Origin of the sequence: Pedobacter cryoconitis (genome assembly GCF_003259615.1) — a bacterium.
Lineage (GTDB): Bacteria > Bacteroidota > Bacteroidia > Sphingobacteriales > Sphingobacteriaceae > Pedobacter > Pedobacter cryoconitis.
On the sequence record NZ_QLLR01000018.1, the window covers coordinates 1 to 115,343 of the forward strand.

96 protein-coding genes and 2 tRNA genes (1 of these 98 running past the window's edge) are annotated in these 115,343 nt (G+C 38.1%); 47 read left to right on the forward strand and 51 right to left on the reverse strand.

Annotated features, from left to right (window positions below; genetic code table 11):
- A partial coding sequence (locus LY11_RS16360) for an IS3 family transposase (protein WP_170132707.1) occupies positions 1-317 on the forward strand: 317 nt, incomplete at its 5' end.
- Between the two features lie 111 nt (positions 318-428).
- Here the strand turns inward: LY11_RS16360 and LY11_RS26740 are convergent.
- The gene (locus tag LY11_RS26740) at positions 429-596 is read right to left on the reverse strand and encodes a hypothetical protein (RefSeq protein WP_170132708.1); all 168 of its coding nucleotides are present in this window, start codon (positions 594-596) and stop codon (positions 429-431) included.
- A gap of 184 nt (positions 597-780) precedes the next feature.
- Here LY11_RS26740 and LY11_RS16365 point away from each other — a divergent pair, with 184 nt between their 5' ends.
- The 4 genes from LY11_RS16365 (at position 781) to LY11_RS16380 (ending at position 6,200) form a co-directional block, all read left to right on the forward strand.
- Positions 781-1,668, forward strand: a complete 888-nt coding sequence (locus LY11_RS16365; RefSeq protein WP_170132709.1) for a helix-turn-helix domain-containing protein — start codon at positions 781-783, stop codon at positions 1,666-1,668.
- A gap of 152 nt (positions 1,669-1,820) precedes the next feature.
- The gene (locus tag LY11_RS16370; RefSeq protein WP_146610860.1) at positions 1,821-2,291 is read left to right on the forward strand and encodes a hypothetical protein; all 471 of its coding nucleotides are present in this window, start codon (positions 1,821-1,823) and stop codon (positions 2,289-2,291) included.
- Positions 2,292-2,466: 175 nt separating this feature from the next.
- Positions 2,467-4,842, forward strand: coding sequence for an ABC transporter permease (locus tag LY11_RS16375; RefSeq protein WP_111634728.1), 2,376 nt, complete (start codon positions 2,467-2,469; stop codon positions 4,840-4,842).
- A 5-nt stretch (positions 4,843-4,847) separates the two neighbouring features.
- Complete coding sequence (locus tag LY11_RS16380) at positions 4,848-6,200, forward strand: S41 family peptidase (RefSeq protein WP_111634729.1); 1,353 nt, start codon at positions 4,848-4,850, stop codon at positions 6,198-6,200.
- A 27-nt stretch (positions 6,201-6,227) separates the two neighbouring features.
- Here the strand turns inward: LY11_RS16380 and LY11_RS16385 are convergent, their stop codons facing one another.
- The 5 genes from LY11_RS16385 to LY11_RS16405 all read right to left on the reverse strand — a co-directional run bounded on the left by LY11_RS16385 (position 6,228) and on the right by LY11_RS16405 (position 15,922).
- Complete coding sequence (locus tag LY11_RS16385) at positions 6,228-7,682, reverse strand: RagB/SusD family nutrient uptake outer membrane protein (RefSeq protein WP_111634730.1); 1,455 nt, start codon at positions 7,680-7,682, stop codon at positions 6,228-6,230.
- A 19-nt stretch (positions 7,683-7,701) separates the two neighbouring features.
- Complete coding sequence (locus tag LY11_RS16390; protein ID WP_111634731.1) at positions 7,702-10,896, reverse strand: SusC/RagA family TonB-linked outer membrane protein; 3,195 nt, start codon at positions 10,894-10,896, stop codon at positions 7,702-7,704.
- A gap of 402 nt (positions 10,897-11,298) precedes the next feature.
- Positions 11,299-13,686: a TonB-dependent receptor gene (locus LY11_RS16395; RefSeq protein ID WP_111634732.1), complete on the reverse strand. Its 2,388-nt coding sequence runs from the start codon at positions 13,684-13,686 to the stop codon at positions 11,299-11,301.
- Between the two features lie 167 nt (positions 13,687-13,853).
- Positions 13,854-14,435 (reverse strand): YdeI/OmpD-associated family protein, encoded by a 582-nt coding sequence (locus tag LY11_RS16400; RefSeq protein WP_111634733.1) that lies wholly within the window; start codon positions 14,433-14,435, stop codon positions 13,854-13,856.
- A gap of 140 nt (positions 14,436-14,575) precedes the next feature.
- Positions 14,576-15,922 carry an NAD(P)-binding domain-containing protein gene (locus LY11_RS16405; protein WP_211321581.1) on the reverse strand — a complete coding sequence of 449 codons (1,347 nt, stop codon included), beginning with the start codon at positions 15,920-15,922 and terminating at the stop codon, positions 14,576-14,578.
- 377 nt (positions 15,923-16,299) lie between these two features.
- Here LY11_RS16405 and LY11_RS16410 point away from each other — a divergent pair, with 377 nt between their 5' ends.
- The 3 genes from LY11_RS16410 (at position 16,300) to LY11_RS16420 (ending at position 18,850) form a co-directional block, all read left to right on the forward strand.
- Positions 16,300-16,890, forward strand: a complete 591-nt coding sequence (locus LY11_RS16410) for a TetR/AcrR family transcriptional regulator (protein WP_111634735.1) — start codon at positions 16,300-16,302, stop codon at positions 16,888-16,890.
- 43 nt (positions 16,891-16,933) lie between these two features.
- Positions 16,934-17,329, forward strand: coding sequence for a VOC family protein (locus LY11_RS16415; protein ID WP_111634736.1), 396 nt, complete (start codon positions 16,934-16,936; stop codon positions 17,327-17,329).
- A gap of 162 nt (positions 17,330-17,491) precedes the next feature.
- Entirely contained in the window at positions 17,492-18,850 is a 1,359-nt protein-coding gene (locus LY11_RS16420) for an OmpA family protein (RefSeq protein ID WP_111634737.1), read from the forward strand.
- A 63-nt stretch (positions 18,851-18,913) separates the two neighbouring features.
- On the opposite strand, the gene LY11_RS16425 is transcribed toward LY11_RS16420, so the two are convergent.
- The 6 genes from LY11_RS16425 to LY11_RS16450 all read right to left on the reverse strand — a co-directional run bounded on the left by LY11_RS16425 (position 18,914) and on the right by LY11_RS16450 (position 27,414).
- Entirely contained in the window at positions 18,914-19,942 is a 1,029-nt protein-coding gene (locus LY11_RS16425; protein WP_111634738.1) for a S66 peptidase family protein, read from the reverse strand.
- A gap of 7 nt (positions 19,943-19,949) precedes the next feature.
- On the reverse strand, positions 19,950-20,690 hold the full coding sequence (locus LY11_RS16430) for a Dph6-related ATP pyrophosphatase (RefSeq protein ID WP_111634739.1): 741 nt from the start codon (positions 20,688-20,690) through the stop codon (positions 19,950-19,952).
- Between the two features lie 7 nt (positions 20,691-20,697).
- The gene (locus LY11_RS16435) at positions 20,698-21,306 is read right to left on the reverse strand and encodes a hypothetical protein (RefSeq protein WP_111634740.1); all 609 of its coding nucleotides are present in this window, start codon (positions 21,304-21,306) and stop codon (positions 20,698-20,700) included.
- Positions 21,307-21,391: 85 nt separating this feature from the next.
- On the reverse strand, positions 21,392-22,540 hold the full coding sequence (locus LY11_RS16440) for an efflux RND transporter periplasmic adaptor subunit (protein ID WP_111634741.1): 1,149 nt from the start codon (positions 22,538-22,540) through the stop codon (positions 21,392-21,394).
- A gap of 22 nt (positions 22,541-22,562) precedes the next feature.
- Positions 22,563-26,924 carry a CusA/CzcA family heavy metal efflux RND transporter gene (locus tag LY11_RS16445; protein WP_111634742.1) on the reverse strand — a complete coding sequence of 1,454 codons (4,362 nt, stop codon included), beginning with the start codon at positions 26,922-26,924 and terminating at the stop codon, positions 22,563-22,565.
- 115 nt (positions 26,925-27,039) lie between these two features.
- Complete coding sequence (locus tag LY11_RS16450; RefSeq protein ID WP_111634743.1) at positions 27,040-27,414, reverse strand: hypothetical protein; 375 nt, start codon at positions 27,412-27,414, stop codon at positions 27,040-27,042.
- A gap of 126 nt (positions 27,415-27,540) precedes the next feature.
- Between LY11_RS16450 and LY11_RS16455 the strand changes: the two genes are divergently transcribed.
- From LY11_RS16455 to LY11_RS16485, 7 genes are all read left to right on the forward strand, one after another.
- Positions 27,541-28,803, forward strand: coding sequence for an aminotransferase class I/II-fold pyridoxal phosphate-dependent enzyme (locus LY11_RS16455; protein ID WP_245952806.1), 1,263 nt, complete (start codon positions 27,541-27,543; stop codon positions 28,801-28,803).
- A 1-nt stretch (position 28,804) separates the two neighbouring features.
- Entirely contained in the window at positions 28,805-29,446 is a 642-nt protein-coding gene (locus LY11_RS16460; protein ID WP_111634745.1) for a TetR/AcrR family transcriptional regulator, read from the forward strand.
- Positions 29,447-29,799: 353 nt separating this feature from the next.
- The gene (locus tag LY11_RS16465; protein ID WP_111634746.1) at positions 29,800-30,423 is read left to right on the forward strand and encodes a Fe(II)-2OG oxygenase family protein; all 624 of its coding nucleotides are present in this window, start codon (positions 29,800-29,802) and stop codon (positions 30,421-30,423) included.
- Between the two features lie 75 nt (positions 30,424-30,498).
- Positions 30,499-30,738, forward strand: coding sequence for a UBP-type zinc finger domain-containing protein (locus LY11_RS16470; protein ID WP_111634747.1), 240 nt, complete (start codon positions 30,499-30,501; stop codon positions 30,736-30,738).
- A 297-nt stretch (positions 30,739-31,035) separates the two neighbouring features.
- Entirely contained in the window at positions 31,036-34,086 is a 3,051-nt protein-coding gene (locus LY11_RS16475) for a SusC/RagA family TonB-linked outer membrane protein (protein WP_111634748.1), read from the forward strand.
- 11 nt (positions 34,087-34,097) lie between these two features.
- On the forward strand, positions 34,098-35,678 hold the full coding sequence (locus LY11_RS16480; protein ID WP_111634749.1) for a SusD/RagB family nutrient-binding outer membrane lipoprotein: 1,581 nt from the start codon (positions 34,098-34,100) through the stop codon (positions 35,676-35,678).
- Positions 35,679-35,898: 220 nt separating this feature from the next.
- Entirely contained in the window at positions 35,899-36,363 is a 465-nt protein-coding gene (locus LY11_RS16485) for an Lrp/AsnC family transcriptional regulator (RefSeq protein ID WP_111634750.1), read from the forward strand.
- Positions 36,364-36,389: 26 nt separating this feature from the next.
- Here the strand turns inward: LY11_RS16485 and LY11_RS16490 are convergent, their stop codons facing one another.
- Positions 36,390-38,849 (reverse strand): outer membrane beta-barrel protein, encoded by a 2,460-nt coding sequence (locus LY11_RS16490; protein ID WP_111634751.1) that lies wholly within the window; start codon positions 38,847-38,849, stop codon positions 36,390-36,392.
- Between the two features lie 139 nt (positions 38,850-38,988).
- Positions 38,989-39,117 (reverse strand): hypothetical protein, encoded by a 129-nt coding sequence (locus LY11_RS27190; protein ID WP_262510932.1) that lies wholly within the window; start codon positions 39,115-39,117, stop codon positions 38,989-38,991.
- Positions 39,118-39,399: 282 nt separating this feature from the next.
- Here LY11_RS27190 and LY11_RS16495 point away from each other — a divergent pair, with 282 nt between their 5' ends.
- Positions 39,400-40,425, forward strand: a complete 1,026-nt coding sequence (locus LY11_RS16495; RefSeq protein WP_111634752.1) for a GntR family transcriptional regulator — start codon at positions 39,400-39,402, stop codon at positions 40,423-40,425.
- 179 nt (positions 40,426-40,604) lie between these two features.
- Positions 40,605-40,678, forward strand: a tRNA-Pro gene (locus LY11_RS16500).
- Positions 40,679-40,802: 124 nt separating this feature from the next.
- Here LY11_RS16500 and LY11_RS16505 read toward each other — a convergent pair.
- Positions 40,803-40,964, reverse strand: a complete 162-nt coding sequence (locus LY11_RS16505; protein WP_111634753.1) for a transposase — start codon at positions 40,962-40,964, stop codon at positions 40,803-40,805.
- Between the two features lie 307 nt (positions 40,965-41,271).
- On the opposite strand from LY11_RS16505, the gene LY11_RS26520 reads away from it, so the two are divergent.
- Together LY11_RS26520 and LY11_RS16510 are read left to right on the forward strand one after the other, a co-directional pair.
- A complete protein-coding gene (locus LY11_RS26520) occupies positions 41,272-41,469 on the forward strand; it encodes a hypothetical protein (protein ID WP_146610861.1) in 198 nt (65 codons plus the stop codon).
- Positions 41,470-41,710: 241 nt separating this feature from the next.
- Positions 41,711-42,583 carry a WG repeat-containing protein gene (locus LY11_RS16510; RefSeq protein WP_111634754.1) on the forward strand — a complete coding sequence of 291 codons (873 nt, stop codon included), beginning with the start codon at positions 41,711-41,713 and terminating at the stop codon, positions 42,581-42,583.
- Positions 42,584-42,828: 245 nt separating this feature from the next.
- Here LY11_RS16510 and LY11_RS16515 read toward each other — a convergent pair whose 3' ends face one another.
- The 7 genes from LY11_RS16515 to LY11_RS16545 all read right to left on the reverse strand — a co-directional run bounded on the left by LY11_RS16515 (position 42,829) and on the right by LY11_RS16545 (position 52,219).
- Complete coding sequence (locus LY11_RS16515; RefSeq protein ID WP_111634755.1) at positions 42,829-44,076, reverse strand: IS256 family transposase; 1,248 nt, start codon at positions 44,074-44,076, stop codon at positions 42,829-42,831.
- 109 nt (positions 44,077-44,185) lie between these two features.
- Positions 44,186-45,322: a hypothetical protein gene (locus LY11_RS16520; RefSeq protein WP_111634756.1), complete on the reverse strand. Its 1,137-nt coding sequence runs from the start codon at positions 45,320-45,322 to the stop codon at positions 44,186-44,188.
- Between the two features lie 203 nt (positions 45,323-45,525).
- Positions 45,526-46,665: an alpha/beta hydrolase gene (locus LY11_RS16525; protein WP_211321582.1), complete on the reverse strand. Its 1,140-nt coding sequence runs from the start codon at positions 46,663-46,665 to the stop codon at positions 45,526-45,528.
- A 55-nt stretch (positions 46,666-46,720) separates the two neighbouring features.
- Positions 46,721-47,287 carry a TetR/AcrR family transcriptional regulator gene (locus LY11_RS16530; RefSeq protein WP_111634758.1) on the reverse strand — a complete coding sequence of 189 codons (567 nt, stop codon included), beginning with the start codon at positions 47,285-47,287 and terminating at the stop codon, positions 46,721-46,723.
- A gap of 353 nt (positions 47,288-47,640) precedes the next feature.
- Entirely contained in the window at positions 47,641-49,794 is a 2,154-nt protein-coding gene (locus tag LY11_RS16535; RefSeq protein ID WP_111634759.1) for a hypothetical protein, read from the reverse strand.
- A 100-nt stretch (positions 49,795-49,894) separates the two neighbouring features.
- On the reverse strand, positions 49,895-51,007 hold the full coding sequence (locus LY11_RS16540; RefSeq protein ID WP_111634760.1) for an acyltransferase family protein: 1,113 nt from the start codon (positions 51,005-51,007) through the stop codon (positions 49,895-49,897).
- 48 nt (positions 51,008-51,055) lie between these two features.
- Positions 51,056-52,219 carry a DUF6138 family protein gene (locus LY11_RS16545; protein ID WP_111634761.1) on the reverse strand — a complete coding sequence of 388 codons (1,164 nt, stop codon included), beginning with the start codon at positions 52,217-52,219 and terminating at the stop codon, positions 51,056-51,058.
- A gap of 253 nt (positions 52,220-52,472) precedes the next feature.
- Here LY11_RS16545 and LY11_RS16550 point away from each other — a divergent pair, with 253 nt between their 5' ends.
- Positions 52,473-53,321, forward strand: a complete 849-nt coding sequence (locus LY11_RS16550; protein WP_111634762.1) for an NAD(P)-dependent oxidoreductase — start codon at positions 52,473-52,475, stop codon at positions 53,319-53,321.
- Positions 53,322-53,334: 13 nt separating this feature from the next.
- Here the strand turns inward: LY11_RS16550 and LY11_RS16555 are convergent, their stop codons facing one another.
- The 3 genes from LY11_RS16555 to LY11_RS16565 are packed head-to-tail and all read right to left on the reverse strand — an operon-like array spanning position 53,335 to position 56,855.
- Positions 53,335-55,002, reverse strand: coding sequence for a M1 family metallopeptidase (locus tag LY11_RS16555; protein WP_111634763.1), 1,668 nt, complete (start codon positions 55,000-55,002; stop codon positions 53,335-53,337).
- Complete coding sequence (locus LY11_RS16560; protein ID WP_111634764.1) at positions 54,992-56,368, reverse strand: M20/M25/M40 family metallo-hydrolase; 1,377 nt, start codon at positions 56,366-56,368, stop codon at positions 54,992-54,994. The genes LY11_RS16555 and LY11_RS16560 overlap by 11 nt, the downstream gene beginning before the upstream one ends.
- Positions 56,369-56,375: 7 nt before the next feature.
- A complete protein-coding gene (locus LY11_RS16565) occupies positions 56,376-56,855 on the reverse strand; it encodes an OsmC family protein (protein ID WP_111634765.1) in 480 nt (159 codons plus the stop codon).
- Between the two features lie 127 nt (positions 56,856-56,982).
- On the opposite strand from LY11_RS16565, the gene LY11_RS16570 reads away from it, so the two are divergent.
- The 4 genes from LY11_RS16570 (at position 56,983) to LY11_RS16585 (ending at position 62,857) form a co-directional block, all read left to right on the forward strand.
- Positions 56,983-58,887: a DUF4153 domain-containing protein gene (locus LY11_RS16570; protein WP_111634766.1), complete on the forward strand. Its 1,905-nt coding sequence runs from the start codon at positions 56,983-56,985 to the stop codon at positions 58,885-58,887.
- A 262-nt stretch (positions 58,888-59,149) separates the two neighbouring features.
- Positions 59,150-61,162: an XAC2610-related protein gene (locus LY11_RS16575; protein ID WP_111634767.1), complete on the forward strand. Its 2,013-nt coding sequence runs from the start codon at positions 59,150-59,152 to the stop codon at positions 61,160-61,162.
- A gap of 78 nt (positions 61,163-61,240) precedes the next feature.
- Complete coding sequence (locus LY11_RS16580) at positions 61,241-62,314, forward strand: hypothetical protein (RefSeq protein ID WP_111634768.1); 1,074 nt, start codon at positions 61,241-61,243, stop codon at positions 62,312-62,314.
- 150 nt (positions 62,315-62,464) lie between these two features.
- Positions 62,465-62,857 (forward strand): hypothetical protein, encoded by a 393-nt coding sequence (locus LY11_RS16585; RefSeq protein WP_111634769.1) that lies wholly within the window; start codon positions 62,465-62,467, stop codon positions 62,855-62,857.
- Positions 62,858-63,056: 199 nt separating this feature from the next.
- Here the strand turns inward: LY11_RS16585 and LY11_RS16590 are convergent, their stop codons facing one another.
- Positions 63,057-63,671: an RNA polymerase sigma factor gene (locus LY11_RS16590; RefSeq protein ID WP_111634770.1), complete on the reverse strand. Its 615-nt coding sequence runs from the start codon at positions 63,669-63,671 to the stop codon at positions 63,057-63,059.
- Positions 63,672-64,091: 420 nt separating this feature from the next.
- On the opposite strand from LY11_RS16590, the gene LY11_RS16595 reads away from it, so the two are divergent.
- The 7 genes from LY11_RS16595 (at position 64,092) to LY11_RS16625 (ending at position 74,489) form a co-directional block, all read left to right on the forward strand.
- Positions 64,092-66,899 (forward strand): TonB-dependent receptor, encoded by a 2,808-nt coding sequence (locus LY11_RS16595; RefSeq protein ID WP_111634771.1) that lies wholly within the window; start codon positions 64,092-64,094, stop codon positions 66,897-66,899.
- Entirely contained in the window at positions 66,900-67,679 is a 780-nt protein-coding gene (locus tag LY11_RS16600; protein WP_111634772.1) for a GLPGLI family protein, read from the forward strand.
- Between the two features lie 72 nt (positions 67,680-67,751).
- The gene (locus tag LY11_RS16605) at positions 67,752-68,930 is read left to right on the forward strand and encodes an acetyl-CoA C-acyltransferase (protein WP_111634773.1); all 1,179 of its coding nucleotides are present in this window, start codon (positions 67,752-67,754) and stop codon (positions 68,928-68,930) included.
- Complete coding sequence (locus LY11_RS16610; RefSeq protein ID WP_111634774.1) at positions 68,930-69,841, forward strand: hypothetical protein; 912 nt, start codon at positions 68,930-68,932, stop codon at positions 69,839-69,841. The genes LY11_RS16605 and LY11_RS16610 overlap by 1 nt, the downstream gene beginning before the upstream one ends.
- Positions 69,842-69,951: 110 nt before the next feature.
- Positions 69,952-71,613, forward strand: coding sequence for a peptide MFS transporter (locus LY11_RS16615; RefSeq protein ID WP_111634775.1), 1,662 nt, complete (start codon positions 69,952-69,954; stop codon positions 71,611-71,613).
- Between the two features lie 72 nt (positions 71,614-71,685).
- Entirely contained in the window at positions 71,686-73,602 is a 1,917-nt protein-coding gene (locus tag LY11_RS16620) for a peptide MFS transporter (RefSeq protein WP_211321583.1), read from the forward strand.
- 161 nt (positions 73,603-73,763) lie between these two features.
- Positions 73,764-74,489 carry a polyprenol monophosphomannose synthase gene (locus LY11_RS16625; protein WP_111634776.1) on the forward strand — a complete coding sequence of 242 codons (726 nt, stop codon included), beginning with the start codon at positions 73,764-73,766 and terminating at the stop codon, positions 74,487-74,489.
- Positions 74,490-74,548: 59 nt separating this feature from the next.
- Here LY11_RS16625 and LY11_RS16630 read toward each other — a convergent pair whose 3' ends face one another.
- The 4 genes from LY11_RS16630 to proS all read right to left on the reverse strand — a co-directional run bounded on the left by LY11_RS16630 (position 74,549) and on the right by proS (position 78,599).
- Positions 74,549-75,058 carry a DUF1905 domain-containing protein gene (locus LY11_RS16630; RefSeq protein WP_111634777.1) on the reverse strand — a complete coding sequence of 170 codons (510 nt, stop codon included), beginning with the start codon at positions 75,056-75,058 and terminating at the stop codon, positions 74,549-74,551.
- A 23-nt stretch (positions 75,059-75,081) separates the two neighbouring features.
- Positions 75,082-75,861, reverse strand: coding sequence for a TIGR02757 family protein (locus tag LY11_RS16635; RefSeq protein ID WP_111634778.1), 780 nt, complete (start codon positions 75,859-75,861; stop codon positions 75,082-75,084).
- 92 nt (positions 75,862-75,953) lie between these two features.
- Positions 75,954-77,093 carry a cystathionine gamma-synthase gene (locus tag LY11_RS16640; RefSeq protein WP_111634779.1) on the reverse strand — a complete coding sequence of 380 codons (1,140 nt, stop codon included), beginning with the start codon at positions 77,091-77,093 and terminating at the stop codon, positions 75,954-75,956.
- A gap of 33 nt (positions 77,094-77,126) precedes the next feature.
- A complete protein-coding gene (proS, locus tag LY11_RS16645) occupies positions 77,127-78,599 on the reverse strand; it encodes a proline--tRNA ligase (protein WP_111634780.1) in 1,473 nt (490 codons plus the stop codon).
- Positions 78,600-78,706: 107 nt separating this feature from the next.
- On the opposite strand from proS, the gene LY11_RS16650 reads away from it, so the two are divergent.
- A complete protein-coding gene (locus LY11_RS16650) occupies positions 78,707-79,654 on the forward strand; it encodes a hypothetical protein (protein WP_111634781.1) in 948 nt (315 codons plus the stop codon).
- Between the two features lie 23 nt (positions 79,655-79,677).
- The gene (locus LY11_RS16655; protein WP_111634782.1) at positions 79,678-81,210 is read left to right on the forward strand and encodes an OmpP1/FadL family transporter; all 1,533 of its coding nucleotides are present in this window, start codon (positions 79,678-79,680) and stop codon (positions 81,208-81,210) included.
- A 62-nt stretch (positions 81,211-81,272) separates the two neighbouring features.
- Here LY11_RS16655 and LY11_RS16660 read toward each other — a convergent pair whose 3' ends face one another.
- Entirely contained in the window at positions 81,273-83,081 is a 1,809-nt protein-coding gene (locus LY11_RS16660) for a UbiD family decarboxylase (protein WP_111634816.1), read from the reverse strand.
- A gap of 103 nt (positions 83,082-83,184) precedes the next feature.
- The gene (locus LY11_RS16665; protein WP_111634783.1) at positions 83,185-83,664 is read right to left on the reverse strand and encodes a Dps family protein; all 480 of its coding nucleotides are present in this window, start codon (positions 83,662-83,664) and stop codon (positions 83,185-83,187) included.
- Positions 83,665-83,848: 184 nt separating this feature from the next.
- Between LY11_RS16665 and LY11_RS16670 the strand changes: the two genes are divergently transcribed.
- On the forward strand, positions 83,849-85,129 hold the full coding sequence (locus LY11_RS16670) for a DPBB and LysM peptidoglycan-binding domain-containing protein (RefSeq protein WP_111634784.1): 1,281 nt from the start codon (positions 83,849-83,851) through the stop codon (positions 85,127-85,129).
- A complete protein-coding gene (locus LY11_RS16675; RefSeq protein ID WP_111634785.1) occupies positions 85,119-85,772 on the forward strand; it encodes a uridine kinase family protein in 654 nt (217 codons plus the stop codon). The genes LY11_RS16670 and LY11_RS16675 overlap by 11 nt, the downstream gene beginning before the upstream one ends.
- On the opposite strand, the gene LY11_RS16680 is transcribed toward LY11_RS16675, so the two are convergent.
- The 5 genes from LY11_RS16680 to LY11_RS16700 form a co-directional block, all read right to left on the reverse strand.
- On the reverse strand, positions 85,764-86,423 hold the full coding sequence (locus LY11_RS16680; RefSeq protein WP_111634786.1) for a CoA transferase subunit B: 660 nt from the start codon (positions 86,421-86,423) through the stop codon (positions 85,764-85,766). The two genes, LY11_RS16675 and LY11_RS16680, sit on opposite strands and share 9 nt — an antisense overlap.
- 14 nt (positions 86,424-86,437) lie before the next feature.
- Entirely contained in the window at positions 86,438-87,139 is a 702-nt protein-coding gene (locus tag LY11_RS16685) for a CoA transferase subunit A (RefSeq protein ID WP_111634787.1), read from the reverse strand.
- Positions 87,140-87,278: 139 nt separating this feature from the next.
- Entirely contained in the window at positions 87,279-88,376 is a 1,098-nt protein-coding gene (locus LY11_RS16690) for a PQQ-dependent sugar dehydrogenase (protein WP_111634788.1), read from the reverse strand.
- A 46-nt stretch (positions 88,377-88,422) separates the two neighbouring features.
- Positions 88,423-90,795 (reverse strand): endonuclease MutS2, encoded by a 2,373-nt coding sequence (locus tag LY11_RS16695; RefSeq protein WP_111634789.1) that lies wholly within the window; start codon positions 90,793-90,795, stop codon positions 88,423-88,425.
- Positions 90,796-90,797: 2 nt separating this feature from the next.
- Positions 90,798-91,436, reverse strand: coding sequence for a DUF4296 domain-containing protein (locus tag LY11_RS16700; RefSeq protein ID WP_111634790.1), 639 nt, complete (start codon positions 91,434-91,436; stop codon positions 90,798-90,800).
- Between the two features lie 71 nt (positions 91,437-91,507).
- Between LY11_RS16700 and LY11_RS16705 the strand changes: the two genes are divergently transcribed.
- From LY11_RS16705 to LY11_RS16720, 4 genes are read left to right on the forward strand one after another with little or no spacing between them, the layout of a single operon-like run.
- Entirely contained in the window at positions 91,508-92,194 is a 687-nt protein-coding gene (locus tag LY11_RS16705) for a YggS family pyridoxal phosphate-dependent enzyme (RefSeq protein WP_111634791.1), read from the forward strand.
- A 4-nt stretch (positions 92,195-92,198) separates the two neighbouring features.
- Complete coding sequence (locus LY11_RS16710) at positions 92,199-92,657, forward strand: GNAT family N-acetyltransferase (protein ID WP_111634792.1); 459 nt, start codon at positions 92,199-92,201, stop codon at positions 92,655-92,657.
- Between the two features lie 19 nt (positions 92,658-92,676).
- The gene (locus LY11_RS16715) at positions 92,677-93,951 is read left to right on the forward strand and encodes an aspartate kinase (protein WP_111634793.1); all 1,275 of its coding nucleotides are present in this window, start codon (positions 92,677-92,679) and stop codon (positions 93,949-93,951) included.
- The gene (locus LY11_RS16720; protein ID WP_111634794.1) at positions 93,944-95,125 is read left to right on the forward strand and encodes a class I SAM-dependent methyltransferase; all 1,182 of its coding nucleotides are present in this window, start codon (positions 93,944-93,946) and stop codon (positions 95,123-95,125) included. The genes LY11_RS16715 and LY11_RS16720 overlap by 8 nt, the downstream gene beginning before the upstream one ends.
- Positions 95,126-95,226: 101 nt before the next feature.
- Here the strand turns inward: LY11_RS16720 and LY11_RS16725 are convergent, their stop codons facing one another.
- The 5 genes from LY11_RS16725 to LY11_RS16745 all read right to left on the reverse strand — a co-directional run bounded on the left by LY11_RS16725 (position 95,227) and on the right by LY11_RS16745 (position 98,899).
- Positions 95,227-95,424 carry a cold-shock protein gene (locus LY11_RS16725; RefSeq protein ID WP_068395614.1) on the reverse strand — a complete coding sequence of 66 codons (198 nt, stop codon included), beginning with the start codon at positions 95,422-95,424 and terminating at the stop codon, positions 95,227-95,229.
- A 79-nt stretch (positions 95,425-95,503) separates the two neighbouring features.
- On the reverse strand, positions 95,504-96,139 hold the full coding sequence (locus LY11_RS16730) for a peroxiredoxin (RefSeq protein ID WP_111634795.1): 636 nt from the start codon (positions 96,137-96,139) through the stop codon (positions 95,504-95,506).
- A gap of 106 nt (positions 96,140-96,245) precedes the next feature.
- Positions 96,246-97,160: a DUF72 domain-containing protein gene (locus LY11_RS16735; protein ID WP_111634796.1), complete on the reverse strand. Its 915-nt coding sequence runs from the start codon at positions 97,158-97,160 to the stop codon at positions 96,246-96,248.
- A gap of 70 nt (positions 97,161-97,230) precedes the next feature.
- A complete protein-coding gene (locus tag LY11_RS16740) occupies positions 97,231-98,325 on the reverse strand; it encodes a S1C family serine protease (protein WP_111634797.1) in 1,095 nt (364 codons plus the stop codon).
- A 7-nt stretch (positions 98,326-98,332) separates the two neighbouring features.
- Positions 98,333-98,899 carry an RNA polymerase sigma factor gene (locus LY11_RS16745; RefSeq protein ID WP_068395606.1) on the reverse strand — a complete coding sequence of 189 codons (567 nt, stop codon included), beginning with the start codon at positions 98,897-98,899 and terminating at the stop codon, positions 98,333-98,335.
- A gap of 141 nt (positions 98,900-99,040) precedes the next feature.
- On the opposite strand from LY11_RS16745, the gene LY11_RS16750 reads away from it, so the two are divergent.
- The 3 genes from LY11_RS16750 to LY11_RS16760 all read left to right on the forward strand — a co-directional run bounded on the left by LY11_RS16750 (position 99,041) and on the right by LY11_RS16760 (position 101,380).
- A complete protein-coding gene (locus LY11_RS16750) occupies positions 99,041-99,262 on the forward strand; it encodes a hypothetical protein (RefSeq protein WP_111634798.1) in 222 nt (73 codons plus the stop codon).
- Between the two features lie 105 nt (positions 99,263-99,367).
- Complete coding sequence (purB, locus tag LY11_RS16755; RefSeq protein ID WP_111634799.1) at positions 99,368-100,714, forward strand: adenylosuccinate lyase; 1,347 nt, start codon at positions 99,368-99,370, stop codon at positions 100,712-100,714.
- 114 nt (positions 100,715-100,828) lie between these two features.
- Positions 100,829-101,380, forward strand: a complete 552-nt coding sequence (locus LY11_RS16760; protein WP_111634800.1) for a NifU family protein — start codon at positions 100,829-100,831, stop codon at positions 101,378-101,380.
- Positions 101,381-101,444: 64 nt separating this feature from the next.
- On the opposite strand, the gene LY11_RS16765 is transcribed toward LY11_RS16760, so the two are convergent.
- From LY11_RS16765 to LY11_RS16780, 4 genes are all read right to left on the reverse strand, one after another.
- Positions 101,445-102,239, reverse strand: coding sequence for an inositol monophosphatase family protein (locus LY11_RS16765; protein ID WP_111634801.1), 795 nt, complete (start codon positions 102,237-102,239; stop codon positions 101,445-101,447).
- A 10-nt stretch (positions 102,240-102,249) separates the two neighbouring features.
- Positions 102,250-103,401 carry a prolipoprotein diacylglyceryl transferase gene (locus LY11_RS16770; RefSeq protein ID WP_111634802.1) on the reverse strand — a complete coding sequence of 384 codons (1,152 nt, stop codon included), beginning with the start codon at positions 103,399-103,401 and terminating at the stop codon, positions 102,250-102,252.
- Positions 103,402-103,431: 30 nt separating this feature from the next.
- Positions 103,432-104,751 (reverse strand): tRNA (N(6)-L-threonylcarbamoyladenosine(37)-C(2))-methylthiotransferase MtaB, encoded by a 1,320-nt coding sequence (gene mtaB, locus LY11_RS16775; protein WP_111634803.1) that lies wholly within the window; start codon positions 104,749-104,751, stop codon positions 103,432-103,434.
- Positions 104,752-104,911: 160 nt separating this feature from the next.
- Positions 104,912-105,487, reverse strand: coding sequence for a UbiX family flavin prenyltransferase (locus LY11_RS16780; protein ID WP_111634804.1), 576 nt, complete (start codon positions 105,485-105,487; stop codon positions 104,912-104,914).
- Between the two features lie 459 nt (positions 105,488-105,946).
- Between LY11_RS16780 and LY11_RS16785 the strand changes: the two genes are divergently transcribed.
- Both LY11_RS16785 and rnhA read left to right on the forward strand, forming a co-directional pair.
- Positions 105,947-106,022: transfer RNA gene (locus LY11_RS16785), tRNA-His, on the forward strand.
- Between the two features lie 254 nt (positions 106,023-106,276).
- Positions 106,277-106,750, forward strand: coding sequence for a ribonuclease HI (rnhA, locus tag LY11_RS16790; RefSeq protein WP_111634805.1), 474 nt, complete (start codon positions 106,277-106,279; stop codon positions 106,748-106,750).
- Between the two features lie 52 nt (positions 106,751-106,802).
- On the opposite strand, the gene fbp is transcribed toward rnhA, so the two are convergent.
- The 4 genes from fbp to gloA2 are packed head-to-tail and all read right to left on the reverse strand — an operon-like array spanning position 106,803 to position 109,470.
- Positions 106,803-107,834 (reverse strand): class 1 fructose-bisphosphatase, encoded by a 1,032-nt coding sequence (fbp, locus tag LY11_RS16795; protein ID WP_111634806.1) that lies wholly within the window; start codon positions 107,832-107,834, stop codon positions 106,803-106,805.
- A gap of 23 nt (positions 107,835-107,857) precedes the next feature.
- Positions 107,858-108,349, reverse strand: coding sequence for a metallophosphoesterase family protein (locus LY11_RS16800; RefSeq protein WP_111634807.1), 492 nt, complete (start codon positions 108,347-108,349; stop codon positions 107,858-107,860).
- A 32-nt stretch (positions 108,350-108,381) separates the two neighbouring features.
- Positions 108,382-109,086: a tRNA1(Val) (adenine(37)-N6)-methyltransferase gene (locus LY11_RS16805; protein ID WP_111634808.1), complete on the reverse strand. Its 705-nt coding sequence runs from the start codon at positions 109,084-109,086 to the stop codon at positions 108,382-108,384.
- On the reverse strand, positions 109,087-109,470 hold the full coding sequence (gloA2, locus tag LY11_RS16810; RefSeq protein ID WP_111634809.1) for an SMU1112c/YaeR family gloxylase I-like metalloprotein: 384 nt from the start codon (positions 109,468-109,470) through the stop codon (positions 109,087-109,089).
- Between the two features lie 328 nt (positions 109,471-109,798).
- Here gloA2 and LY11_RS16815 point away from each other — a divergent pair, with 328 nt between their 5' ends.
- Entirely contained in the window at positions 109,799-111,982 is a 2,184-nt protein-coding gene (locus LY11_RS16815) for a glutamine synthetase III family protein (RefSeq protein WP_111634810.1), read from the forward strand.
- A 103-nt stretch (positions 111,983-112,085) separates the two neighbouring features.
- Complete coding sequence (locus LY11_RS16820) at positions 112,086-113,267, forward strand: AIR synthase related protein (RefSeq protein ID WP_111634811.1); 1,182 nt, start codon at positions 112,086-112,088, stop codon at positions 113,265-113,267.
- Between the two features lie 61 nt (positions 113,268-113,328).
- Here LY11_RS16820 and LY11_RS16825 read toward each other — a convergent pair whose 3' ends face one another.
- The gene (locus tag LY11_RS16825) at positions 113,329-114,051 is read right to left on the reverse strand and encodes a helix-turn-helix transcriptional regulator (RefSeq protein ID WP_111634812.1); all 723 of its coding nucleotides are present in this window, start codon (positions 114,049-114,051) and stop codon (positions 113,329-113,331) included.
- 167 nt (positions 114,052-114,218) lie between these two features.
- On the opposite strand from LY11_RS16825, the gene LY11_RS16830 reads away from it, so the two are divergent.
- Positions 114,219-115,343, forward strand: partial view of a PepSY-associated TM helix domain-containing protein gene (locus LY11_RS16830; RefSeq protein ID WP_111634813.1) — the 5' portion only. Its footprint extends 165 nt past the window's final position; only the first 1,125 of its 1,290 coding nucleotides appear in the window; it begins with the start codon at positions 114,219-114,221; the stop codon falls past the right edge of the window.

Sequence of the window (115,343 nt, forward strand, 5' to 3'; positions counted from 1 at the left end):
TGATTTTTCATTCTGACCGCGGAGTTCAGTACGCTTGCAACGAATTCAGATGCTTACTGGAAAAAAATCCTTTGATCATCAGAAGCATGAGCAGAAAAGGAAATTGCTGGGACAACGCAGTAGCGGAGAGCTTCTTCAAGACGCTCAAAGCTGAATGTGTGTATCAGCATAAGTTCACAGACAAAGAGCAGGCAGCACTCATCGTTTTTGAATATATAGAGACTTGGTATAACCGTAAAAGATTACATTCTACACTGGGGTACTTGTCCCCAGAAGAATTTGGTAGAAACTTAAATAAACAAAATATTGCCGCTTAACTAAATGTCAACTTTAATGTTGCAATTCCACTCCTTACCTCTATAGAATTAATTCTACTAGCGATTAGAAATAGTTCTACTACACTAGTGACACCTACACATTAGATTTGGTCAGAACATTATATCCTGATCAATAATCCTACCTATGGATGGCTCTTTAACTATTTTAATTTTCCTGGGAATTCTTTTTTCCCTCCCCATAATTCTCAGGCTTCTTTTTTGTAAAGAGTCTGAACATAAATTAGCTAATATTTTACTCGCTATTGCATTTCTTTCCATTGTAATTTATGCCTTAAATTATTTTCTTTTCTTAACAGGGGTTATCCTCGATATTCCTGTCTACTATAGAATTGCAAAACCATTCTATTATTTGATTCCTCCTTGTATATATTTATATGTTATACTGGTTAGTTCAGCTGATAAGCCTCGTTTTTTTTGGTGGCATTTCCTTCCTGCGGCACTAATGGTATTAGATACTATCCCCTGGCTTCTGATGGGCAGCAGTGAAAGATATGACATCGTTTATTCTATTTTAAAAGACCCTGCCAAAGTATATGAAACTGTATATAATATATTTCCAGTCTGGATTCATGCGGTTTTAAGGCCGGCCCAGGGAGTAATATATATCTGCTATTTAACTATTCATCTGCAAAAAATGAAAGATGATAAGAAGTATAAACTTGATACTGCTATCTATAAAAGTTATTATCAGTGGATATGGGTTTTAGTGTTTTCAAAAACAGCTATGTATTTTTCTTTAACCTGCTACACCCTGATTGCTTACCTGAATATAGAGCAGTACGGTATCACCAAGCAGGCGATATATCTTCCAGCAATGTCCATGTGCATTTCCTTTATTTTCTTATGCAGTTATGTATATACGCATCCATCGTTAACATGCGGATATACGCCGAAAGTAAAAGAGAAATCCACAAATTATTTTAATGCTGAGACTGCAAAAACCATCTACCCGGTTTTCACAGCTGAAGCCTTACTAGTTTATCAGAATTGTATTGAACTTCAATTGAAAGATAATTATCTATTTAAACAGAAAGGCTTAACGTTTCAACAGCTGGCCAAGTATTGCAGTGTTCCAAAACATGCTTTCTCTTTTTTGCTGTCAAACGTTTATGGCAAGCATTTCAATAATTATATTAATGAATACAGAGTCTGTTATATTATTGAAAGGCTGAATAGTAAGCAGTGGAAAGAATTAACTTTAGAGGGGCTGGCAAATGAAGCGGGTTTCTCTTCAAGAACAACTTTTTTTATTGCTTTTAAGAAAAAAACAGGAATGAGCCCGACATTGTATCTTCAGAAAATCAATACAGCGCAACTGTCCATTTCCTGAAAACGCTGATCTCAGGCCATTTTGTGTTCCGATTCTATCCTTTTTGTTCTGATAACGTACAAATTGCAATTGATATTATCAGAATACGAAACTTTTTCCCTTTGTTTGAATATAAGGTAACTTAACATCATCTAACTATAAAAACGAAGCACATGCACGATTACTCTCATCTACCTGAACTTAAACGCCAGCTATTGGTTAAATCCTGTATAGAAATTATCAAACCCTCAGATTGTAAAAACATCTCCCGGGAGATCTTCAAATGTCTGCATAGAAATATCAGCGCAACTACGCTCAAAAGGTTCTTCGGACTCGCTGCACAAAATCATAAATTCTCTCTTTTCACTGTCAATACGTTAACGGATTATGTAAATTCAAATGATTCTGGTAAGGGTATTCATTCAAATCTTCCGACGCAGGAAGATAATTTGCTCTTCATTAAAGGGTACATCATGTATGATAAAGAAAATTTAACTTCCAATTCAAAGACTCCTTTGAATTTCTACATCAGAAGAGCAGAGAAGATGAATATTTTAAATCACCTGAAAGATATTGATCAAAGAAGTCATAGTAAATTAGTCATTGTATTAGATGTGGTCAATAAACTTAAGACCACTAACTAACCTGATTTTATCTGGCTGCCTTCCTGTACAATTCCGTTCACCTAAGTCCGATAATGAACACCTTACTGTATCTTAGTTCTGAATTAATGGCTCTATAAGCGTTACGATCGACATGTTTACTTTGGCATGTTGATTGGCTTGTACTTGTAAAATGGTATCAGACTAAAATTATATTATGCTTAAAAACTATTTGAAGCTTGGCTTTCGTCACCTGATTAAACATAAGGCCTCTTCATTGATCAATATTTCAGGACTTGCATTAGCTGTAGGATGTTGTTTAATGGTTTTCGAGTATTCTTATTGGGCAACGCATCAGGATACGTTCAATACCAAAATAAACCACCTGTTTGTTATTGAAAGCGTAACTGACAAAAATGGAAATCAGCAGTATCATGGCGGCAGCCCTTCCCCTTTAGGCCCGGCGCTTAAAAATGACTTCCCGCAGGTTAAAAATATGGCCCGCCTGAATTATAGTAGTGTAGTTATCAAACAAAAGGAGAACCTCTTCAGGGACAAAGTCGCTTTTGTTGATGACGACTTTTATAAAATGTTCGACTATACTGTAAAATGGGGCGACAAGAAACATTTTACAGACAAAGACGGCATCGTACTTACTTCAGAATTATCGGAAAAGCTATTTGGTCATCGCAACGCTGTTGGAAAAGTGCTGTCGATCACTTTTAATGTAAATGGCCGGACTGTAGCAGAGAATTTTATCGTTAAGGGTGTTTTCAGTAAATATCCTTCTAATGCTTCCTTCAGTTTTTCTGCGCTTGTACCACATTCCAGAATGGTTTCTTTAGGGATAAACAAAATCGGTGATTGGAGTGAGTCCACTAATATCACCTTCATTGAAACAGCTGATCAAAAGACACTTTCTTCCATTAAATCTCAGGAAAAAAAATATATTGATTTATACAATGCGGTACACCCTGATCATCAGTTAACATCCTTCCATTATCAAGCGCTAAAAACTATGAATTTTCATTCCTACAAGGTAACCGGAAGTTCTTTTAGCACAATGGAACCTATAGGCTTGATTATGCTCGTGGTAATTGCCATTTCCATCTTATTGATGGTGTATTTCAATTATGTAAATATTACGGTAGCCTCTGCCTCCGGTCGCCTGAAAGAGGTCAGCGTCAGAAAGGTACTGGGCAGCAGCGGCAGACAGCTTATCTTTCAATTTATAGTTGAAAACGTTATAATTTGCACCATTGCAGTATTTATTGGATTGTTCCTGGCAGAGGTTTTCTTTTTCCCGTGGTTTAGCGCAGTAGCAGGATTTCAATTGGGTACAGGATTTTTCTTAAACTTCCGCACCTGGACAGTTGCACTGCTTCTTATCCTGGTTTCTGCTTTAAGCGGCGCGTTATATCCTGCATTTTATATCTCCCGTTTAGATACAGTAAGTATGATGAAGGGAAATGCTAAAATGGGCAGTAACAACCGTTTCAGAAAGGCTTTGCTGGGTATTCAATTCTTCCTCACCTTTATTTCTATCGCCACTGCTATTGCATTTATGCAGGAAACCAAACAGATCAAGAACAAATCCTGGGGTTATCAGCCGCAAAACAATGTAGTGGTCACGCTGGATAACAGCTCCACTTATAAAACTTTTAAAGAAGAATTAAAGCGCAGTAAAAGTATAGTCTCAGTTACTGGATCGGTTCAGCCTGTAGGGCAGTATACGAAAGAGATTTTGATTAAAAATGAGGGTAAAACTGAGCAGGTTAAAAGTATCAGTGTATTACCAGGATTTATAAGTCAGCTGGGCATAAAAGTTATGGAAGGCAGAGATTTCAGCGAAAACCAGTTAACAGACCAAAAAGATGCTGTCATTGTCAATCAGGCATTTTTAAAAATGATGAACTGGTCAACTGCTATTGGAAAACGTATTCAATACCATAACCATAATTATTTAGTGGTCGGACAGGTCAATGATTTTCATTATGAAAGTTTTGAGTATGGAGTGTCCCCTATGCTATTGACCAGCGCCACACCCGAAGAAGTGAAGTTTGTGTATATCAAAAGCTCATCCAATCTATTTTTAAGTGCGCGGGAAGAAATCAAAAGCATCTGGCAGAACATATACCCCAATCTTCCGTTTGATTTTTATATACAGGATGATGTATTTAGCGGATATTTCAAGGGTTTCTCCATAATTTCAGAAGTATTAGCGGTTACTTCTCTGCTGATGACCGTTATCTCCATTTCAGGTGTTTTCGGACTGGCCCTTATTATTTTAGGAAAAAGAATGAAAGAAATCAGCGTCCGCAAAGTCCTGGGTGCTGACCTGGTAAACATCATGTACTTGATATATAAAGAGTTTCTGTTCGCGCTTACAACGGCAATTATAGTGGGTATACCCCTTTCTTTTTTCCTGACGACCAAAATGTTCGGGCAGTTATCTTCTGATTCTAAATTCTCTTTATTACCTATTGGATTATCAATGATCATACTGATTTGCACCACTTTAGTAAGTGTATCATGGCATATATTCAAGGCTAATCAGGCCAATATGTCAAAATATTTAAAGCAAGAATCTTAAAAAATATGACTAATTTTTATTTCACATTTTTCTTATTGCTGATAGCCTTAAGTACCAACGCGCAGCAGCATCCTGTAAGACTGCTGAAAAACACTTCCTGGGTTCAACAGGGTTACGGAAGGTACTTAAAGATTGAAGATAGTACATATACTTACTATAATGCGAATAGCCTGAGCTGCAAGGCCCTGGCAGAGGGCAAGCTGGACGGAAGGTTCTCTGTCGTTTCCCTGGATAACAATAAAATGGTACTTAATCCGGGAGGAATTGTAGACTACATTTTTACGCGCGTTGATACGTTGCCTCCAAAATGTACACACATGGACACCACGGCAGCTTCATATGAGGAGAACTTTAAGGTTTTCTGGGAAACCTTTAATGATAATTACGCCTTTTTCAGGGAACGAAATGTAAATTGGAAACAGGTTTATCAGGAGTACCTGCCAAGGGCACAAAAGATAGATTCTCCAAAGGAGTTTAGTAATATGCTCCTGAAGATCGTCAAAAAAATAGGTGACGGTCACATCAGGCTGGAAATTCCGGATTCCCTGAAAGCAAAAGCAGTTGTGGCAGCTCCGGCAATCAAACGTAAAAAGGATGATATTATTAAGGCTATACAGGAGCGCTATTTAGTAAATACACATGCTTATAATAATGGGGTTATCAGCTGGGGGAAAGTGAAAGGAACACGAACTGGTTATATCCTGATCAAGGATATGAATGGCTTTGCGAAAAAACAGGATAAGGGCAAAGATTTCAGGTCGCCTTTGGTGGAGTTCGAGGAGGAGCTTAACGGCGTTGACCAGGTTATGGAAAAAATCCTGGCCGACATCGGGAAGTCAGATGCTATGGTTATTGACCTGCGTTTCAATGGCGGCGGATTGGAGACGGTAGCTTTAAGACTTTTGAGTTATTTTGTTAGCGGGCGTAAACATGTTCTTTCTGTAGCGGCTAAAACTCCCCAGGGTAATACAGCTAAACAAGCCTGCATTTTACAGCCGGCAAATAATGCTTATCAAGGTAAAGTGCAGTTGCTTTTGAGTGGTAATACAGCGAGTGCGGCAGAGATTTTCGCCTTGGCTGCACTTAGTTACCCGGAGATTAAAATAACAGGTTCCAGAACTGCTGGTATTTTCTCAGAGATACTCTGGAAGGAACTGCCTATTGGATGGGAGTTTAGTTTATCCAATGAGATTTATACTGACCCCGCCGGAAAAACTTATGAGGGAACAGGTATTCCAGTAAGTCAGGATATGAATTATTCAGGAAACCGACTGGATTTCTATAATAGTTTTTACAGTGGTGATCGTTTTACTGACGTGGCAATGGATCAGCTCCATCAAAAGAAAGCCTCCGAATAGTAATATTCAGAGGCTTTCAATCAGAGATTAGTTATCAGTCATTAATTTATTTAAAGAAAGTTCATCTGAAGAAATTGGCCAGATATACCCACTTTCAGCAGGACCTTTAGATGGTGCGCTTCCTTTAGCCGGAATAGCAAGCAATAGCCTTGTTAAGTCAGGGCCTCTTAAGCCTTCACCCAGGAATTCTATTCTCCGCTCCAATAACAGTGCGTCAGTAAATTCAGTAATCGATGCAGGGGCGATTATCGTAGTTGCATCTGAGCGCTGACGTACGGCATTGATCAACAAAAGAGCTTGTGGATCAATTGAATTAGAGCTGCGCACCCTTGCTTCAGCAAGATTTAACAATACTTCAGACCACCTGATTACTGGTGCCCAGTCTGTGTAAGGACTCGGAGCTGTAAATTTAGCGAGGTATTTCTTACCATCGGCTTTGTTAAAAATCAAGGCCCTTCTTTTATCGGCTGCTTTCCATTCGGTATTTGCCAGTACTCCTGTTGAATTCAAAGAGTATTCTGTTGTTCCGGGTACACTTGCTGTCATATAAAAATAAGAAGCCAGGGAGTTCTGAGTACCGGGATTATCAAGCGGAATTGCAGAAGAAGTCATTGGCAATGAAAATATAGATTCGGCAGTCGTGTAGGTTTTAAATACTGAGGCAAGATCGGCCTGCATTTCATTTGGAACACCACTTGTTGCTTTAAAAGGTGCAACAGCCGGAACTATTTTATTGGCTTCAGTGATGACCTCAGCGTATTTTCCCATGCTCAGATATACCCGGGTTTTTAAAGCGATTGCTGTATTGCGATGTGCTCTGGTTACATTAGATGTAGTATTTGTTAAAGCCAGATTGGTTTCTGCAAAATTCAGATCTGCTATAATCTGATCATATATCTGCGCTACGGTACTCCTGACCAGATCGGAAGATCCCGGAGCGGTAATCCCTGTTAACCTAAGCGGTAATCCAGGTTTATTACCATTTCCGTCTAAGTAAGGTCTTGCAAATACCTGTAGCAGGCTATAGTAGGATAAGGCCCTGATTAACCTGGCCTCAGCAATATATTTAGCGGTTGCAGGAGCGCCTACTACTGCTGTCCCTTTTGCAGTCATGCCGTCAATAAAGACGTTACATCTGTTTATAGTAAGGTATCCTTGTGACCACAGCGTTTTTACAGAAGTTGCACTATTCGCCACATTCATACTCCATACATCGGACGCGGTAACCAGGTTACTGGTTTCATTGATAAAGTCTTCTCCTCTTAAATTTCCATAGACCACATATCTGCCGCCATAGAAGTTGCCGTTTTTTAAAGACCCGTATAAGGATAATGCCTGATTTTCGATACGTAAGGCGGTATCAAATGCGTTATCACTAGCGACAGTGGTTTGAGATACTGGATTAAGCAATTCTTTTTTACAGGCAGCTGTTAGTAGCATAAAGCCGTATAATGCCGTTATAAGTATATATTTTTTATTCATGATTTTCTGTTTTGATCAATTAAAAGCTTACACTAAGTCCCATGGTATAGGTTCTTGAATTCGGACCGGAGTTTCTATCTGATCCTTGTCCGCCTGGATTTAAACCATTAGAAGCCACTTCCGGATCAGGACCTGGGTATTTTGTTATAATCGCAAGATTCTGACCGGCTACAAAAACCCGGAGGTTATTGATCTTCGCTTTTCCTAAAATCGATTTAGGAAAAGTATATCCGAGAGACAGATTCTTTAATTTAACGAAATCAGCTTTAAACACGTTAATATCTAATGGAATAGTGTTACCGTAAGAAACATTATCCCCATAAACTGCTCTTGGAAAATCGGTTACGTCTCCTGGTTTTTGCCAGCGGTTCAATACGTCTACGGCATTATTCCAGTAGCGCTGATCGTGCAGACCTGCATTGGTTCCATAGGAAACATAAAAGCCCAATTGATAGGTTAACATCACGTTTAAATCAAATCCTTTGTAACGGAATGTATTGTCAAATCCACCATAAGCTTTTGGAGAGGAGTTTTTATACATTACCGCATCAGCACTTTGCGTAATTGCTGGTGCTGTGGTTCCATCGTCAAGATATTTCCAGTTAGATTGTCCGGTTGGCACAATATGCTGATAAGTTACCTTCCTGCCGGCAGCATTTAAAAATATACGGTTTCCTGTAGCCTGGTCTACACCTGCGGTTTTAACTACATACAAATATCCGATGGAGTAACCTGGTGCAGTCCTGTTTACATTCTCTCCTGTTGAGGTACTTCCAGTAGCAAAAATGATTTCTTTCAGACCCGGAGCCAGTGAGGTGATCTCGTTTTTGTTAAATGAGATATTGAAATTACTGGTCCAGCTGAATGCTGCAGTTTGTATTGGGGTTGCATTCAATGAAAATTCAAATCCTTTATTGTACATGGTACCTGCATTCAGTAAAATACTGGTCGGCACACCTGTAGATGGGGCTTGAGGAACATTAATGATCAACCCGTCGATGTTATTTTTATAATAAGCAACTTCAGCTGTTAACCTGTTGTTCAGAATTCCGAAATTGAAACCTATATCAGTTTTTTTACTGGTTTCCCATTTCAACTGTGTATTACCAGCGGCATTATAGATAGAAGTAGCTGCACCGCCGTATAATCCTGAAGTAAATGTTGTTAAGGTAGCGTAATCGTCAATACCTCCGATATTACCCACTTTACCGTAACTACCTCTTAATTTAAAACTGCTGAAGATATTTCCCAGGCTGCTGTTTTTCCAAAAGTCTTCTTTAGTGATTTCCCATCCGGCAGAAACACCCCAGAAAGTTCCTTTCTTCTGGCCTAAGGCAGAGTATTCATCTTGTCTTAAGTTACCGCTCAGGAAATACTTTCCGTCAAAGTTGTAGTTTAAACGTCCAAAATAAGATAACAAGTAGTTCTCTCCATAGATCATTGAAGAAGCATTATTTAAAGTGAAACCAGCTTGTACCACATCATAATTCGGATCTGCTAATCCCTGACGGTCTATACCATAACCAGTAACAGTGTTTCTTTGCTGCTCCTGACCAAGTAAGGCATTAAAGTTATGCTTGCCTGTAGTTAAATTTGCCTGCGCGGTATTTGTCCAGACCCAGTTTTTTCTTTTTCTGAAGATACCAAGGGCCTGACCGTTCAGCCCCTGCCCTGGTCCGTGTACTGGATTGTAAAAAATATCATTGTCAGAATTGATGTTATCAATTCCATAAACAGATCTCAGCGATAGCCATTTTAAAGGATTGATCTGTATATAAGCGTTAGATTGAATATGATCTACTTCATTATTTTCTCTGTTCTTAGAAAGTACTTGTGCAAAATTATAAAACCCAACCTGATTACCACTTACCACGTTGTTCATTGGTCCTACAAAGGTAGCGCCCAGATTAAAGCTCCCATCGTTATTGTAAGGAGAAACATTAGGTGCATTAACCAGCGCAGTTCTGGCTACACCAGAAGTACCATAGGCATCACCATAGCTGGACCCTGAATTGATACCTGCAAGGTTCTTCTCATTTGAATAGGACAATTTACCTCCAATGGTCAGATAATCATTGATTTTGCTATCTATATTAAATAATGCGTTTAATCTTTTAAAGCTGTTCTTAATGTAAATACCTTGTTGATTGGAGTAACCTGCACCCATGTAATACTTGGTATTTTCAGTACCACCAGAGATATTCGCATTATGATTCTGAGAAAATCCGGTGTGGTAGGCATAGTCATACCACCTGGTGTTGATTGGCTGCCCGTCCGGCCCGTTAGTTAATGCAAATTTCGGTAATTGCGAAACTCCGTTAACTATAATATTTACACTGCCTGCCCGAATTGAATTCGCATTGGCTACTGCTTCATTTTTATAATCTGTATACTGAAATGCGTCTAATAATTTTGGCAAACGGTAAGGGCTTGACCATCCGATCCAATTGTCATAGTTTATTCTGGGAACTCCTGTTTTACCTTTTTTAGTGGTCACGAATACCACTCCATTTGCTGCCCTGCTCCCGTAAATAGCAGTGGATGCTGCGTCTTTTGCGATGTCAATACTCTCAATATCATTTGGATTGATGCTTGCCAAAGGATTTGTTGCCGCAGCGGTTAGTGAGGCTACATTTGAAGCATCACCCGAGGTAGCAACAATACCGTCAATAACAAATAAGGGTTGAGAGCTCAATGAGATTGAATTTGTTCCGCGAATTCTAAACACGGGTGGTGAGTTTAAAACTCCCGAAGGAACAGTAATCTGAACTCCGGAGGCGCGTCCTGCTAAACCGGCTTCCAGACTTTGAATCGGTTTTTGTGCAATTGCGGCCCCGGTTACCGAGGAACTGCTCCCTGTAATTTCTCCGCGTTTTTGTGTGCCGTAACCGACAACAACAACATCGCTCAATGTTTGTGCACTGTTTTCCATCAGGATATTCAGTACAGCTGATCTGCCGATTACTTTCTCTTGTGTGATAAAACCGAGAGAGGAAATTTCAAGTGTAGTTACTGACGCGGGTACTTTAACAGAGAATTTCCCATCTGCTTTAGTCTGGGTACCGCCTTTAGCGCCTTTAAAACGAATAGTTACGCCTGGTAGAGGCAGCTGGTCCTCTTTGGCTGTGATCGTGCCGGTAATGGTCCGTTCCTGAGCTATTGCAAAATTGGCACATAGCATCATCACGAAAAAGATCGTTAGAATTTTCTTCATAAAATTTAGTTTAGTTTTAGTTAACTTGTGGTTAGCTGAATATAACAATTCTGATACAATACAATATGGTAGATAAAACAATTTAAAATTATATGAACGCAAAATGACTTAAAAAATACAATTCGACTAGTGAACGTGACTAAAAAACACAACAAACAACGAATACACTGTAAAAAATAATCAGTGCCCCTATAATTTTATAGAAAAAACAATGATTCAGCCTCTTAAAAAAGTATAATTACTAATAAATTCATGACTTAAAATAAAATTCATAAAAATAACAGCTGTTTAAACATTAAAATATTGGGAAAAAGACATGAAAAACTGAACAACAACCACTAAAAACAAAAATATCCTTACCCGCTTACGCAGATAAGGATATTTCAGTATGTTTTATAAGGACTAAAAATGATAACCGATTGTTCCTAATGCAGTTCTTGGCCTCATTGGTTCAATGGTACTCCAGCCTTTATAATATTCTTTATTCGTTAGATTGTCTACTTTAAATGCAAAAGTAAAAGCTTTTATACCATATGAAACTGAAGCGTTCAGCACGGTATAAGATGGAAGTGTAAATACGCCTGTAGTCGCTCTGTTCAAGATCAGATTTTTCCCTGCATAATTTCCGCCAAAACCAAAGCCTAATCCTTTTACAGCGCCATTCATAATTTTGTAGCTAAACCAGGCATTGATAAGATCTTCCGGTCCTGCACTTTCAGGTCTTCTTCCTTCATAATCTTCACTTGCTCCTGTTAACTTACTCGTGTTTTTACTGTAACCTGCATTAATATTAAAACCCGGGAAAGGATTGGCTTGTATTTCGACCTCAAATCCTTTACTATAGTTCTTACCTCCTTGTGAAACATCATTCTGGCCACTGTTCAAAACCACATTAGCGACGCGGATGTCATAGTAACTTAAGGAAGCGGTTAATTTACCCGCAAATAAATCTGTCTTCACCCCTGTTTCCCACTGATTGGCATGTTCTGGTTTGAAGTTTTTCGTAGAAGAAACTCCATCAATAGAAACATTTACTGGCTGAACATTGGTAAAGCCATTCATATAATTTCCAAAAACGGAAAGTTTATCTTTGAATACCTGGTAGACTAATCCGAATTTAGGGGATAATGCGGTCTGTGCATATTTGTCTGCAGCTGCAATTGTTTGTCCTCCATTCTCAAACCTGTCTACACGCAAACTAAACATCCCTGATAGCGCTGGTGTGAAGTTTAAGACATCCGAGAAATAAGCGCTATAAACCTTTTGATTTGTATTGCTATTATTATTACTCCCTGCCGCAGCTATTGCTGCATCTGCACCTGCTCTGGTCAATATACCTGTGTCATTACCACCAAGGGTAACCAGGCCTAAACCAGCGTAAGCAGAGCTTTTATCGATGAATGTTCTGCTAAAGTAGTCCAAACCAGCAACAATCCTGTTGCGCATACCAGCAATATGAAAGTCACCGATGAAGTTTTGCTGAATGTCGGTAGTTCTTGTAGTAGAATTCTGGTCACTGATATAACGGTCGAATTTAGAAGATCCCGCAACAGATTCAGACGATTCATATAAGTAAGAATAATACCCATCTGATTTTGCAGAACCTATGGAAATCATAGTCTGAGAATTCCATTGATCTGATATTTTATAATTTATTTGTCCCTGCATAGTGGCAACCGGAGTCTTCATACTCAAATCATTACTAGTATAGGATAACTTAGGATCATAGTTTAAACCAGCAAGATTATTCACTTTCAGCGCAGTACCTCTGTCGAAAAATAACATGGTAGGGTTTGTACCTTTTGAGCTTAAAAATTGAGTATTCACCACGAAGGATAACCTGTCATTAACTTTGTAGGACAGCGATGGCGCAATAAATCTTGTTTTCTTAAATCCAGCATCCTGAAAGCTGTTTTCATTATGGAAAGCTGCATTCACCCTGAAAAGTAATTTATGGTCTTTATCAATTGGGGTATTAAAGTCTGCAGTTGCTCTATTCAATCCATAACTTCCTGCGGTATAGGTAACATCTGTTGCGGTACCATCAAAGGGCTGTTTGGTTATAGTATTAATCAATCCTCCGTAAGAAATCAAGCTGCTTCCGAATAAAGTTCCTGATGGGCCTTTAAGCACTTCAATACGTTCTACATTGGAAACATCAAGACTCCCATTAGTTAAACCTGGCAAACCGTTGACCAGCGTAGGCTGAACGGCAAAACCTCTGAGAGAGAAATAGCCTGCACCATCACCACTACGCCCTGTAGAAGACCATAATTTATCAATTCCAGGAGCGTTTTTTAGGGCATCATCATAGCTGGTGATCACCTGTTCTGTCATCAGCTCCTTAGAGATAACGGAATAAACTTGCGGGTTTTCGAGATTCTTTAAGGGCATTTTCGCCACAAATTTACTTTCCTTTACTGCGAATTTGTTAGTTTTCCCACCGCTAACGATGACCTCATTTAATTGCTGGCTAGAAACGGTAAAGGTCAGATTTGCCATTGTGGTTTCCCCCGCGATTACGGTTATACTTTGGGAAACTGAGTTTAAACCAACTAAACGTGCACTTAATGTATAAGTACCGGCCGGAATATTTTTCAACAGGTACTGACCGTCTTTATCAGTTGAGGTATTGGCGACGCTCTTGATAGCAACCATGGCCAGCTCTACTGGTATACCATCTGATGTTTTTATAATCCCTTTAATTCCTCCTGTTTGTGCGAAGGAAACTGAAGTAACCAGCAAAAGAAAAAATGCGGTGACAACGATTTTTGTTCTAGAAAAAAGCATAAATATTGGTGTGTGTTGTTTGAGGCAACAAACTTACAATATCATCTGGCTACTAAGTAGTTATTATTTAGACTGATTTAAAACAAGACATTTTAATGACAAATAAACTACAAAGAGAAATAAAACTTAATGGCAGATAAAACTATTTAGTTACGCTAATATGTTTTTTATTCATCATCTAATCCCTTTCCACTGAGGATTTGCGGTATATACTTCTCCATCCTTGCCTCCCTGGTTTTAGCTTGTTTGGCCGTAGAGAAATAAAGATAATATGCTTTTTGCCTTCCCGGTGTTAATGTTTCAAAAGCAGTTTTCAAAGCAGGAATCTCTGTTAATTTCTTTTGAAATTCTTCAGGGATCAAAGTTGCTGTATTCGCATTAAAATCCACTTTCAAACCTGACTTATCTACTTCAACAGCTTCATAGATATAGGTTTTCAGGACGGACTTCATTTCAATAATTTCCAGTAAATGCGTAAACCTGATCTGACGCGCCGATTGCGTATTTTTAGTTTGCTGGATAAGTATACCATGGGTATCATTTAAAAGGGCTCCTTTGAAAAACAAGATCGCACAGTATTCTTTAAATACATGCAGTAAAACTATATTGCTTTTCTCAAATTGATAACATGGAACACCCCATTTCAACTCTTCAGTTAATCCGCAGTCAAGAACAATCGTTCTCAATTGCTCTAATTCCTGCTGCCATTTTTTGGCTTTATTGAAGTAAAAATCAACCTTAGGATTCATATGGTTCTAGTTTAATTTACTTTTTGAAATACATCCCGTTTTAAATTCATTACTAAAATATAGGTAGTTATTCAGCCACGCAAATTTTTATGTGTTTTTTTAAGATCCTTATCTGCAGCCCAGATAAGGATCTTTTTTAATTAAACTTCTTCTCCTAAAAACCGGTGATAACTGTCATCCATTTCTTCCAGCCAGGCAGTATGATGTTTCTCTGCTTGAGTACCAGTTAATACGGAAGTATAGGTTTGATCACGGTATCTTAAAATATCTGTTTCTTTATCTTTAAGCCATTGTTTAAATAATACGGCAACTGCATCCAGGTTAAAGGAAGGATAATCTGTCAGAGAGATTAATTCTTTAACATAATCCGTTTGAAAATCAACCTGGTCTTCGTGGGTTGTACTCTCTGATGATTTTTCAAGCCAGTAGTCCATGTCCCTCCTTCTCTGCTCCTGATCAGGTAAATCTATTTTTCCCTGGATCAGATCTCTGGCAAACCAGGCCTGGGTATCGAACATATTGAAAGTATAATATTGGTCTTGCATCCCTAAATAGATCAGTTGAGGTAATTCGTTAAATACAATCCCTTTATACAGGTTATCCGGGTACAGACAATTCTGTGTTTTTAAGCGCAAAACATCTGGCAGGTAAGGAAATTTATGTTGATAGCCTGTGCACATCACCACTGCATCAAAACTTTCCGCTGTCCCATCATCAAAATGGGCCACATCATTTTCAAAATGTGTAAGTAAAGGAACTTCTTTGATCCCATCCGGCCAGTTTAAACCAATTGGATTAGTTCTGTAACTCAGAGTGACAGACTTCGCACCATGTTTATAACTTTGTACGCCAATGTCTTCGGCAGAATAACTGCTGCCTACCAGCAGCACATTCTTATCTTTAAACTGATCTGCTCCTCTAAAGTCATGTGCGTGCATAATTGTGCCTGGGAAATTTTCAATTCCTTTAAAATGTGGCATGTTCGGCGTGGAAAAATGGCCACTGGCAATGACTAAATAATCAAAAACTTCAGTATAAGTCTTATTATTAACTAAATCATCCAGTACAATGGTAAATTTCTTCGTTTTATCGTCGTAATCTACCCAACGTGCTGCGGTATTAAATCTTATAAATTTTCTGACATCACTTTTCTCTACTCTTCCTTTGATATAATCAAAAAGAACAGATCTTGGAGGGTAAGAAGAAATTGGCCTGCCAAAGTGTTCATCAAAAGTATAGTCTGAAAATTCCAGGCATTCTTTTGGTCCATTTGACCATAAATAACGGTACATACTCCCATGAATTGGCTCTCCGTATTTCCCAACACCTGTACGCCAGGTATAATTCCACAGGCCGCCCCAGTCTTCTTGCTTTTCAAAACAAACAATATCCGGAAGCTCCTCTCCTTTTTTCTCTGAAGATTTAAATGCTCTTAATTGTGCAAGACCGCTTGGGCCTGCACCAATAATTCCTATTCTTGGTTTCATAATTATTCTATTTGTTGTTTGATATTTTAAACAACATCCCGATAGGTCAATAAAAATGAAATGAATTAGTCGCAGTGCGGAATAATACTGCTGATTTTATCCTTCGAAAGAATAAAACTGAGGTGGTATTAATATAAATTTCTCCTGATTTAGCTGCGGGAGATCAGCATGATAAAGTGTGTGGTATGCCAGGTATATACTCGTTAAATATCTCATTATTAAATTGCATCGGAATGTTCTAAAATGACAATATACATAATCAGGCCCGCAATTCTTCCTTTGTAACATGCTATTGACGCTTCATAAAAGTATAAATCTTAAATTATATTCATAAGTAAGAGATCAATCACTTATATTTGTTTTAGTAAATTAAGCTGATGCGCCCAAGAAATAAAGAGAAAGAATTGTTAGTTAAAGAACTGACCATTGAAATGTTGGTTACCCATGGTTTTGAGAGCTTTAGTGCCAATAAACTGGCGAAGGCTTGCGGTATATCAATGGCTACTTTGTACATCTATTATAAGGATAAGGATGATCTGATTATACAGATTGCCAGCGAAGAAGTTGCGAAAATGAGGCAGGCAGTGATCAAAGGTTTCGATCCTGAAGCCAGTTTTGAACAGGGATTGCATGTTCAATGGAAAAACAGATTTGAATACCAGATCGCAAATCCCGTTTTAAGCCTGTTCTTCGAATTACTGCGTTCCTCGTCTTATCAGGACAAGATATATAGTGGTTTCCGTGACGATTTTGATCATATGATCCGCAGGTTCATGAAAAACTCAATTGACCGGGGAGAGATTATCGCCATGCCAATTGAGGTTTACTGGTCGGTTGCATTTTCTCCCCTGCAATCATTGATCCGCGCCCATTATGAGGGACAAAGACCTGGTGGAAGCACTTTTATTTTAACGGAAGAACTTGTTTGGCAAACGTTCAAACTGGTGCTCAAAGCACTTAAAGTTTAAACATCATCGGATTTAATATTACTCACCTTTTAATTTAAAAATAATGAAACTAAATCACATTGGATTTGCAGTTACTGAGGTTCCTGCAACTGTAGAAATGCTGGAAACTTATTTTGGTATGGTACGCGCGCCGCAGACTCCGGTCAGTTCAAAAATGGCATTTTTACTGGATAAGAATGGCTCATTAATTACCTTTTTTAAAACTGATGATGCTGTGTATCCTCAAATCTTTCATATCGGGTTCATGCAGGAAACTGTTGAGCAGGTAAAAGAGCTTCACGAAAAAATAACAGCCGGCGGTTATAATCCGGAAGAAATTCGGGAGGAACATGGAAGAATAACTTTCTATTTTATGGCTCCTGGAGGGTTCATGGTCGAGGTCAATTCTTTGATTGAAGAAAAGCGTCCGGAGTTAAAGGATAAAGTGAACAGCAATTAATCGTTTAATTAGCTTATATTTAGGTAAGTACAAGTAATTGTATTGAATGGAAATTAAAGGCGGGGGTGTATAGTGGTTGTTTGAATATGATGAGTTAATACGTCTTTTATTTTATAAAAGAATGATAAAAACACTAAAATTTCTAACCTTAAAACTATCAACATGAATTTAATTGAACTATTAAAAAGTCAGGTGAGTGATTCTTTAATCTCATCTCTGAGCCAGAAAGCTGGCGTAAGCGAGGACCAGGTAAAAACTGGTTTCGCTGCTGGTATCCCCGCCGTTTTAGGGGGTATCCTGAAAAATGGAGCTGGAGCAGACCCGGGTTTCCTGAGTAAAATACTACCTGGCCTGCCTGGTACTGGTGCAGTCGCAGAAAGTGATCCTGAAGATTTATTAAATAGTAGTGAAGGTTCTTTACTGGACAAAGGAAAGTCTTTGTTAGGTGGTTTATTTGGAAGTGATACTGGTGCTGTAACGGGCGCACTGGCTACTTCCACCGGATTAAGTGCTGAAAAATCTTCAGGATTAATGGCTATGATCGCTCCATTGGTTATTGGATTTATTACCAAAACAATGGCAGGTAAGGGCTGGAGTTTTTCTGACCTCTTAGGCAAAATATTTGAAAGTAAATCTGAGATTACCGCAGCGCTGCCACAAGGCTTGAGTGACTCTTTAGGTTTAGCAGGTCTTAACCTGCCGAAAGTACCTAAGGTGGAGATACCTAAAGTAGAAATCCCCAAGGTAGAGGTTCCTAAAGTAGATCTACCCAAAGTACCCCCTGTAAATTATGGAGCGGTGCAGGATACCAAGTCTGGTGGTGGATTCTTGAAATGGCTGATCCCTTTGCTGATTATCATCATTGGTGCCTGGTGGATTCTGGGCAGATCCGGGTGTAATAAATCAACAGTTGGCAGTGCTACTGATTCTTTATCAAATAAGGTCGATTCAATGAGTTCTAAAATGGACTCTGCCGGCGATGCCATGAAAGCGGGAGCCGCTGCTTTAAGTAGTACTGTTGCTGGAAAGGTGAATGAAGCAGGAGATTTTGTGAGAGATCTGGGTGCTAAAATTGACAAGAAATTACCTGATGGTACAGTTATAAGTATTGGGGAGAACTCTGTAGAAAGCAGGCTGATCGCATTTATTGAGGATAAGAGTAAACCTGTGGATAAAACTACCTGGTTTACATTCGACAGATTGTACTTCGAAACTGGAAAAAGCACGCTAAAAGCGGAGTCGCAGGAGCAATTAAAAAACATGGTGGCTATTTTAAAAGCATATCCTGAGGTTAATCTAAAATTAGGCGGCTATACTGATAATACAGGGGATGCTGCAATTAATAAGAAAATATCAAATGAACGGGCTAACGCCGCCATGCAGGAACTGGTAAAACTGGGTGTGGATGCTAAGCGTTTAGCAGCTGAGGGGTACGGTGCAGAACATCCGATTGCCAGTAATGATACTGCTGATGGAAAAGCTCAAAACCGCCGTATTGATATACGTGTAACTAAAAAATAATTACAGTTGATTAAAAATGTCCGGCAGAATTCCTGCCGGACATTTTTTAAGTTATTGGCCCGGTTATTTCAATGAGCGAAGGGTACTTCCTTCAGTCCCCACTTCAAGAAGATGTTTGGCCCCGCATTTCAGTGCGAAGTTTGCGCGCTGATGTCCTGAGGGAAAATTGAAACAAACCGGGTAATCATATTCCTTTACTTTTTCGTTCACAATTTCCTCAATGGTTTTGCCAAATATTTCTCCCGGATCATCTGGTTTTGCTTTAAAGCCTCCAATAATCAACCCGGCAAGATGTGCTAGTTTCCCGGTACGTTTTAAATTCCAGAACATCCGGTCAATATTGTACAAATATTCGCCCGTATCTTCTAAAAACAAGATTTTGTCCTTCGTATCCAGATCTGATTTTGTACCGGAATTACTTGCAATAATGCTGAGGTTCCCCCCTATTAAAATCCCATCTGCCCTGCCTGTACGGTTCGACTGCGCAGCCGGAGCAGTATATTTAAAATCTTCGCCAGCTAATGCTTGCCGGATTGATAAGATTGTAGAAATCTGTATGGGTTCTGCTTTAGTCCAATCATCGGGAAAGCTATTACACATTTTAGCGTGCAGGGTGGCAATACCAAAATTCTGATTGATATGACAGTGCAAAACTGTGACATCACTAAATCCGATTAACCATTTAGGGTGTTTGATGAATTCAGTAAAATCCAGCTGATCAATAATACGCACGATACCATATCCGCCTCTGGCACACATTATCGCTTTAATAGCCGGGTTATCTAATAGGTGCTGAAGGTCTTCGAGCCTTTCATTGTCTGTACCTCCATAGGTAAAATCTTTTTTTCCTATAGCTGAACCAACTGCGGTTTTATAACCCCAGCTTTCCATAAGCTGAACAGCGGGTTGGATATTTGCTAAGCTAATAGATCCCGCAGGACTGGTAATCCCTATGGTATCACCTGGTTTCAGGTATGGAGGAATTTTTGGCTTATTGATTTCTTCTTTTACAGCAGCATTAGCCCAGCTTTTGAAGGTGGAATATATTGCTCCTGAAGCTACCAGGGAAGAAATAAAATATTTTCGGTTCATAGGCTAATTATTCGCTATTATTTACTGGCAATAAATCGCAAAACCAGAATCCACTATTGCTTTTTATGGGTTGGGTTGAACAGGAGTCCGCATCTGTTTCAGGGGCCTGATATTCTCTGTAAACCTTTTCCCCTATTTCAAAAGGAATAGGTTTATTGAAAATAGGCCCATCGAAGCAAAAGGTGTGGAATTCACCATTCTCTCCGCAAACATCTACATTCGGGGGCAAATCTTTAATAAAATCTGCATCAATAATTCTTCCTGCAAATTCCTGACCGAGTAAATCTGCTTTGATACAAACCAGGATAGACTTAAAACCGAGGTCAATAAATTCAGTGAGCAATTTCCTGGTGTCTTTTTTCCAAAGGGGAAAAACAGATTTTATAGTTAACGCTGATAATTGGTTCTCTCTGTATTTCCTCAGGTCTTCTAAAAATATATCACCAAAAGCAGCATGCGTAAACCCTTGTTGTTGTAAAGTGGAAACTTCCTTTTTCATCAGCATTTCATACTCCTGCATGGAGGGTTGTTCTGGCAATTCTATAGTACTGTATGGAAGGTTCAGCGCATTGATTTGAAGTTGATACAGTTCTCTGCGAAGACCGTGCATACTAACCCGGTTATGTTCTTGATTAACTGAGGTAAGCAGATGTTCTACGCTATAGTTTTCATCCTGCATCAGATAGTGCAGCGCAAGGGCAGAATCTTTGCCTGTACTCCAGTTAAAATATGTTTTTAGTCTACTCAATTGTATGTTATTTATTTTTCAATATAACAATTCGTATAAATATAAAAATAGCGATAATAATACCTATGATTAATGGAATCAGTATTGGTTTAGCCCGGCATTTAAAGTCTCTTTCAAGTTCACTGTTCCAAAATAATTCATACATAACCAGGGTTACTACACTGTTAGCTATATATCCAAAACCTATACCATCCAGCTTCATAAAGCTCAGAACAAAGGGTAGCGACACAGTATAGAAGACACCAAATAAAGCTACCGGCCACATTCTTCTGCCAGTTGCTTTACAGTTTACAGCCAGCATATATGCACCTAGAAGAACAGAAAATAAAATTGAAAAAGTATAAACAGCAGTTTTAGTATAACATTCTGGAGCGCCAAAATATTCATCTATATTTTCAGTCCAGACTTCTTCTTTTCCTTGTAAGGTCTGTATTGTTCTCACATTAAGCTTTCCTGCTATATCGCTCGTTACCGTTTCAGGTAATTCAACATTTCTATGCTTTAATTCAGCAAGCGCTAATTGAACTGCTTCCTCTGTATGTTTATCAATATTATTGATATAAAACAATAATTCTTTATCAGTTTTCTTTGAAAGTATTTGTTTAAGGGCACTCATTCAGACTGGGAGGTTATATTTATTCACAACAAAGGTCACCTGTTTAGGGCAACCTTCGTCGTAAATATAATATGAAATTAATTATTTATCCTTCTTCTTCGCTATTCTTCATTTTCATTAAAATCGCATAAGCATTTTTGACTACAATTGATTTCACATCCAATGGTGATTTAATTTCAACAAATCCGTTGTTAATCACCCCGGTTTCTACTTTTCGCATTCTGAATTTATTTCCTCCCTCTGCGGAAAAAACATATTCTTTATTCTCCCATTTCACTACTGCGCTTTCCGGAACTGCGGTTACGCTGTTATTGTTTAATTCAATAGTGGCATTCATAAAAGTACCAGGCAATAAATCTTTGCCGGAATCTTTCAGGTCACAATGTACACTGGTTGTACGGTCTTCGCCTATGTTTGGTGTAATCAAATGAATAACAGCCAGGTATTTCTTCTCCGGATGTTTATTGGTTGTACAAACAATCCTTTGTCCTTCTTTTAATTTAGAGGCATCATTTTCAAATACAGTCAGGTTCACATGTAAAGCTCCCGGGTTAATGAGCTCGAATAAAACATCTGAAGAAGTAACGTACTTCCCGGTATTTACGTTTACTTTAGTAACGTATCCGCTGATAGGGGCATAAATATTAATTGCTCTTGAAATATTATTCTCATTCAGGGCATTCGGGTTCAAACCGATTAACCTGATCTTTTCGGCTAGTGAACGCGCAAGGATTTTCTGACTGCTGAATTCACTTTCTGCTTGCTGAAAAAGCTTATCGCTTGTTGCCTTTGTAGCATTTAAACCTTTTTGACGAATATAATCTGCTTCTGCAAATTTCAATTTACTCTTTGCTGTCAGATAGTCTTGTTGTAACTGAATGTATTGCTGATCTTCTATGGTTGCCAATATACTTCCTTTAGCAACCCGCATTCCCGGAATCAGCATCATCTTTTTAACATAGCCGCCTAATGGGATACTGATGGATACCATATTTTCAGGTGGTACATCAACCACGCCGTTCACTTTTAGGATCGTGTGCATTTCCTTCTTTTCAAAAGGCCCGGTTTCCACTCCTGAGTTTTTGATTTGTTCTGGTAAAAGCTGCACCAAATCTTCATCGGCTTTTATTACTGGCTTTTGCTCTTGTGCATCCGTCTTTTCCTCTTGCTGCTTATTGCTGCAGGACGAGAATAAAATGAGCAAAAAGGACGCGAATAGAATTACTTTTTTCATCTGTTTTTATAGTTGTTAAAACTTAGTTAATGGCACTTATTTTTTCTATTTCAAAAGCTGCTTCATTCAATTGCTGAACAGTATTGAAATATTCACCACGGATTTGGATAGATTGATTGATTAAGATCACCCAATCCAGGTAACCGATTTCTCCTGCATTCAATTTATCGGTGGTAATGGTAATTATTTTAGAGGCATTGGGTAGAATTGAGCTTTGATAAGAGGTGATTAGTCTGCTGTGCTGCGCATAAATTTTCAACGCATCTTCCATCCTGTTATTCAACTCCTGCTCGATCACAGAAAATTCCTGTTCCCGCTGCCTGATCAATACATTCGAGGCTTTGATCCTGGAACGCTGCGCACCAAAAAACAGGGGAATTCCAACACCAATATTCACAGAGGAGAACCTTTTGCTTTTATCAAAGTATAAATCGTTGCCTGAAGTGGTAGTCTGCAAGCCTACAATACTGGCGTTACTGTAACCGACATTTAAGGAGGGCATGAGTTTGCTTTTTTCTAATTTGTACTGCTGCTGAGAGAGCAGGATCTGCTGTTGTTGTAATTTCAGCGAAGGATTAGCTGCAATTTGATCAGCTGCTGGCAAAGAAGCAAGTTTATATACTACACTATCGGTTTCAGGAACCAATTTCTCCTGACTGTTCAGCAACAGGTTAAAGCGGTTCAATAAGACCTGGTAATCTGTTTTTAGAATTTCCAGCTGGTTAGAAATTTGCGAACGCTGATTCCTTGCAGTTACGAGTTCCAGTGCGTCTACATCACCTGAATTAAAGCGTTGTTCAGCTTTCTTCAAAAAGTTACCATAGATACTGTCTGCCTGTAAGAGTAATTTGCGTTTATTTTCCAGCACCAATAAGCCATAATAAGTAGATTTGACTCTTGTTTTCAGCTCCAGCTGCTGTTGTAATTCACCAGTTTCACTTAGCTGGATATTTGTTTTATAAATAGCCGACTGCCGGGTATATACTGAAGGGAAATCGATGCTTTGTGAGATCGAAAACCTGTTATCATTATTTAAACTGTTATACTGACCAAATTCAAATCCTGCAGTCGCTTTTTGAACATCAAAGCTGCTTTTTTTCAATTCCCGGTGATAGTTGGTTTCCAATATAGACACCCTCAGGGCTTTATTATTTTTTAAGGCACTGTCTATCGCCGCTGGCAAATGTATTTTTTGCTGAGCGGTTGAATGGAAGCTGATAAAGAACAAGATAATTACGGCAGCTATTGCTTTTTGCGGCCTGAAATATTTGAACCCTTTTTCAAAGAGTATGTAAAGCATAGGTAAAACGAATAGTGTAAGTAAAGTAGAGACAATTAAACCACCGATCACCACGGTAGCCAGCGGCTTCTGTACGGCACCACCTGCACCAGTACTGATCGCCATCGGAATAAATCCAAGGGAAGGAACCAAAGCGGTCATCAGAACGGCCCGCAGCTTTGATTTGGTAGCATGTATCACAATACGTTTAACATCTGTCCAGCCCTCTTTTTTCAAACGGTTAAATTCAGTCACTAAAAGGATCCCGTTTAAAACAGCGACTCCGAATAAGGCTATGAAACCTACTCCGGCAGAAATACTAAAAGGAAGATCTCTCATCCACAGTGCCAGAATCCCGCCGATAGCTGATAAAGGGATTGCAGTATAAATCAGCAGTCCTTGTTTTACTGAACTAAAGGCAAAATACAGCAGCAGAAAAATAAGTAAAAGCGCTATAGGCACCACAATACTTAATCTTGCTTTGGCAGCAGTCATATTCTCAAAAGAGCCTCCATATTGTATGGTATATCCTTTATTCAAATGAAGATCTTTTCCAACCTTCTGCTGCAATTCTTCTACTATAGATTGTACGTCTCTGTCTTTGATATTAAATCCAATAATAATTCTGCGTTTAGTGTCTTCCCGCTGAATTTGGTTCACACCTTCAACTTCCTCCACTGAAGCAACTAATGATAATGGGATCTGGCCTCCGGTTTTTGCCGGAATCTTCAGGTTACGTATGTCGGCGATATTCTTGCGTGCCCCGCCGTCTAACCTGACCACCATATCAAATCGCTTTTCTCCCTCATAAACCTGGCCTGCTACCTGTCCGGCAAAAGCGGTATTCACCACCCGGTTTACATCACTCACATTCAAGCCGTATTTAGCCATGCCTTCTCTGTTATATTTCACGACAACCTGGGGCATCCCGTTTACTTTTTCTTCATAAATATTAATGGCTCCTTTGACGGTCTGAATAATTCCGGTTAAACGGTGGGCATAACTGGCAAGGGAATCCAGATCTTCTCCAAAAATCTTACAGACCACATCTTGCCTTGCTCCTGTCATCAATTCATTGAAACGCATTTGAACAGGAAATTGAAATCCAACTGTAATACCCGGAACAACTTCGAGCGCTTTAGTCATTTTCGCACTTAATTCCGGAAATGATTTAGCGGAAGTCCATTCTTTTTTGTCTTTAAGAATAACCATCATATCCCCTGCTTCAAATGGCATCGGATCTGTAGGGATTTCAGCACTCCCGATCTTGGTTACTATTTTCTGAACCTCCGGAAACTCTTTTAAAAGAATTTTAGAGGCCTTTTGTGTCGTTTCAATCGTGTTATTTAAGTTACTCCCGGTCAATAGCCTGGTTTCAACAGCAAAATCACCTTCTTCGAGCTGAGGAATGAATTCTCCGCCTAATCTGGTCAGTATAAATACAGCAACCACAAATAAAGAGAGTGTAATCAGGATGATAGTTTTAGGAAAATGCAATACTTTGCTTAGCAGTGGCTGATATTTTCTTTCCAGCCATGCCATCAACCTGTCAGTCATGTTTTTTTCATGCTTCAGGTTTTTACTCAGGCATAAGGCCGACATCATCGGAACGTAGGTAATGGATAAAATAAATGCACCCAGAATGGCAAATGCAATCGTAAATGCCATGGGTTTAAACATCTTTCCTTCGATGCCTTCGAGTGAAAGAATTGGTAAATAAACAATCAGAATAATGATCTGGCTGAAAACAGCCGATTTAATCATAGAGCCAGTAGATTTACCAACCTCTTTATCCATCTGTTCCTGACTGATATGCCCTGCTGTTCTAAATTGTTTGGAATGTACAAAGCGGTGTAATATCGCTTCAACAACGATAACGGAACCATCCACAATCAGTCCGAAATCTATCGCTCCCAAGGACATCAGGTTTCCTCCGACTCCAAATTTATTCATCAGAATAATTGCAAATAACATAGATAGCGGAATAACTGAGGATACGATCAGCCCTGCTCTGAGGTTACCGAGAAAGAATACAAGGACAAAAATAACAATCAATGCGCCTTCTAATAAATTGGTTTCCACAGTATGAATAGCATTGTCCACCATTTTAGTCCGATCGAGAAAGGGTTCAATAACGACTCCTTTTGGCAGCATTTTCTGTATTTCAGCAATCTTATCTTTAACTCTTTTAACCACTACGGAGGAGTTTTCTCCTTTCAGCATCATAACTACAGCACCAGCTACCTCGCCCTGGTCATTGTAGGTCATTGCGCCATACCTGATTGCAGCTCCGTATTGAACAGTGGCCACATCTTTCATCAGTAAAGGAGTACCATTTTCTAATGTTTTAACTACAATCTGCTGTATGTCCTGGGTAGTTTCAGTAAGGCCTTCACTCCTGATATATAACACAGTAGGTCCTTTTTCGATATAAGCGCCTCCTGTATTTTCATTGTTTCTTTCTAAAGCTCCAAATACGTCGGCTATAGTAAGATTGTGGGCTTTCAATTGTTCCTGGCGAACAGCAATCTCATATTGTTTGAGTTTACCTCCGAAACTGGAAACTTCCGCGATACCAGGCGTTCCTAAAAGTTGACGGCGTACAATCCAGTCTTGAATGGTGCGGAGTTCTGTAGCATCATATTGTGCTTCATATCCTTTAAGTGGCCGGACCACATATTGATAGATCTCACCCAGTCCGGTAGAAACCGGGGCCATTTGAGGAGATCCTACGCCTGCAGGGATCTCTTGTTGTACTTGTTGTAATTTTTCACTGATCTGTTGACGGGCCCAGTAAACATCGGTTTCTTCATTGAACACAATGGTAACCAGGGAAAGTCCAAAACGGGAAAAACTTCTGATTTGTTTAAGACCGGAGATACTGCTGCAGGCCTGCTCGATAGGAAAAGTAATCAGTCTTTCAATATCTGGAGCGCCAAGAGAGGGTGATACGGTGATCACCTGAACCTGGTTATCAGTAATATCCGGAAGTGCATCTATGGGTAATTTGGTGACCTCATAAGTACCCCAGCCAATCAGCGTGAATACAAAAAGACCAATGATCAGCTTATTCTTTATAGAAAAGCTAATAATCAGGTTAAGCATAAGTTATAATTATTTTAAAAAAAACAGGAATACATCAGTGCTATGGAAGTAATATTTCCATAACACGCTAATAAAAGCCGTTTAAATGGCTTCTGCGGAATTTTAAAAGAAGAAATTATACTCTGGGAGGTCTGAACAAGTTGTCCAGTGCAGGATTGCACAGCCAGTGTTGCCCGGGTTTAACGCGGGCATCCAGCAAAAAGATATAGTGTTGTTTAAATTGAATAGTTTTTGAGAAAGAAATGGCCTGAGAAATATGTCCCTGGCTACTGATCTTTTTAAATGGCAGTTTCATATCCTCATCGTCATCATTATCGTTCAGGTCTTCACCAAAATAGTGCATGGACAGAAAATCGATAATTCCAACCTCACTGTTTTGCTGATGGTGCTGCTGAAAATGTGAGACAAGATGGGGCAGTTTGAATACTTCAGAAAAAGAGGTATTCAGAAAAAGAATTGGAAATAGTACGTATAAACAGACCCTTTTCACGTCGTAAATATAGACAAATCATCACCATTCAACATCGTGTGAAATTAATTTGCAAACTTAAATAACGTTAACTAGTATTGTGTTAAATTATTTTCGCTCACCTCTCAATCTTAAACTGCCATAAAAATGGACTTTGCCACTGCTACTTTTAAAAATTTCGAGAACATTGAAGGCCACGATATATATGCCAGGGCTACTGTTTTCGGCAATTTTCTGCAATATATGAAGGATAACGGCCACATGAATTACCGTCTTCAGAATTTCTCAGGCTGCGGGCCGGAAATGTGTGTAAAAACTTCAATACATCAGAATGGCTTTGATTACGTGAGCTTTGTTTCCAATGATTACCTGGGTTTTACGCAACATCCAAAAGTAAAAGCTGCTGCTATACAGGGCATAACAGACTTCGGTACGGGTGCAGGTGCGTCACCTTTAATTGGCGGGCATTTTTCTTACCATGAGATTTTAGAAGAGAAAATTGCAGCTTTTTTTAAGCGGGGTAAGGATTCATCAGTTATTTATACTACAGGTTATACAGCTAATAGTGCTACTTTAATGAGCCTTTTACAGAAAGAGGATTTAGCGATAGTGGATATGGCTGTGCATGCGAGTATTTATGAGGGCTGCATTTTAACAAATACAAAAACATTTCTTCATAACCATATGGAGTCTCTGGAACGAATTTTAAAAGCCGCCAGAACGCAATACAGAACTAAACTGGTCATTGTTGATGGTGTTTATTCTCAGGATGGTGACATTGCACCTTTAAGGGAAATAATCAGCCTGGCGAGACAGTATGGGGCCTATGTAATGGTTGATGATGCACATGGCACCGGAGTATTGGGCGCGACCGGAAGAGGTGCTTTGGAACAGCTTGATCTGCTGCATGAGGTAGACCTTATTTCAGGAACTTTCAGTAAAACTTTTGCGAATATCGGAGGGTATGTGATTGCAAATCCCGACCTGATCAACTTTCTTAAGTTCCAGTCCAGACAACAGATCTTCTCAGCAACCAGTACTCCTGCAGCAGCGGGCATTATTAAAGCGATTGAGTTAATTGATGAAGAGCCGCAATGGCAGTTAAAGTTATGGGAAAACATCAATTATTTTAAGAAAGGACTCCTTGATATTGGTATAGATACAGGCACTACCGGATCTGCCATAATTCCTGTGAAAATCGGAGATCCTCATAAAACTGGTGACGCTGGCAAGTTATTGCTCAAGGCTGGTATCTATACAAATCCAATATTATATCCTGCTGTAGCCAAAAAAGATGCCCGGATAAGGATGAGTTTAATGGCGACCCATACGAGGGAACAATTAGATAAAGCCCTGAGTGCGTTTGAATTTGTAAATCAAAAACTTGATATTGCAGGACAAAGTGCATAAGATGGTCAGAAAAGTTACCGAAGGACCGATAAGAAATAAGGAGAAAACCAGGCTGAAATTATTAAATGCTGTTGGTGAAATCATAAAAACCGAAGGCTATAAAGGTTTGGGGGTAAATAATATTGCTACTAAAGCCAAGGTTGACAAGAAGCTTATTTATCTTTATTTTGAGAATGTTGACAAGCTTGTAGAAACTTATGTAAGGCAGAAGGATTATTGGAGTGCCTTTTCTGAGGGTATACAAGGGTTAATTGAAGCACATCAGGGCAACTTCGGCCAGGAGCTTGCCAGCCAGATTTTAGTTGACCAGTTTAACTTTTTCCTTGATGCAGAAGAAATGCAGAAGGTCATTCTTTGGGAAATCAGTGAGAAGAATGAGTTAATGCGGGAAATTGCCGATGCCAGGGAGGTTTTAGGAAATGAACTTTTTAAGCTTACTGACCCACATTTTGGAGGGACAGACGTTGATATAAGAGCTATTCAGGCGATTTTAATTGGAGGAATTTATTACCTGGTTTTACATGCAAAGTCAAACGGCAGCACATTTTGTGGTCTTGATATTAATGAAGTACCTGATCAGCAAAGAATTATCAAAAGCCTGCGCCAGATTGTTAAATGGAGCTATACTGAAGCAAAAAAATAGTTAACCGAACCTCTCCTCTTCTTCTATACTTCCGCCCCACTTTTTCTCTTCCTTACCAGTCTCTTTTGATTCATTTCAAATGATTCCTACTCCTGTTTGCTCTTTTTTATACCATCCTGATTTCCTTGTATACTAAATCAAACTATTCAGCATTGATTAATTAGCCATATATCAGATTCTATTATTCACTAATAGGTGAAATATCCTTAGGAATATCAAAAAATAGTCTTTATTCTTGCACATAAGGATTAACAAATAACTTTTAAGAATATTAATAAAACATAAAGAGAAATGTAAATACCTGAAAAATTCAAAAACTACCTACCTATTTTAAACTATTAAATTTTACAATTATGCACATTATTGATCTTCAGCATGAGGAGCTGCGACATGACCATGTCTCTGCTATTTCCACATCAGTAGCCGAGAACTTACACAAAGACAAATTTGGATGTATTGTTAAAAATACTTCTGTCAATTCACTGGATCTTTTTAAATTGATTTGTAATGAGGTGGGTTCACCAATCACAGAGCAATATTTCGAGGTATCCAGTGAGGATGACTATTTCCATGATGTTATAGCACATTTATGCCTGAATTCAGCTCATATAGATAATAAGCCAGCCGTTTTATGCAATGTCGATAAAATTCTGACCAGACTGACTGAAATTGACATCGACATCCTGAGCACACCAATATTCGAATTTAGCTCGGGCAAAGCTGCTGTACTCACTAAAAAAGATGAGGAATACCAGCTGCGCTATAATGGGGAAACGATTAATACAACTACGCTATTACATATTGCTAAAGACATACTCAAAAAGCTTGAAGATATAATCCATGAAATGGGAGAGCAATATTATTTGAATGAGGGAGACTTTTTAGTACTTAATAACCATAGAATTGTGCATAGTAAAACCAACTTCTCAAATGACAATGGACGACAGTTTAAAAGCGTCAGATTGTATTATAAATAAGGACCTGTTTAAAAGCTGGGCAAACAAACTGATTGGATATATTATTTAACTTTATATAACATAAACAACAAAACAATGGATGAACAGGAAGTTTGCAGCCATATTACTGCTATCAAAAACGTCAAATTAAGTAAAGATTATGTTTGCGAAGAGTGTATTAAGCAACATACTGAATGGGTTCATTTACGGGTCTGCCAGACTTGCGGGCAAACACTTTGCTGTGATGATTCCCCGGAAAAACACATGACTAAACATTATCATAAAAGTAAACATCCGGTAATTTCATCTGCTGAACCCGGAGAACGCTGGTTATGATGTTACCCGGACGAGGTATTTGTAGAATATTAATGAGTTGCAGAAGGGATATTGCTATCCGTTCTGCAATTATTTTAACGCATCACAGGCGCTGCCAGCTCCTTTGTTTCTCTTGTTTATTTCCTTCTCTTTCTTCTTCAGCCAGGTAACAATTATTGTTATTAACAAAGCGGCTTTTCTTATCTGATCATTTTTCTTTTTGGTTTATATAAAGATAAAATCATGGCATATCAGCAGGATTTATTATCTTATTTTCCGATATATATTAACCTAATAATTAACCAAAATCAATAAGAAATGAAGAAAATTATACTCTTATTTCTGATGACCGTTTTATTCTTTTCCGTGCAGGTAATGGGGCAGGAAAAAACAGTATCAGGAAAAGTAACTTCAGCAGAAGATGGACTACCACTCCCTGGAGTGACTGTCAAAATTAAAGGAACGGCTTTGGGTGTGATGACGAACACGGAAGGAAATTATTCTATCAAAGCCAGGCCGGGAGAAATTATGGTATTCTCCTTTATTGGTTCGATGAATCAGGAACAAGTGGTTGGACCAGCAGCTATACTCAACGTTAGCCTAAAACAAGATTCAAAGGGATTAATTGAAGTGGCTGTAACCGCTTTCGGGGTAAAGCAGCAGGTACGCGGGCTGGGTTATGCCACACAAAATGTAAAGGCAAAAGAAATCGTAGAATCTAATCAGCCTAATATTGTGAACGCGCTGCAGGGAAAAGTCGCGGGTGTACAAATCAATAATTCAAGCGGTGCTCCGGGCTCTTCAGCAAGTATTAATATCCGTGGCGGGTCTTCGCTAAGTGGAAATAATCAACCGCTTTTTGTAGTAGATGGTATTCCCATTGATAACAGTACACCTGTTTCCCAGGGAGGATTAGCTGCAAGCGCAGCACCGGCTTCAAACAGGGCAATTGACATCAATCCCGAGGATATAGAAAGTATTACGGTGTTAAAGGGGCCTGCTGCTGCCGGATTGTATGGCTTACGGGCAGCTTCGGGAGCCATTGTAATTACAACTAAAAAAGGGGTTTCCGGGGCCGGCAAGATTACCTATTCAACTAATTTCTCTTTTGATCAGGTTAACAAGCTGCCTGAACTTCAATCTGTTTATAAACAGGGAGAACAGGGCATTTCCAATACAGTTGCTACTGGTTCATGGGGTCCGTTGTTAAATCAGGGAGAACCTGTTTACAATAATCTTGGCGATTTCTTTAAAACCGGATTCTCACAAACTCATGATGTTTCTGCAAGTGGTGGCAACGAAAAAACCACCTTTTTTGCTTCTGCTGGTTTATTAGATCAGAAAGGGATTGTAGAAAACACCAGTTACAAGCGCAAATCATTCCGGTTGAGCGGCGACAGCAGGATTTCAGATAAACTAAAAGTTGGCGGAACGATGAATTATGTAGAATCTGACCGGAAATATGTGCTACAGGGTAGTGGTAATGGCGTGATGGGCGCTGCACTGTGGCCAACAAGTGACAACATGAGTATTTATTTAAATCCAGATGGTAGTCAGCGCACGCTTACTGGTATAGACAATCCGTATTGGAGCCGGAATTATAAACCGGTTACTGACAAAATAAACAGGATAATTGCCAATGGAAACATCGTATATGATCCATTTTCTTTTCTGAATGTAACTTATCGCTTAGGAACAGATTTCTATAATGAGAAGTTTAAAAGTATCAGGGGAGCGGGGACGACTGTTGTTGGTGAAGAAAAAGGAGCTATTTCTGAAGTCGCTTCAACCAACCAGATCACTACTTCTACCCTGCTGGTAACGGGAAAGAAAACCTTTTGGGATGATTTCAATACTAGCCTTACCCTTGGACACAATCTTGAATCAATGGCGTATGAAGGAATAACAACAACGGGACTAGGCTTCATTGACCCTACATTCAATTCAACAAATAATACACTGCCAAACACAAGAACAAGTATCAATACGGTTACCAGAAGGAGAATAATGGGCGTTTTTGCAGATTTGAACCTGGATTACAAAAACCTGGTCTATCTGAATTTCCGTGGGCGTAATGATTGGTCATCTACGGTCAGAAAAGATGCACGTTCATTCTTTTATCCTGCAATAAGCACCTCTGTCTTGTTCTCTGAGATCTTAAAAGTAATGGGCCTTAAATCAGACGATCAGGTCTTTTCATTTGGCAAGTTCAGGGCCTCGTGGGCAAGGGTTGGTAAAGATGCTCCTCCTTATGTGCTGGCTACTACATTAGGCACAACAACAAATAGTTTTACAATAAACCCAAGAGGTTTTATTATCAATTCGGGTGCATATTATGGAAACCCGCTGCTTCAGCCTGAGTTTACTAATTCGTTTGAAATCGGAACCGATATTAGATTTTTCAAAAGCAGGTTAGGGCTGGATGTAACTTATTACAATTCTACTTCAGATAATCAGATTCTTGGTACGCGCACAACGCCTTCCTCTGGTGCATTTCTGGCTTATCTGAACGGAGGTTCTATTAACAGCAGAGGTGTTGAAGCAATATTAAATATCCAGCCTGTTGCACGTCAAAATTTCAAATGGTCTGTAGATCTGAATTTTGCAAAGAATAAATCAACAGTAAAATCATTGCCGGGCGAATTAGACAGAATAGAATTATCGGATGCCTGGGTTGCAGCCGGAGGTGCTAATGTAGCACAGGCTGCTGCATTTCTAAATGGTTCTTTATTCGGCATCAATGGTACGACATGGAAAACCAATAGTGAAGGGAAGTTGCTGTTAGATAATAATGGAGCTCCCCAGGTAGCACCTGCACTAAGTATAATTGGTGATAGAAACCCAGATTTTACTGCCGGGATTACCAATACTTTCACTTATAAAAACCTGTCTTTATCTTTTATGATTGATATAAGACGGGGTGGTGATATTTTTAATAACACAGAAAATGCCATGGTTTATTCAGGTACCAGTAAAAAGACGCTGGACAGAACGTCAAGGGTTTTTGACGGGATCATTGAGTCTACAGGACTGGTCAATACAAAAAGTATCAACCTTGATCAGAATTATTATCAGACTTTATATGCCAAACAAGGATACGATTTTGTGGAAGATGGTAGCTGGTACCGCCTTCGCTATGCGACAATAAGTTATAGTTTTCCAAAAACAAGTATTAAGGGGATTGGACTATCCAATTTACAGGTTTCATTAACTGGCCGCAATTTGATCCTGATCACGAATTATTCGGGCGTTGATCCAGAAGTTTCAGGGAGCGGAGCGGGAGTGAGTGGCTCAGGTTCATTTGGGTTTGACAACCTGGGTATCCCGGCAACGAGAGGATTTGATTTGGGTCTGAGGTTATCATTTTAATATTATCAATCATGAAAATACTACATATAAAAATTATTTCGATTTTAAGTTTTGCTGTTTTAATGCTGAATACCTCCTGCAAAAAGTATCTGGATGTAAATACAGATCCAAATAATCCAACCTCGGTTTCTGCTGCTAACCGTCTGGTTGGTGCAATAACGACGACTAACGGGGCTTCAATGTGGCGTGGTTCCAGAGAAACTGCTGGATTAGTACAATATGGCACCACACAGTTAAATACTGGGACCAATAGAAATGCTGAACAGTGGCGCTATACGGCATCCTATGTTTTCTGGCAAAATGCGTATGTGTATACGATGCCAAATTGTGTCGATTTAATTAATTTGGGTGAAGCTGAAGGCAATCCGCATTTCACAGGAGCGGGCAAAACACTGCTGGCTTTAAATTTAGGCATGTTAACAGATCAATATGGATCAATTGTGGTCAATGATTTTTACAATGGAGCTTCAGGTATCAATCTTGTTCCTTCGTTTGATGATCAGCAAACTGCTTATCAACGCATACAAACTTTACTGGATGAAGCTATTATTGCTTTTGACGGAACAAATAAAACGGCTGCGCTGAATTCTAAAAACGGAGATATTCTTTACCAGGGTGATGTAAGTAAATGGAAACGTTTTGCTTACGCCTTAAAAGCACGCTATCTGAATCATTTAACAAAAAAAACGGCGCTTTATAATCCGGAAAAGGTTATAGAAGCTTGTGAAAAGGCATTTAATGCAGATGGAATGGACGCGCAGTTTGACTATATCGCAGGTGCATTACAAACTGATGAAAACCCATGGTCAAGCTGGGGTGGTTTTACCAGTACTACAGATCCAAGATACTTTACATGGAGCCAGTTTTTTGTAAATATGTTAACCAGTTTCCCGGTAACCAACAACATTTACCAGGACCCGCGCATCACCAAAATTATGCGCCCCGCAGCGTCGGACGGAATATACAGAGGCTTAAGGTCTGGAGGTGCCCTTGCTGGTGGCCAGGGCATATTGGCAGATGGGTCAAATGGGGATGCAACTAAAACTGCGGTTGCTGATTATGGAGCCTTTAGTAAGAGTGGTTATTATACAAGCACAACTTCCCCATTTCCTTTTATCACTTATTCTGAAGTGAAGTTAATAGAAGCAGAAGCCAAATTACGTTCTGGCAATACGGCTGGCGCTTTAGCAGATTATGAATCAGGTGTTAAAGCGAATATGAGAAAACTGGGAGTGAGCACGCCTGACATCAATAGTTATTGGGCGGCACAACTGAGCGATGGTCTTGCTTTACATTTTTCAAGCCTGACACAAGGACTAAGCCACATTTTCCGTCAGAAATATATAACGCAGTGTTTAAATAGTGAGACTTGGGTAGATATGCGCAGAATGGATTATAGTAAAGAGATTTATGGCCCGGGACTTAAAAAACCACTGAATATCAATACAACTATTTTCTCGCCAAATGATAGTGATCCATGGATACAGGCTATGGTTTATGAAACTAATGAGGCGACACGAAATCCAAAGAATGTAGCGGATAATTCTGAAAAGACCCGGTTACTAACCCCTCTTTGGTGGAATCAGCCATAATTAATATTTTTTTTTATAAGTATAAGACTCTGATAATAGTGGAGTCTTATACTTATAAAAAATCGTTTTATCAGTAAAAAACTACAGACAGATTTTTACACTATCCCCCTATTGATTCTATTTTTTCACAGGAGTTAGTTCCTACCTCATTATGAAATATGTTATATTTGATTCATCATCTACCTGCAAATAAATTTACACTAAGCCAATAATTCTATTTATGAACTCGCATCTGGATCCTACTGATTTGGGAATATTAAATCTTCTGCAGGAGAATGGGAGGTTAACCAATAAAGAACTCGCACATCAGCTGAACAGAACATTTTCTCCGATTTTTGACCGGAGAAAAAGACTGGAAGAAATGGGGTATATTAAGAAATATGTTGCCATTCTGGACAGGGAAAAAATAACGACTTCCCTGATTGCCTTTCCACAGATTGCACTGACCAGCCATAGTGAGGATGCTTTGGCATTATTCCAGAAGACCGTCATTGCTTATACTGAAGTTCTTGAATGTTATCATATTACTGGAAAGTATGATTTTATGTTAAAGATTATCATTCCAGATATGCACGCTTATAATGCTTTCCTTCGTCAAAAGATTGCTCCGCTTGAAAATGTTGGTAATGTACATAGTTCATTGGTGATCTCGCAGTCAAAAGCCGAAATCGGGTTACCTTTATAATTGGCAATTATAGTGCTGGGCTTTGCTTATCCTCCTGATCTCACACGGCTTTCTTCTTCAGATGATCCTTTAGAACGCTTACGTGCCCCTTTAATGGCGGTACTGCCAAATCTATAGCTGCAAGTTAAACGGAAAACCCTGGTTTCACTTTTCTCGTTCACTGAATAAATCTGAGACGGGATTTCACTGGTAATTCTGAATTTCTGTAAGTTGAAGACATCATTTGCAGCTAGTTTCAGACTCAGTTTTTTCTCCATAAATGATTTGCTGATCCCTAAATCAATACCGTAAATAGGTCTTACAGATAATGTTCCATCTACCTGAGCTGAGCGGTAAAAACCCGACAGTTCAAAATTTGTGGTACTGTTCAAAGTGATGGTCTGATTGCTATTAAAGTTGAAAGCTGTTTTACCTCCTTTATAAGGTACGCCCAAAAGATTTGGTGTACTGAATTCGTTATAAAAAATGGTCAGGTTATTATTCGTCGTCCACCATTTAAACAGGGTTAAAGGGGAATTGATATTCAGGCTGTATGATTTCTTTTGTGCAAGGTTCTGAGAAGAAATAAATAATGTTTTCTTTGCTGTATCGGAAACCAGTACCCTTGAAATAGCGTTATTGGTATGGCTGTAGCCAAGGGTAGCATTTATCGTTTTTTTATAAGAGTAGGAAATCTCAAACGAATTGGTGTACTGAGGATTCAGGAAGGGGTTTCCCATACTGTAAGTATATATATCTATGAAGTACACAAAAGGGTTTAAATCTTCATAATCTGGACGGTCAATTCTTCTGCTATAAGAAAAGCCAGCTTCATGATTTTTAGAAAGTACCCGGTTTACAAAAATACTGGGGAACAAATCAAAGTAATGGCGGTCAGAAATTTGTTGTTTGGAGACAGAGTTACCTTTAGAGTTTGTTTGTTCTGCTCTCAATCCCAATTGTACAGTTAATCCTTTAAATTCACGGTTCAGATTTACATAACCTGCGTTTATATTCTCATCATAGATGAAATGATCGCTGCGGGTAAGATCATTTTGCCAGTTATTATTCAGGAAATTTTCAAAAGAAGAGACATTATCGGTACTGACTTTACTGCTTTTCAATCCTGTCTCCAGTTTCATCTTTTTGTTGATAGGTAAAGTATAATCGACCTTTCCAGCCCATATTTTAACCAGTGACGGGGTCCTGTTTCTAAAGATGTATGGTGCTTTGGAAGGCTGACTATCAGCATTTAAATAGGTGTTATCATAATTGGAATTCTGTAATCCGCTATATCTTGAATAATCTGCATCAGCCGAAATCTCCTGGCCAACAGTATCAATAGTACCTTTGTAGTTCACATTATAAGTGATACCTGTATATTTATATTGATTTGGATTAGAGGCTACAACTGATGAATCTGTTTTAAATGGCTGACTTCCGATCAGGGTTACTACTTTGGTATCATTATTATCACCGGTAGCCCTGTAGCCGTTCACTGCTACGCCAATAGTATTTTTATCATTGATAAAATAATCTAAACCTGCCTTATAATTATAATTCTGTCTCTGCCCTACCTGCGCACTTGTCTGTCTGAAAAAGGTTTGGTCTGTTGCGGTATTATTTACACGATCTATATCAAGGTCATGGAATCTTTTGTTCTTCCCTAAATTAAATTCACCAAAAGCATTAAATTTTTTCTCTCTGTGGTTGAGTGATAATCCGCCGTTTGCTTTGTAATATCTGCCGTAACCTGCACCTGCTGTTAAGGAACCATTAGTCCCATAGTTCCGGTTTTTCTTCAGTTTAATATTAATAATCCCCGAGTTTCCGGCAGCATCATATTTAGCCGAAGGATTAGTGATCAATTCTATAGATTGTATTGCATTCCCTTCTGTAGCGCGTAAAAGATTTGCTAATTGTTCACTGGAAAGATAAGTAGGCTTGCCATCAAGCATAACTGTTACACCAGTTTTCCCTCTCAGACTAACTTTTCCGTCTTTATCAACGCTCACACCCGGTGCTTTTTCCAGGATTTCCAGCGCAGTATTACCTGCTGCCAAAACACTGTTTTCTACATTCAGTACTGTTTTATCAATCTGTCTTTCTATAAGGGGCTTACGGGCAACAATATTTACGCTATTCAGTTGTTTCGCAGAAGGAACCAATTCAACGTTATCAATGTTATAAGTTTTATGTGCTGTATTGATAGTATACGGACCTTTAAAGACTCTGTTATAACCTATCATATTAAAAGCGACAAGATATTGTCCTTCTGGTAAACGTTCAAAAAGATAAATTCCGTTATCATCTGTAATAGAGCCTTTAATCAGTGTTGAATCTTTGGCAGCTAATAAACTCACGGAAACGTAGGATTGGTTGATATGTTTCTCATCCAAAACTTTACCGCTAAGTTTACCAGTAACGTTATTAGTCTGAGAGTTTGCTGAGGAAAGTGTAAAAAGGCTGATTATGCAAGCCAAAATACCAGTGGTTAACTTTGTCATCTTTAAAGGTTATGTCTTTAAGATGACATTTTTGATAAAAGGTTACAGCAGTGTTTAAAATATTTAAAAAGGGTGATCAGCGCCCGGACATATTTTCTTTTGCCCGGCGCTGATCACCCTTATTTTTGCTGATTATGGATTAATAGCCACGATGCCAGTAACCTCCACCATAACCTCTGTGATGTCTGTATCCACGGTCCTGAACAATGCAGGAGCTTAATAGAGATGCTACTACTGCCAATAGCATTAGATTTCTAAATGTTTTCATCTTTGTGTGTTTTAGTTTTTAACCTATTTAATTTCATAACCTATAGCTATGACATGGATCGTGCTTAAAGGATTAATCGGAATAAGATTTCCGCAAGGTTACTTCTACCATATTACAGGCTGTATTTCAGTACATTATAATCATTTGATAATTTTGATTAGGCAGCAACAACTCTTGTAACTAAAGAAAACCATCTATCTCTCTAAAGCGAAATTCTTTTCTAAATTTCTTGCTGGGGTGCTAATTCTGTAAATTTATTAGTCTAAAGAATTGTCATTAAACATGAACAACATCCTGAAAATTGCAAGGATTGATGCGTATTCTATTACACCAAAGTATTTGCAGCTGATCAATTCAATCCTACAGGGAATTCAGTCCGGGCAGATCAAAAAAAATGATGTGCTTCCCTCTATCAATGAGTTTAGTTATGCGCTGGAAACTGCCAGAAGTACAGTAGAGCGTGCTTATAATGAACTCAAAAGAATGGGCTTGGTACAGTCTGTTGCTGGAAAGGGCTTTTTTATTGTCCACACCCAGTTTCAAAGACCGGTCAAAGTATTACTGCTCTTTAACAAGCTAAGTATACACAAGAAGATCATTTATGATGCTTTTGCAGCAACACTGGGAACTGAGGCAGCTATTGATTTTTATATCTATAATAATGATTTCAATGTGTTCAAGAAGCTGCTGCAGGATAAGGCAGACCATTATGCCAAATGTGTAATTATTCCTCATTTCTATGAAAATAAGGAAATGGGCTATAAATTGATTGATACAATCGCCAAAGAGAAGTTAATATTGATGGACAAACTGGCTGAAGGGGTGACGGGCGATTTTGGGGCTGTATATGAAAATTTTGAAGAGGATATTTTCTCTGCTTTGGAAAAGTTGATTGACAGGTTATCAAAGTATAATAAACTAAAAATAATCTTCCCCCAGAATTCCTATTATTCAAAAAAAATATTACTTGGTTTTCTACGTTTTTGTCAGCGTTATAATTATGACAATGAGATATTGAATGGCCTTGATTATCATGAGATTGAATCAGGATCAGTTTATATTAATTTAATCGAAGATGACCTGGTTATCTTGATTGAAAAAATTATTGGGGGTAATTACCAGATAGGAAAAGATATTGGCGTAATCTCTTATAATGAAACCCCTATCAAAAAAATCATTCTGGACGGAATTACTACGATTTCAACAGATTTTAAGATGATGGGAGAAAAAACTGCAGAGCTATTGCTTAGTAATTCATCGGAACACATCCAAATCCCTTTTAAAGTGACTTTAAGAAACTCTCTTTAATAAAATGGACAAATAACAATTAATCAATTGATTAGGTAGAAAGCAATAGATTACTGCTCATATTTTTCAATTATTTAATGATAAAAAAACAAAATAAATTTGCTTACTAAATATATTATTGTACTTTTGCAATCCCAACAACAACGAAGGTTATTTATAACTGGAATGTTGATCAAGTTCGGGGTGTAGCGTAGCCCGGTATCGCGCCTGCTTTGGGAGCAGGAGGTCGTAGGTTCGAATCCTGCCACCCCGACTTAAATTCAAAAAAAAGAGATCAAATGATCTCTTTTTTTATGCAATAATATTTGGATCAATGCCAAAAGTTGGATCAAGCGGAATTCTTGGATCAATACCAAAACTTGTGGGGCTGAATTAAATTAGGCGTAAATCTGAGATAGTCTGTACAAGAAAAATTCGATATTTCTCACCCCCCTGAATTGGGATCTAAAAGCTTTGAGTTTGGCATTGAAAGCTTCGGCAGAAGCATTGGTAGATCTGTTGTCGAAATAATTCAAGATCGTTTGATAGTGATTTTCAATGGATCAAGCAAAAAAGCCGTCAAGTCATAAACTTGTGGAGCAGGCTCTTTTTTAAGCATAAATTTTTGACACGCTAAACAGAAAGTCTTTGATTTCACGAATGCTCTTATGCCTCTGGAAGTTGCGCTGAAAGCTTTCAATTTGCATGGGAATGACTCAGCCGAAACAAGGCCGGGCTGTTAGTAAATAAATTCAAAATAGCTTAATAATAGATCTATATCGGCCGGGTACTGTCCGGGTACTCGTTAGGGTAAGTCCAGGGTAAGAGTACCCTGAGTCCATGGCAAGTCCAAGTCAAAACAACTAGTTGAAACTACATGGACTTGCCATGCTTAAAGCCTGTTCTCAACCTGGTGTCATCCCGACCACCACTCAGGCACAACCAAATCGTAACCGGATGAAGATTAATGAAATTATAATTTTCCCTTTGACTAACCCATGGACAACTGCGGACAATTGCAGACAGCTGCGGACAATTGCGGACATTTTTTACGCATCAGGATAATCTTTAACGCGAATAGCTTACATTGGTGATACTAAAACTGCCATTAATCAACTTTTTCTACCTCAAGTATCTACACCCAACTGATTTAAATTAATTAATGAACCCATCATGAGCAGCAGAGCACCAACCGGAATCAACAAAACCGGGTAGCACATGATAGCTTCATCACCATTAGACCATGATTACTCTTGAACAACCATTAAAAACTTAAACACTACAAAAAAAACAAAAATTTATACTGATGAAAAAATCGTTAAATATCATTGCCTTACTATCATTGTTTTTCCAAATGGCTTCCTGTCAATCGTCCAATTGGAAATTAAAATATGATTACATAAGCGACTACCAGGAAGATGGGCTGATTTCAGTAGGAAAAAAAATTGGAAAGGATAACAATAAAGAATTCAGATATGGTTTTGTGTCTCCTGAAGGAATAGAAAAAATTCCTTTAAAATATGAACAAGGCGCTAATTTCTTTGAGGAAAGAGCAGCTGCGGTTATCAATGATAAACATGGATTTATTGATACAAAAGGACAAATTATTGTCCCTATTATATATGATTATGCTGGAAGATTTAAAAACGGAATGGCCGATGTTAAATTAAAAGGTAAGTCTGGTTTTGTAAATAAATCTGGAGTTGTAGTAATTCCAATAAAATATGATCATGTATCTGATTTTGATGAAAATGGAATTTCACAAGTTGGAACTATAATTAGTGTTATTGGAAATCAAAATATTAATAAGTATGGCTTGATTAATAAGAAAGGAGATGAAGTGGCTCCGATAAAGTTCGATAATATCGGAATATTCCATAATAATAAATTGCCCGCTATTGCTGTAATAAAAAACAATAATAAATGTGGTTTAATCAATACACAGGGAGAAGTGTTGATTCCATTAAAATATGATGAAATTGAAATATACGACTACCTGCAATCACAAAACTTAATTATTGTAAAACTTGATAATAAATATGGACTGACCAATACTAATGGGCTGGAAATTACCCCTGTAAAATATGATTACATTAAAGATATTGACGAAGGTAAGATTGAAGTTTATGAAAAAGGTGAAACATTTTATATCAATAAAGATGGTAAAAAAGTTAAATAAAATTTGATGTATACTTCAAGACTATAAAACTATTTCTGCCTGTAACAAGAAGATAGAATATCAATGTACTAAACAAGAGGTAAATCATCTTGCCAAAAACCCTCTAAATATCACGTTTAGAGGGTTTTTAATCATTTTAACATCAAGAGTTATTGAAAGGATTGTATGAATCACACAAGTAAGCCGTGTGCGTCGGGAGTGTAAAGTGAACTGTGTCAACACCACTTCTTCCTAGGTGGAGGCGATCAGCCTCCACCTAGGAAGAAGTCGCCGAAGGCTTTTAATCTATCACCAAATTTAATATGGAGTTGCGACATTGTCAAGCCCCAGTTCCACATCGGCATCGTCCATTTTTTAGAAAAGTCCCTGTAGGCTAGATACACGAGTTTTAATAGTGATTGATCTGAAGTGAAAGCCCCCTTTGTTTTGGTGATTTTACGGATCTGTCTGTGCATTCCTTCAATTGCATTTGTCGTGTAAATCACCTTTCTGATTTCTGCGGAATATTCGAAATAAGTTGAAAGGTTCGTCCAATTATCTAACCAGCTCTTAATTGATAACGGATACTTCTTACCCCACTTATCTTCGAATTCCAGGAGCTTCTCATATCCTTGTTCTTGATTAACGGCTTTATACACAGGCTTAAGATCAGCAACGACTGCCTTTTTATCTTTCTCTGGCACATAACGTAGACTGGTGCGGATCTGGTGAACAATGCATAACTGAACCTGAGTTTTTGGAAATACAGCAGCGATAGCTTCAGGAAAACCTTTCAATCCGTCGATGCAGGCGACCAGGATGTCATCCACACCACGCTGTTTCAAGTCTGTGAGTACTGATAGCCAGAATTTGGCACCTTCATTTTCTGATAAGTACACACCTATTAAGTCCTTCCTTCCGTCTCGATTTACGCCCAGAATATTATAAACCGCACGGGATTCAACAACGCCACTTTCGCGCACTTTATAATGCATGCAATCCAGAAATACAAAAGGATAGACCGCTTCCAATGGTCGGCTCCGCCATTCATTCATTGCCGGAATAATCCTATCTGTAATGTTGGATATCTCTGTGGCAGAAATATCCATAGCATACATTTCCTTTACATAATCAGAAATATTGCGGGTACTCATTCCACGTGCGTACATCGCTATTACGTTGTCTTCCAGTTCCTCTGTAATGATTAACTGGCGTTTAGCGACAATTTTTGGTTCAAATGTACCGTTGCGATCCCGCGTGCTTTCCAGTTCAAATTCTCCGGACTGCAAACTGCGGACATTTTTCTTAGTCCTTCCATTACGTCGGTTGGGATCATCAGTAGCCTTGCTCTCCTGGAGATGGTTATCCAGCTCTCCCTCGAGCATGGACTCCAATAAATGCTTTAACATTGGGGCGAAAACACCATCGGTGCCACCCATCTTCTTGCCTTGATAAAGGCCTTCCATTGCTTCATTTTTGAAGCGCTCAAAATCGAATGGTTCTTTATTTTTCATCGTGTCCTAAGTATCACTAAATTACTTATTTTAACTCTAAATTTTTAGAGTTGACACAGTTCACTTTACAGTCTCTGTGCGTCATAAAACAGCCGGCTCTTAAATAGGTTTAATGGTCTTGTTTGCCCCTTTTTGGGGTTTTAGTCACGTTTGGGATGAAAACCAAATAATCGTAACCTTTTATAATTCTTTCCAGCTCTAAATTCTCTACTTTAAGCTTCTTTTTAGAGATCGCTTGTTTTAAGGGCCTTAAATCATAGGCATACCAATTGTCATCTTTTACGACGGTTAAGAAAGATTTATATTCATCCAAATCAGCCAATGTTTCACCTTCTTCCTTTCCGATGAGCATAATGTGTAATGACTTCCGGTAATTTGCCTCTTCAATATTGGAAACCAGGTTGCCAATATCGAATACTTCCATTAAACTCTCTCCTTTAGGCAGGTGATTAGCACCAAATTTGAAAAGATTCTTCTTGTCTTTCCATTCAGGGAGTTTTTCAAGAACCAGGTGTTTCATGTATTGAATTCTTAAACGATGAATCCGATTTAAATATAATTCCCTGCTTAATTTTAGTGCTTCAAGTTGCTCTTTCTCGTTGGCTGATAAATTCAGGGCGCTCAATGTGTTCATTTTTGCCAGACAATCGTCAGAGAACAAATAGAATGTGGTGTTGTTTTTTGTGTCATAAGCAGCAGAATTAGCGATCATCTGCTTATAAATTTCTTTTGCTTTAGCATTTTTGGATTGTTTACTCAATTCCGAAAGCAGTAACCGGTCTGAAAATAAACTAATTTGTTCAGCTCCATATACTTTGATATTCTGCTGAAGTATGTTTTTGAATAAATCAAACTCAGCTTCACCTTGTAAAAAAGATAAAGCTGAACCTGATTCATTACGGAATTTGTCCAGTTCAGCAGGGGACAAAGATTTAATTTTTGTTGATATTGTGTTGATTGTATATGGGTCAATTTCCATAATATAGTTGTCAAACTTAATATTATTGATAATCGCGTTTGTGAAGTAAGGGACTTCACTCGTGAAATGTAACTCGCCTAATAACACAGAATTGTTTTTGCCGATTTCATCCTGTAGGGTATTCCATCCTTTACCTTCGAAAGCGTTGTTATTGTTTTTTTTAAAGGTGGAGTAGTTTTTTTGAATTAAACTATCCATTAATGTGGTTTGTGCGTAACTGAAATTGGCAATAAACAGGGTTAGAATTAGTAGTTTGGTTTTCTTCATTTATTTTTTTTTAGAAAGATACAATAAATTGGATTTATCACCTAAATGGTTCAATAATATACCTCCAGGTATTGTTTCTCTAAAAGATCTTCAACTTACGATCCATTACTGCGGTTTCGAACAGTGCATACTTATTAGTCATTTTTATCACTTGATATTAAAATCAAGGAGAGTGTGACTTATTCGGTGCCCGCTTGTAATTGTTACTTCAGACCATTCAATTTAACCCATGAGCGTATAGTCTCTGTAATTTCGTGTTTACGCTCCAAAGGTACCCAATGGCCCGAAGGCTGGTCGATCACAGTAAGATTTGAGCAGGCTGCTTTCATAGGATTTCCAACTTTACTCAAATTAATATTCGAAAATGGTTCATATTCATCATTGACAAATAGAACGGGCAGGCTCAGCTTGCCATTATTTAGCGCAGTTTTAGCGTAAGCAATATTGGCATCATCGTTCAGATAATAGGAATTGCATGGACGGAAGCCTGTTTTTTTGAATGCAGCAACCAAGGCATCGAAGTCAGGTTTCGGCCATAATGTATAATCGGGCTCCGTGGCAGGTGCCCGGTGCGCAGTGCCATAACGTCCGCCATCAGCGGTCACTAATGCTGAGGGCGACAATTTTCCGGCTGAAGCAGGAACACCCTTCGTAAAGATAGATGCAAGTGTTGCCGGCACATCAGCGTCCATGTCGCTCACGGCCTGGTCAAAATTGGTCAGGTAGAAACGCCAGTAGTCCCATTGCCCGTCCGGATATTTATTGGCGGGGTAAAGGGCCCGGTCAACCAGCGGTATCAAGTTTGGCAATGCCCAGCCATTTGGTAAATAAGGTACAGACATAAGTACTACCCCCCGGCTGATCTTAGGGTAATGTGCAGCAAGGGACCCGGCTACAACACTTCCCCAATCGTGCCCGACCCAAATTGCTGCTTTACCGCCCAGGTGAGCGTCGAGTTCTGCCATGTCATCAACGATTTCTTTGATAGCATAAGCTCCTTTTGCAGTGGGTACTGATGAATCACCGAAACCGCGCAGGTCAGGTGCGATACATCGCCATCCTTCGGAGGCAAAGGCTTCCATTTGTGCACGCCACACTAATCCAATCTCTGGCCACCCGTGAACGAAGATCATCAATGGGCCGTTGCCTGGCCCGGCTTCCCAATAATGTGTTGTAGTGCGCTTTGAGGTAAATGTATGCGAAATTAATACTGGTTCTTTTTGCTTTGAATTTAGCCTTTGATCGTTGTTTGGAGCAGCGTCTGCTTCAAGACTTAAAATACTGATGAGCATGCACGCCGCAAAGGCAGCCCCTGCTTTAATAAAATTCCTTCGTAAACTCATGGTGATACCGTTTAATTGTTTTTTATCTGGCTATTAATTTTTAATTTCTTTTCATTCAAAGTAGTTTTTGAATTATTGCTCTGGCCGATTGTAAATCATCTGCCTGTTTAAATATGGAGGCTGCTACTATACCTCCATCCAGCATCATGAATATCAGATCGGTCAATTCTTTATCCGTTAAAAGCTTTTGATGTCCTGAATTAATCACCAGCTCAGCTATAAAATCCTTAAAATGCTGCTTTGCCTTCTGGATCTCTGCTAATACCCGTTCGTCACTCATCCCGGCTTCGTCATTTGCTTTTATAAAGCGACAGCCGCTATACCCATTCTTTAGCTGACGTTCACGGTGATAGTCAATGAGCGTTAATAATTTTTCCCTGGGGTCGGCTACTTTGTTGACGTAGTCTCCAAGGTTATCAAACCAGCGCTCATGTGTGCGCTGCAGGTAAGCCAGTAACAGATCAGTTTTTGATTCGAAATGTTTATATAAAGATGCTTTGGCAATGTCAGCCTCTTCGATCACCTGGTTGATTCCTGTCACATTATATCCCTGTTTAAAAAAAAGTCTTTCTGCTGTATCCAGAATTTTATCAACGATTACTTGTCCTCTCTGCTTGATCATACAGTAAAAGTATATATTAAATAGACAAGTCTGTATATTTAATATAATAAATAACATTAAATTAGAATATAGTTTATTGATAATCAACGATAAAAAAAATAACCCGGACATTAAATTGAGGCAATGCGTATTTAATAATAATGTTCCCTATTCTGCTCCCTGATTTGATTTTTATTTGATATACAATTAACAATCAATATTTTAAGAGTTGAGTTAAGCATCCTGCCACCCGAGTTTAATTCATAAAAAAAGAGATCAAATGATCTCTTTTTTTATGAATTAAAGTTTCTAAACCTGCTTAGAAGTGATTTTAAAAAATCCGAACTTCTTTCGTGACCTGATAATGAGTTAAGTTATGGAGCAGGATATGATTCACGATCAGGCAAATCAAATTCTTCGTCGTAAGGTTGCATACCTGCACCATTGTTGTATAATGCTACACGTTTTACACCAGTTGCTGTGCTACCACCAGTTCCATTAATAACGTTTTGTATATTACCCGGACCAGCAAAACGAGTGGTACACATTTTTTCGAGTTTTACATTCGGGCTATTAGGTATTTCAAACCCATTTTTCTTATTCACCTTCCCATCAGTTCCTGTGATAACTGCGTAAGAACCCATTCCTATACTATGATGTTCTTTCACAGTATTAGCTACCTTGAATGCCGCATAGCCATCTACCTTACCTCCCTGACTGCTCCAGCTTGCTTGATTTGGAGCGTCGTACGGTGGTTCATTTTGGAAGAAATAGGTTCTACCACGTTCTCCCAGCCATAACACTTCATATTCCTGATAGTGTTCAGCAAACAGCCCATAAAGTGTAACATCATTGCCAGTCACGATAAGCCCGTTTTTACATCTATCTCTTATCCAACGTGCATCACCGCCACGTTGAGAACCATGATCGGCACGCCATAGCCAGAAATGGTCGCCCACCACATTGCTGCTGTTTATTTGCATAGAAGTATGTATCTGAATATTTTTTGATTGAACCCCGCCTACTCTGCAAGTGATGTCTGTGAGCAAGATAGGATTTGCAGCATGGCTTGCATTTGCTCCTTCTTCACCAATTCTAATTTGATAAGTTGTACTATTAAATGAATCCATCAAAAGTCCGGCAATTATAATTCCATCCTTGTCGTCTGCATAGATACATCCCCAGGTATTTTTCTCAGCAGACTCCAGCGTTACCGAAGCTATACCAGCACCCAGAAGTATGGCATCCTTTCTATTCACTTGAATAGGAGCATTTAATGAATAATGTCCTGGTGTGAAAAATATATTCCTGCCAGCTTTTAGCGCAGTATTGATTTCTACATCGGTATCGCCTTCTTTGGCAATATACCAGCCGGTAAGCAAATCTTGAACTTTGCCTTCCCCCATATCTGTTGACGACCAGGAAACTCCCACTCTATCCTTTTGCCATGCTGGAACAAATACTTTGTATTCGCCATCATTATCTATAAAAAGGAAAGGTTTTTCTCTGATAATAGGTGTAGCAGGAATTGGAGAGTTGGCATTATCTGCTTGTGGAGGATTGACGCAACCTTGCCAAACCATATTATAGGAACCACCCATAGCTCCGGAACCTGAAGGGAAAATAGCATTTCTGGTGTACCATTGTTGCTGTCCTCCCCAGTTTGGTCTGGATGATGTATAATGCGTGTCGGCAATAAAACCACCGCTACCCCAAAAGTTAGTGTTTCCAACATCTGAAATATATTTCGAAGTGCTTTCAATCAGCATTCTTCGCGCACTGGTTGATTGAGAAACTGTCCAGGCAAAATCCCGCATCACAGCTACATTTTCCATAGAACGCCAAAATGTACACGTAGCGTTTGCTCCACCCGAAAGGTGAGGTCTGGTGAATACAGAACCCAATTTAACATCTGCTGGCACTTTACCTAAACCTCCAATGTGGGAATAAAACCCTAATTCTATGGAGTTAGCCGCTGCCGATGAAGCAGAACCTGCCCCACCTGAATCGTAAGTTTGACCATCAACATTTGCTTTGAAATAATATGCCTGACGTTTGGTAGTCCACTCGCCATTTGATCCGCTTAGACCAATAGAACTAAATTGCGAATTAATTTCATTCCGTGCAGTTTCTGCTTTTTCGTGTTTTCTATCGTAGAAATACATATTGCTACCGAAAATCTGCCCCTCTAGCGAAAGTATTATTGTTATAGCGTTACGCGTAATTTTATAATAGTTTTCATACTTATCTGCATTTGGCTTATTATCTGTAAACGTCAATTTTGAAGTCGAGCCTAATGAAACAAAATCTGATGCCAAACGACTGCCGCCTCTGGTGATTATATAATTTCCTGAAGAACCAAATGCTGGCCAGGATAACGTTAAGTTATGTTTCGTCTTATTGTAAACAATCTTGCTCTCCATCTTATTCTCCTGTTTTCTTTCATCAGATGGATAAGATATTACAAAACTGGATAGCGTCAATATAAATGCAAATGCTACAAATACAGCTATTAAATTTTTACGCATAGGATATTCTTTTTTCCATGATTAATCTATTTCAATTTCTTCAATTGCAAGCAAACTTGACTGCAAATTCTTCGATAATGATCTTGTCAACTCGAATATTTTAAATAAGTCCAGCTTTTTGTTTAGCAAGCCTTTCATTCCGTTTATTGCTTAAATATTTCCTTAAGGGTATATCGTAAATTACCATGACCAGGTACGCAAATCCAACCAGCAAAATTAGCCCGGCTATAACGATGAGAACCAATTGCGTAGTCCCTGGCTTATGACTGGTGTAGTAATTACCGAACATCCATAATACAGCATAATGCGTCATATATAACGGATAAGAGATCTTTCCTGAAAATACGCAAATCTTTTTCCAGACAGGAGTTAATGTAGCGCCTGCGCCCAAAGCTATTAGTATTGGAAAGTAAAACAATACGACTAAAGGTTCAGATAACCAGTTCCATTTTGAACTCGGCATTATAAAGGCCAGCAACAATAATATAGACAGGCCGATAAAGCTTAGTTTGTTTTTGATGATCCAGTTGGAACGGTAAATAAGTAACCCTGCTAAAAAAGAAAACGATATTCTCACGCTACCGTCCCAAAAAGTCGGGCCACTCCAGCCGCCCAGTAAATTACCGGAACGGTAACCTATATAACAAATAGCCAGGGCCGAGAGTATGGTCAACAACAGCAGATAGCTGCGGCCAATTCGATAAAGCACAAACGCATAAACAATATTGGCAATATATTCCCAAAACAACGACCATGCTGGTGCATTGAAGCTGAACAGGTTAAAACCACGATCGGCTATCACAGGTAAAGGAATAAGGAATATCGAGCAAAAAAAAGTCAATATGATCTTACCGGTACTATACAATTCGGGATGGCCCCCAAACGGATCAAATAAAAATGCCAGCAGGCCTAATATCGATCCTGCTACAACCAGCGGGTGCAATCTGATGATTCTTGAGACAAGAAAGTTGAGAATGCCCATTTTTGAGATACGATCATCATAGGCATATCCAATCACAAATCCAGAAAGGCAAAAGAAGAAATCAACAGCCAAAAAACCGTGTCCAATAAAATTCTTGCTGGAATCAGTATAAACCCATTCCATAAAATGAAACGTTACAACGGCTAAGGCGGCAACGCCCCTTAACCCGTCGAGAACTTCGAAATGCTGTTTTGTTTGCAGAGTTGTCGCAGTGGTTTCGTTTGTATCCATTTAATATATACTTTTCAGATTAAGTTTAATGTGGTGATAGCATCAGATCTACTTCAACTTTGCGTATTGAACCGATAGTTTCTTTGGCAGTTGTTGTATATTCTTTTCACATAAATCGTAAAGCTCCAGACCTTTTTCGGTAAAACCATATTTTTCTATATATGCTAATACAAATTCTCCCTGTATACTCTGATGTTCTTCATCGCATATAGTCAAATAATCACAAATAAGCGCTTGATATTTTTCGTCCAAAAGCCCTAATGAAAATACCGCAAAGCTACCAGGGACAGCACAATGCTCTGCTTCAAAATCATTATACCATTCATCCTCTTTCATAGCAAGCCGTGCATAACGTTCAATTTTCTCATGTAGTGCCGGCCACTTTACCGCATTTGCAAATAACTGATGAACGCCTTTTTTCTGCAACCCCTTAATAGGTAGCCAATTCTTTTCCGGGCTTTTGAAAGTAATGGTGTAAGATCCTGGAAACCCAAATTCTAATAAACGGCAAAGAAAATTCAAAACTAGCAGATAGGCTTCTTCTTTCTCCTCTTTTAATGTGATTTTTATAGTCGCAAAAACATCATTAGCATCGCAGGAAACTATATTGTCTTTATATTGTTTTATTTCTACCGGTATTTCACCGCTACCGTGCTTCTTCAATTTTGCAGGTAAATTGCTTCCTGTTGCTTTAGCCATTTTAAAAATATTATTTGCAGTGTATTGGCCTTCGCTTCCAGCATATTTTACAAAGCACACTCCGATATAGCAGGCAAAACGCAAATAATCTTCCTGCAACTGCCCAATAGATTTGCCGGGTTTTAACTTATAATGATCATACCCATCATTATCGATAGTACGTTCTAAAAATGGATCTCGGATATTCCGCTTCACCCAGTCAGACAAGACTCTATCTACATGCCACTGCCATCCACATAGCTTCCGCATAGTATCGGAAAAATCCCTTGCCTTTTCATATACGAAACCACTATTACCAAGTTTAAACAAATAATATTCCAGTGGAGCATCTATTAAAATTTCCCGTCCGTTCACAACAAAGCATTCATAAGTCGGATACTCAGGCTCTTCGCGGGTATTAGACACCTGCGCTTTTCCTTCCAATATAGAATTAACACAGATGTCGAACAATTCATTTAATGAGGAGTCAGAACTAACATCCTCAAATATTAAATAATCTCTTTTATTTTCCATTTTTTACCGGTTCTGTTTGTCTGCTGACAAAGAAACTATAATTTATATGTTTCCACGAACATTGTGCGAAAATTTCACATTCTATTTATATGTCTCATGGATGTCAAAACTTAAGGAAAATGCTTTATTCAGATGTAACACAATTAAATTTAAGTGCTGAAAATGTAATTATGTACCTTCAAGAGTTTAACCAGATCGACAGACTTTTCTTAACAGCAGTTAAATAATAAGAAGAATTTAAACGCATATAAAGATGAAAAATAAAAAAATTGGCTGGATTGGTCTTGGAAAAATGGGTCAACCCATGTCCGGACAATTGTTAAAAGCAGGTTATCCGGTTTATGTATATGGTCGACGTGAGCAGGACATAAAAGCTATGGCCGCTCAAGGTGCAGTCGTTTCACAATCTGTGCTTACCTTAGTAAATACCGTCGATATATTATTCTTAATGGTGACTGACGATCACGCTATTGAAGATATTTTTAAATCGGAAGCCGGGATACTGTCTGCAGATCTTACTGGTAAAACGATTGTGAACATGAGTACAGTTTCTCCGGGAATTAATCGTGAAATGGCCGAAATTTGTAAGAAAAAAGGCGCATTTTATCTCGACGCACCTGTTTCGGGAAGTATAAAACAGGCAGAAGAAGCAAAACTTGTGATTATGGCAGGCGGCGAAGAAGCTGTCTACGAAAGTATCAGACCGCTATTCGACATTTTAGGAAGCTCATCCAGTCTAATTGGCGAAATTGGCGCAGGAAACCTTGCCAAGCTTAGTATCAATACACTTTTAGCCATTGAGGCACAAGGACTTGCAGAAGTGATTAATTTTGCTGAGCATCATAGTATTTCAGCAGAAAAAATCCTGTCTATAATCAATAACGGAGCGCTGGGTAGTGTGTTCATGAAGTTAAAAGGCGAACTGATCATTAATGAAAATTATAATCCTGCCTTTGCTTTGAAACTCCTGACCAAAGATCTGAGGCTGGCAAAGGCAGAAGGCCTGGATTCTCCACTAGGGAATACAGTTTGTAAAACTTTTCAGCAGGCGGAAGCAGAATTCGGTAATGAAGATCTTATTGCCATCAAAAAACATCTTTAACTTAATTATTGGCTTAATCAGCTTTGATTAAGCCAATATAATAATTGAAGGTATCAGTTTCTATATTTTCTGCTGATATACCTGCTAAGTCTATAGGCGTAAATTTGGCAGAAGGATAAATGAATTGATACGCTCCTTTTGATATTCTAATCCGTAAAGGCATATCAAAACCTTCAGCTTCTGCAATCCACCTGCAATTTAGCTTCCCTTCTTTAACTGCAAGTTCCAAAACCGGCAGACTTTTATAATGGAGGTACTGATCAAATACAGACTCTAATTTTTTACCAGACTGCGCACAGATGTAATTAATGATATGATCATAGGTAACTGTCTGGTGGTAATACATTTCGTTTAATCCACGCAAAATACTCCGCCACTTTTCATCGTCATTAATAATCGTCCTGACCGTGTTTAGCAACATGGCCCCTTTTGAATACATATCTCCGGAACCCATTTGATTCACATGGTAAGGGCCAACAACTGACCTGTCATTAGCTATACCTGTCCGGTTGCCATGGATATACTCTTGTCCTGCCTTTTTACTATACAAACTTTCTATAAACAAAGATTCTGCATAACTCCCGAAAGCCTCGTGTATCCACAGATCGGCAAAGTCTTTAGCTGTAATGTTATTACCAAACCATTCATGTGCAGTTTCATGAAGAATTATAAAATCCCACTTTTCACCTTTTGGTATACCCACCCAGTCATTTTCAGGGCCTCCCCGCATATAACCACCATAGCTAATTGCACTTTGATGCTCCATAGCAGGATAGGGTGTTTCAACCAGCTTATAGCCGTCTTCATAGAAAGGATAAGGGCCAAACCAATGTTCGTATGCTTTTAATATGGTTTTCACATTCTTTGTGAAATCTGCTTTGGCTCTTGGTAAGTTATAAGGTAACACCCAGTAATCGAGTGTAAGCTTCCCTTTTTCACCAGCATAACTATCGCTGAAATGCGTGTAGTTACCAATATTTACCGCCACATTGTAATTGTTAATAGCACTGCCTACAAACCAATCAAACTTTTTATAACCATTCTTAAGGTCAGTAATTTTTCTCAATCGTCCGTTAGATACTTCTTTCAAATCTTTTGGTACGCTTACACTAATCAGCATACTATCAGGTTCATCCGAAAGATGATCCTTATTAGGCCACCAAATACTCGCTCCCTTACTTTCACAGGCTGTGGATACCAGCGGGTAACCCAGGGAATCTTTAGCAAATACAACCCCGCTTTCCATGGGTGCTTTAAGAGCTGCATTCGGATAACCAGAATAGAAAACTGTAAACTCATCTTTATTATCTTTTTTAATCAGTTCCGGAAAAGAAATAAATACAGCATTAGCTTCACGTGTGTAAGTGAGTACCTGATTATGGTAAACGATTTTATCAATATTTAAATTGGCAAAGAGATCAAATTGCAGCTTCGTAAAATCTTGTGTTGCAGTAAATTTAAACAGGTTACTTCCACTGATAAATCTCTTGTCGATATTAAATTTCACATCCAGGTGATAGAAATTAATATCATAACAACTCCGCAATGGTGTCAGATTTCCTTTTAGCGTATCTGCACGTGAAAAAGTTTTTTTCAATACAGACAATTGTGCGCTGGTCTGCATTGGCAGATTTATAAAGAGCACAAGAAATACCAGCCAGAAGTTTTTTTTATAGTCCATGCTGGTCTATCAGGTAGATGAGCGAGGCCATACTTGCTGCACCTAATTCCAGTTCACGTTTATTTACGTTTTCAAAAACATCGTTTGAGGAATGGTGAATATCAAAATATCGTTGAGAATCCGGCCTGAAACCTATCAGGATAACTCCTGGAACTTTTTCCTTCAGCGGGCCAATATCAGTACCGGAATAGCCGATGGTTAAACGGTCTGCTTCATAAGGTTCAAGTATAGGTTTCCATTGTTTATTAATTTTCTTGATAAAATCATTTGATACATCTTCAAAGCTAAAACCACGCGGAGTAAAACCGCCTTCATCTGTTTCAATAGCTGCAATATGCTCTTCTTTATTCAGAGCAGCCAGTTCAGCATATTTAGTTCCTCCATTATGACCGTTTTCTTCATTCATAAAAAAGACAGCACGAACAGAATTTTTAGGTTTGTAATTCAAAGCTTTGAATATGCGCAATACTTCTGCCGATTGTAAAACACCTGTACCGTCATCATGTGCACCTTCGGCCAGATCCCATGAGTCAAGGTGTCCGCCAACTGTAATAAACTTATTCGGATGTTCTGTACCAGTCAATTCGCCAATCACATTATAGGATAATACATCAGGAAGCAATTGACAGTCTTGTTTAAAATAGAATTTAACAAGGGGCAGCTTACGCATTTTCAGCAAAGCACTCAATTTATTTGCTGCCTTGGTCGAAATAGCCGCAGCGGGTATATTTTTACCGTCTTTATTAAATAGTGTAGCACCGGTATGCGGATAATCATCAAGACTTTCAGTCAGCGAACGGACAATCACACCAACAGCTCCATATTTAGCAGCAGTTGCCGGGCCCATAAAGCGCTGGTCGCCTGATCTTCCGTAAGCTTCACCCGTACTGATAAACTTTGGGTCAAATGGGCGGTTAAAGAAAACTATTTTACCTTTTATCTTATTTTCACCAAGTTCTTCTACTTCCTGGATACTTTGCACTTCAATAATATGAGCAGTAAGTCCATTTTTTGGCGTTGCAACGCTCATTCCCAGTGCAGCAATTGGTACGGAAATACGGTTTTGACCATCAATAATAAAGGCAGTCTCCTTCGCTCCTCTTACCCAATGTGGTACCATAACTTCTTGCAGGTATACTTTATCAAAGCCGTAGCTTTCCATTAGTTTTTTGCTCCATACCACCGCTTTTTGAGCGTTATCAGATCCGCTTAAACGAGGGCCAATATTTTTACAGAGATAACGAAGGTTTTCATAGCATTTACTATTTACCAGGGCTTCATCATAGATTTTACGTATAGTCACTGTGTCCTGAGCATATAATTGATTTGCCGAGAACAACACAAGAAGAATCAGTTTTAATTTCATTAGGGGATTAACGTTTAGGTTCAACAATACATTCTGGCAAATGCTTAATTGGAAAGTTACATGAATTGGCAATAAAGCACAGCTTATGTGCTTCTGTATGTAAACTAATTGCTTTTTCATGTTTTGCTTCATCAATAATCAGCACTACCGGACGTAGAATAACTTCTGTAAACTGTCCGCTCCCATCTGCATTTTCTGTCATAGTGCCGGTTGCCTCATCTTTGTAATCCATTACGATAATATCATTTTGCGAACACAGGTGCAGGTACCAGAGCATATGACAGGATGAAATAGATGAAACCAACAGATCTTCAGGGTTATGTTTGGTTTTATCCCCTAGAAAAGCAGAGTCAGATGAGCCACTTATATCAGGTTTATGCTCAACTGAAACGATAAAATTCCGATCATAAGATCTGTAATCCATTGTTCCGGAACCTTTATTTCCAACCCATAAAAGGTTTGTTTTATACTGATGTGTCTTAGCCATAAATGATCGTTTTATATTCAATAAATCCAATTTAGACATTCTTATTTAGTTACAAAATAAATCATGGTTTATTCTGTAAATGACTGAAGTTATCAAATTGAGAATATACCTTTGATTAAATTTTCCAATGATGACATTTCCTTCTCTTAAAAACTTGCAACAAAGTGTATCTCGTGTTTTAAAGCGTTTTCCTTTCGAAATCCTTTTTGCATTCGTTGCAACTTTAGCAGCGATCGCTTATATAGAGTTGGAAAGTCTGAATTATTTAAAGGAAAGCTGGTGTAAAAGGGTAATGATGACAGCCGCCCTTGGATTGGTAATCAGCCTGGCTACCACCCTATTTTGTGAAAGCCGCTCAATTAAAACTCCGCAGCGGCTAATTTATAACTCGATTGCCGCATTGCTCACAGCAGTATTATTTTTCACATTCAATCCCCTTATAAATGCTGCTGATCTGATCAGGTTTTTCTTGCTGATCCTTGCCGGGCATCTGCTGGTTGCCTTTGCTGCCTTCACTAAAGCTGGTACAATACAAGGTTTCTGGCAATTTAACAAAACGCTCTTTCTGCACTTTTCAACCACCGCCCTTTATAGCGCAGCGTTATACGCTGGTATCGCAGCTGCAATAGGCGCAATGAATTTTTTATTTAGTGCAGACTTTAAGTATGATACTTTTTATATCCTGTGGGTTTGTATTACAGGTATATTCAATACCGTGTTTTTTCTTTCTGGCGTTCCAGATAATTTTTCTAAACTCAACCAGGATTTCAGCTATCCAAAGGGATTAAAAATATTCACCCAATATGTCCTGATACCACTTGCCACTATATATGTAGTGATCTTGTTAGCTTATGAAATAAAAATACTGGTACAGTGGAGATTGCCAAAGGGACTGGTTTCTTACTTGATTTTGGGTTATGCAGTTTTTGGGATACTCTCCTTATTGCTAATTTTCCCTATACGCGAAAAACAAGAGAATAAATGGATCAAAACCTTTGCCCGTACTTTCTATTTTTTAATGCTGCCGCTCTTGTTTTTATTATTTGTAGCATTAGGCACAAGGGTAGCTGATTATGGCTTAACGGAACCCCGTTATTTTCTGACGCTCCTGGCAAGCTGGCTATTATTTATTACGCTCTATTTTTTGTTATCGAAAAAGCAAAATATTAAAATAATCCCAATTTCTTTATGTCTGTTTACTTTGGTATCCATCTATGGTCCCCAAAGTGCTTTTTCTGTTTCAACTTATTCTCAGAAAACTATCTTGCTGCGTATTTTCAAAGATAATCATGCCTTTCAAGATGGGAAACTTGTAAGAATCAATAAGATTTCTAAAAAAGACGGTGAAAAAGCAGTAGCTACTTTAGAATATCTTATTAGCCACAATGATTTTGAAGTGCTCCAGCCTTATGTGACCCAGAATCTTAAAGTGGCCAGCGATTCTTTAAGCAAGGTCAAAGACAGTTATGGTCACCTCAGAACTTCAAGATATGATATACTGGATCAAAAAATGAAGTGGATGATCAGCTATTTCGGACTGAAGAAATTCTCAGGAAACCGTTTCTATTTTGATAGAGGCGATCAGCAGGAGGAAAAACATTATATTTTGAATACAAGTGAGCCGGAAATTACAGTCGTTACCGGATATGATTTCATGATTGATCAGGCGAATATCAATTACGAAGACACACACAATCATTATGTAATTGATAAAATATCAATAGATACAGAAAATAAAAAAGCGGGTATATTACAGGTCAGGCTGAATAATGATACAGCTGTTTTTAATGTCAATGAGCTGATCAGTGATTTAATGAAGGAGGAGTCAAAGTTAAAGCCTTACCTGCAAAAGTCCAACCGTGATGATCCTCCGGAGTATAACTTGCCGTCTTCGTTATTGAGCTTTACTAAAAAGACGAAAAACTTTAGGGTTATGTTTAAAATAAATTCAATCCGCTTCTCTTTAGATAAAAGCAAAAAAATTAGCTTACTGAATTATGCTACAGGGGTTTATCTGATTAAGAAAAGATAGAAATTATCCGGTTACCTGGATTGTGTACCAGGATTTATATGGAAGATATTTTATAAGTATAATTTTAGATGAAGTAATGTATACTATGATAAAAACTGACAGGTTGTCAACTGAATTTAATCCTTAAAAATCAGTAAAAAAAACTTATTAAGCACCTGATCCGCAATTTACTTCTCCTATCTAATCGTTTTAGGAGTTTAAAATTCAATTCTGATGATTATCTGTGTCTACCCTCTCCTATATTTGCAGATTATAAATCTTTATGCGCTATTTAATATTTTTTCTTCTCATTGCTATCAATTGTATTACACTGAATGCACAAGTTCCTCAAACTGGCATCTATCAATTCGATGATCAGCGTAACAATTTCTTTGGGATCAGCCATTATGCTGTTTTTTTTAATTCAATTGATGACTTTCTTTCCATGAGAGTCGTTCCTTATAAAGAGGTACACGATTATGGATTAACTTACGCAATCGTTGCAGCAGATCAAGCACATACCCAAATTAAGGTCGCTTTTTTAAGAGATACAGTAAGTACCAGGGGGAAAAAACAATTGATTGCTATCTCTAAAAATCCAACGTTCGATCATGCTGGAAACTCCTGTTTTTCCCAGGAATTTTCTATTCAAAAAGATTCAATAATCACACGCAACAATAACTCTTTAGCAGGCAATTTACAGGGAGAATGGTCTTTTAGTAAAAATAGACATGATTATTTTGGGATTTATAAAAATCCGCTGATTAAAAACCAATCTATAAAAGATACGGTTTCAGGAAAATATCAAAATGGCAAAAATTATCAATTTGAACAGGCATTTTTTGTTTGGCGTGGAAAAATGCCTAAGCCTTATATTGATTTGCGAACAAATGTAAATCAGGGTAAAATTCAGATCTACGATAAGTCAGGGTCACATGCGGTTGTTAAAGATTATTTTAGAAAAGGAGAAACGATAGCAATTACATCAGATGATTCAGCACAATGGTATGGGGTAGATCGAATTGAGGTACGCAAGGATACAGGAAAATATTACACACTGGATGATGGGATGCAGGAAGGAACAACCCTGCTTCAAACCACCAGTGGATGGATTAAAAAAGAAGACCTTGTCACTGCTCCATGGATCAGGCAACAACAGCAGGCCGAAGGGTTCCGTTTTGAAATTTCGGCTGATCAGGAATTCGTAAATGCAGTAAAGATTATCAATAAAAAGACTGGTAGTAAACAGGTCCTTCTTGATGTAGGGGCTGAGTTAAAATCAAAACCAACTCAGGTAATTCAGGTCGCCGACTACAATTTTGATGGTTATCCAGACTTTAGCTTTTTAATGCAAAGTGGCGGAGCGGGACCTAATTACACCAATAATTTTTATCTGTATAATCCACAAAAAAGTAATTTCGAATACCATGATGGGTTATCCCAGCTTTCACAAGTAGATGTAAACGTAAAAAACCGTACTATCAGCAGTAATTGGCGCGATGGCGCGGCACACCATGGTGGAGAAAAGTATACTTTCATAAATCAACAACTCACAAAAACTGCCTATTGGGATCAATATGCAGCAATGGGATTTTTCACACAAGAAAGTAGCGGAGAACTCATCAATGGAAAATGGATTGATCATCATTATAAAGGTGCAGAAGTCATGGCTTCTGCTGCAGCTGTATATCCATATCCAGAAGAGCAGAAAACAACTTTGGCTACTGTTAAAAAAGGAGATTATGCCGTAATTAAATCCGAAAATGCAAGATTCTTTGAAGTAGAAATTACAACAACACCCAATCATCTTATTAAAGGTTGGATCACAAAAGCATGCTTCTTTCCCGAAACTGGTTTATTATATACCAGGAATACATCATTATATAATTTCGCATTGATTAAAGACGAACAATCTAATCCGGTTGCGGTTAAAATAACTTCCCGGGCAGATCAGAAAACTTTGCAGTATATCACAGAACTTGATGGCATAGATACCACAAATACTACGCTGTATATAAACGACTATAATTTTGATGGATACCCTGACTTTTCTTTAAGAACAAGTAGTAAGGACGATGTTGAGCTTGGTAATCTCTATGAGAACTATTATCTATATGATCATACTGCTGGTTTATTCACGCTGGACACTTTACTTTCACAGTTACCGAATATTGAGTTTGATCAGAAAAGCAAAGTATATTCTAGCACAGAATTTGTAAGAAAAGATAATGTGATTATAAAAAAGATTAAAAAATATAAAGTATTCAATGAAAAACGCATTCCTATTAAGGAATAAACATTGACAAAAGAGAAATACATCACCATAAAAAACAGATATTTAACTGCAAGATCAATTATTTAAATTCAAATCGGAATGGCCATTATTAAATCATTTACTGTCCTGTTACTTTTAACATTTTCAATACAGGTAAAAGCACAATATTTCAAAGTCAGTGCTATAAAAGAGACATTTGAAGAATCCGGAGAATATGATTTCCCTGTACTTACTGGAAAAACACCAGCACAGAACCTGATTAATACGTACCTGCAGGGGAAGGAGCTTGAAATTCTTCCCGGAAAACAGAAGATCAGCATTTTTGAAAGAGTAAGACCAAAGAAAGGTTCAAATCAAGGTGTAACAATACTAACCTACCAGGTTCTTGTCAATACGCCTAAGCTATTTTCTGTAGAAATAAATAGTGTATATAGCAGTGCTTCTCTCAATGAACATTCTGCAATTAACAATTTTGATGCACAAACGGGCAGACTTATACAGTTTAGTGATCTGGTGACAAAAGAAGGATATGAAACAATTCGCCAATTCATTATCAAAAGTCGTAAGACAAGATTGAGTAATTATCTGAAAACATTAAAAAATTCAGCGAACAAAGACGAATCTGTTATTAAAACATACTCTTCATGTCTGTTGGAGCAAGATAGAGATAACCTGAATCTTGATGATCTTAAATTTCAAAAGAATGGTTTACTTTTAACCAGAAGCACTTGCCCTGGATTATATAGAAGTCAGCCCGTTGAAGTTGGAACCGATATTTATAGTAATCTATTAAGTAACAAATTCCTGGAGCCTTATTTAAATGAATATGGTAAGTGTTTATTGGCTACCGCAGGATTAAAATGTACAGTGCCACAAAATCAGGATTTAAGAAAAGGAGTTTTTAAAGGCAAAATAAATCAGCTTTACCCAATCACATTATTAATCACTTATCTGGGAGAAGATAATTTTCGGGGTTCTTACTTCTATGATAAATTTGGTACAGCAACTGATTTGGGAGGTACTATCAATCAAGATTCTTCTCTTTTATTGAAAGTATCAAACAATGATGGTTCAAAGAAACAGGAATTTTTCAAACTGAAGATCCAGAAAGACGGAAGTTTAACAGGTAGCTGGACTGATGGCAAAAACACTTATCCTGTAGAACTAAAATAGAGAACATTTTAGTGTATCTAAATGTTAATTTATATAAAAGCAGCCGGAATCTTATAAAAAGATTCCGGCTATTTTTTTTGTAGCATATTTGTAGCAGAATAACCCAATCAACAAAATGGGTTAATGATGAATAACACTAATAGATTATAAATGCAGAATAAAGAACAGATCAATACACAAATTACAGGAAAGTGGAAAGCCGTATCAGATAAATATGTATTCAATGATAAAAAAGGAAATACAATACATCCTGATCAGATTAATACTGAACTTGAAATCGTTATAGGGTTAGATGGCACAAATTTTAAAGCTACAGAGAATGAAACCTTCCCTTCAAAAGCCACTTATGAGATAGTCAAAGAAGGTAATGAATTTTATATGATCCAATCTTTTGGTAAAGAAACGGAAGTTTATAAGCTGACTATAACTGGTAACCAGATGATATGGACAACTGAACCTGAAGGAATGCAGTTTAATAAAGATGGTAAATGGCATTCTTCGCCCAATACGATCTATACTATTGAATTTTCAAGGATAGTTTAAAAAAATCAGTCGATGTTGCATCCACATACATCGACTGGCTTATTAACTATTATTAACCTAAACTTGCCAGAGCAACGGGCGTTGTTAGCAATACCTTTATTTAGTGATCTTATATAGTAAAGACGCAAACACACTAATTTTCATCTGCTCTATTTCCATTTTATTTAAACTTTTTTTGGAAAATGTTCATCAATAACGGTCAGCATTGAAATTCCTGTAAAGAAGAACGATCTTTTGATTTAATCAACTGTTGTTTAATTGTTTTCGTCCCTTTAACAATATGATCACCTATCGTGGAAACACTTATTCCCAATATTTTACTGACTTCTTCATAGGACTTACCTTCCAGTTTGCATAGAATAAATATCTTTTTCCTTCGTGGGGAAAGACAATCTACTGCCTGGAGCAGTAGCTCTTCCTCTACCCCGGTTTGTATACTTTCAATTGGCTGATGGGTAATTTCTGAAGCTAGAAGCTGAAGGTTTTCCAACATTTTTTTATCCCGTTTAATACTGCGGTAGAAACTCGTTACCGAATTTTGGGCCATCCGGAAAAGGTAGAATTGAAAAGGTTTATCAATATTGAGTGCTGCTTTTTTTTCCCAGACTTTAGTAAAAACATCCTGAAGAATTTCTTTAGCAAGCTCATCGTCCCTGGTCATTCTCCTTAAGTTGTAATAAATACCTCCACTATGAGCTCTGTATAGTTGCTCGAAAGCATTTTTATTTCCCGCTTTGACATGACTGAATAGTTCTTCTTCAGTCCAGGGCATTTTTTCTACAATTCTTTTTCTTCTATTGTCTAATATCTCCATCAAATACACCTAACTAATTAATATTCAATATTAAATACTTTTTTATAATTCAACAATACTGTTGAATGTAATTCTACACATATAGCTTAAGAAAAACGTTTTTTCATAAATGAAATAGCTTATATTTTTTCAATAGGAAACGTAATCAAGTCGAATTCAGGGAGAAAAAGGCATATGCCCAGGCAATTTGCAACTATAAAAGAGTCAATATTAAAATCAATTCAATGATAAATTTATTTTCCAAAAACAACATTAACCTCTTGAATTCAAATATTAAGTAATCAATTAAACGCACAAATATCAAATGAATTAACTAATAAATCACGTCTGATTAATTTTAAAACTTTAACCTTATTTAACATTAAAAGGGATACTTTTATCCTTAAAAAGGCTATATATTAGTCTTATACTTAATTGTTTATGAGATTATCTCTATTTATTGTTTTTTGCTTTTCCTCCATTTATACATTTGCACAGAGTTCGTGGGTATTGAAAGGGTCTGTAACCGACCAGGCCTCCGGTGCAAATTTACAGTACACGACAATCAGTGTATTGCGGGCTAAAGATTCTACACTCGTAAAATTCACAAGAGCCAATGAACAGGGTAATTTTAATATACCTGATCTTCAAAAGGGAAAGCTGTTCTTATTAATTACCTATCCGGGATATGCAGATTATGTAGAGCATTTTAGTTTGGACAGTACTAAAACTACAATAGATTTTGGCAGAATAAAATTAACATTAAAAGCAACCCTCCTTGCCGATGTCATCATTAAGGGCAAAGCAGTAGCTATAAAGATAAAAGGTGATACTACTGAATTTAACGCATCGGCTTACCAGATACAGCCAAACTCTAAGGTGGAAGACTTATTGAAACAGCTTCCCGGTATACAGGTTGATAAGGACGGAAAAATAACAGCCCAGGGACAAGCGGTAAATAAAGTATTAGTTGATGGGGAAGAATTTTTTGGAGACGACCCCACTCTGGTCACTAAAAATATCAGAGGTGATATGGTAGATAAGGTTCAATTATATGATAAAAAAAGTGACCAGGCAGCTTTTACAGGTATAGATGATGGTAAAAAAGAGAAAACTATCAATATTAAATTAAAAGAGGATAAAAAGAACGGGTATTTCGGAAAGCTGGATTTAGGCGGAGCAACAGATGAATTTTACCAGGCACAAGGAATGTTTAATGCCTTTAAAGGAAAAAAGAAATTTTCCGCTTATGGCACATTGGGAAATAATGGAAAACTGGGTTTAGGCTGGCAGGATAATGGTAAATATGGTTCAGGAAATGACATACAATTTCAGGATGGCGGGATAAACGTAACCTCCAATCAAAATGATGCACTTGATTCTTATGATGGAAAATATAATGGCGAAGGTATTCCGTTAGCCAGAACAGGAGGCTTGCATTATGATTCAAAATGGAACAATGATAAAGAATCAATTAATACAAATTACAAGATTGGCTCATTGAGTGTGGATGGAACAAAAAGTACTTTGAGCCAGAACAATCTCCCTACAGGAATTATCAATTCTAATTCTGATGAAAGTTTCAATAACTATCTTTTCAAACAGAAACTTGATGCTACCTACCAGATCAAACTCGACTCTACCTCAACCCTAAAAGTTTCTGCCGATGGTACAGCCAAAAACAGCAATACTCAAAATAATTATATTGGCAGTAGCTTTGCCAACGATCTATTATTAAATAAAAGTTCAAGAAAGCTATCAAATGATAGTCACGATAAAATATTTAATGCGAGTTTGTTCTGGACTAAAAAACTAAAAAAAACAGGACGTACATTGTCTTTAAATATGAATGAGTCCGTTCAGGAAAGTAAAAGCAATGGATTCTTAAAATCAGAAAATAATTTCTTTAACACTAAAGGTATTCAGGATAGCAGTCAGGTTATTGATCAGTTCAAAACCAATATTATTAAATCTTCTAAGTTTACCAGTAACCTGGCTTATACGGAACCTTTATCCAAATCACTATCTCTTATTGTTAATTATGGATTCGGAATCAGCAATAGCAGTGCAAATAGAAAATCATTTAATCAGTCACCTGATGGAAATTACGCATATTTAGATACTCTTTACAGTAACAATTACCAGCTGGATCAAATTTCTAACCTTGCTGGTGCTATCTTAAACTTCAAAAAAGATAAAACACTTATCAATTTCGGGACGAAAGCCGCCACGATTTCCTTTGATCAAAAAAATGTAATTAACAATACTTCTTATAAGCGGAATTTTATCAACTGGAATCCTCAGGTTAGTTATCAATATAAATTCAGCCAGCAAAAATCTTTTCGCATAGCTTATACTGGTAATACTTCACAACCGAATATAGATCAGATCCAGCCTGTACTTATCAATACAGATCCTTTGAACATCAGAATTGGAAATCCCGATTTAAAATCATCTTTTAATAACAGAATAGATATTAATTATAATTCTTATAAAGTACTGAGTGGTCAGAGTATTTACCTTGGCGGAGCCTACAATTTCACTTCGAATGCAATTATAAATAGTGTAGATACGGATCCTGCAGGAAAGAGCACCTACAAATCTATGAACCTTACTGACCATCAAACCAGTAATTACTATTTATACGTTGGTGCTTCTCAGAAACTGAAATTCCAGGATCTTTACGCTGGAATGAACTTAAATTCTAATGGAAATACCTATTACAGTTATGTAAACGGTTCGCTCAATAAAACTCAATCTAACACCTACTCCGGACAGTTATCAATATCAAAGTACCAGGAGAAAAAATTCGAAGGTCGTTTATCCTTCGGCCCTGCTTACACGACCAGCCAGTCTTCACTGCAAAAGTCAACCAATGATAATGGATGGGGCTTAAATGGACAAAGTTATTTCACCATTTATTTACCTGGTAAATTTGAAATAGGCTCTGACGCTAGTTATGAATACAGGGGTAAAACACAATCTTTCAATACAGATTTTAATCTTTTTCTCTTAAATGCAAGGATAAGCAGAAAATTCCTGAAATCTGAAAGCCTTAAATTTTCAATCTCCGCTAATGATTTGCTGAACCAGAATGTTGGTTTTAATAGAAATGCCAATGGAAACATGATCACACAAACCAGTTATACTACTATCAAAAGATATTTTATGGCTTCTATTGTTTGGGACTTTAATAAAATGGGCGGAGGAACCGCAAAAAAACAACTGACAGAAAAAACAAATAAATAGATGAAACAAAGCACGTTAATTATCCTGAGCTGTCTGTTATTCGGTTTAAGCAACATTTCGTTTGCTCAAAATGCCCGATTTATTACTGAAGGAGTTATAGAATTTGAAAGAAGCAACAATATGTATGCAATGATCCAGAAAAGGATCAATAAAAATAATGAAGGCTACATGGGGCAGTTTTTTGAGCAATTCAAAAAAACATCCCCACAGTTTAAGCTGACAAAAAGCACCTTATCTTTTTCGAATCAGACTACCTTATTTAAACCCGTAACAGATGATGCTCCTGCTGTCCCATTCTTTGGTGAAGATCCTGCTGTCAGTCAGATCAACACCACTTATACTGATCTCCATACACATCAGCAGATTACACAGAAAAAGGTGTTTGAAGAAACTTTCCTGGTTAAAGATAGTACCCGGACGATTAACTGGAAAATCACCAATGAAACCAGGGAAATTGCCGGGTTCAATTGCCGCAGAGCAAATGCGCTGATCATGGATTCTATTTACGTAGTTGCATTTTATACTGATCAGATCCCCATTTCAGGCGGTCCGGAATCATTTACGGGTTTACCGGGAATGATCTTAGGACTGGCACTACCTCATGAAAATGTTACATGGTTCGCTAAAACTGTAACAGACAGACCACTAGGCAACAGCAAGCTGATCCCTCCTATCAAAGGAAAAGCAACTGATAACAAGGGTCTGAAGCTTACACTGAGCAATGCGTTAAAGAATTGGGGTGAATATGCCCGGTCTATGTTTAAGTCATTTTTATTGTAGGTTTTAAAAAAGACCTTCCTGAGCAAATTTAAAATTATTAGATTTGCCAACAACCAAATTTAATAGAGACAAATGAGAGAAGTAGTTATTGTATCAGCATTAAGGACACCAATTGGAAGTTTCGGCGGTTCGCTGTCAGGTTTTACAGCTACCCAACTGGGAGGTTTTGCCATTAAAGCTGCTGTTGAAAAAGCGGGAATTAAACCTGAAGATGTACAGGAAGTATATATGGGTAATGTTTTATCTGCAAATGTAGGTCAGGCACCAGCTACTCAGGCAGCTAAATTTGCCGGTTTACCCGATGTCCCTGCGACCACGATTAATAAAGTTTGTGCTTCTGGTACTAAAGCAATCATGCTTGCAGCACAAAGCATTGCTTTAGGACAAAATGATATTGTTGTTGCTGGTGGAATGGAAAGCATGAGTAATGTTCCTTATTATCTTGATAAAGCCAGAACAGGTTACAGATTAGGACATGGACAATTAACCGATGGTTTGGTTAAGGATGGCCTATGGGATGTTTATAACGATTATCATATGGGCTCTGCTGCCGAATTATGTGCATCAACTTATAATATTAGCCGTGAGGCACAAGATAATTACGCTGTGAGTTCTTATAAAAGAGCACAGGCTTCTATCAATGATGGCAAATTCAATGCAGAAATCATTCCTGTTGAGATAGTTGACCGTAAAGGAAATGCAACAATCGTCGATAAAGATGAAGATATTTACTCAGTTAATTTTGATAAGTTACCAGGTTTGAAACCAGTATTCAAAAAAGACGGAACAATTACTGCAGCAAATGCTTCTGCATTAAATGACGGTGCAGCTGCATTGGTTTTAATGAGTGCAGACAAAGCAAAAGAACTTGGTTTAAAACCACTGGCACGTATTTTAAGTTATGCTGATGCGCAACAAGCACCAGAATGGTTCACCACTGCACCTTCGAAAGCTATTCCATTAGCTTTACAAAGAGCCGGAAAAAGTATTGCTGATGTAGATTTCTTTGAGATCAACGAAGCTTTTTCTGTAGTTTCATTAGCCAATAACCAGGAAATGGGGCTTGCTGAGTCTCAAGTTAATGTAAATGGCGGTGCAGTTGCAATGGGACATCCACTGGGTGCTTCAGGTGCACGTATAGTAGTGACTTTGCTTTCAGTCCTGAATCAGAACAATGGTAAAATCGGCGTTGCCGGAATTTGTAATGGTGGTGGTGGTGCAAGTGCATTGGTTATTGAAAATTTAAATTAATGTTTAAGGTTTTCAAACCCTTTTTTATAGTATTCCTGATGAGCTGTGCGGCCACAAATGTCTCCGCACAGCTCAGTTCGGGTACAGCTGAATTGAATAAGTACCAGGATTCTCTGGTGAAAATCACTAAAATCTTATTTACAGCGCCTAATAATATTGACCGTTTTGAACAGAATTCTAAATTCATCAAAACGTTGGTAGCAGCTTTGAAAACACCTTCATCTTTTGATTTTGCTTTCGATTCCCTGCAAACAATCTCTGTTGTAAAGTCACCGGACAATACTTTCCGGATTTTCTCCTGGTATGTTCCCACTGTGGAAGGTACGTACCGCTTTTTTGGCACTGTTCAAATGGCCACCAAAGACGGGAAACTAAAGCTTTACCCGCTGATTGATGACACAGACCATATTACTGATACGAATCAGATCACTACTAATAAACAATGGTACGGTGCAAGGTATTATGAAATTGTCCCGCTGATTGTAAGCGGACAAAATACTTCCTATGTACTTCTTGGCTGGAAAGGCAATACCAGCAAAACTTCTAAAAAGGTTATTGAGGTCCTTTCATTTGTAAATGATGAACTGAAATTTGGAAAGTCAATTTTCCAGGGCCCCAAGAATACACCATTGAAAAACAGAATTGTCTTTGAATACAACAAGTTGAATTCCATGACCTTAAGACTGGACAAGAATGAGCAAATGATTGTATTTGATCATCTTGCACCTTTTGATCCTAATATGGAAGGGAATTTTGAATACTATGCTTCCGATTCAAGTTTTGATGGTTATCGCCTGGCGGGCAATCAACTGAAATTGATGGAAAATATTGAATTAAAAAATGATCCCGATGCAAAGGATGATTTTTATATAGACCCTAAACCTAAAGAAACACCAACTGTAAAGAACTAGTTTTTAAGCAAAATACCGCCTCTATAGGGCTTAAATTTGTGATTACGGGGTCATGTCCTTATATTGCGCGATGCGTCACTTCGCTAACACACAACTAATTTTTGAAATTGATGAATGAAGCCATTAAAGTAAAGCATCCGAAAGGACTGACTTTTCTTTTCCTGTCTGAAATGTGGGAACGTTTTGGATATTACCTGATGATAGGGATCTTTACCCTATATTTAAAAGATGTTAAAGCCGGTTTTTCAATGACCGAAGCTGAATCTGCCGACCTGTATGGCACTTTTATAGCGCTTGTTTTTCTTACTCCATTTTTAGGCGGATTAATTGCCGATCGTTATTTAGGTTATGCAAAATCAATCATCCTTGGTGGACTGCTTATGGGTGTGGGATATTGCATGATGGCAATACATAGTTTACCAATCCTATATCTTTCCATGACACTGGTCATTATTGGAAATGGGTTTTTCAAACCAAATATATCTACCCTGCTGGGTAATATCTATTCTACACCTGAATATTCTGATAAAAAAGATGAAGGTTATAATATCTTTTATATGGGTATTAATATCGGTGCTTTTATCTGTAATTTCTTTGGGGCAGCATTGTACATTATGCTGGGCTGGGGTTATGCGTTTATTGCAGCAGGTATTGGAATGTTCATTGGGGTAGCTATTTTCATCTACGGAATGAAGCATTACAGAGCTTTTGATGTTAAAAAGGGGGTGAAAGAAGGCGACATGTCCTTCTTGAAAATTGTACTGGTAATTTTAGTTCCTTCTGTTATTGCAGGAGTAATAGGCTGGGTGCTTCCCACTAAATTAATGGGGCATGCACTGGTTGGTTCTGCTTCTACTGACGCATTTATCTTCGCTTGTGTACCCGTAATTTATTTTTACGGTTCTTTACTCGCTAAGGCTGATAAAGATGAAAAAAGACCTATTGCTGCATTACTGACAATATTTGCTGTTGTCATCTTGTTTTGGGCGGTATTCAAACAAAATGGTACTGCATTAACAACCTGGGCTGATCGTTATACCGACAGACATTTACAAAATCCAGTTGCTGAAAAGACATTCTCTAAACTTAATTTCTCACAAAACTTCACCTATTCGAAAGACTCTATACCTTTATATGACAACGCATTCCGCATTCAAAAGAAAGACGGAATTGTGTTAAAAGAATACAATTACCCAACTTATTTTAAAAATATCCCAGCAAACAAGCTTCCTGCAGAAGGTGGCAAAGTCGAGCTTTGGGCAACTAATCTAAGTCAATCGATAAATCCAGCGTGGGTAATTTTACTGACTCCATTAGTAGTCGCGTTCTTCACCTGGTTACGTAACAGAAACAGGGAACCGAGTACAGCTACAAAAATCGCATTCGGCTTATTCATTTCAGCGCTTTCAGTACTGGTGATGATCGGTGCTGTTTATTCTGGTGGTAATGGCGCTGAAAAAGTTTCAGTCTTATGGCTGGTAGCTGGATATGGTGTAATTACTATTGGAGAATTGTTTTTAAGCCCTATGGGGTTGTCCTTGGTTTCGAAGCTGAGTCCGGTAAGAATCACTTCCCTGATGATGGGCGGCTGGTTTCTGGCAACTTCTATTGGAAATAAATTATCAGGTGTACTGGCTACGCTTTGGGATACTTATGAAAATAAAGCCAATTTCTTTTGGGTAAACTTTAGTCTTCTTCTTTTCTCTGCTGTTATTGCTTTCTTTCTTTTGAAATGGCTGAATGGTATTATGGAGGAAAAAGGAATAAAATAGTTACGGGGAAAAACCAATAATTAGAATTAATTTGCGAACTTTTAAATTTAACTAAACTATAAAACAATATTTATGGATCAATCTGAAATCCTTAAGCCGGAGCAAGTAGACGCTGCTCAAAAAGGCCATCCAAAAGGATTATATGTACTGTTCGCTACCGAGATGTGGGAACGTTTCAATTACTACGGTATGCGGGCTATTTTGGTGCTTTTCATGACCAAAGCCTTATTATTTGACAAAGCATTTGCGTCAAATTTATATGGAAGTTATACAGGTCTTGTATACCTGACTCCATTAATTGGTGGTTTTATCGCCGACAGATACTGGGGAAACAGACGATCTATTGTAACCGGTGGTATACTGATGGCATTGGGAGAGCTGATTATGTTCGGCTGTGCCTCCCTTTATCATACGATGCCAGATATTTCAACCTTCTTGTTCTTTACAGGTTTAGGTTTCATGATTTCGGGTAATGGTTTCTTTAAACCAAACATATCTTCAATGGTAGGCCAGCTTTATCCTAAGAGTGATCGCCGTATTGATGCTGCTTACACGATTTTCTATATGGGGATCAATGTTGGTGGTGCTCTGGGCCCTTTTATCTGTGGATATTTTGGTGATACTGGTAATCCTGCCGACTTTAAGTGGGCGTTCCTTGCTGCTGCAATAGCAATGGGTATTGGGGTTGTAGTTTTTATCAATTTCAGAGATAAGTATGTTCGTGACCCAAATGGAGATCTTTTAGGTTTAAAACCTGCTAATCCTGGTGACAAAAAAGTTTCACCAGTTTTGGTTTATCTTGGTTTATTTGCTTTTTCTGCGTTATGCGTAGGCATGTTATACATTGATGCTAAAATTGTGAGTTATCTAAGCTACCTGCTGATTATTGCAGTAGTTGGTATTGCCATCATGATTTTCACGGATAAAACACTTTCGAAGATTGAAAAGAAAAAGATCTCAGTAATTTTCATAGTAGCTTTCTTTGTTTTGTTTTTCTGGAGTGCTTTCGAACAGGCAGGAGCTTCATTAACGTTTTTTGCTGAAGAGCAGACCCAAAGAAACCTGGGTTTCTTCACAGTTCCTTCTAGTTGGTTCCAATCTTTAAATTCAATTTTCGTAGTTGTATTTGCACCGGTATTTGCCTGGTTGTGGATTAAACTGGGTAGAAGAGAACCTTCTGCTCCTACTAAAATGGCATTGGGTTTAATGCTGCTTGCTCTTGGATACCTTGTCATTGCAACTGGTGTTAAAGATGTTGGTGCAGGAATAAAGGTGAGTATGATTTACCTGATTGGTATGTACGCTTTCCACACCTGGGGTGAGTTATGTCTTTCTCCTATTGGATTGTCATTGGTGAATAAGCTTTCTCCGCTAAAACTTTCTTCTCTTTTAATGGCGGTATGGTTCCTTGCAAATGCAGGTGCAAACGTATTGGCAGGAAAATTAAGTTCTAAGTATCCGGAAGAGGAAGCTAAAGTAGCAGAATATAAGGTTAGTCCTTTAGTATTGACAAATAGCGCGATTGACTGGCAACAGGTTGCGAATAACAAAAAGAATATACAGCAGTGGGATTTGAGTACGGTTAAAAAGAACTCTCATTCCCTTAGTCCTGATTCTTTAGTAGCACTTTCTATTACTGCTGTTCAACAGGCTGTGACTATTGATACGAATAAAATCAACAGAATTTCTCCTAGAAAATTAGATGAAACAGAAATTGCGAAATTAGCTGTTGCTGGTGAAAAGGAGGGTAAATTCTTATTAGGTACGAATGCGGCTCAAACTGAGGTTTATATTATCAAGGGTAGTGATAAGACTGCTTCTGTAGTAGAGGTTTATAATCTTAATCCTGAGAAACCTACTTTCCTTGGGTATACGATCAAAAATCTATATGATTTCTTTATGTTATTTGTAGTAATGGCGGGTATTGCTTCGGTGATCTTGTTTTTCATCACCAAGTGGTTACAGAAAACAATGAATGCGACTTCTTAATTAAGAAACAAGAGTAATAGAGGGCTGTAGTTTTTTAAATTACAGCCCTTTATTTTTTAACGGGTTTATTGTTAAGGGATGTTAAATCACTTGATAATTAGGTTAATTTCAATTTTAATCAATATTTTCGCAAATAATTTATTACCATTTATTCTACACACGTGTCAGACAGCTTAGTCATTATCCCCACCTATAACGAAAAAGAAAATATTGAGAAGATTATCCGTAAGGTTTTTAACCTGAGTTTTTCTTTTGAGGTTTTAATTATTGATGACGGATCACCTGATGGAACGGCTGATATTGTAAAGAGGTTACAGTTGGAGTTTCCGGGGTTACATATGGAGCAAAGAACTGGAAAATTGGGTTTAGGAACTGCTTATATCCATGGTTTTAAGTGGGCATTAGAGCATTCTTACAATTATATTTTTGAAATGGATGCCGATTTTTCTCATAATCCGGATGATTTATTTGCGTTACGTGAGGCTTGTGTAAAGGGTGCTGATGTGGCTATTGGTTCGCGTTATGTAAGGGGGGTTAATGTGGTAAACTGGCCGATGAGCAGGGTGTTGATGTCTTATTTTGCTTCAATGTATGTAAGATTGATTACCAGGATCAATATTCAGGATGCTACTGCTGGTTTTAAGTGTTATAAGCGGGTTGTTTTAGAAACTATTCCTTTTGATAAGATTAAGTTTGTAGGGTATGCGTTTCAGATTGAAATGAAGTTTACAGCGATAAAATATGGGTTTAATGTAGTTGAGGTACCGATCATATTTACGGATAGAACGGAAGGGACTTCTAAAATGAGTACGAGGATTTTTAGGGAGGCTTTTGTGGGGGTTATTCAAATGAAGATTACGAGTTGGTTCAGGAGTTATAAGAGATAACTCTAATAAAAATAGATTTCTAAAGGTTTTTCCTCCTGGAGAAATTGATTACATTTTGGCTATTTGTCGTTTTTATAGCTCCGCATCATTTCAGAGAAATTTTGCTTCTTATCCATAGCGATGACAATTTGTGTGAGCCGCTTAATACGGGTAGTTTCTGTTTTAGCGGTGTTTAGCCAGTTGATATAATAGTTCTGGTGGGATTTAGGAAGGTTAAGGAAGTTCTCTAAAAAATGTCTTTCTTCCAGCAGACAGAGTTCCAGGTCTTCTGGCATTTCTATTTTGAAGGTTTTATCTTCTTCAAGTTGCAGACAGAGTTTTGCACCTTCTTCTTTTTTTAATTGTTTACGTACGGTGGAATTCAGGGCAAGAATAAAGTCTCCCTCCCCCATTGGGATAAAGGACATACCGGTTACCGGCAGTTCATCGAGAAGTCCTTTCACACGAAAGCTTTTACGGCAGCCGGGTTTGATTTGATTGGCTATATCTTTTGGAATGGTCACGAATGTCCACCCGGTTTTCTCGCCCATTTTGGAGAAGCGTTCTATTTCTGCTTCAAAAGTTATCATTATTTAAAGATAGCATTTTAGGTTTAAAATTTCTCTTCTACACCGAGGCCAAATAGTGCGAAATCGTATTTTACAGGGTCTGAGGGATCAAATTTACGAAGTTCTGTGGTCAACTCAACAGCAGTTCTCCAATCGGTTTGTTTACGGGTAATCAGGTCAAGTCGGCGTGCAACACGGTCTACGTGTACGTCACAGGGACAAATCAGGTCGGCTGGAGAAATGGTTGTCCATACGCCAAAGTCTACTCCTGTCTGGTCCTTGCGTACCATCCAGCGCAAAAACATATTGAGTCTTTTGCAGGTGGATTTTTGAGTAGGTGAAGAAATGTGTTTAACGGTTCTTCGGGGTGAGTCAGGAAGGCTAAAGAAATAGGTACGAAAATGATTCAGGGCGTGTTCGGCAGTGAAACTTTCCACCTGACCAAAGTTTGCTGGCAGGAAGGCCGTTTCCAGGCTGTCTGAAAGCGTGTAATGATGTTTAAAGAATGAGACGAAGTAAAGAAGATCGGTATCGTTAAAAGTCCTGTGTTTGAAGTTTAGTAGACGACGCAAGTCTTCATCACCGTGATGCAGCATGAAATTGTAGGGGTCGTTATCCATCCGGTCAAAGAGGTCTGTGCATTTATTGATAATGGTTTTACGTTGTCCCCAGGCCAAAATTGACGCAAAAAAAGCAGCAATTTCAATGTCTTGTTTTTTAGAAAAACGATGTGGAATACAGATTGGGTCATTTGTGATGAAGTCAGGCCTGTTATATTGCGCAACTTTAATGTCAAGAAAGTCCTTTAGTTCTAAAAATTCCAATGGTTTTTTATTTATAAAAGCCAGTTTAAAAAATTTAAACTGGCTTTATATGTTTGTAATAATTTATGAATTGGTGCTAAAGAGCTTCCTGATTAACTCAGGGCTTGTGCTAAATCAGCTAAAAGGTCATCAATATCTTCTACTCCAACACTTAAGCGTAACAGGTTATCTGTTACCCCTACTTTTTCACGTTCTTCTTTAGGGATCGAGCCATGAGTCATTGACGTTGGGTGATTGATCAATGATTCAACTCCGCCTAATGATTCTGCCAGAGTGAATACTTTGAAAGAAGAAGCGACTCTGAATGTTTCTGCCAAATCGGCACCTTTAAGGGTGATAGAAACCATTCCTCCGAAACCACGCATCTGCTTTTTCGCAATATCATGGTTAGGATGGTCTTCAAAACCAGGCCAGTAGATTTTATCAATCTTAGGGTGGGTTTTAAGGAAACGGGCAACTTTCTCACCATTCTCGCAATGCGCTTTCATACGCAGGTGCAGAGTTTTAATACCTCTTAAAACAAGGAAAGCATCCTGTGGGCCTGGAGTTGCTCCACAAGCATTATAGATAAACCAAAGGTCTTTGTACAATTGCTCATCGTTCAATAATAGAGCACCCATCACTACATCAGAGTGACCGCCAATATATTTGGTCACCGAGTGCATCACAATATCAGCTCCCAGATCAATCGGGTTCTGTAAATACGGAGAAGCAAAAGTGTTATCTACGGTTAGGATCAGTCCTTTTTCTTTAGTGATTTTAGCTACGCCTTCAATGTCAATAATCTGCATTGTTGGGTTGGTAGGTGTTTCAATCCATACCAGCTTGGTTTTATCATTGATATATGGTAGCATATTTTCTGGTTTTGACAGATCCAGAAAATGAAATTTAATACCGTATTTCGCATATACTTTAGTAAAGATACGGTATGAGCCTCCGTAAAGGTCATTACCTGTAATGACCTCATCACCTGGTTGCAATAAACGCAAAACGGTATCTGTAGCACCCATCCCTGAAGAGAAAGCCATACCATATTTTGCATTTTCCAGTGCAGCAAGACAATTTTCCAATGCCTGACGGGTCGGGTTTGTTCCTCTCGAATATTCAAAGCCTTTGTGCTCACCCGGCGATTTTTGCCAGTAGGTAGAGGTTTGATAGATTGGAGTCATTACCGCTCCTGTTGTTGGGTCAGGTTCCTGACCTGCATGTATGGCTTTAGTTGCAAATTTCATGTTGCTATTTTTTAAATTTTTGATGCCCGGAGCTTAATAAGCACGGGCGAATAAAACACGTTGAACAGATGGTTTACCTGAATAGATACAAATTCCGTCTTCCAACTTATTATCTAACGGTATACATCTGATTGTAGCCTTTGTTTCTTCTTTTATTTTTTGCTCTGTTTCTGGCGTACCATCCCAATGTGCAGAAATAAATCCACCTTTGTTGTCTAAAAGGTCTTTTAATTCGTCGTATGTGTTTGCAACAGTAATATGCTCTTTTCTGTAATCGAAAGCTTTTTTATAGATATTCTCCTGAATCTCATCTAATAACTGAACGATATAAATATCCAGACCTTCCTGACTTACTGTTTTCTTTTCACCAGTATCTCTTCTGGCCAGTTCCACAGTACCATTTTCAAGATCTCTGCCACCAATAGCTAAACGTACCGGCACACCTTTCAATTCATATTCTGCGAATTTGAATCCAGGACGCTGAGAATCTCTGTTGTCATATTTCACAGATACACCCAGTTTTTTAAGTTTAGGAGTTAATTCGTTAACGTAAGCAGTAATATTATTAAAGTCATCGTCATTCTTGTAAATAGGGACAATAACAACTTGTATCGGAGCTAACATAGGTGGTAAAACCAGGCCTAAATCATCACTGTGTGCCATGATCAGTGCACCAATCATACGTGTAGAAACACCCCATGAGCTTGCCCATACGTGTTCAATTTTACCTTCTTTATTCGTGAATTTAACATCGAATGCTTTGGCAAAATTCTGACCTAAAAAGTGAGAAGTACCTGCTTGTAAAGCTTTTCCATCTTGCATCAGTGCCTCGATACAATAAGTATCCAATGCACCTGCAAAACGCTCGTTAGCCGTTTTCACCCCTTTAACAACTGGCAATGCCATCCATTTTTCTGCAAAATCAGCATACACATCAAGCATTTGCTTTGTTTCTGCTACCGCTTCCTCAGAGGTTGCATGAGCAGTATGACCTTCCTGCCATAAAAATTCTGTAGTACGCAGGAAAAGACGCGTACGCATTTCCCATCTGACTACATTTGCCCATTGGTTAATTAGCAAAGGTAAATCACGATAAGACTGTACCCATCCTCTGAAAGTATTCCATATAATGGTTTCTGAAGTTGGTCTTACGATCAATTCTTCTTCTAATTTCGCTTCCGGATCAACAATAATATTGCCTTCTCCATCATTTTTAAGACGGTAATGTGTCACAACTGCACATTCTGTCGCAAAACCTTCTACGTGCGCTGCTTCCTTAGAAAAAAATGACTTAGGAATGAATAAAGGAAAATAGGCATTACTGTGCCCTGTGTCTTTAAATTTCTGGTCTAAAACAGCCTGCATTTTCTCCCAAATGGAATAGCCATAGGGCTTTATAACCATACATCCTTTTACAGCGGAATGTTCTGCCAGATCGGCTTTCATAACAATGTCGTTATACCACTGGGAATAATCCTCGTTTTTACTTGTAATACCTTTGCTCATAACTGTTTGGAACGTTTATTGTGTTAAATAACTTGCATGCTAGGCTACAAATTTATAAATTTATGCCTACAAAAAAACTGTTTACACACACAAAGAACTCACATATTATGAAACCTAACCATTTATTTTACAGCATGCTGGTCGTTACGGCTCTCGCCGTGTCCTCCTGCTCTGCTCCCCAAATGGCCCAGCAAACTCGTCATAATGACGATGTTTATGGCTCAACAGCCAAAGCGGTAGAGTATACCGCACCTGAGCGCACATATTCCTCGCAATCAGTAAATGACGGCTATAACGACGGAAATAACGATAATGATGATTATTATGGCAGCAGCGATTTATATGCTGACATGGATTACTCATCCCGTATCAATAGATTTTATTACGGCAGCCCTTACAGAAGCTATTATGATCCTTTTTATTATGATGGATTTTATGGCGGCGGTTACTCTCCTTATTACTCAGGATTAGGCTTTGGAATGGGATTTGGTGGCGGCTTTTATTCTCCTTTCTATTCTCCCTGGGGATGGGGCGGCGGTTATGGCGGACTATGGGGCGGAGGCTTCTATGGTGGTGGCTATTATGGCGGCGGTTATTATGGTGGCGGCTGGGGCGGCGGTTACAGATCTAACAGCATCTACAGACCAGCATACAACAGAGATAGCAGAAGTGGAAATTCTAATTATTCAGGAAGAGGAAACAGCTATGGCGGAAGAGGCAATTATAATGGCTCTGGCGTAAGCAGATCAAATCCGGATGGAAACAGAAACTATGGAAACAGAGCTGACGGTTATGGAAATAGCAGGAACACAAGCTATGGCAGAAGCGGTAACAGAAGTCAGGGTAATTCTTCCAGATCATCTTATGGACAGTCTACAACAAGACCTGACAGATCATCACAAAACTATGCTCCTCAACAACAAAGAGGTAATAGTGAAAGATCTTCTTATAGTCCTGGTCCAAGCAGATCATCAGGCGGTAGCTATGGCGGCGGCGGTGGTGGCGGTGGCAGATCATCAGGTGGCGGCGGCGGCGGACGCAGTGGTAGAAACTAAACTTATATGTATTTAATATCTAAATGAAAAAATTCATACAAATCCTGGCAGTGGCTATAGTAGGCACTACAGGTAATATTTATGCCCAGAGCATCTATGCAAATGACGCTTTGAGGTTTTCACGAACTGACTACGGAAGTTCAGCACGTTTCAAAGGTTTAGGAAATGCGCAAACAAGTTTAGGCGGAGACATCAGTTCTATTGGTGGTAACCCGGCTGGTTTAGGAATGTTTACCCGGTCAGAGTTTAGTATAACACCAGAATTCAATATTATACAGGCGAATTCTAACTATCTGGGTCAAAATACAAATACCAGTAAGGACAAGTTTAATTTAAACCAGGCTGCAGCTGTATGGTACAACCCGGTTGTCAGACCAAAAGGCAGTAACTTAAATAAAGGTGTAGTTAGTTTAGTATTTGGTATAGGTTATAACAGAAACAATGATTTTAGTATTGAGAATAACTACTCAGGAAAAAACATGCAAAGTTCTATTGCTACAGACTGGGCTCAGCGCGCAAGAGGATATACTCCAGGAGGCCTGAACCAGGGGAGTATTGAAGGAGCAGCTTTTGACAATTTCTTAATTGATAAAGTCCCTAATACTACTGATCAGTACGTGCCTGCTACCTCAGCTAACAACAATACGCAAAGCCAGAGTGAAGTTCGTCGTGGTTCAACATCTGAACTGAATTTCTCAGGAGCGATGAATATCTCTAACAATCTTTACCTGGGTGCAAGTATCGGCTTTGTAAATGTACGTTATGAAACAAGTTCAGCTTATAGTGAAACAGGAACTATTGTTTCAAACCCTTCAGATGCAACTGATAAATTTAATCAGCCAAATCCATATGTAGGAACGACCTATAACCTGCTTAACATGGTAAACAGCAATACAAGCGGAGCAGGTATCACAGGAAGATTAGGTTTAATCTATAAACCTGTTGAAGCTGTAAGATTAGGCGCAACTTTCCAGGCACCAACATGGATGCACATGGAAGTAAATACAAGCGAAACACTTGATACACGTTTTTCTGGTGGCACTCAATTGCCTCCTGGTGATTACATGAATACGAACTTCAATTATAATGTAAGAACTCCATACAAAGGTTCATTAGGAGCAAGTGTTATTCTTGGTAAAAATGCCTTGTTAACTGCTGACGTTGATTATGTAGATTACAAGTCTACAAAAATTTCAGAAAGCGATGGTTACCCTGCTGTGATCAACAGTAATAATAATTATATCCAAAATAGCTATACCAGTGCCGTTAACTTCAGAGTTGGTGGAGAATATAAAATTGATCTTTTCAGCTTAAGAGCTGGTTATGGATACAGTGGCACACCTTATAAAGAAGATCCAGGTAATTTATCTGCTATCAAATCTTATTCTGGTGGTATCGGTTACCGTATTAATCAGTATTATATAGATTTAGCTTATCAGCGTATAGAAACTAATAACTTCTTCAATCCATATTATCTGGATAATGGTTCGGAGCCAATAGCATCTACTAAAGTGGCAAGAAATAATATCTTCATGACCGTTGGTGTAAGATTCTAAATATAAGAGTATAAAAAAACCCTTGCTGAAATTCAGCAAGGGTTTTTTTATACAATAGGAAATCAGATTTTAAACCTGTTTATCTTTTTTTCTACCTCCGGGTCTTTAATAAGTTCCGGTGCATGATGCGGCTTTTTCCTTGCATCAATAATTAAAGGCCCCGTACATCCCCAATGCTTGTTTGTTGTAAACTCTCCTATCCCATAAATATCTACCGCAGGATTACTTCTGGTAAAAGTTACCCAGACAAAGTTATTTATAGTCTCAGCTGCAAATGCAGCATCATCACACAATACAATTAAAGCAAGTCCTTCTAACTGTATGTCCTTTAACTGAATATTCAGTGTTGCTACTGAAATAGCAGCCTCCTGCGGCGTAGTATAAGATTCAGCCGTAACCGCAAGTATACCTGGCATTACAAAATGATAAGTACCAAATGATTCTGGTAATGTAAAACCAGCAGGCAGTACTTCAGACAATGTTCTTTTGACACCCCCCGCAGCAGCCAATACAACTTTAGAACCACTATTCAAACCTTCACCACTATAATCCAGGGTATCAATTGTTGTCTCGGTATGGAAATGAAGATCTCTCTTTAAATCTATACGTGATAATATATGTGTTAAGAAAACTTCAATATCATGAGTATTCAATGCCTCATTATCTTCCCGCGCTGCTATAAACACATACTTAGCTAAACTCAACTGGTTTTTACCTAAAATATGGTTTGCAATAGTCAGTATTTCCTGCGGTCTGCGCTCGTTTAAAAACGGAGTATATCTTTCACTGCCAATCGCAAATAATAAGGGATGTACTCCGGCTGCATCTACTGCGTTAACTTCTTTTAATCCGTGTATTTCTTGTGGCAGAGCTGATCCGGCAATTTCATGGATCAGTGCACCAAAGCTCGTATCTTCCTGAGGCGGACGGCCGACCACTGTAAAGGACCAGATCGCATCTTCCTTATGATATACATTATGTACTTTCATCAAAGGAAAAGGATGAGTCAGACTATAATAGCCTAAATGATCACCAAACGGACCTTCTGGCTTATTATCTTGTGGATATACTGTTCCGGTGATGATAAAATCAGCATCTGCTGATAAGCAAAACCCTTCTTCATCATAGAAATAACGGAAACGGCGGTTACCTAATGCGCCTGCAAAAGTCATTTCTGACAAACCTTCAGGTAATGGCATTACTGCTGCAAGCGGATGCGATGGAGGCCCGCCTATGAAAATACTCACTTTCAGTGGTACTCCTTTTGCATTCGCTTTAGATTGATGTACCCCTATTCCTCTATGGATCTGATAATGTAATCCAATTTCTTTATCTTTTATATAATCATTTCCAGCAAGCTGAATCCGGTACATCCCCAGATTAGCATTAAATATCCCGGGCTTATTGACATCCTCTGTGTATACCTGTGGCATGGTGACGAAAGGCCCGCCATCCATTGGCCAGTTTACAATTTGTGGCAACTGACTAATTGTTGTCTTTTTAAAGGCAGTTTTAAATAAACGCTGTTGTAATGGCAAAGCCGAAAAAGCAGTAAGACCAGCACCAGCAAATTTAAAAGGATTCTTGAGCGCCTTTATAGGATCAGAACGCAAATCTACCAGCTGACTTACACGGGGTAAGCTGTCCCGAAACATAAACTTCGATCTTTCTAAAGTTCCGAATAAATTAGAGACTGCCGGAAAAGGGCTTCCCTTAATATTCTCAAAAAATAATGCAGGGCCCTTTTGCTCATACACTCTTAAATGTATAGCTGCCATTTCCAGATAAGGATCTACCTCTTCTTTGATACGGAGTAAATGACCATGTTTTTCTAAATCAGCCACACATTCGGCTAAGCTTTTATATCCCATCTGCATCAAAGGTATTAAGATTTCTTGTTTGTAAAGGTCATTAAAACAGAAAAACCATGCCTGAGCATGGTTTTTCATTATTAAACGAAGAGCATATGCCCTATTATTTTTTACCGGCAAATGAACGTAACATCCAGGTATTTTTCTCTTTAAACTGCATGAAACGGTTCACCATATCATTGGTACCGTCATCACCTGCTGCTGAGGTCGCATCCAGCAACTCACGTTCTAATTGAATTAAATGTGCCATATCTTCTAATACAGCATCAACCATCGCTAAATCTTGTAGACCTATTGTATTGATTTCTTTAATTCCCGATTCTTTAATATAATCTTCAAAACGACTATGTGGTGGTTTTCCCAAAGTTAAAACACGTTCGGCTATTTCATCAATAGTCAATTGTGCATTCGTATATAATTCTTCAAATTTAAGGTGCAATGTAAAAAAATTCTGTCCCTTAATATTCCAGTGACATCCTCTTAGCTTTTGATAATGAATATGATAGTTTGCAAGATAATCATTCAGTAAATCTACGACTGGCTTAACTTGTTTTTCACTCAAACTAATTTCTTTTGCGTCCATAATGTATTTTTATTTAATTTGTGGGTTGTTAATCTATGATAGAGGAACAATTGCAGGCCTTAAATGGTTTTGAAAAAAAACTATATGATACAATAGAGACATATAATTGTCGTTTAATACTCAGAATTGAGGCTCTTATATATTATTCGTATAATTGCCTAATTAATCATTCACAAGAACGTTAATGCAAAAATTATATATACCGTTATTATTTGGTCTTATCCTGAACGTATCAGCAGTTAAGGCTAATAAGCTAAGAGACTCCGTAGGTGTTGAGAATCTGAATGGCAAAAAACTTATTTTACACCAGGTTGCTGCTAAAGACACTTATTACTCCCTTGGGAGAAGATATAATGTAAGCCCGAAGGAAATCATCGCTTACAATGAAAATAAATTCCTCTCTATCGGAGTTTTAATTAAAGTACCAACAAATGTCCCTTTCTCAGGGCCTGCTGCAGTTCCTGCTGTAAAAACAGCAGCCATTAAACATGCAGAACCTGCTAAACAGGCTGTTGTAGTAAATAAGCCAGCAGAAACGACTCCTGATCAGGGAAACTCAGAATTTACAGAACACGCAGTTCAGCCCAAAGAAAACTTAATGATGCTGGCCAGACAATATGGTACAACAGTAGCAGATATTAAACGGATCAATGACCTGAAGACGATTAACCTTAAAATTGGTCAGATTCTAAAAATGCCTGTAAAAGCCGGAGCAGAAGAAACAACATCCTCAACTCCGTTACAAGAAGCACCGGTACAAACTGTTCAGACAAAACCAGTAGTAACGCCTGCACATCCAACACCTGCGCCGACACCAGTTCCGGCTCAGGAGAAAAAACCTGAAATTGTAAAAAAATCAGAAATCCCTGTTGTTAAATCTGAACCTGCTAAGCCAGTAAATCAAGGCACTCCAGACAAAAATCAGTTTGTTGAACATACGGTTGCATCTAATGAAACGATGTATTCTATTGCAACCAGGTACAACCTGACCCTTGATCAGTTAAAAGCTAAAAACAATTTAACGACCAACTCACTTTACGTGGGTCAGAAACTGCTGATAAACGGACAGTATCCAGTTAAAAATGAGCGCACTAGCGACTCAGACCCGAAAGATGTTGATACTATAGAATCCGTTAAAAACCCTTCATTAAGATTACCGGCCAGCCGTTATGGACTGAGTCAAATGGATGAAAAAGGAGCTGGAGTCTGGATCATGGATAAAGATTTAGACTCTTCAAAAATGCTGGTACTTCACCGTACTGCACCTATAGGAACTATCATGAAAATCACCAATCCGATGAGCAACAGATCTACGTTTGCAAAGGTTGTTGGTAAATTTACTGAGAATGAGTCCACAAAAGATGTTATTATTGTAGTCACAAAAGCGGTAGCCGATGCGTTGGGCGCATTGGATAAAAGGTTTTTGTGCAATTTAACGTACAGTGGACAAGCGAATGAACAATAATAAACCCTATATAATAGGTGTTGCTGGAGGTAGTGGTTCAGGAAAAACATTCTTTTTAAAATGTTTTCTCCACCATTTCAGTACAGAGGAAGTATGTTTAATCTCACAGGATGATTATTACAAACCAATTGGTGAACAAAAGGTAGATGAGAACGGATGGGTCAATTTTGACCTGCCGGAGGGAATAGATGACACCAAATTATTGGATGATTTAAAATTGCTTATTGATGGTCAGTCAATTTCAAGAAAAGAATATACTTTCAATATTAATGAAGAAAGCGCACGTTTAATGAATATAACGAGTGCGCCGATAATAATTGTAGAAGGTTTATTTGTATTTCATTACCCGGAACTATCTCAGTTATTCGATCTGAAGATATTCATGGACGCAGATGAAGAAATCACACTTAACCGCAGAATCTCAAGAGACGAGATAGAACGTGGTTATACCCGTGATATGATTATGTACCAATGGGTTAACCACGTTATGCCTGCTTACAAACAATTTCTGCTTCCTTATAAGGAATCTTGTCAGAAAATTATCATTAACAATAAACATGTGGCGGAAGATATTATCGCCACTTCTAAAGAAATATCAGACGAATTAAAAGAAACTATACTGAGCTCACAGCGATCAGTTTAGATCCATTTCTTTCACATCTGCCTCAGCGAATAACTTTCCTGAGGTAGATTGTTTAATAAAGTCAACACTCACCCCCGGTGCTCTTTCAATTAATCTGAAACCACCTTCCGGTAAAATATCAAGTACCGCTAATTCTGTAACTACTTTCCGGATACAATTTACACCAGTTAATGGCAAAGTGCATTTTGGCAATAACTTACTCTCTCCTGCTTTATTGATATGCTGCATGGCTACAATAATATTTTTTGCTGAAGCGACTAAATCCATTGCACCACCCATTCCTTTCACCATTTTCCCCGGAATTTTCCAGTTGGCAATATCCCCGTTCTCAGAAACTTCCATTGCCCCTAATATAGTCAGGTCAATTTTCTGACTTCTGATCATACCAAAGCTCATTGCTGAGTCGAAAATTGAAGAACCAGGCAAAGTAGTAATTGTTTGTTTTCCAGCGTTAATCATATCAGCATCTTCTTCTCCTTCAAAAGGAAAAGGGCCCATACCCAGCAAACCATTTTCGGATTGCAGCACAACATTAATTCCATCAGGGATATAATTTGCTACCAGTGTAGGAATACCAATCCCTAAATTCACATAATAACCATCTTTTAATTCTTTGGCGATACGTCTCGCAATTCCGTTCTTATCTAACATAAATATTTGATTGGTTAATTACGTGGTCTTACTGTGCGCTGCTCTATTCTTTTCTCGTAACCTGAACCCTGGAAAATACGGTGTACATAAACGCCAGGAGTATGGATATGGTCAGGATCAAGCTCACCTGGCTCTACCAGCTCTTCTACTTCAGCAATTGTAATTTTACCTGCCATAGCCATGACCGGGTTAAAATTGCGGCTTGTAGAGCGGAAAACAAGGTTTCCTGCAGTATCACCTTTCCATGCTTTTACGATCGCAAAATCTGCGTCAAAAGCATATTCCATCAGGTAATCCTTTCCATTAAAATTTCTGGTTTCTTTACCTTCCGCTACTTCAGTACCTACACCAGCAGGGGTATAAATTACGGGCATCCCATAACCAGCTGCCATGCAGCGGGTCGCTAATGTACCCTGAGGGATCAGTTCGACTTCTAATTCTCCACTCAGCAACTGGCGCTCAAATTCTGCGTTCTCTCCTACATAAGAAGAAACCATTTTCTTTACCTGGCGGGTTTTCAGCAGCAGGCCAATTCCGAAATCATCCACACCTGCATTGTTAGAAATACAAGTCAGCTCTTTCACGCCTTTTTTCACTAATGCAGCAATACACTTCTCAGGAATACCACATAGTCCGAAACCTCCAAGCATAATCGTTTGTCCGTCTATAATATCGCGGATTGCTTCATCGGCATCCGCTACTCTCTTATTGATCATATATTTGGTTTGGTCGCTAAATTATAGATAAAAACCACCCCGGCAAAATATTAATATTTTTTATTACACGGATCTGTTTGCAAACAATTCTGTAAAATAGTTTAGAAACAAAATATTCTGAATGAAATATCTTAAATGACTAACGTGCAGAGATTTCTATAATCTGGTCATTTGTCCCATTGCTGGTTCCGATATAGACTTTGCCATCCGGCGACTGGCAAATAGCCCTCAGCCTGCCGAACTGATTTTGTAAAAAATCCTTTGCCAGGGTAATTTTAGTACCACTTTCATCCAGTTTCAACTGTAATAAACGTGATCCTTTAAGCGATACAACCAATAAAGAATTTTTCCACTGTGGGATATAGTCTGAATTATAATAAGTTAAACCCGATGGTGCAATAGTAGGTGTCCAGGTCATCATCGGCTCAATAACATTATTAAGCGCACAAAATGTCTTTTCCTCTGCCCTATCACATAATCCTTCTACATTTGGCCAGCCATAATTTCTGCCCTTTTGAATCATATTAATCTCATCATCATTATCGGGACCATGTTCAGATGAATACAATTTATTGTTTGCCATCACTAACCCCTGCGGATTCCGGTGGCCATAACTCCATAAGGGATTATTGGGTAAAGGATTATCTGGAGGAATAGAGCCATCCAGATTTATTCTTAAAATCTTACCAGATAAACTATTGGTATTTTGGGCTTGTGCAGCCACACTGGCATCCCCTGTGGTCACTAATAGCTTAAGATCGGGAGTAATGAGTAACCTGGAGCCATTGTGAATGGAGGAAGCAGGAATTTGATCCAATAAAACTAATGGAGCACTTAATACTCCATTGTTAAAAGTAAAACGAACCACTTTTCCTTTATAATTATTTCCCGAACCGTAATCATAAACTACATATAAATAAGGATTGGTACTGAACTGCGGATGTAATGCCATGCCGAGTAAGCCGCCCTCCCCCTGACTCGTTACCTCAGTAATCGTATGGACTAAAGTAATTACGCCATTCAGCGGATTTAACCGGCTGATTTTCCCGGCCCTTTCGGTGAACCAGATAAAATTATCTGGTCCATATATCATTTCCCACGGGAATTTTAAAGATTGAGTGAGTACTTCTGTTTTTATATCGGCATCCGGCAAAATATCCGGGCTATCATTGTTTTTGCTTTTCTCACAAGCTGATAGCAAAAACAAAAAAAAGATTGAAGTAAAGATTGTTTTCATAACCGGTTGTTTACTGATTAAACAATCCAGAATGAATTATGTTTAATTAATTGAAATACACATAAGTTATACCATCGCCGCCTCTATCCGCATGCTCATCTTCTACCCTGTTAACCTGGCTGTATTTGCGCAGATATTCCCTGATTAATTTCCGAAGAATACCGTCTCCTTTTCCATGAATCAGTTTAATAAAAGGAAAGCCCAGCATGATTGATTTATCCAGGTACTTCTCAACTTCCTGAATTGCATTTTCGCCGCGCATTCCACGCAGATCCAGTTCAGCAGTAAAATTTCCAATCGCTTCAGACATTCTTCCGGAGAAAGAATTGCTCTGGACAACTTTCTTAGCCTGTTTATTGCTGATTTTCTGTACCCTGTCCTTTTTTACAACAGAACGAAGATCACCTAGTGCCAGCACTAAATTACCACGGTTAATTTCCATTACCTGCCCCATTGTTTCCGTATTATTCAGCTGTACCCAATCTCCAACTTCAATAGCAGTAGTAGAGATCACGACCTTCTCAGGCTTCTTCTCTTCTTTAACCTGATGCTGAACTAAACTCTTTTGCAGATCCTGTCTTAACTGTTTAGTTACTTCTTTATCAGCCTGATTCTCTTTGATACCAGCAATTGTATTTTCTACCAGCTTATTGGCATTTTTAATAATCGTCTGTGCTTCAAGCTTGGCCTCTTTAATCAATATTTTCCTGTTTTCTTCCAGAAACTGCTGTAACTCCTCGTTTTCTTTAACCAGGTTCTTTACTTTATTCTGCTGAAGGGATAACTGAATTTTAGTATCATAAATCTGTTTTTTCTCTCTTTCCAGATCTACCAGTAAGCTGTCAATTCTATTTTGATTTGTTCCTGTCTTTTCTCTTGCCAATATCAGTACCTCTTTCTGCAGGCCAATATTCTGTGCAATTTCAAAAGCATAAGAACTTCCGGGTTTACCTATTTCCAGTACATATAAAGGCTTCATCTTGTCATTGTCAAACAACATAGAAGCATTTTCCAGTCCCGGAGTATTTCCAGCAAATAATTTAAGATTTGAATAGTGAGTAGTCATTACCCCTCTTACTTTTTTGTTATTCAGTACTTCCAGTACAGCTTCGGCCATTGGCCCCCCAAACTGAGGATCTGTTCCAGTACCAAACTCATCAATCATCACCAATGATTTAGGCGTAGCATGGGCAACGAAATAACGCATTTTGGTTAAATGCGCACTGTAAGTACTCAAATCACTTTCTATACTTTGATCATCACCAATATCAGCAAAGATATTATCAAATATGCCTACCTCACTTGACTCATGCGCAGGAATCAGCAGCCCAGATTGCAGCATCAGCTGTAAAAGCCCTACTGTTTTCATACAAACTGATTTACCCCCCGCATTTGGCCCTGAAACCAATACGATCCTTAAATTTTCGTTCATATGAATATTAAGAGGCACTACTGTTTTCTTATCTTCTTTAAATGATAAGTATAACAAAGGATGTCTCGCATTGATCAGTTTAATACGTGGCTCAGCCACCAGTACAGGCATATCTGCCTCTACCTCAATTGCAAATAAAGCTTTAGCCCTTACAAAATCCAGTTTCGTCAGGAAACCATGATAAGAAAGCAATAACGGCGTAAACGGTCTTAAATCATCGGTAAGGGCAATTAAAATACGGATGATTTCGCGCCTTTTATCAAATTCAAGATCTCTTATTTTATTATTCAGCGTGAATACCACTTCAGGCTCCATATACACGGTCTGTCCACTCGCAGACTCATCATGAATGAAACCTTTTAGCTTACGTTTATTCTCAGCCAGAATAGGAATACACATTCTTCCATCACGGATCGTTAAACTTCCGTCTGCTACCCAGTTGCTGGCTACTGCCTGCTTATAAATAACATCCATCCGCTTACGGACTTCCTGTTCCCCTTTAGCAATATCCCCAATGATTTCCTGCAATTTAGAAGAAGCATTCGGTTTGATTTTCCCTTTAGGATCAAGGACAACTTCTATTTTCCGAAGGATGTTTTTTTCCACTGGCAAATGCTCAAATAAAGCTTCCAGATTAGGATAAACATCTTTTCTTTCCTCAAAGAAACGTAATACTGAAAAAACAGTTTGTAAAGAGAGGTAGATTTGGAATAACTCTTCCTCCATCAGGTAACTACCTTCTACCCTGACCTTTTCGGCCAATGATTTAATATCAAAAAAGGTACTGATCTGTAATGGCTCCTGGTTTTCCAGGATATTTTTAAACTCTTTAGTCTGTCTTAAAAACTTATTAATCTGATCAAATTTATTCATCACCTGCATTTTGCTGACCATATACTGTCCCATCGGACTCAGGCAATGCTTTAAGATGAGTTGTCTGACTTCACTGAAGCCAAGTCTATCTAAACAATTATCGGGATATATCATTTCTATTTATTCTTTTTAGCCGCACTGGCATCGCTCTCCTTTTTCAGGGCCGCCGCCTCATCTGTACGCACTTTTAATTTTTTAGCCTCTTCCTTTTTCACCTTCTTCAATTCAATTACCCTGGTAAGACTATCTTTCTTTAATTTTCTGGCAACATCGGCCTTAGTCTTTTTAAGCAGTATCTCTGCCTTAGCCAGACTATCCTTTTTAGCAGCTGCTGCTCTGATTACCCGCTTGGGGTCAGCTTTATCCAGGCTGTCTTTTTTTGCCTTTTCAATAGCTGCAAGCTTCTTTAAACGTTTCGCATTGATTTTATCTTCCTTCTCTTTTAACTTCTTTAATTTTCCAGTAATTTTTTCATACATCACATTCAGAACCTCAGGATGATCATAATAGTAATTCATACTTTTAGTATAAATCACAGAATCTATCCCAAACTTCTTATAAATGCCTTTGTAATAAGCCGCACTGGTACTTTTCGCCGAATCTGCACTGGCAATAGTTGAAATATATCCGTCCACCATGTGGATGTCATATAAAACCTCCCCCATTTTTTCTGGCTGAACAATATCAGAAGGGATACCCGGCTTACATCCTCCTACGCCGATTAACAGCAGGCAAATGCACAATAAATTTTTCATTGTTTATAAAACATTATTTTTTCCGTAGCTATTTAAGCTAAGGTTGTTAATTTTACCAAAAATACTGATAAATGAGCATAGCAGATAACTTATTAAAATATAAAACGGAATTAGAAGGGGAAAATGTCGAATTAATCGCCGTATCAAAATTCAATGATGCAGCAGCAGTTTTAGAGGCATACCATGCAGGACAGCGTATTTTCGGGGAAAACATCGTTCAGGAATTAGTTGAAAAGCAAGAAGCCCTGCCTAAAGATATTGAATGGCACCTGATTGGACACCTTCAAACTAATAAAGTTAAATATATCGCTCCTTTCATCCAATTGATCCAATCTGTTGACAGCATAAAATTACTGGCAGAAATTAATAAACAAGCGGCAAAAAATAACAGAGTAATTGACTGTTTGCTGCAAGTTTATATTGCTGATGAGGATACTAAATTTGGACTGGATCATGCAGAAACGATTGAACTCTTAAGATCAGAAGAATACCTTGCCATGAAAAATATCCGGATCACTGGTTTAATGGGTATTGCGACAAACAATGCAGTTGAAAAACAAACTAAAGATGAATTCCAGGAACTGAAAGTATTTTTTGATGGTATTAAAACCAGTTTTTTCAGAAAAGAAGATTCATTCAAGGAATTATCCATGGGAATGTCTGGAGATTACAAACTGGCAATCGAAGAAGGCAGTACCATGGTTAGAATAGGAAGCAGTATTTTTGGTGTAAGAAAAATCAAACATTATAAAGCATAAGCTAATGGATATTCAACTCAGGTTCGCAGTAAAAGAAGATTGCCCGCGTTTACTGGAGCTAATTAATGAATTGGCAGTTTATGAAAAAGCACCGGAAGAAGTTACAGTTACCTTAGCTGAATTTGAGGATGCCGGATTCGGGGCACAGCCTGTCTGGAAAGCTTTTGTAGCAGAAGATGCGACAGGAATTCTGGGTTTTGCACTCTATTATACCAGGTACTCAACCTGGAAAGGCTGCCGTTTATACCTGGAAGATTTCATCGTTACAGAAAGTCAGAGAGGAAAAGGACTAGGAAAAATCCTTTTTGAAAGAGTAATGCAGGAGGCCAGGGATAAAAATTATAACGGCATGACCTGGCAGGTGCTGGACTGGAACGAGCCCGCTATCAATTTCTATAATAAATATAATACTCAGATTGAGACAGGATGGTTAAATGCGTCTTTTAATAAAGACCAGCTTTAAAAACAATTTCAAATAAAAAATGCAGGTATTTAAATTCGGGGGAGCTTCTGTCGTGAATGCAGAAGCAGTAAAGAATCTTGTTGCTATTATTCAGCAGGCTGAAAAAGAAAATTTACTGATCGTAGTTTCTGCGATGGGAAAAATGACCAATAAACTAGAGCTGCTTTCCAATGCTTATATCCACGGACAAGAAAACACACATCAATTACTCGATGAAGTCAAAGCTTATCATTTCAATATCCTAAATGAGCTGTTTGATAACCATAGTCATCCCGTATTTAATGATGTCGCTAATACCTTTGTAGAAATCGAATGGTTATTAGAAGAAGAAGCAAGTGACGCACCAGATTATATTTATGATCAGATCGTCTCTATCGGTGAAGTAGTTTCTACCAAAATTGTAGCTGCTTACCTCAATGAAAGCAATATTTATGCAGTCTGGGCAGATGCCAGAAACTTCATTAAAACTGACAATACTTATCGCGAAGGACAAGTAGACTGGGATAAAACAGAAATAGAAGTCCAACGTAACCTTGTTCCATTATTGAAGAAAAGCATTGTAGTTACCCAGGGATTTATTGGCGGTACCAGTGAAAACTTTACCACTACATTAGGCAGAGAAGGATCAGATTATTCAGCAGCCATTTTCTGTGCCTGTCTGAATGCGACGGCACTTACGATCTGGAAAGATGTACCCGGGGTATTAAATGCAGATCCTAAATGGTTTGATGAAACAGAACGCATTCCTCAGCTTTCCTATCATGATGCCATTGAACTTACTTATTACGGTGCAACAGTGATCCACCCGAAAACTATCAAACCTCTTCAAAATAAGAATATCCCTTTGTATGTAAAATCATTTCTTCATCCAACCAGTGAAGGAACAGTAATTAACGGCATTAACAGTGAACTGCCGGTGCCCTCCTTCATTTTCAAAGTGAACCAGGTGCTGATTTCTATCTTACCAAAGGATTTCTCTTTCATTATTGAAGAAAATCTGAGTGATATATTCAGCCTGTTTCATAAACACAAGGTAAAAGTAAATACAATGCTCAATTCAGCATTGAGCTTCTCTGTAAGCGTAGATCACGAAGAAGAAAAGATAAACAACCTGATTCAGGATTTATCAATCTTGTATAAAGTAAAATATAACGAAGGACTAGAGCTGGTAACTATTCGTTACTATAACCAGGATACGATCAATAGAGTGACCCTCCACAAAGATATTTTGCTGGAAGTAAAAAGCCGTCATACCTGCCAGATTGTAATGAAAGACAAATCAACTATTGAATAAGCGACTTACAGAACAGACCGTTCAGGATTATATCCATGACAATTTAAACGCAGATGTGCATAAAATTGCCCTGGCCAAAAGCCCTTTTCCAGAGGTTACGGGAAAAGAACTGGCCAATCAGATTGCGTCCAGAAAAAAGTCATTCCGTAAATTGCCAACCTGGTTTAATACCGATTACATTTACTACCCGCCCTTGTTATCAGTAGAACAATGTTCTTCAGAAATTACCGCTGCTTATAAAGCTGGTTTAGCCACAGGAAGTTCAATAATTGATCTGACAGGTGGTTATGGTGTAGATAGTTATTACTTCTCCCAAAAACTAAAATCCGTTACCCACTGTGAAATCAATGAAGAACTCTCTGCGATTGCCAGTTATAACGGAGTTTTACTAAAGCAGGAAAACGTACAGTTTATTTCCGGGGATGGCCTGGAGTTCTTAAAAACTACCACTCAGGAATTTGATTGCGTTTATATTGATCCTGCCAGAAGAAGCAGTTCCGGAAAAGTCTTTATGCTCAAAGACTGTACACCAGATATTGTAGAAAATCTCAGCCTGTTATTATCAAAAGTAAAACGAATACTTCTTAAAACTGCCCCCTTGTTAGATCTCAGCGCAGGATTAAAAGAACTGGATCATGTGGCTGAAATACATATTGTGAGCGTTAAAAACGAATGCAAAGAATTGATCTGGGTGATTGAAAGAGATTTTGAAGGTTCCCCGGGTATTATTTGCAGCACTTTAAACACTACCCAAAAGCAGTTCAGATTTACTCAAGGTGAAGAAGGAACAACTGCTATTACAGGCGCTGTTATTCCAGGACAATATTTATATGAACCTGATGTAGCACTTTTAAAAAGCGGTGCTTTCAATTTGATTGCAGAAAGGTATCAGCTGCAAAAATTTCATCACCAAACTCAGCTTTATACTTCTGCTGTTGTTCATCCGGAGTTTCCGGGAAGGATATTTCAGGTTAACGAAGTGATTTCTGCAGCAAAAATAAAAAAGGAAAAAAATCTGGTTGGAAATGTAATTGTCAGAAACTATCCCGACAAGGCAGCTACCCTGGTTGATAAATATCATATTAAACCTGATGATACAGCGTTCATCATTTTTACACAAAGTAGTACTGCAGGTAAAATTATTATTAAAAGTACAATTCTACAGCACTACTAATACGTAAAAAGCCTCCCGTAATAAACTACCCAAATAAGTGTCTTACTTTTTAGCGGCAGTCCATCACAGGAGGCTTCAATTATTTAGCAGCAAGACTAAATTTATATCTTTTTTACGTTTATCGCTTGTAAGCCCTTCTTCCCTTCAGTAATATCAAACTCAACATTATCATTTTCCTGAAGACTCTCAATACCGCCTATAACGTCTTTGAAATGGACAAAAATATCCTTGTTTCCTTCGTAAATTAAAAATCCATAGCCTTTCTGCGTATTAAACCATTTTACTTTTCCCGTACTCATAGTATTTAAGTATAAAAATTAATATTTCTTTAAATTATCAATTATATCAAACTTAAAGAAAAGCAACAAGTTTTAAAAATTATTTATTTGGTTGTGGAGTAGTTCTTAAATAAGGTTTAATCACCTGATGTCCCTTCGGAAACTTAGCAGGAATATCTTCTGTTTTAATACTATTCATCACGACAACATCATCCCCATCTTTCCAATCTGCAGGCGTAGCCACACTATATTTAGCTGTCAGCTGCAATGAATCAATAACTCTCAATACTTCTGTAAAATTCCTGCCTGTTGAAGCCGGGTAAGTCAGCATTAACTTCACCTTTTTATCAGGAGAAATCACGAATAGTGAACGTACTGTTAAGGTTTCAGAAGCATTCGGATGGATCATATCATACAGATCAGCGATCTTTTTATCCTCATCTGCTATAATTGGAAACTCAACATTGGTATCCTGCGTTTCATTAATGTCCTGTATCCAGCCCTTGTGTGATTCTACAGAGTCCACACTTAGCGCAATCACCTTCACATCTCTTTTCTCAAATTCTCCTTTAAGCGAAGCAGTACGCCCCAATTCTGTTGTACATACCGGAGTATAATCAGCAGGATGTGAAAAAATCACTCCCCAGCTATCGCCAAGAAACTCATAAAAATCTATATCACCAATTGATGTTTTAGCTTTAAAATTTGGAGCGGTATCTCCTATTCTGATACTCATAATCTTATTATTTTTTGATTTTAAATCGAACAATTATATCTGTCTGCAAACACTACTAATATAGTAGTATATTATTAATAATCTCCAACATTTATATTTAATGATGTCAATCAAACAATGTGGGTTGAAATGATATTCCCGGAATATTAAGCCCTAACTGCTCATTAAACACCTTTACAGTATGCGCAGCTAAAAGAGGTGTATCTAGTTCATCATGCTGGTGCAGGAAAAAGTAAACCTTCTGCAGCCCTTTCTCCTGCCATAACTTAAGCCTTGCCCCCCACTCCTCAATCCTATCGAAATCACTCTTTTTGTGTGCACTGCCATTTCCTATAAACCTGATAAATACTTCAGGAATAGTTACCTCCATATGTACCAGATCTCTTCTTCCACTTACATCCGTAATTACAGCTCCCTTTTTTGTAGCTGTAAAGAGTTCAAAAACCTCTTTCCTGATTACCGGATCAGCAAACCACTGTTCATGCCTCAGTTCAACAAAAATCCTTGGTTCTGTGGGAAGAAATTTAAGATAATCTGATAAAACTGGCAAATTTTTCACACTAAAGCTTTCACTTAGCTGTAAAAAGCAAGTCCCTAATGTATCCCCGAATTCAGCAACTGCTTTCAAATATTCAGCCGTACTCTGCTCTGATCCTATCAATCTTTGATCATGACTGATAATTTTGGGAAATTTAGGGCAAAATAAGAAATCACCAGGCGCATTATCTGAAACTTTTTTCCTCCATTTACGCACAGACTCTACAGCAGGAATCTGGTAGTAAGCCGCATTTAATTCTATCGCATTAAAATGTTTTGCATATTGATCCAGAAAATCTGCTTCTTTAGTTTTGGGCGGATAAATTAATCCTACCCATTCCTTCCGGCCCCATTTTGCACATCCTATAAAGACTTCAGCCTTACCAGGCCGGCCATTTAAGACTTTCAAAGTCTGCTGTCCATCCTCAGGCAATGTAAAATCTATCTCCTTAACCTGGTCTGAAGTTACTTTTCCAAATTCCATAAAATTGGCTTTAAAAACAAAACCCCGAAACAAGCATTATGTTTCGGGGTTTTTCAAAAAAGCATTTCGCCTAATTATATACTTTGATCATATAGACATAGTTTTCAATCTTATCTATTTGTTTAGTTCTGTTTAAGCCCTGCAAAGGATTCTTTTTAGCAAAGACTACCTTCTTGCCCAATGAATCCTGAGGGATGGCATTTAAAGCCTCCAGAATGTATTTAGACTTGATGGCGAATGTTGCACCATCTACTTGGTTTTCTTTCGCAGTAATCACACCGATAATATTACCATAGTTATCTAATAATGGACCACCGCTATTTCCAGGGTTGATTGGAATAGAAACCTGGTATTGTGTAGTATCACCTACATGACCTGTTTTTGAGCTGATATAACCTTCACCCAATACTGCATCATCCTTTGGATAACCCAGCGTATATACATTCTCCCCCATTCCGATACTATTTTTCTTCAACTTATAAGGAATAGCAGAAAGTGGTGTAAATGACTCATCAATAATTTTCAGGATTGCAATATCATACTGCGGATCACGGTAAACTACCTTAACCTTGTAAGAATCACCTTTATTATTTTGTACATATACTGAATCTGCATCCCTTACAACATGGTAATTCGTACATAAATATCCATTGGCAGTTAAAGCAAACCCTGTTCCACCAAATTGAGCTGACCGGACATGTCCTTTTTCAGTCTTAGGACTTGAATTGATTGTTCTTACCAGTTTATTCTGACTGTTTTTGATATTGGTAATCTCTCTGCGCATCACTTCATAACTACCGTTTTGCAAGGTATTATGCTGTATAGAATAAATAGAGAATATAGTTAACAGGATGAATGAAGCAGCAATGGCCATCGCAGATTTATTTTTGCGCCACATATTGATAATAAATGAAGGATGCGGTCTAAGCTCCTCGCTCAGTGCAGCTACATCTATTCCGGCATGAGCTCTGTCCATCTGCTCTTTCAAAGAAAGGACTTTACCATATTGCTTTATTGCATCCATAAAAACTTTATGTGCAACCACTTTATGATCAATTACAGGATCATTGGCACGCAACTTATCAAAAGCTTCTGCTTCTGCGGCTGTAAGTTTACCCCTGAGGTAATCTTCAATGATAGCATCTAATTCTATGTCGTTCCTCATACCGTACTTAAGATTGAAAAAATAATTTCTTTAATCTCTGCAAACATTTATATTTCTGAGTTTTGGCATTATCCGTATTGGTATAGCCAAATTTCTCACATATGTCCTGCATGGAGAGATTATTTATATAAAAATCCTGAATAATAGTTTTACAAGGTTCCCCCAGGTTTTCTAACGCTGATCCCATCTTCTCGAATTGAAGATCCTTCTCTTCATGATATTCTAAATCAACCTCTACTGACACTACATCCTCAAAATCAGAAACATTATTTGTTTTTTTGCTTTGCTGTGCAAGCTTTTTTAACCAAATACGTCTGCAAACTGAATATATATAGGTCTTAAGTTTACTGCTTAACTCAAAATCTCCGCTCTTAATTTTATTATATAAAATAATAATTGCTTCCTGATACACATCTTTCGCATCGTCCTCGTCGCCGTTATTATTTATAATAAACTGCAATATCATCGGAAAATACCCGACATATAGCTTATTAAGTGCATCTTCCGAGTTATTTAGTATCCCTAAAACTACCTCTCTATCTGTTGGAACTGAATCGCTTAACTTGTTACTCACCAATTAATACATTTATACGTGAATGGTAACCCAATATTAGACAAAAAAATTATTTAAATCTTTTTTTAAAATAGTGGGTTACCTTTTGACGATTGTGGTATTAATCTGTAAAATTAATTAATTATTTTAAATAGAATTCAAATGAAAAACTTATTCAAATTCGGCTTTTTAGCTTTAGCAATCTCTTTATCAGTAGCAGCATGTAACTCAGAAAAAAAAGCTGGTGCAACTGATACAGCAGTAACTGATTCTTCAGTTGTTACTACTGACGTTGATACTACTGTTAAAGATTCAACAGTTAAAGATACAGCGGTTAAAACTACTACTACTGAAGTTAAACCAGCTGCTGAAGCTAAAAAATAAGCTAGATAAAATCTACAGAAAGGCTTTGGTTCTCCAAAGCCTTTTTTTTGTGCCTATAGGTTTGAGTAAAATGCTACCTTTGCATTTGTAAAAATATCCCTATACATGAATTTATCTCCTCTTCAAGCTATATCACCAGTTGATGGTCGTTATAGAAACACCACACAAAACCTGGCTAAATATTTTTCGGAATCGGCTTTAATCAAATATAGAGTATACGTTGAAATTGAATATTTCATCGCTTTATGTGAAACTGGTTTAACAGGATTAAGCCATTTTGATAAAACAAATTACAGCAAACTCCGCAGTATATTCGAACAGTTTAGTGATGAAAATGCGCAGGAAGTAAAAGACACAGAAAAAATCACCAATCATGATGTCAAAGCTGTTGAATATTTTATCAAAAAAAGATTTGATGATTTAGGTCTTGGAGATTTTAAAGAGTTCATCCACTTCGGGCTGACTTCTCAGGATATTAATAATACAGCAATCCCTTATACCTTTAAGCTTGCGCTTGAGCAAGAATACTATCCGAACATCCAATTACTGATTGTGAAACTTCAGGAATTGGCTGCAGAATGGAAAGATATTCCTTTATTAGCACACACACACGGTCAGCCAGCATCCCCTACTAAACTTGGTAAAGAATTTCTGGTATTTGCAGAACGTTTGGAAATTCAATTGAACAGTCTTAAAAACATACCTCATAGTGCAAAATTTGGTGGTGCGACAGGAAACTTCAATGCACATCATATAGCCTATCCTGGAATTAACTGGGTAGATTTTTCTAACCATTTCGTCAATACCATATTAACCTTAAGCCGTGCACAACACACCACTCAAATTGAGCATTATGACCAGTTTGCAGCGCAATGTGATGCTTTAAAAAGAATTAATACCATTATTATTGACCTGGACAGAGACATCTGGGCCTATATTTCTAAAAACTACTTCAAGCAAAAAATTAAAGAAGGAGAAGTTGGTTCTTCGGCAATGCCACATAAAGTAAATCCGATTGACTTCGAAAATGCAGAAGGAAATGCCGGACTGGCGAATGCCTTATTTGAATTTTTTGCTGCAAAACTACCAATTTCACGTTTACAAAGAGACTTAACAGACTCTACAGTATTAAGAAACGTAGGTGTACCGGTGGCACATACGCTGATTTCTATTTCTTCTACTTTAAAAGGGCTGAACAAGCTTTTATTAAACAATGAAGTTATTGCTGCAGATCTTGAAAATAACTGGGCAGTAGTTGCTGAAGCGATCCAAACCGTATTGAGGCGAGAAGCTTATCCTAACCCTTATGAAGCCTTAAAAGATCTGACACGTACTAACCAGAAGATTACTGCACATACTATGGCAGCATTTATCGATGGCCTTCAAATTGATGAGGATTTAAAACAAGAACTGAAGCAGATTACCCCATTTAATTATACTGGCGTATTTTAGATAAAATCATATTTTAACCTACCTTGATACAGGATAATATATAATGACCTAAAACAGACATCGATATCTGTAATTGAATTGCGAATTATTTATTTTTGTAAGAAAAAAGAGACAATGACTATTAACGTATATACAGAACAAACCCCGAATCCTGCCACCATGAAGTTTATGGTTAATAAACTTCTGATTAATGGCAGCGAGGACTTCGCTACAAAAGAAAGTGCTGAGCACTCTCCTTTTGCAAAAGAATTATTCAAGTTTAATTTTGTTAATGGTGTATTTTTCGCAAGTAATTTCGTTACCATTACAAAAACTGAAGATGCTGAATGGCCTGATATTGAGCCTATCTTAAAAGAGTTTGTTAAAGGTGCTGTAGAATCAGAATATAAAATCAAAGAAGTTACTACAGAAGAAGCGCCTGCATTTGAAGGATCTGACCTGGAAGTAAAAATTCAGCAGATATTACATGATTACGTTCGTCCTGCTGTTGAACAGGATGGTGGTGCAATCAGCTATAAATCATTTGAAGAAGGCGTAGTTACTGTTGAACTTCGCGGTTCATGCAGCGGATGTCCTTCCTCTACCATTACTTTAAAATCTGGTATCCAGAATTTATTGCAGCGTATGGTCCCTGAAGTAAAAGAAGTTGTTTCCAACGCTTTATAACTCAACCATCTCTGTATAAAAAAAAGGGTCTGTGAATAATTCACAGACCCTTTTTTTTATACATTTAACTTTCAAAATGCCGCTGTATAGCCTCCAGCATTTCTATATCTACCAAACCATTGGTGGCCAGAATCTCCCTGCGTTCGATGAACTCGTCACCTCCCCCGAAATTCATCACCTTTCCGCCAGCCTGCTGAACAAGATATGCACCACCAGCCACATCATAAGAATTCAGGTTATATTCAAAAAAAGCATCAAATCTGCCACAAGCTACATAAGCCAGATCTACCGCAGCCGAGCCTATTCTTCTTAAACCATGTGTCTTTTGCATTAACTCTGCCAGTAAGGTCATATACTGAGCCTGTTTATCAAACTCATAATAAGGAAACCCCGTAGCCAGTAAAGAATCTGCCAGACTATTCCGCTGAGAAACCCGGATAGGCTTATGGTTCAGATAAGCAGGTGCACCTTTGTAACTATGGAACATTTCTCCCCTGTTGATCTCATAAACAATCCCTAAAACAGGCTTATCCTCTTCATATAAAGCAATGCTAATAGAATAAGTTGGTACGCCATGAATAAAGTTTGTCGTACCATCCAGCGGATCTATAATCCAGTTATATGTTTTTCCTTTCGTATTGATCGTTTGTTCTTCCGTTGTAAAACCAGCATCCGGTATTAATTGATCAAGATTTTCGACGATGATCTCTTCAGCAGTTTTATCTACGTAAGAAACCAGGTCATTTAATCCTTTGAATTCAATTGCCTCCGCATCAAACCGCATCGATTCCTTCCGTATAAAATTGCCAGCCAACCGCGCAATAGCGATAACTTGTGAACTCAGTAATTCGTAATTCAAATTGTAAAATTTAGCTTGTGTGTGTATTTTTATTCTTTATCGAGAACATTACCAATAACAAGCCACCGATAAACAGGAGAGAAGAAATCAACTCTGCCTGCGTAAAAGAAATACCTGCAACATGATACTTTGAATTGACACGGATCAGTTCGACAAAAAATCGTTCCAGTCCGTTCATCATGAGATAAATTCCGAACATCATGCCCGGAAGCTTAATCTGGTGACGGATACGCCAAAGAATAAGAAATAAGATAAAACATACAATCACCTCATAAATAGGCGTAGGATATACAGGAAGAGGTAATACGTTACAAAACTTGCCAACGCAGCCTGGAATAGGTACACCTTCCATCGCCACATTATTTGGGTAAGTATAAGCCCATAACCAATCAGGTAACCAGCTAAAAGGCTTAGGGTTCATATTCACAATACCCCAATCCCCATCACCAGACATATGACAACCAATTCTGCCGACACTGTAAGCCAGCATCATTCCAGGTCCGCCAACATCCAGCATATGTAAAGGCTTGATGCCGTTTTTCTTTGCTATATATAACACAGCCGCACCACCGCAGATTAATCCGCCGTAAAATGTTAAGCCGCTAAAAGACAATAGTCCACCTATAGGGTCCTGGATAAAAGTATCCCAATGTTCCAGATTATCAAATATTTTTGCACCCAGAAAACCCCATACCGCAGCCCATACGATCATATTCCCCATTAACTCATAAGCATGTTCCGTAACTTCTACTTTTTTAGGCTGAGCAAGTTTGAATTTATTTTTTTCTTTATAATCCCAGTAGGCAAATAATCCTGCGAAAAATAGTCCGCCAAGAATGTTTCCTTTCAGTGATAATAATACGGTTTGTGCATCACTGACAAATAAACGATAGTTTAATAAAGCATAAACCAGTTTATAGCCAATCAGAAAACCAAAAATACAATTAGAGATTAATTCTGTAGTTGTTGCAGGCTGACCGACGGTGATAATCCTTTTTACAGGATGCAGTAATCCTAAAGCTTCTTTTCTTTTCAGCTCCTGCGTAAATGTCCAGTAACCCGCAATAAAAGCCAGGGCAACAAATACACCGAAAGTATTAAAAGGCAATGGAACCTGAACACCGAAAAGATATTCTATAAAATGTGAAACCGTAGGAAACATACGCGTATATTTTTTTACGCGAATATAAGATTAATGTGCTAAAACTTGCTCAGTTTCCATAACTTCTACCTCACCGTCAGCAGTTAATTCCATTAGTTTGACCATTTTAATTTCATTAACCATTACAGGGTCATATTTAGCTTTCACCTTAACGTAGTTCTTGGTAAAACCGTGCATGAAACCATTTTTCTGGTCATCTTCAAATAAAACTTCTCCAACAGTTCCGATTTGTGACTGGTAAAAAGCCCGGCGTTTCTTATCAGATAAGATATGCAGCATTTTACTTCTGTCAGCACGTGTACTTCCGGCAACAGCTCCAGCCATTTCAGCAGCCTCAGTCTGTTCACGTTCTGAGTACGTAAAAACATGCAGGTAAGAAATATCAAGTTCGTTCAGGAATTGATAAGTGTCTAAGAAATCTTCTTTAGTTTCTCCGGGGAACCCTACAATAACATCCACCCCAATACAGCAGTTAGGAATTAACGCTTTAATCGTTGCCACACGTTCCGTGTATAAATCTCTGCGGTAACGTCTTTTCATCAGTCCCAGGATCTTATCAGAACCAGATTGCAATGGAATATGGAAATGTGGTACAAATCTTTTAGAAGCAGCGACAAAGCTGATAATTTCATTACTTAATAAATTAGGCTCAATAGAAGAGATCCGGATTCTCTCGATTCCTTCAACCTCATCCAAAGCCTTTACCAAATCAAAGAACTTATCCTCACGTTGTCCATCGCGGATACCGAAATCACCAAGATTTACCCCGGTCAATACGATTTCCTTTACGCCGCTCTCTGCAATTTGTCTGGCACGGTTAACCACATTTTCAATGGTATCACTCCTGCTGCCACCTCTTGCAAGCGGGATTGTACAATACGTACAAGGATAATCACAACCATCCTGAACTTTCAGAAAAGTACGTGTTCTGTCTCCTATAGAATAGGCAGCTATAAAATTATGATTAACTTTTTCAATGTTTTGCTGATGAATCACAGCTTTTGGCAATTTGGTCAGGTCTGAGATATATTCTACAATACGGAATTTCTCTGCCGCACCCAATACCATATCCACACCTTCAATTTCAGCAATTTCAACAGGTTTCAACTGTGCATAACAACCTACAATAGTAATATAAGCGTTTGGTGCATATTTAAGAGCTTCCTTCACTACCTTACGGCACTTTTTATCCGCATGCTCAGTTACAGAGCAGGTATTGATGACATATACATCAGCAGCGTCTGTAAAATCTACTACAGCATAACCTGCATCAGTAAAAAGACGGCCGATAGTTGAAGTTTCCGAAAAATTTAATTTGCAACCCAGTGTATAAAATGCTACTTTTTTCATTGAAATATATTGTTATGACGCTAACAAACACTATACATAAGCGTATAATGCTGAATATATCAGCGTTCATTTGAGCTGCAAAGATAAGTTTTTAGATTAATGTTTGTATAACCCCAAACATTTGTTCATTGTCAAATTATGCAGGTAGGTTATCTTTATACTACTCCTGCTGATTTTCATTCCACCTGTAACTATCCTGTTCTAATCCCGCAAGGTCTATCACCCTGCTTACGACAGTTTGTGCTGCTTCCTCGATCGTTGTTGGGATACTATAATAAGATGGGCTGGCCGGGCAGATAATACCTCCTGCTTCAGTAACTGTTTTCATATTATTAATATGGATCAGACTAAAAGGCGTATCTCTGACTACAGCGATTAATTTTCTGCGTTCTTTTAAAATAACGTCAGCAGCTCTTGAAATTAAATCATTGGATATGCCATGGGCGATTCTGCCTAAAGTCCCCATAGAACAAGGAATAATGATCATTGTATCAAATTTTGCAGATCCGGAAGCAAAAGGAGCATTAAAATCCATTTTTGGATAAAAGGTAAAAGGATACTGGTCATAATCACTATTGCCTAATTCAAAACGCCAGACCTCTTTTGCGTTATCAGACATGACCACACCTACCGTTTCGATCTGGTCAGCTAACTGCTGCAAATTATTCAATAAGAGTTTGGCATATACAGAACCGCTGGCTCCGGTGATCGCGACGATGATTTTCTTCTTTTTCATAGCGGTGGTAAAGATACAGAACCTATAGAAACAAAAAAGGGCCGAAAATAAATTTCCGGCCCTACATCTACCTATGAAAAACATACCCTCGAAAGGGTAAGCTCAAATGTAATATTCTTTTCTAACAAAAAGAAAATTTTAACACTTTTTAAGTATTTATGATACAATGATGTTAATTGTACCTTTTACACTATGATAAACCCATTTATTTTTTCTGAAGGTAAGACTTAAAACCTCCGGATTTGAGCGATCTGATCTAAAAAACACGATACCAGACATCAAAAAAATCTCAAAGAAGTCATTTATCTACCCTCACAGCCTCAGATCCAACATATATTTTAAAAACTTATTAAAATTTAAATTACTGTCTATGAATAGTTTAAAAAATAATTCAGATTTTAGTTCAGAATAATTTGCTAACGTTATTATAATTCGTACTTTTGTCAAACTGAAAAACACGGTGGTTTTAGCTCAGTTGGTTAGAGCATCGGTTTGTGGTACCGAGGGTCGTGGGTTCGAGCCCCATATTCCACCCATTATAAAATCAGTATAAAAGCAGTCTTTCGGGACTGCTTTTTTTTTGCCGGAATTTTTAACCCCGTCAGCAGTTCCTAAAGAAACAGGGGATCAATGCCAAAACAGGCAATTAATAAAATGCCATCACTATTATTTTCTCCATGAAACCTTCTTAAATGAAGGCTCTTGCCCCCATTTACATTTTCTTTTGTAATTTAGTCCCCTACACGAATTAAACACTATAACCCTGTTTATAGTAATTACAAAAGCATAATGATTGAAATTTACACGGACGGTGCAGCAAGCGGAAATCCAGGGCCAGGAGGATACGGCGTAATATTACGTTCAGGTAGTCATTACAAAGAATTAAGCGGAGGCTTTCGTATGACGACCAATAACAGGATGGAACTACTTGCCGTTATCGAAGGACTTAATGCCATCAAACAACCAGGCGCAAAGGTCACCATTTATTCAGACTCTAAATACGTTGTAGATTCCGTAGAAAAGAAATGGGTATTTGGCTGGGTTAAAAAAGGATTCAAGGATAAAAAGAATAAAGATCTCTGGATTCGTTACCTCGCAGTCCATAAATTACATGACATTAAATTCATCTGGATCAAAGGACACAACGATCATCCTGAAAACGAAAGATGTGACGTATTAGCCGTTGCAGCTTCCAAAGACAGAGCAGCACAGCAAATCGATACAGAATTCGAAGCAGAAAGAAATAAAGCAACCTTATTGTAAACAAAAAAGCGGGACAGATTAAATCTATCCCGCTCCATATACTATAAGAAAACTAAGCAGTTTTAACCTTCGATTCGGTTTCCGCGTAAGTAGCCATCATTTCCTCAGCCATTTTTACCATTTTTTCCGAACCGATAAAAATAGAAGATCTCTGGTGTAATTCCACCGGCTCGATCTCTAAAATCCTTCTGAAACCATCGGAAGCCGTACCACCCGCCTGCTCCACAATAAATGCCATCGGATTACACTCATACAACAACCTCAGTTTTCCATTCGGAGAACTTGCCGTAGTCGGATATATATATATACCGCCTTTAATTAAATTACGATGAATATCAGCAACCATAGAACCAATATACCTTGAAGTATAAGGTCTGTTAGTCGCTTCGTCATGAACCTGCGCATATTTAAGGTATTGCTTTACACCCATAGGGAAATGCACATAATTTCCTTCATTGATTGAATAAATACTACCATCCTTAGGCACTTTCATATTAGGATGAGACAAACAGAACTCACCAATCGAAGGATCAAGCGTAAAACCATTCACCCCTTTACCAGTCGTATAAACCAGCATCGTTGAAGACCCATAAATCACATAACCCGCTGCCACCTGCTCTGTACCCTTTTGAAGCACATCAGCCAAAGTAGCCATCCCTTCCACAGATTTTCTGCGGTAAATAGAAAAGATAGTTCCAACAGCTACATTAACATCAATATTTGACGAACCATCCAAAGGATCAATACATACAATGTATTTTGCATTTTTAGAGACCGGAGAATCGATTGGTACAAAATCATCTTCCTCTTCAGTTGCAACAATACAGCACTCTCCCCCGCTGGTCAGTGCAGAAATGAACTGGGTATTTGCGAAAACATCTAACTTTTTCTGCCCCTCCCCCTGGATATTTACTGTTCCTGCATCCCCGAGAATATCTACTAATCCTGCTTTATTTACCTCCCGGTTAACAATTTTTGCGGCGATCCCAATATCTCTCAATAATCTGGAAAGCTCTCCTTTTGCGTAAGAGAAATCAGCCTGTTTCTCAATAATGAATTGTCCTAATGTTTTTATACCCGACATATATACTTAGTGTACTTTATACGTTACCTATTACCTATTTCTATGGCCTCTAAGGTATGGATTTTTTCTTCCGAAATACAAAAACGAATTAAAGTTTTAACTTTATGCCAGCCGGATTTACCTGCTGCACCCGGGTTTATATGCAAGCAACCAATTTTAGGATCAAACATTACTTTTAAAATATGAGAGTGCCCAGTGATAAAAAGCTTCGGGGGGTTAGTGTATATTTCACTCTTTACATTTGGGGCATATTTCCCAGGGTATCCGCCGATATGCGTTATCCAGACATCGACATTTTCACAGTTAAAACGCAGATGCTCTGGAAACTCCGCTCTGATCTCTTTATCGTCAATATTTCCGTACACTCCTTTTAATGGCTTGAACGCTTTTAACTTTTCCGCAACATCAGGCCCAAAATCTCCCGCATGCCAGATCTCATCACAATCTTCAAAGTGCTTATAAACCGCATCATCCAGGTAACCATGCGTATCTGAAATCAATCCAATCTTTTTCATTTAGAATGCCATTAAAATTTATTAAAAACTGTTTAAAAGGCCAGTAAAAAATCCCTGAGCAAACATTTATACTGATCCGTGTATAAATTTTGCTCTTCATATATATACATGTGCTCTTCCAAAAGCGGCCCGTCAGCAAAACCCAAGCAAATAATCTGCCTGAAAGAAGCTTTAGTCTGATCCGAATATACATGAATAATCCTGGCAGGAAAAAGCTTTTGAAGTACTGCATTTACAACTACAGACTCCGCCTGCTTTACCGGAAGAATTAACCAAAGCAAACCATCCTCAGTTAAAATACCCGCGGCCTTTTTCAACAACAAGTCAAAAAAGTCTTCATCCGCATGCCTGGCAATCTCCTTCCTCTTTTCAGGATTCTTTAAATCATTCACAAAATAAGGGGGATTGGAAACAATCAGCGAATACTTTAAAGCTGTTGTAAAATCTTCGAAAGAAGAATGAACCACGCTGGTTCTGTCCGTAAACGGAGAATTCAGACAGTTTTTTGCTGCTGCCAGAGCAGCAGACTCGTCAATTTCTACCGCATTAACCAAAGAAGAAGGAAAACGCTGTGCCATCATCAGTGCAATTACTCCAGTTCCAGTACCTATATCTAAAATATTTACAGGAGCCGGATGTTCCGCTACAGCTCCTAAAAGAACACCATCTGTATTTATTTTCATCGCACAACCAGTCTGATCAACTTCAAACTGTTTAAATCTGAAAACACTCCCCATTTAGCTTTGATAAATTTCAAGCGGCAATCCGTCAGGATCAGTAAAGAAAGTAAACTTCTTACCCGTATACTCATCTATCCTCAGTTCTTCTGTCACGACTCCTTTAGCATTTAGTGCAAAAGCTACAGCAGTTACATCATCAACTTCAAAAGCTAAATGTCTCAATCCTGCTGCTTCTGGTCTGGATGGTCTTTCAGGAGGATTTTCAAAAGAAAATAATTCTATCTGATATAGTCCGTTTACTGACAAATCCAATTTATAAGATTTCCGTTCAGCTCTGTATACTTCCTGAACAACCGTTAAGCCTAATATATTAACATAGAAATTTTTGCTAACCATATAATCGGTGCAAATAATAGCAACGTGATGAATTCTTTTGAACATAATGTCGTTTCGTGTTTTAAATCCTGATCAAATGTAAATATTCTAAGCCTTTGAGCAGAAATTTAACATAAAAACAAGATTATCTTCAAATAATAAGGATAGAAATGACTAAATTCCAAAAAATAACATCAATTTAATAAAAAAAGCAATCCTTCTTTAAACCAGCATTAAAGCCTAAAAAGCAGGATTAAAGGAACAAAACCATAACCAAAAGGAATAAAAAACCTAAAATAGCATTAATTAACATATTGATAATTGATTTTTTAGTCAGAATTATTCAATAATTAATTATAAAAATTATATTTTTGATCAAATTTTAAAGAAACTAATGAAAAGCTTAAGGACAAACGCATTAAAAGAGGCACAAACCAGAGTTTCACCAGAAGTTAAGGCTCCATCAGCCAAAATTTCTGAGTTTTTTGGCTCAAACGTGTTCGATAAAAAGAAAATGAAAGACTTCTTATCTAAAGAAGTCTATGAAAAACTAATCTCAGCAATCGATCAGGGTGAATTAATTAATCAGGATGATGCCAATCAAATCGCTACAGCGATGAAACATTGGGCGATGTCTAAAGGAGTTACACACTACACACACTGGTTTCAACCATTAACTGGCTCAACAGCTGAAAAACATGACTCTTTTTTCGAACCTACGATTGATGGTCCGGTAGAAAAATTTGCAGGCAGTGCCTTAGTACAACAAGAACCAGATGCCTCAAGTTTTCCGAATGGTGGTATCAGAAATACTTTTGAAGCCAGAGGTTATACTGCATGGGACCCTTCTTCTCCAGCTTTCATTATGGAAAGTAAAGCAGGAAAGACCTTATGTATTCCAACTGTATTCGTAGCTTATACAGGTGAAGCATTAGATTATAAAGCTCCTTTATTAAAAGCATTAAACGCATTAGACAAAGCAGCAGTTGACGTTTGTCAATATTTCGATAAAGGAATTGATAAAGTCACAGCTTCTTTAGGTATTGAGCAGGAATACTTCCTGGTTGACCTTGCTTTATTTAACGCACGTCCGGATTTAGCTTTAACAGGCCGTACTTTATTTGGTCATATGTCCGCTAAAGGACAACAATTAGATGATCATTATTTCGGATCAATCCCTGAGCGTGTATTCACATTCATGGTAGATTTTGAAAATGAAGCCTTTAAATTAGGTATTCCTTTAAAAACACGTCACAATGAGGTTGCACCATTGCAATTTGAATGTGCACCATTATATGAAGAAATCAACCTGGCTATCGATCACAATCAATTATTGATGGATCTGATGGAAAAAGTTGCACGCCGTCATAACTTCAAAGTGTTATTACATGAGAAGCCATATGCAGGTATCAACGGTTCAGGTAAACATAACAACTGGTCATTAATCACCAATACAGGTAAAAACCTGTTAGCTCCAGGTAAAACGCCTAAAAACAACCTGATGTTCCTTGCTTTCTTTGTGAATACAATCAAAGCCGTACACGAACACGCAGATTTATTAAGAGCAAGTATTGCTTCAGTAAGTAATGACCACCGTTTAGGCGCTAACGAAGCACCACCGGCAATCATTTCTATCTTCTTAGGTCAGCAATTGAACGAAGTATTAGATGAAATCGAACACTCACGTATCAGCAAAAAAATTAAAGAAGATAACGCATTGTGGTTAGGTATCCCTAAAATCCCGCAAATCTTATTAGACAATACCGACCGTAACCGTACTTCACCATTTGCCTTTACAGGTAATAAATTTGAATTACGTGCCGTAGGATCTTCTGCAAACTCATCAGCACCGATGACAGTTCTGAACTCTATCATGGCAGATCAGCTGGTTAAATTTAAAGTTGAAGTAGATAAACTGATCAAAAAAGGTGAGAAAAAAGACATCGCTCTTTTAACAATCATCAAAAAATACATTAAAGAATCAAAAGATATTCGTTTCGAAGGAAATGGTTACAGCCAGGATTGGGAAGATGAAGCAGCTAAACGTGGTCTTGCGAACATCAAAACTACTCCATTAGCCTTAGACGCTTATATTTCTGAGAAATCAACTGAATTATTTGAAAGAGCAAACATCTTCACTAAACGTGAGCTGCATGCACGTCATGACATTCTTTTAGAAAGTTATTACAAAAAATTACAGATTGAAGCCAGAGTAATGGGTGAAGTTGCGAATACCATGATTATTCCTGCTTGTATCGCTTATCAGAATACCTTGTTGGAGAATGCAAAAAGCATTAAAGAATTAGGCTTATCAAAAGAAGCATTAGTTGCACCATTAGCGATCATCAACAAATTATCTGATCACTTATCAATCGTAAAAACTACAATTGATGAAATGTTAGAAGCACGTAAAGTTGCCAATACCATTGAAGATTCAAGAGAAAAAGCTATCGCTTACGATGAGAAAGTTAAATCTCATTTTGATACCATCCGTTACAACGTTGACAAATTAGAGCAAATTGTAGATGACAGCGTTTGGCCATTACCAAAATTCAGAGAGTTGTTATTTTTAAAATAGAATTCCATTAATTTACTGATATAACCTCTGCAATAAAATGCAGAGGTTATTTTTTTTTGTTTGAATCGTCTACATTCGGACGTTTCTCTATCTTTGCAGCAATATGAGTGATAACAGGTACAACCAGCGTGGCGTTTCGGCTTCGAAAGAAGATGTGCATCAAGCCATCAAAAACATAGACAAGGGTATTTTCCCACAAGCATTTTGTAAAATCATCCCTGATATATTGGGTAATGACGATACTTTCTGTAATATTATGCACGCTGATGGTGCAGGTACTAAATCCTCTTTAGCTTACGTATACTGGAAAGAAACCGGTGATATTTCTGTGTGGAAAGGCATTGCACAAGATGCGATCATTATGAACCTTGATGATTTAATCTGTGTAGGTGCTACAGATCATATTTTACTATCATCAACAATCGGCAGAAATAAAAACCTGATTACAGGAGAAGTTATTGCTGCAATTATCAATGGAACAGAAGAAATTCTTGCCGAACTCAGAGAAATGGGTATTTCTATTTATTCTACAGGCGGTGAAACTGCTGATGTAGGTGATCTGGTACGTACTATTATTGTAGATTCAACTGTCACCTGCCGCATTAAGCGCGACGAAGTGATCAGTAATCACAACATTCAAAAAGGAGACGTTATCGTTGGCTTATCCTCTTCAGGTCAGGCAACCTATGAAACAGAATATAATGGTGGTATGGGCTCTAATGGTCTAACCTCTGCACGTCATGATGTCTTTGATAAATCAGTAGCAGACAGTTATCCTGAAAGCTTTGATCCGGCAGTACCTTACGACCTGGTTTTTTCAGGCGGTAAAAAGCTGACAGATAAAATCCGTATCGATGAAAACACAGCGCTCACTATTGGAAAACTGGTACTCTCTCCTACCCGTACCTATGCACCGATTATCAAAAAGGTATTAGAGAAACACAGAAGTCAGATTCACGGCTTAGTACATTGCAGCGGTGGTGCGCAAACTAAAGTACTTCACTTTATCAATGATAATATCCACGTAATTAAAGATAACCTATTCCCTGTTCCGCCACTTTTTGAATTAATTCAGGAACAATCAGGAACAGCCTGGAAAGAAATGTACAAAGTATTTAATATGGGTCACCGTATGGAAATATATGTACCACAGGAAATCGCTTATGACATTATAGCAATTTCTAAAAGCTTTAACATCGACGCACAAATCATCGGCCGTGTAGAAGAATCTACACATAAACAAGTAACCATTACCAGTGAAAAAGGGCAATTCAATTACGAATAACCTTTATAAGATATAGATGAAAAGGGCTTGTTTAAAACAAGCCCTTTTTTTTTGCTTTTTATTAAATCATTATGAAGTCCCAAAATAAAATGGAGCACAGCAGATTCCCTGTATTCTTTAACGAGGATGGAGAGAAACTAAATTTTTTCTTAAACGCTGCAGAAAAATGATTACCACAACTATATCCTACTACTGCTGCAATCTGTTTGAGACTATAACCAGGTTTATTCAGTAATAACGCTTTCGCCTTTTGCATTTTAAGTTCAGAAGCATAACTATTAATCGTCTGTCCCATAATCTCCTTAAAACCAGCCTGAAGCTTAGTACGGTTCATTCCTGCCCTTTCTGCTAATCCTGCAATAGAAATATTCTTTGAAAGATTCTGGCTGATTACCCTGGCAACCATTTCAAAACTGGCAATATCCTTTTTACTCCACATATTGATATGTTCTGCAGCACTTTCCTGCGCTTCAATGACTATAACGATAAGCTCACAGATTTTGATTTTGGTGTAAAAATTAGTGTACTTACCAGAACTGCGTCCGGTAAGCTCAGTTAAAATCTTCTGAACAGCATAGCCAATTTTATACAATTGATGCCCGGAGAGCTGAACGGGTAAAGTAGCAGCGAAGTTATTATCAAAAGTAGCATCCGGAAGAAACAATAAAGTTCCCGAATCTATTGATTTTATGCCTGCCTTATGCACTACAGCATATTCCTGTTTATGGATACTTATTGATTCAATATGTATCTCTTTTCCCTGCTTAATATAAACTTCTACCATTACGCCTGCTGATTCCGTACACTTTTCTGCAAAATTAGTAGTTCAAATACACTACTTTTGCTCGTAGTCAATAACAAGTCTAAATAAACGCAAAAGAAACAACACATGCAAATTTTCACCAGACAACCTTTTGCTTTTTTTATACCCTTCAAGAAATACAGCAAATAATGAGCAACGGAAATAAGCAAAACCCGCAAAAAAAGAAGAAAACAGATTCCCTCTTTACAAGGATTAATAAATGGCTGCATCTTTGGCTCGGCCTTGCTTCCGGAGTTATCGTTTTAATCGTCTGTATTACGGCCTGTATCTGGGTATTCAACGAAGAGATCACCGCTTTACTGGAGCCAGAAACCAAAGTAGAGAAACAGGACAAAGCGGTATTGACTCCTGCTCAGTTAACTACCGTTGCTAAAAGCTTATATCCTAATCTGACAGCTTCTTATGCCACCTATCAACAAGGGCGTGTAATTACACTAGCATTAAAAGATCCAAAATCAAAAGAACGCAGAAGCGGCGGGGTAACTTTAAAGATCAATCCGTACACAGGGAAAGTAATCAACGCCGTAGAACGTAAAAAAGGAGAAACTGACTTTTTCAGGTTTATACTCAACGGACACCGTTTTTTATGGATGCCTTATAAAATCGGAAGACCGATTGTAAACTATGGTACCATGGTATTTGTGGTGCTGCTCATTACCGGAATGATCTGGTGGTATCCTAAAAAATGGAACAAATCTACACGTGATAAAAGTTTCAAAATTAAATGGGGAGCCTCATTTAAAAGACTGAATCTTGATCTACATAATGTACTGGGATTTTATTCTCTGCTTTTTCTGCTTGCCATAGCCCTTACAGGAATGGTATATGGTATCCAGTGGTATAGCGAAAGTTTATACTGGGCTACTACAGGAGGGGAAAAATTAGCCGAATTCAAACGCCTGGAATCTGATTCCCTGCAAGCAAATAAATTCTATACCCCGGAAAAGGCAATGGATGCAGCATGGCATAAAGTTGCCGCTAAACATCCGAAATCGATTGGGTTCTATTATAGTTTCCCTGACGCTTCTGAGGCAAAATCTGCAATAAACATTACTGTATATCCTAGTGCGGGTCAGTTTTACAACAATGTAGGCTACACCTTTGACCAGCATACTTTAAAAGAGCTCAAATCTGATGATATTTATTCCTCCTCTTATGCTGATGCCGGAGTGGGCGGTAAGATCCGTAAAATGAACTATGACATTCATGTTGGGAGTATTCTCGGTTTTCCCGGTAAAGTTCTGGCTTTCCTT

Excerpts from the sequence above, each read along its gene's own strand:
- LY11_RS16380 (WP_111634729.1), top strand. The coding sequence starts at position 4,848 with ATGACTAATTTTTATTTCACATTTTTCTTATTGCTGATAGCCTTAAGT.
- LY11_RS16370 (WP_146610860.1), top strand. The coding sequence starts at position 1,821 with ATGCACGATTACTCTCATCTACCTGAACTTAAACGCCAGCTATTGGTT.
- LY11_RS27190 (WP_262510932.1), bottom strand. The coding sequence starts at position 39,117 with ATGAAAACATTTAGAAATCTAATGCTATTGGCAGTAGTAGCATCTCTA.
- LY11_RS16715 (WP_111634793.1), top strand. The coding sequence starts at position 92,677 with ATGCAGGTATTTAAATTCGGGGGAGCTTCTGTCGTGAATGCAGAAGCA.
- LY11_RS16460 (WP_111634745.1), top strand. The coding sequence starts at position 28,805 with ATGGTCAGAAAAGTTACCGAAGGACCGATAAGAAATAAGGAGAAAACC.
- LY11_RS16410 (WP_111634735.1), top strand. The coding sequence starts at position 16,300 with ATGCGCCCAAGAAATAAAGAGAAAGAATTGTTAGTTAAAGAACTGACC.
- LY11_RS16440 (WP_111634741.1), bottom strand. The coding sequence starts at position 22,540 with ATGAAAAAAGTAATTCTATTCGCGTCCTTTTTGCTCATTTTATTCTCG.
- LY11_RS16675 (WP_111634785.1), top strand. The coding sequence starts at position 85,119 with ATGAACAATAATAAACCCTATATAATAGGTGTTGCTGGAGGTAGTGGT.
- LY11_RS16650 (WP_111634781.1), top strand. The coding sequence starts at position 78,707 with ATGAAACCTAACCATTTATTTTACAGCATGCTGGTCGTTACGGCTCTC.
- LY11_RS16805 (WP_111634808.1), bottom strand. The coding sequence starts at position 109,086 with ATGGGGAGTGTTTTCAGATTTAAACAGTTTGAAGTTGATCAGACTGGT.
- LY11_RS16555 (WP_111634763.1), bottom strand. The coding sequence starts at position 55,002 with ATGGACTATAAAAAAAACTTCTGGCTGGTATTTCTTGTGCTCTTTATA.
- LY11_RS16690 (WP_111634788.1), bottom strand. The coding sequence starts at position 88,376 with ATGAAAACAATCTTTACTTCAATCTTTTTTTTGTTTTTGCTATCAGCT.
- LY11_RS16420 (WP_111634737.1), top strand. The coding sequence starts at position 17,492 with ATGAATTTAATTGAACTATTAAAAAGTCAGGTGAGTGATTCTTTAATC.
- LY11_RS16525 (WP_211321582.1), bottom strand. The coding sequence starts at position 46,665 with ATGAGTTTACGAAGGAATTTTATTAAAGCAGGGGCTGCCTTTGCGGCG.
- LY11_RS16640 (WP_111634779.1), bottom strand. The coding sequence starts at position 77,093 with ATGAAATTTGCAACTAAAGCCATACATGCAGGTCAGGAACCTGACCCA.
- LY11_RS16400 (WP_111634733.1), bottom strand. The coding sequence starts at position 14,435 with ATGAATCCTAAGGTTGATTTTTACTTCAATAAAGCCAAAAAATGGCAG.
- LY11_RS16825 (WP_111634812.1), bottom strand. The coding sequence starts at position 114,051 with ATGGTAGAAGTTTATATTAAGCAGGGAAAAGAGATACATATTGAATCA.
- LY11_RS16630 (WP_111634777.1), bottom strand. The coding sequence starts at position 75,058 with ATGATAACTTTTGAAGCAGAAATAGAACGCTTCTCCAAAATGGGCGAG.
- LY11_RS16490 (WP_111634751.1), bottom strand. The coding sequence starts at position 38,849 with ATGACAAAGTTAACCACTGGTATTTTGGCTTGCATAATCAGCCTTTTT.
- rnhA (WP_111634805.1), top strand. The coding sequence starts at position 106,277 with ATGATTGAAATTTACACGGACGGTGCAGCAAGCGGAAATCCAGGGCCA.
- LY11_RS16520 (WP_111634756.1), bottom strand. The coding sequence starts at position 45,322 with ATGAAGAAAACCAAACTACTAATTCTAACCCTGTTTATTGCCAATTTC.
- LY11_RS16600 (WP_111634772.1), top strand. The coding sequence starts at position 66,900 with ATGAAACAAAGCACGTTAATTATCCTGAGCTGTCTGTTATTCGGTTTA.
- LY11_RS16800 (WP_111634807.1), bottom strand. The coding sequence starts at position 108,349 with ATGAAAAAGATTGGATTGATTTCAGATACGCATGGTTACCTGGATGAT.
- LY11_RS16540 (WP_111634760.1), bottom strand. The coding sequence starts at position 51,007 with ATGGATACAAACGAAACCACTGCGACAACTCTGCAAACAAAACAGCAT.
- LY11_RS16660 (WP_111634816.1), bottom strand. The coding sequence starts at position 83,081 with ATGGGATATAAAAGCTTAGCCGAATGTGTGGCTGATTTAGAAAAACAT.
- LY11_RS16770 (WP_111634802.1), bottom strand. The coding sequence starts at position 103,401 with ATGTTTCCTACGGTTTCACATTTTATAGAATATCTTTTCGGTGTTCAG.
- LY11_RS16585 (WP_111634769.1), top strand. The coding sequence starts at position 62,465 with ATGCAGAATAAAGAACAGATCAATACACAAATTACAGGAAAGTGGAAA.
- LY11_RS16385 (WP_111634730.1), bottom strand. The coding sequence starts at position 7,682 with ATGAATAAAAAATATATACTTATAACGGCATTATACGGCTTTATGCTA.
- LY11_RS16820 (WP_111634811.1), top strand. The coding sequence starts at position 112,086 with ATGAGTGATAACAGGTACAACCAGCGTGGCGTTTCGGCTTCGAAAGAA.
- LY11_RS16605 (WP_111634773.1), top strand. The coding sequence starts at position 67,752 with ATGAGAGAAGTAGTTATTGTATCAGCATTAAGGACACCAATTGGAAGT.
- LY11_RS16735 (WP_111634796.1), bottom strand. The coding sequence starts at position 97,160 with ATGGAATTTGGAAAAGTAACTTCAGACCAGGTTAAGGAGATAGATTTT.
- LY11_RS16700 (WP_111634790.1), bottom strand. The coding sequence starts at position 91,436 with ATGAAAAATTTATTGTGCATTTGCCTGCTGTTAATCGGCGTAGGAGGA.
- LY11_RS16535 (WP_111634759.1), bottom strand. The coding sequence starts at position 49,794 with ATGCGTAAAAATTTAATAGCTGTATTTGTAGCATTTGCATTTATATTG.
- LY11_RS16580 (WP_111634768.1), top strand. The coding sequence starts at position 61,241 with ATGGCCATTATTAAATCATTTACTGTCCTGTTACTTTTAACATTTTCA.
- LY11_RS16365 (WP_170132709.1), top strand. The coding sequence starts at position 781 with ATGGTATTAGATACTATCCCCTGGCTTCTGATGGGCAGCAGTGAAAGA.
- LY11_RS16665 (WP_111634783.1), bottom strand. The coding sequence starts at position 83,664 with ATGGACGCAAAAGAAATTAGTTTGAGTGAAAAACAAGTTAAGCCAGTC.
- LY11_RS16485 (WP_111634750.1), top strand. The coding sequence starts at position 35,899 with ATGAACTCGCATCTGGATCCTACTGATTTGGGAATATTAAATCTTCTG.
- LY11_RS16730 (WP_111634795.1), bottom strand. The coding sequence starts at position 96,139 with ATGAGTATCAGAATAGGAGATACCGCTCCAAATTTTAAAGCTAAAACA.
- purB (WP_111634799.1), top strand. The coding sequence starts at position 99,368 with ATGAATTTATCTCCTCTTCAAGCTATATCACCAGTTGATGGTCGTTAT.
- LY11_RS16615 (WP_111634775.1), top strand. The coding sequence starts at position 69,952 with ATGAATGAAGCCATTAAAGTAAAGCATCCGAAAGGACTGACTTTTCTT.
- LY11_RS16740 (WP_111634797.1), bottom strand. The coding sequence starts at position 98,325 with ATGAGGAACGACATAGAATTAGATGCTATCATTGAAGATTACCTCAGG.
- LY11_RS16375 (WP_111634728.1), top strand. The coding sequence starts at position 2,467 with ATGCTTAAAAACTATTTGAAGCTTGGCTTTCGTCACCTGATTAAACAT.
- proS (WP_111634780.1), bottom strand. The coding sequence starts at position 78,599 with ATGAGCAAAGGTATTACAAGTAAAAACGAGGATTATTCCCAGTGGTAT.
- LY11_RS16445 (WP_111634742.1), bottom strand. The coding sequence starts at position 26,924 with ATGCTTAACCTGATTATTAGCTTTTCTATAAAGAATAAGCTGATCATT.
- LY11_RS16455 (WP_245952806.1), top strand. The coding sequence starts at position 27,541 with ATGGACTTTGCCACTGCTACTTTTAAAAATTTCGAGAACATTGAAGGC.
- gloA2 (WP_111634809.1), bottom strand. The coding sequence starts at position 109,470 with ATGTTCAAAAGAATTCATCACGTTGCTATTATTTGCACCGATTATATG.
- LY11_RS16395 (WP_111634732.1), bottom strand. The coding sequence starts at position 13,686 with ATGCTTTTTTCTAGAACAAAAATCGTTGTCACCGCATTTTTTCTTTTG.
- LY11_RS16655 (WP_111634782.1), top strand. The coding sequence starts at position 79,678 with ATGAAAAAATTCATACAAATCCTGGCAGTGGCTATAGTAGGCACTACA.
- LY11_RS16780 (WP_111634804.1), bottom strand. The coding sequence starts at position 105,487 with ATGAAAAAGAAGAAAATCATCGTCGCGATCACCGGAGCCAGCGGTTCT.
- fbp (WP_111634806.1), bottom strand. The coding sequence starts at position 107,834 with ATGTCGGGTATAAAAACATTAGGACAATTCATTATTGAGAAACAGGCT.
- LY11_RS16475 (WP_111634748.1), top strand. The coding sequence starts at position 31,036 with ATGAAGAAAATTATACTCTTATTTCTGATGACCGTTTTATTCTTTTCC.
- LY11_RS16390 (WP_111634731.1), bottom strand. The coding sequence starts at position 10,896 with ATGAAGAAAATTCTAACGATCTTTTTCGTGATGATGCTATGTGCCAAT.
- LY11_RS16680 (WP_111634786.1), bottom strand. The coding sequence starts at position 86,423 with ATGTTAGATAAGAACGGAATTGCGAGACGTATCGCCAAAGAATTAAAA.
- LY11_RS16560 (WP_111634764.1), bottom strand. The coding sequence starts at position 56,368 with ATGAAATTAAAACTGATTCTTCTTGTGTTGTTCTCGGCAAATCAATTA.
- LY11_RS16415 (WP_111634736.1), top strand. The coding sequence starts at position 16,934 with ATGAAACTAAATCACATTGGATTTGCAGTTACTGAGGTTCCTGCAACT.
- LY11_RS16570 (WP_111634766.1), top strand. The coding sequence starts at position 56,983 with ATGATGACATTTCCTTCTCTTAAAAACTTGCAACAAAGTGTATCTCGT.
- LY11_RS16565 (WP_111634765.1), bottom strand. The coding sequence starts at position 56,855 with ATGGCTAAGACACATCAGTATAAAACAAACCTTTTATGGGTTGGAAAT.
- LY11_RS26740 (WP_170132708.1), bottom strand. The coding sequence starts at position 596 with ATGGAAAGAAATGCAATAGCGAGTAAAATATTAGCTAATTTATGTTCA.
- LY11_RS16515 (WP_111634755.1), bottom strand. The coding sequence starts at position 44,076 with ATGAAAAATAAAGAACCATTCGATTTTGAGCGCTTCAAAAATGAAGCA.
- LY11_RS16425 (WP_111634738.1), bottom strand. The coding sequence starts at position 19,942 with ATGAACCGAAAATATTTTATTTCTTCCCTGGTAGCTTCAGGAGCAATA.
- LY11_RS16815 (WP_111634810.1), top strand. The coding sequence starts at position 109,799 with ATGAAAAGCTTAAGGACAAACGCATTAAAAGAGGCACAAACCAGAGTT.
- LY11_RS16620 (WP_211321583.1), top strand. The coding sequence starts at position 71,686 with ATGGATCAATCTGAAATCCTTAAGCCGGAGCAAGTAGACGCTGCTCAA.
- mtaB (WP_111634803.1), bottom strand. The coding sequence starts at position 104,751 with ATGAAAAAAGTAGCATTTTATACACTGGGTTGCAAATTAAATTTTTCG.
- LY11_RS16480 (WP_111634749.1), top strand. The coding sequence starts at position 34,098 with ATGAAAATACTACATATAAAAATTATTTCGATTTTAAGTTTTGCTGTT.
- LY11_RS16465 (WP_111634746.1), top strand. The coding sequence starts at position 29,800 with ATGCACATTATTGATCTTCAGCATGAGGAGCTGCGACATGACCATGTC.
- LY11_RS16670 (WP_111634784.1), top strand. The coding sequence starts at position 83,849 with ATGCAAAAATTATATATACCGTTATTATTTGGTCTTATCCTGAACGTA.
- LY11_RS16435 (WP_111634740.1), bottom strand. The coding sequence starts at position 21,306 with ATGAGTGCCCTTAAACAAATACTTTCAAAGAAAACTGATAAAGAATTA.
- LY11_RS16685 (WP_111634787.1), bottom strand. The coding sequence starts at position 87,139 with ATGATCAATAAGAGAGTAGCGGATGCCGATGAAGCAATCCGCGATATT.
- LY11_RS16595 (WP_111634771.1), top strand. The coding sequence starts at position 64,092 with ATGAGATTATCTCTATTTATTGTTTTTTGCTTTTCCTCCATTTATACA.
- LY11_RS16695 (WP_111634789.1), bottom strand. The coding sequence starts at position 90,795 with ATGATATATCCCGATAATTGTTTAGATAGACTTGGCTTCAGTGAAGTC.
- LY11_RS16510 (WP_111634754.1), top strand. The coding sequence starts at position 41,711 with ATGAAAAAATCGTTAAATATCATTGCCTTACTATCATTGTTTTTCCAA.
- LY11_RS16610 (WP_111634774.1), top strand. The coding sequence starts at position 68,930 with ATGTTTAAGGTTTTCAAACCCTTTTTTATAGTATTCCTGATGAGCTGT.
- LY11_RS16760 (WP_111634800.1), top strand. The coding sequence starts at position 100,829 with ATGACTATTAACGTATATACAGAACAAACCCCGAATCCTGCCACCATG.
- LY11_RS16575 (WP_111634767.1), top strand. The coding sequence starts at position 59,150 with ATGCGCTATTTAATATTTTTTCTTCTCATTGCTATCAATTGTATTACA.
- LY11_RS16590 (WP_111634770.1), bottom strand. The coding sequence starts at position 63,671 with ATGGAGATATTAGACAATAGAAGAAAAAGAATTGTAGAAAAAATGCCC.
- LY11_RS16470 (WP_111634747.1), top strand. The coding sequence starts at position 30,499 with ATGGATGAACAGGAAGTTTGCAGCCATATTACTGCTATCAAAAACGTC.
- LY11_RS16530 (WP_111634758.1), bottom strand. The coding sequence starts at position 47,287 with ATGATCAAGCAGAGAGGACAAGTAATCGTTGATAAAATTCTGGATACA.
- LY11_RS16750 (WP_111634798.1), top strand. The coding sequence starts at position 99,041 with ATGAAAAACTTATTCAAATTCGGCTTTTTAGCTTTAGCAATCTCTTTA.
- LY11_RS16405 (WP_211321581.1), bottom strand. The coding sequence starts at position 15,922 with ATGAAACCAAGAATAGGAATTATTGGTGCAGGCCCAAGCGGTCTTGCA.
- LY11_RS16495 (WP_111634752.1), top strand. The coding sequence starts at position 39,400 with ATGAACAACATCCTGAAAATTGCAAGGATTGATGCGTATTCTATTACA.
- LY11_RS16705 (WP_111634791.1), top strand. The coding sequence starts at position 91,508 with ATGAGCATAGCAGATAACTTATTAAAATATAAAACGGAATTAGAAGGG.
- LY11_RS16725 (WP_068395614.1), bottom strand. The coding sequence starts at position 95,424 with ATGAGTACGGGAAAAGTAAAATGGTTTAATACGCAGAAAGGCTATGGA.
- LY11_RS16710 (WP_111634792.1), top strand. The coding sequence starts at position 92,199 with ATGGATATTCAACTCAGGTTCGCAGTAAAAGAAGATTGCCCGCGTTTA.
- LY11_RS16550 (WP_111634762.1), top strand. The coding sequence starts at position 52,473 with ATGAAAAATAAAAAAATTGGCTGGATTGGTCTTGGAAAAATGGGTCAA.
- LY11_RS16545 (WP_111634761.1), bottom strand. The coding sequence starts at position 52,219 with ATGGAAAATAAAAGAGATTATTTAATATTTGAGGATGTTAGTTCTGAC.